Here is a 115,343-nt window from a genome sequence, read left to right on the forward strand (position 1 = left end):
CTTTTAATCACTAAATAGGTTTAACAATTATTTAACGAATGTTTGATTTTTTTCATGATTATCAAAAAAATAATATTAAAATCGTCTAAAAATCGACCGAAAACGTTTTCGCTATTTATCATTTTAACAAATAAGACCCTTGTTTTGTGTAAGATTAATATTATATCTGAATGATTTTTTTTTATTCTTATATATTACATAGTGTTTTTGCATAATTCTCATTATCCATATTCTAAGAAATAATGAAGTTTTAAAGTATTTACTGGATAATTACAAGTACTGTAACTGAAAAAAAAATGGTAACAAAAAATTGTTACCAAAATTAACACCTCTATTTACTTAAAATATAGAAGTCCAAGTATAATATTAAAAAGAGGCAGAATGAATTCTCTTTTAAGTTATTATTTAAAAATTAACCATTAATTAACTCATTAATTTTAGCACTACTTAGTTTAGGATTTGCACCTTCACTAGATGCTACCAATGCACCAATAGCACAAGCAAAATCTAAAGCTTGTTGTGGTGTTTCATCTTTAAGCAATCTATCTATTAAAGTAGCTAAAAATGAGTCTCCAGAGCCAACGGTGTCTTTTACATTTACTTTATATCCATCATTAAAATAAAAAGTATCATTTATATAAATAACTGCTCCATTTGCGCCAAGAGTTACGCATATAGCTTTGGTATTGGTATATTTTGCAATAAATTTTATGTTTTCTTCTATATTTTTTGAATTAAATTGTAACGTATTACAAATTTCAAATAGTTCATCATCATTAAATTTAATGAAATCGGCTTTTTGCATTAATGATTTTAATGCACTTATTTTATAATGAGGAGGTCTTAAATTTACATCAAACACCTTAAACGAAGCTTCTTTTAAAAGCTCTAAAAGCGTATTATAAGATACTTCGTTTCTTGCTATTAAACTTCCAAAAATAAAGGCATCTGCTTTTTTTATTGTACCCAATAAATCATCATTATATGTTATAAAATCCCAAGCACAGGGAAACTCTATACTGTAACTAGCAGAACCTTTACTATCTATACTTACAATCACTTCACTTGTATTATAAGCTTCTGTAATTTGAATGTTTGAATAATCTAACCCTTCTTCCTTTAGATAATTTAGCAAATTAGTACCATTTTTATCCTTACCAACACTACTAATTATTGTCACATTATTATTAAATGAATGAAGCCTTAGTGCTACATTAAGAGGTGCACCTCCAATCTTTTTATGTGATGGAAACACATCCCATAATACTTCGCCAAAACATACAATATTAGACATACTCTTAATTAGTTTAACTTTAATTCTTCAATTTTTATATTTTCTAAAATTAACTTTTCATCTGAAGACATTATAGATAAAGTTTCAAATGGTTGGTTAGGAAAAAACAACTCTGTAAATACGGTTTCTCCATTATTATAAAATACTTCAATAGATGTTTTATCTAACAGGACTTGTACTTTCAAATTATTTGAAGAATTTGCTTTTTTTGCTTTTGAAATGGTATTAGCAAATTTTTCTGAAAAATCTACTTTTCCAGATTTTTGTCTGTTTAAAAAATAAAGCTTGTTTTTATTATCTAACCCAAATGAAAGTGTATCTCCAAATTTATTATGAAACAAAAATGTGTATTGTTCTTCTTTTAAATTATTTATTTGCAACTCCACTATTAAACGTGCTAAGTCTATTTTGTTTTTAGAAATAATATCTTCTTGCTTTTTAACAATAAGTGAGTCCTTTTTAATAGTTTTTGATACATGTTTATACAGCTCAGTTACTGGGTTAGAAACTAACAAGTAACCATTGTCAGATTTTTTAAGCTTCAGTTCTCTTGCAATGGTCATAGTGCTTCTCCAAGTTTCGGTTGGTACGTCTCTGGCATATTCCCAATTAGACATCCATCCCATAAACAATTTTCTACCATCGTTTTTTGGTATATTAGACCATGTTACTCCTGCATAATTATCTCTACCATAATCTAACCAAACCGCTTTTTCTTGTAGTAGTTGTTTATTAAAATCTACATCTACAGTAAACGTATTGCCATCAAAATCACCAATAAAATATTGTGTACCACTACCTCCATTTGGTGCTGCTGGATTTATGCTAACAATTAATACCCATTTAGTAGTTTCGCTTCCCTCAACCTTAATAGGAAATAAATCTGGACATTCCCACATACCATCATGTTGTCCTAAATCTTTTCCAAAATCTGACTCTAAAGTCCAGTCTTTTAGATTTGCAGAGCTATAAAACATAATTTTATCTGCTGCTGCCAAAACCATAATCCATTTATTAGTCTTATTATCCCAAATTACTTTAGGGTCTCTAAAATCTTTTATCCCAGGATTTGAAATCACTGGGTTTTCATCATACTTAGTCCAAGTCAACCCTTCGTCTAAAGAATAAGCGATAGACTGCGTTTGAAAGTCTAAAGTACCATCCTTTTCGCCTTGCATATTATGATGTGTAAACATGGCAATAATTGGTGTAATACCATCTTTACCAAAGCCTGAAGTATTATTATGGTCAACCACAGCACTTCCAGAAAAAATTAACCCTAAATCATCTGGATAAAGTGCTATTTGTTGTTCTTCCCAAGTAATCATGTCTTTACTAATTGCATGTCCCCAATGCATAGGACCCCAAACATTTCCGTCTGGATAATATTGAAAATATAAGTGATATTTTCCGTTTAAATAGAACATACCATTAGGATCATTCATCCAATTTGCTTTTGGTGTAAAATGAAAATTTGGTCTATATAATGTTTCTTCAGTAGTTGAATTTAATGAAACATCTGTTTTAGTTTTTTCAGCTGCTTCCTTTTTTTTACAACTTGTAACTATTAGTGATAATACTAAAACTAGGATTAATAAATTGTGTATTCTATTTTTCATCTTTTATCAATTTTTTACTTAATTCTTCAAGTGAGACTCCTTTGGTTTCTGGCATCATAAAAATTACAAATAATAACTGAAAAACCATCATAATTGCAAAAAATAAGAATACAACTCCAGCTCCAATTGTAGAAAATAACATAGGAATTAATGCAGGAATTAATGCTGCTAAAAACCAATGTGTGGAACTACCAAACGATTGACCTGAGGCACGTAAATGATTAGGGAAAATTTCGGAAATAAATACCCATATTACTGCACCTTGACCAATAGCATGTGCTGCTATAAATAAGAATAAAAAGATAGGAACTGCCATACCTGTCCAACCAAAGAAAAAAGCACAAGCCACTAGACTTAAAGAAATTATATAACCAATAGAACCAATATACATTAATGTTTTACGTCCTAACCTATCAATTAAAAACACACCTAATAGTGTAAATACTAAATTTGTAACCCCTACACCAATACTACTTAACAATGCTGTACTTTCTCCTAAACCTGCCTCTTCAAAAATTCTGGGTGCGTAATACAAAAACGCGTTAATACCAGACAACTGATTAAACATGGCAATTAAAAATACTAAGGTTAACGGAAACCTATATTTTTTCAAAAAAATATTTTCTTTTTTTGTGCCTTCCAGATTGTTAGAGTTATTTATTTCCAACAAGAGTTTTTCAGGATCTGCTTCAGGATTAATTATAGACAAAACTTTTTTTGCTTCATCATTTCTAAATTTTGAAATTAACCATCTTGGACTTTTTGGGACGCTTAACATAAATAACGTATAAATTATTGCAGGTATAGCTTCCACACCTACCATCCATCGCCAAGCATTTTCTCCAATTCCGTTTAATAAATAATTAGATAGAAAAGCAACTAGAATTCCGAATACAATATTAAACTGGTACAAAGCCACTAGTCTTCCTCTATCTTTTGCAGGAGCAATTTCAGAAATATATGCTGGAGCTGCAATGGTAGAAGCTCCAACACCTAAACCGCCAATAAATCTAAAAAACGCAAATGTAAAAGGGTCATTAGCAAAAGCGGAACCTATTGCTGAAACTGTATATAAAATACCTATAATTAATAAGGTGTTTTTACGTCCTAATCTATTGGTTGGAATGCCTCCAAATAAAGCTCCAACAACAGTTCCCCATAGTGCCATTGCCATTACTACAGAGCCATGAAAAGCATCTGAAGATTGCCAGAGAGCCTGTAGTTTTTTATCCGCACCCGAAATTACAACGGTATCAAATCCAAACAAAAATCCAGCAAGTGCAGCTGTAATTGACCAAATTAATATTTTTTTATTCATGGTATTTTAAGGTTTAAAAAACCAAAATAGAGAAACTTTATACATTCGTTAAATTTTATATACTGAAACCACTAATTTAACAACCGAAAACGTTTTCGATTTACAAGAAATTGTACTTATCTAATAATTTACCTTTATTTAATATGGCTAATAATTTAAAAAATGATTATTACTTTAAGTAATTAATGAAGTATTCCTATAAATTATTAAAACTAAACATTTCGTTTTTACCGAAACTATTTAGTTTTACTTTTTTTACCTATATTTATTCTAAAAATAGAATTAGATGAAACCAGTTACTCTTAAACAAATTGCAGAACAACTTAATATTTCTGTAACTACAGTTTCTAAAGCATTAAAAGATTATCCAGATATAAGCAAGAAAACCAAAGGATTAGTAAAAGAATTAGCAAAAACACTTAACTATAAACCCAATTCTTTTGCTGTTAATTTAAGAAATAGTGAATCTAAAACTATAGGATTAATAATTCCTGAAATTGTACATCATTTTTTTTCGAGTGTTATTAAAGGAATTGTTGAACAAGCAGAAAAAAAAGGTTTTTTAGTTATTATACTACAATCTAACGAATCTTATGAATTAGAAAAAAAGCAGATTGATTTACTTTTAAGTCAACGTGTAGATGGTATTTTAATTTCATTAGCCAATGGAACTGCTAAATTTGATCATATTAATGAAGTAATTGATCAAGACAAACCAATCGTGATGTTTGATAAAATAGCTAAAATTGTTAAATGCTCTAAAGTTATAATTGACGACAGGAAAGCTGCTTATGCAGCTACGCAACACTTGATTGATATTGGTTGTAAAAGAATTGCTCATTTTAGAGGACCGCTTTTACCACAAAACTCAATAGACAGGTTTCTTGGTTACAAGAAAGCCTTATTGGATAACAACTTGCCTTACGACCCTTCTTTAGTCTATATATGTGACTGTGGAGACACTAGTTTTGAAGATGGTAAAAATACCGCTAAACAATTATTAGAAGATCATGATGATGTTGATGGCATTTTTATTAATACAGATTTAGTTGCAATTGGAGCTATTTCTGAATTTAATAAATTAGGAGTTAAAATTCCAGAAGATATTTCTATTGTTGGCTTTAGTAATTGGTTTATGTCTTCTGTAATCTCTCCCACTTTAAGTACCATTGACCAACCAGGTTATTTAATGGGTAAAACAGCTTTTAAACAATTATATAAAGAAATTAAAAAAGTTAAAAAAGATGAGCCTATCATTCCAAAAATAATAGGGCTTAATACTAAACTTATTAAACGAGAATCTACTAATTTGGTTTTAAAAAACTAATATTTCGCTGTAATCCAGAAAACTTAGTTCGCTTTACAGCAGATTTTTGAAACACTTTTTTAAACACATCTTCAGTAATCTCTTCCCAATCTTTTTTTGTCATTTCTAATAACTCTGGATGTGGATTAAATAATGGCTCGTTGTGTGGTTTAGAAAACTTATTCCAAGGACACACGTCTTGACAGACATCACAACCAAACATCCAATTATCAAACTTGCCTTTCATACTTGTTGGTAATTGGTCTTTTAGTTCAATGGTGAAATAACTAATACATTTACTACCATCTACAACATATGGGTCTACAATGGCTTGTGTTGGACACGCATCTATACATGCTGTACAAGTTCCACAATGGTCTGTTGTAGCATAATCGTATTCTAAATCTAAATCAATAATAAGCTCTGCAATAAAATAAAAAGAACCAACTTGTTGGGTCAACAAATTACTGTGTTTACCTACCCAACCTAATCCTGATTTTGCAGCCCAAGCTTTGTCTAAAACTGGAGCGGAATCTACAAAGGCTCTTCCGCTTACTTCTCCTATTTCTTCTTGAATAAAATGCGTTAGTTCCTTTAATTTTGATTTTATTACATGATGGTAATCGTTCCCATAAGCATATTTAGACAGCTTTGGTACATCTGCGTCTTTTTGTGTTTCTGAAGGAAAATAATTAAGTAATAACGAAATGACGCTTTTTGAGTCTTCTACTAATTTTGTTGGATCTAAGCGTTTATCGAAATGGTTTTCCATATAACTCATTTCGCCATGCATATTTTTGTTTAGCCAGTTTTCTAAACGTGGTGCTTCAACCTCTAAAAATTCTGCTTTGCTAATGCCACAAGATAAAAAACCGAGGCGTTTTGCTTCGGCTTTAATAAGTTGAGAATGTTTCGCTTTATTATTTATCATAGTTAAACTGACTCTGAAATAAATACAGAATAACGCAAGTATTAAAACAAACCTCCTTGCGTTGGACCTTTAATTTTTCCTAAATGTTTATAAGCTAATTCTGTGACTTCGCGACCGCGTGGCGTTCTCATAATAAAGCCTTGCTGTATTAAAAACGGTTCGTAAACTTCTTCAATGGTTTCGGAGCTTTCACTAACTGCTGTTGCAATTGTTGAGACACCTACAGGTCCGCCTTTAAATTTATCTATAATAGTTGAAAGGATTTTGTTGTCCATCTCATCCAGTCCATAAGCATCGACGTTTAGCGCTTCAAGACTAAATTTTGCTATTTTTATTTCAATACTTCCATTACTTTTTATCTGCGCAAAATCGCGTACACGTCTTAATAATGCATTTGCTATTCTTGGTGTACCTCTGCTTCTACCAGCAATTTCTATGGCGGCTTCCATGGTAATAGGAACATTTAAAATTTGTGCACTACGCTCTATTATAGTACTCAGCAACTCGGTAGAATAATACTGCAACCTACTTTGTATTCCAAAACGAGCACGCATGGGTGCCGTTAGTAGTCCCGAACGTGTTGTTGCTCCTACAAGTGTAAATGGATTTAAATTTATTTGGACTGTTCTGGCATTAGGTCCAGATTCTATCATGATATCAATTTTATAGTCTTCCATTGCAGAATATAAATATTCTTCAACTATGGGACTTAAACGATGAATCTCGTCTATAAACAATACGTCTCTATCCTCCAAATTTGTTAATAAACCTGCCAAATCTCCTGGTTTATCTAAAACCGGACCTGAGGTTACTTTAATACCTACATTTAACTCGTTAGCCAAAATATTTGCTAAAGTGGTTTTTCCTAAACCTGGAGGTCCATGAAATAAAGTATGATCTAAAGCTTCGTCTCGCTGGTTCGCTGCTTGTACAAATATTTTTAAATTTTCTAATACTTGATCTTGACCTGCAAAATCTTGAAAAGATAAAGGCCTTAATGTTTTTTCAATATCGAATTCTTCAGGTGAAAAATTTTCGCTGGATGGATTCAGGTTTTCGTTCATAGTATTTCCCATAACAATGGGAATCTTTTTAATTTTAACAGGACATTCGTGTTTCATCAGGAATGACTAATAGTTAAGTAAAACAAATATAAAGAAAAAGCCTTTTAGTTCTATTATTAACTAAAAGGCTTTACTATTGTTTTTAAATCTTGATTAAGAGGTTTCTATTTTAAAACCCTTTTATGAGATTTCTCTTTTAAATGAAGGTTAGTGTTGTAGTTCTTCCTCACCGTCTTTAAGTGGTACAATTTGCGACACCCAATCTTCCTCATGACCTGGTTTGCTATAATCGTATGCCCAACGATGTACGTGAGGGATTTCTCCTGGCCAGTTACCGTGTATATGTTCTACTGGTGTCGTCCATTCCATAGTATTAGACTTCCATGGGTTTTGCATTGCTTTTTTACCAAAGAAAATACTGTTGAAGAAGTTGTATAAGAATACAAGTTGAAAAACACCTCCTACTAATGCGAAAATGGTTATTACTACATTTACATCTTGTAAATCGTCGAATAATGGAAAGTTACTATTTGTATAATAACGTCTTGGTAAACCTGCCATACCTATAAAGTGCATTGGGAAAAACACACCATAAGCACATACTGCAGTTACCCAAAAGTGTACATATCCTAAATTTTTATTTAGCATGCGCCCAAACATTTTTGGGAACCAATGATAAATACCGGCAAACATACCATATAGTGCCGAAATACCCATTACTAAGTGGAAGTGAGCGACTACGAAGTAGGTATCATGGACATTAATATCTAATGCACTATCTCCAAGAATAATTCCTGTTAAACCACCCGTTATAAATGTTGAAACCAATCCTATTGAAAATAACATGGCCGGATTCATTTGGAGGTTTCCTTTCCAGAGTGTCGTGATATAGTTAAATGCTTTTACCGCTGAAGGTATCGCAATTAATAATGTTGTAAATGTAAATACAGATCCTAAGAAAGGGTTCATACCTGAAATAAACATATGGTGTCCCCAAACAATTGTCGATAGAAAGGCAATGGCTAAAATAGAGGCAATCATGGCGCGATAACCAAAAATTGGTTTACGGGAATTGGTTGCTATAATTTCAGATGTAATCCCTAATGCTGGCAATAATACAATATAAACTTCTGGATGACCTAAGAACCAAAACAGGTGTTCGAATAATACTGGAGAACCTCCTTGATAATGTAGTACTTCACCTTGTATAAATATATCTGATAAGAAGAACGAGGTCCCAAAGCTTCTATCCATTATTAATAATAATGCTGCAGATAATAACACAGGAAAGGAAATTATACCTATAATCGCTGTTACAAAAAACGCCCATATTGTTAAAGGTAGTCTTGTCATAGACATGCCTTTAGTCCGCAAATTAATAACTGTAACTACGTAATTTAAAGATCCTAATAGTGACGATGCAATAAATATTGCCATAGAAACTAACCACATAGTCATACCTGCTCCCGAACCTCCTTGAGCCATTGGTAAGGCACTTAACGGTGGATAGATTGTCCAACCTGCTGCTGCTGGTCCTGCTTCAACAAAAAATGACAATACCATGATAACACTAGAGATAAAGAATAACCAGTACGATATCATATTCAAGAATCCAGATGCCATATCTCGTGCACCAATTTGCAACGGAATGAGTAAGTTACTAAACGTACCACTTAATCCAGCGGTTAGTACAAAGAATACCATAATAGTACCATGAATGGTTACTAATGCTAAATAAATATCTGCATCCATAACACCTTCAGGTGCCCATTTTCCTAATAGTGCTTGAAAGATTACATTTGGCTCTTCTGGCCATGCAATTTGCATACGCATCATTAAAGACATTATAACACCAATAACTCCCATTATAGTACCTGTTATTAAGTACTGCTTAGCAATCATTTTGTGATCCTGACTAAATACATATTTAGTTACGAATGTTTCTTTATGATGGTGATCGTCGTGAGCGTCGTGAGTATCTGCGTGTGCTGACATAATCTGTATATCTTTTTAAATCTTTTTAATTATTTCTTGTAATGAAAAATGCTAACTGTAAACTACTCGTTTGGTATAACATCTTCATCTAAAGTTGTATCATTAGCTGGTACAACCTCTTCTTTAGCTAATTCGTTTTCACTTTTAATAGATTCATCCTCAGCTGAAGGTATTTGGTCCATTACTGCTTCATCTTCAATTAGAGAATCTTTAAACGCTTTTTGTGTTTTCATCCAAGCATCATATTCTTCTTGCGTTTCCACAATTATTTTCATTTGCATATTGTAGTGAGACTTACCACAAATCTTGTTACATAGTAATAAATAATCGAAATCGTAACGCTCTAATCCTTCTTCGCCTTTGGCTACTAAAGCTTTACTTTTTTCAATTCTTATTTTGTTGATGTTTGCAACTTTATCTATCATTTCTGGCGTTTCACGCATCTCTACAGTGGTCACTGTTGGTGTAAAGCCAAATTGAGTAATCATACCAGGAACACAGTTCATTTGTGCTCTAAAGTGTGGCATATAAGCTGAGTGCAATACGTCTTGCGATCGCATTTTAAATAATACTGGACGCCCCACTGGTAAGTGTAATTCTGTAGTAATAACATCGTCTTGTGCGTTAGGATCTGACTCATCAACACCTAATATATTTGCACGATCAATGTCTATTAATCTCACGTTAGCCTTCCCTAAAGTATTATCTTCTCCGGCATAACGAGCTTTCCAGTTAAATTGTTGCGCATATAATTCTACTACTAAAGGATCGTTTTCAGTGTCTACATTCATAATTGTAGTCCAGGTAAATAAACCTTGTATAATTAATACCGCTAATACAATTACTGGAATAATAGTCCAAATCGCTTCTAACTTATTATTATCGGCATAAAATAGTGCCTTTTTCCCTTTTTCGCCTTTGTATTTGTAAGCAAAATAATGTAGTAAAAACTGAGTTACCGTTTGTACGAAGAATATAATGATCATAGAGATAATCATTAAACTATCTATTCCTGGTCCATGTTCTGAAGCTGAGTTAGACATTAATGGTAAATCTCCCCACTTTACAAAACAAATAATAGTGATTACATAAATGAAGATTAAAAAACCTAACATTAAATAACCGTTAATTCTATTGTCTTTGTCGTCTGCAACTTGATTACTTCCTCCAGCAGTTTTGCCTTGGGTTAAATCGAATATCTTGACCATTTGCCAGATAGCAACGAAAATAAATACTAAAACTAAAATTGATAATAAAGCCGTCATTGTTGTCGTTCTTCTTTATTGAATTATTTTATTAATAATGAAAATGTTCACTCTCTTTAACAAATGGATTTCTTATTGGTGTTAATGGTGCTTTGGTAAGCGCTGTAAACACTATGAAGATAAATAATCCTGCAAAGAATAACATTGAACAAATTTCTGGGATACCAATATACCATTGGTCACCTACTGTTGCTGGCATAATCATATTGAAAACATCAATATAATGACCTCCTAATATTACAATACCTGTCATTACCACAAACCAAGGAATACGTTTGTAATCGCTGTTCATTAACAATAACAATGGGAATATAAAATTCAATGCTAACATACCAAAGAATGGTAATTTATAATCTTCGATACGTGTTATAAAATAGGTTACCTCTTCAGGAATATTTGAATACCAGATTAACATAAATTGAGAGAACCATAAATACGTCCAGAAAATACTAAATCCAAACATAAATTTCGCTAAATCGTGTATGTGGCTATCATTAACCTTTGGCAGTAAACCTTTTCCTTTTAAATAAATGGTAATTAAAGCGATTGTTGTAATACCACAAACCATCATTCCCGCAAATACGTACCAACCAAATAATGTTGAGAACCAGTGTGGATCTACACTCATAATCCAGTCCCAAGACATCATAGATTCTGTATAAATAAAGAACACTAAAAATGCTGCTGAAATACGAAAGTTCTTTATGAAGTTTCTGTTATCATCTGCTAAATCCTGTGCAATTGAGAATTTTCTTGAAAAATGTCTATATAATGACCAACCACCAATAAAAATTAATCCTCTAATGATGAAGCCCCAAATGTTTAACCATCCAGATTTACCTTGTATTAATTTATCGTGGGCTACCACTTCTGGATCCATCCATATAAAAATATTGTTATGGCCAATAAAGTGAGATAACGCAGCTATTAATAAAACGATTAAAGCGCCTGGTAATAAATATGCCGTAATACCTTCCATTACTCTAAGTAATAGAGGAGACCATCCCGCTTGCGATGCATATTGAATAGCATAGAATGCTAAAACACCTAAAGAAATCATCATGAAAAAGAATGCAGCTATATAGAATGCAGACCATGGTCTGTTGTGCATGGCGTGCATAACATGATTTACATGTTTGGTATGCTCATCTACCATATCATGACTTCCATCATGTGTAGTGGTCGTATCATGATTTTCATCATGACTTGTTGCTTCCGTATGATTAGCTACTTCTCCGTGCTCTGCAGCATCGCCATGTCCACCTCCATGGTGAGACTCGTTTGCTAACATCGTTTCAACTTCGTCAAACGTGACATGAGAAGTTAAAAAACCATAGCCAACACCTAATGCTCCAACGATCATTAAAATGATTGCAGTTAATCTTAGTCTATTTGAAATTTTGTATTCCATTATATATTCTTTAACTAAATCTTATTTTTCTAAATCTGCTTTCAATTTCATTACATAAGCAACAACTTGCCAACGCTCTTCCTCATTAAGTTGATTAGCGTAAGAACCCATTGTGTTTTTACCATAGTATATAGTATGATAAACTGAACCTTCTGTAATGGCTCTTCCAGCATCATCGTAACTTGGGATACCAAGAATTTTTTCTCTCTTTACTAACGTACCTTGTCCGTCTCCTTTATTACCATGACATATTGCACAGTAAATGGCATAAAGCGGTCCGCCTTTATCATAATCTACCTGCTTAGCGTCTAATTTATTTTTTAAAGTATCCTTTGCCAATAAATAGCCTTCGTTAGTATTTTCAATATCAAAAAGTGAATATCCTCTTGCAATTGTCCCTTCAGCAGGTAATTGTGCCTCCATCTCGTTTTTAAGTATTTCCTTACCGTCTACCATAATACTTGCCTCTTGATAAGTTTCGTATCCTACAGACTCGTACATGTTTGGCATGTACTCATAATTAGGTCTTGAGTCTTTTTTACAAGATGCTATAGATAGTAGCACTAATACTAATACTGTTAATTTAATACTGCTTTTCATCTTTTATAATTAATGCGTATTATTTATTACGTTTATCTCCACTGCACCAGTTTGTGATAATAAATCGTGTAACTCTTTTTCGTTACCATGAACTGGAATTTCCATTAAAAAATGGTCGTCTGTTGTTCTTAAATCGGGATTTTCAGCTTTTTTAAAAGGCCACATTCTACTACGTAAATAAAATGTAATTACCATTAAGTGCGCTGCAAAAAATACCGTTAACTCAAACATAATAGGCACAAAAGCCGGCATGTTCTCTAAATAACTAAAGCTTGGTTTACCACCAATATTTTGTGGCCAGTCTTCAATCATAATAAAATTCATCATTACAATCGCAACTGCCAGACCTACACAACCATACATAAATGATGCGATTGCTATTCTTGTTGGCGCTAATCCCATAGCCTTATCTAGTCCATGAACTGGAAATGGCGTATATATTTCTTCAATGTGATGTCTTTCAGCTTTTACCTTTTTCACGGCAGCCATTAACACATCGTCATCGTTATAAATAGCGTGAATTACTTTTGAAGTTTCCATATGCTACTTTTAGTTTATTAATTTTTTAGCTTGTCCAGACCAATCATCACGCTCTGCCCTTCCCGGGAAAGAACCTGTAATTTCATCTAACAACGTATATTCTCTATTTGTCATCTTACTTACTTGCGCATAAGTAAAGATGCCTATACTATTTAAAGTTTGTTCCATTTTTGGACCAATACCATTTATTACCTTTAAATCATCGGCAGTTTGTGTTGCCGGATCGAAAGCGCCAACACCTTCAAGTAAATTACTTACCTTGGTATCCTCTTTAGCAAATGTTGGTGTTAAAGTTGTTTCTTGAGGCAACTTGTATTCAGAGGTTCTTTCATCTGATCCTGTACCCATTAAACTATCTCCTCTTTCTCTAATATTTTTATAACGTTCTCCAGAAGATTTTAAAATCGTCTTCACCTCTGCCTGTGCAATTACTGGGAAAGTTCTAGAGTATAATAAGAATAACACAAAGAAAAAGCCTATGGTTCCAATAAAAATTCCAATATCTACAAAAGTAGGAGAGAACATTGTCCATGATGATGGTAAATAATCTCTGTGTAATGATGTAACAATAATTACAAAACGCTCGAACCACATTCCTATGTTTACTACAATTGATATAGCAAATGAGAACATAATACTTGTACGTAGTTTTTTAAACCACATGAATTGAGGTGAAAACACGTTACAAGACATCATGGCCCAATACGCCCACCAATAAGGACCTGTTGCTCTGTTTAAAAAAGCATATTGCTCGTACTCTACTCCAGAATACCAGGCAACAAATAACTCTGTAATGTAAGCCACACCAACAATAGAACCTGTAATCATAATTACAATGTTCATTAGCTCGATATGTTGTACTGTAATATAATCTTCAAGGTTGCATACTTTCCTCATAATTATAAGGAGTGTGTTTACCATAGCGAATCCTGAGAAAATCGCTCCAGCAACAAAGTAAGGCGGGAAAATAGTGGTGTGCCATCCAGGAATTACTGATGTTGCGAAATCGAAAGATACAATGGTATGTACAGAAAGTACTAATGGTGTTGCTAAACCTGCAAGTACCAATGATACTTCTTCAAAACGTTGCCAATCTTTAGCTCTACCAGTCCAACCGAAACTTAATAAGCTGTATATTTTCTTTTGGAAAGGCTTAACTGCACGGTCACGAATCATAGCGAAATCTGGTAATAGACCTGTCCACCAGAATACTAATGATACTGATAAATAGGTTGAAATCGCGAATACATCCCAAAGTAAAGGAGAGTTAAAGTTTACCCATAAGGAACCAAACTGGTTCGGGATTGGTAATACCCAATAGGCTAACCATGGACGACCCATGTGAATAATTGGAAACAAACCTGCTTGGACTACAGAGAAAATTGTCATTGCCTCTGCCGAGCGGTTAATTGCCATTCTCCATTTCTGACGGAAAAGTAAAAGTACGGCAGAGATTAGTGTTCCTGCGTGACCAATACCAACCCACCAAACGAAATTAGTAATATCCCAAGCCCAACCAACGGTCTTGTTCAATCCCCAAGTTCCAATACCAGTAGATATTGTATAAATAATACAACCAATTCCCCAAAGAAAAGCAACCAATGCGATTGAAAATACAATCCACCATTGTTTGTTGGCTTTTCCTTCTACAGGTGCAGCGATATCTACGGTTACATCGTGATACGATTTTTCTCCTGTAACTAAAGGTCTTCTAATAGGTGCTTCGTAATGAGACGCCATAATCCTTTTATAATTGTTCGTTAATTAATTCTTTTTATGCTTTCGTGTTTCTCACTTTAGTATGATACTGAACGTTTGGTTTAGTACCCACACTTTCTAATAAATGATACATACGATCGTCTTTTAAAAGTTTTGCAACTTTACTGTCTTTATCGTTAATATCTCCAAAAATCATTGCTCCATTGCTACAAGCAGAAGAACAAGCGGTTTGGAATTCACCATCTTTAATAATACGTCCATCTCGCTTCGCATCAAGAATAGTTTTTTGTGTTTTTTGAATACACATAGAACATTTTTCCATGACACCACGTGAACGCACTGTTACGTCTGGATTAATTACCATTCTACCTAGGTCATCATTCATATAGTAATCGAACTCATCGTTACCATTATATAAGAACCAGTTAAAACGACGTACTTTATATGGACAGTTGTTTGCACAGTATCTTGTACCTACACAACGGTTATAAGCCATATGGTTTTGACCTTGACGACCATGAGATGTTGCTGCTACTGGACAAACAGTCTCACAAGGAGCATGATTACAGTGCTGGCACATTACTGGCTGGAATGCTACTTGCGGATTATCCGCAGGTTCTTCCATTTCGCCAAACCCTCCTAAAGAACCATTGTCTCCAAATAATCCCGAGAATCCTTCTTTTTTAGAATCATCTGCCTCAAAAGTATCTTCAGATGAATAATATCTGTCAATACGTAACCAGTGCATATCGCGACTACGACGTATTTCTTCTTTACCAACAACAGGCACATTGTTTTCTGCATGACATGCAATAACACAAGCTCCACAACCTGTACAAGCATTTAAATCTATAGATAAATTAAAATGATGCCCAATAGAACGATCAAATTCATCCCATAAATCGGCTTCTGGAGATGTTACATCAATCATTTCATGATCCTTAGATACCTGAGGAACTGCATTCCAGTATTTCTTATCTTTTGTATTAAATACTTCTAAAGTTGTTTCTTTAATAATGTCTCCACGACCCATTAAAGTGTTTTGCAACTGTACACAAGCAAACTCGTGAATACCAGCTGCTTTTTTTACCGTTACATCTTGTATGTTATTAAATCCTTGGTATAACGTATAAGCGTTAACACCTGTTTGCATTTCTTCTTTTAAGCCTGCATTTCTTCCATAACCAAATGCTAAACCAACAGAACCTTTTGCCTGACCTGGCTGAATAATTACCGGAACAGTTAATTTGTTTCCATTTACTGTAACTTCTGCGTAACTACCATTTAATCCACCTGTAGCATCATGTGTATTTACAAACTCTAAGGTTTTGGCATCTGCTGCAGAAATTGTTAAATAATTATCCCAAGACGTTCTTGTAATTGGGTCTGGAAATTCCTGTAACCATGGGTTGTTAGCCTGTTGTCCATCACCCATTCCTATTTTAGTGTACAATGTAAGCTCCATTCCTTTAGATGCCGCTCCAGCTGCTAAAGCTCTTGCCGCATTTCCAGAAGGTGTTGCCACGTCTTCCTCTGTAACTTCTGTAGTTTGCTCAACTACATCGACTGAAGATTTAGACATAAATGACCCATCGTGTAATGCTTGGTTAAATGATGCACCTCCTAATATTGATGTGTTCCAAACATTTTTAATGTAATCGCTATATTTCTCGTTACTACCATTCCAAAGCAATAAAGCATCTTGAAATTGTTTTGTATCGAATAGCGGACGAATAGTTGGCTGAATTAAACCAAAATGTCCTTTCTTTAATTCTACATCTCCCCAACTTTCTAAGTAATGAGGTGCTGCTGCAATATATTGTGTTGCAATAGCTGTCTCATCTGCTTTCATTGAGAAAGCGATAGATAAATCGATATTTTTTAATCCTTCAGCAAATTCTGAAGCATTTGGTAATGTATATAATGGATTAACACCACTCATAATAACAGCACCTACTTTACCTGCTTTCATATCTGCAACTAAAGTCATGACTGCTTTATCATTTCCTTGTCTTGTTTTAATTGGCTTTTTAGGATTAAACGCTTTACTATTTAAAGCTTCGTTAATCTCTAAAACAACCATTTGTGCGTTCACGTCTTGAAGACCTGTAACAACAACACCTGCACTTCCTGCTTTTTTTAATTCTGAAGCCGCGTTTTGTATTTCTTTTTCAAAATTAGCTGGCAAACTTCCAGAAAAACTACCTCCTACAATTAAGCTGTGTAATTTGGCTAAGGCTAATTTTTGCTGACTTGGTGCTAGAGGCACACGCTTATCTGCATTGGCTCCTGCCAAAGACATATTCGATTCGAATTGAATATGACGAGACATTTTTCCGTTTGTTGGAATACGTCCTTGCGAATATCCAGAGTCAAACCCGCCACCTTGCCAATCGCCTAAGAAATCTGCTCCAAAAGCAACAATGGTTGCTGCGAGAGAAAAATCGTAATCGGCTAAACCTCTTTCGTTATATTTTGTTTGAAATGCATCTAAAGCAGCAGACTCTGAAACAGCATCATAAACCACATGGTTTACATTACCAAATTTCGTTTTGAATTCTGAAATTAATTTCGAAGTCGATGGACTGGCATATGTTTGTGTTAATAACACAATTTGCTTTCCACTGTTTTTTAATGCGTTTAATTGCTGTGTTGTTTCAGAAGTAAAAGTTGACCATGAAATAGCTGCATCGCCTTTCATTGGATTTTTTACTCTTAAACTATCATATAATCCTAAAACCGAAGCATTAACCCTTGCATTTGCGCCACCATCTGTAGCAGCAAGATTATTATTCTCAATTTTAATTGGACGACCTTCTCGAGTTTTTACTAAAACACTAGCAAAGTCAAAACCATCTGCAATTGTTGTTGCGTAGTAGTTTGCAACACCAGGAATAATAGATTCTGGTTGTACTACATAAGGAATAGACTTAATTACTGGTCCTTCGCAAGCTGCCAAAGAAGCCGCTGCTGTACTAAAACCAACATATTTTAAGAAATCACGACGCGTAGTAGATGATCCCTCTAATGTTTCCTTGTTTCCAAGAAACTCATCGGTAGGAATTTCATTTACAAATTCGTTTTGTTTTAGCGTCTCAACAATAGAGCTCTCTTTTAGCTCCTCAACACTTTTCCAGTATTTCTTGTTTGATGACATATTATATAATTGAATTACTTCTTAATTTATTTTTTACACTTCGACAAGCTCAGTGTGACAATTTATTTTATTTGTATTCCCATTTTCACGGAAATTACTAAAAGCGCACTTTTAGTAATGACATTTACCACATTCTAATCCACCCATCTGTGCTGCTGTTAATTGCTCAACACCATATTTCTTTGATAGTTGTTCGTGAATTTTAGTATAGTATTCGTTATCTTGAACTTTTACATTTGTTTCTCTGTGGCAGTTTATACACCAACCCATTGTTAATGGAGCGAATTGATACATGACTTCCATTTCCTCTACAGGACCATGACATGTTTGGCATTCTATTTCTGCAACAGAAACGTGTTGAGAGTGGTTAAAGTAAGCAAAGTCTGGCAAGTTGTGAATTCTCGTCCATTTTACTGGCTTAGTTACTCCTGTGTATTTTTGTTCTGCATCATCCCAACCAACAGCTTTGTATAATTTCTTAATTTCTCCATCGTAGAATGCTTTGCTGTAATCTTCGGTTGCTGTAGTTTCAGCAACTTCTGAAATTGATTTATGACAATTCATACATACATTTAACGAAGGAATACCAGAAGTTTTACTTACTCTTGCCGATGAGTGACAGTACTTACAATCGATACCGTTATCACCTGCGTGAATTCTATGCGAGTAATGAATTTCCTGTACTGGCTCGTAACCTTGATTAACACCCACCTGCATAAAATAACCATAGACAAAATATCCAGCGGCTAATAAAAAGAAGATTGCAGTAACTAATACTAAAAATTGGTTTTCAACAAACGCTTTCCAAAGTGGTTTTCCTTTTGGTTTATGTGCTAATTCCACACCTTTTTCATCTGCAAAACGACGTAATGTTTTGTTTACTAAAAATAAAGCTCCTGCCAATAACGCAAATAACAGCGCTAAAGCACCTAATATTAAACCATTTGATGAGGAACCTCCGCCAGAAGAGCCAGACCCATCATTATAATTTGGACAGCCTGGTTTTGGATTAGCAATACAAGGATCTACAGGAGGCTCAGCTGCCGTGTAAGCTAAAATATTATCAATGTCTCCGTTAGACAACTGCGGGAACGCAGTCATTGCTGTACCGTTGTACTCGTTATAAATTTTGTTAGCATAGGCATCTCCAGCTTTAATCATGCCTGCACTATTTTTAATCCATGCATATAACCATTCTCTGTCAAGCCCTTCATCTTCGGCTAAACGCTCCTCTACGTTACGTAATGCTGGACCAGTCATTTTCTTGTCTAATTTATGACAAGACGCACAATTTGCATTAAACAATGCTTTACCTGCAGCAGCATCGCCATCTTGAGCTGAAAGGGAAGTAGAAAACGCTAGTAAAAAAATTAAGCTTAAATGAAGAATATTAGCGCCTAATTTGCGGTGAATCACCTGTTTCATATTGTTGATTAAATTTACTTCTAAACTTTGGTACGATTTTTTCATCTATACACTTAAAATATAGTTATAAAAAACTTAGGCAAAAGTAATACTTAAAGTCCATTTTATAAATCTTAAAGAAGTCTTAATTACTAATTTAGAGAAATTCTAAATAAGAAAAAGTCACTTTCTTTCGTTTAATACTTTTACATTTGCATTAAATAAATTTTGAACAATGAATCGTAAATCACTAAAAACCCTTTGTTTATCTGTTGCCTTAGCATTTACAACCAGCACTTTTTTTGCGCAACAAGGCTCTGTAACGGTGAATCAAAATGCTGAAATTCCTGCTTTATTAGAGTTAAAAAAAGAAATAAATAATGAAGATGAAGATAGTGATCGCTATAAAATTCAAATTTATTCCGGTTCAAGAACAACTGCTGAAAGCACCGAAAATAGTTTTGACAGCTCGTTTAATTCATGGCGTTCTAAACTGGTTTATGAAACACCAAACTACAAGATTTGGGTTGGTAGTTTTAGATCAAGATTAGAAGCCGATCGTGCTTTAATGAAAATAAAAAAGAAATTTCCAAGTGCGTTTATTTTTAAACCCAAAAAGAAAGATTAATTAGCGTTTAGCTATTGAAATAAAAAAAATGCGATTCTTAACGAATCGCATTTTTTTTATTATAATTATTAGAAATTTATTTCAATTTCTTTTTTACTTCTACTTCATGGAATGCTTCAATTACATCGCCTTCTTTAATGTCATTGTAGTTTTTAATTTGCATACCACAATCGTAGCCTTTACCAACTTCTTTAACATCGTCTTTAAATCGTTTTAAAGATGCTAATTCACCTGTATACACTACAACTCCATCACGTATTAAACGTATTTGAGAGTTTCGGTAAATTTTTCCATTCATCACCATACAACCAGCGATACTTCCAATTTTAGTAACCTTGAAGATTTCTCTAATTTCTGCGGTACCAGTTATTTCTTCCTTAAGCTCTGGAGATAACATCCCTTCCATTGCATCTTTAAGATCATTAATAGCATCGTAGATAATCGAATATGTTCTAATATCGATTTCTTCGGTATCTGCAACTTGTCTTGCATTTCCAACTGGACGTACGTTAAATCCTATAATAATAGCATCGGACGCTGTTGCTAATAACACATCACTTTCTGTAATGGCTCCAACACCTTTATGAATAATATTTACATGGATTTCTTCAGTAGATAATTTCTGGAACGAATCGGTTAAGGCTTCTACAGAACCATCTACATCTCCTTTAAGAATAATATTAAGTTCTTGGAAATCACCTAATGCAATACGACGACCAATCTCATCTAACGTAATGTGACGCTGTGTTCTAACCGATTGCTCGCGTTGTAACTGTGCACGTTTGGTTGCAATTTGTTTAGCTTCACGTTCATCTGCAAAGACATTAAACTTATCACCTGCTTGAGGCGCTCCGTCTAATCCTAAAACAGACACTGGCGTTGATGGACCGGCTTCTATAATATCGTTTCCGCGTTCATCATGCATGGCTTTTATTTTTCCACTGTTTTTACCAGCTAAAACATAATCACCAATTTTTAAAGTTCCAGCTTGTACTAATATTGTTGATACATATCCACGACCTTTATCAAGAAACGCTTCTACAACGGTACCAACTGCTGGCTTATCTGGGTTTGCTTTAAGCTCTAATAACTCGGCTTCAAGTAATACTTTTTCTAATAATTCTTTTACACCAGTTCCTACTTTTGCTGAGATGTCATGCGACTGGATTTTCCCGCCCCAATCTTCAACAAGAAGGTTCATATTTGCTAATCCTTCTTTAATTTTTTCTGGATTGGCATCTGGTTTATCAATTTTGTTAATAGCAAATACTATTGGTACGCCAGCTGCTTGTGCGTGAGAAATAGCTTCTTTGGTCTGCGGCATGATATCATCATCTGCTGCTGCAACAATAATCGCTATATCGGTAACCTGAGCACCACGTGCACGCATGGCAGTAAAGGCCTCGTGACCTGGCGTATCTAAAAACGCTATTTTCTGTCCGTTTTCCAGCTGTACACCATAAGCACCAATGTGTTGTGTAATTCCACCAGATTCTCCTGCAATTACGTTTTCTTTTCGGATGTAATCTAAAAGAGATGTTTTACCATGATCTACGTGACCCATTACGGTTACTATAGGCGCACGATCTACTAAATCTTCTGGTTTATCTTCTACCTCAACTATGGATTCTTTAATGTCTGCAGTTACAAATTCTACTTTATAACCAAACTCTTCTGCCACAATAGATAGTGTTTCTGCGTCTAAGCGTTGGTTCATTGTAACCATCATACCAAGAGACATACATGCAGAGATAATTTGAGTTACACTAACATCCATCATTGTAGCTACTTCACTTGCAGTTACAAATTCTGTAACTTTAAGTATTTTGCTTTCTGCTGCTTCAATTTGTTGATCTATTTCAGTTTGCTCTCTGTGTTGATCTCTTTTATCTCTTCTGTATTTAGCGCCTTTTCCTTTACTGGATTTCCCTTGTAATTTCTCAAGCGTTTCTCTTACTTGTTTCTTTACATCTTCTTCACTAGGCTCTTCTTTAACAATGTTACGTCGTCCGCCTTTTTTTCCTTTATTAAACCTATCGTTTCCTCCTCTGTTATTACCTCCAGATCCTGGTTTATTATCTCCAGGTTTAGAAATACGGCGACGTTTTTTCTTGTTTTTATCGTCAGTCTTTTTAGAATCTTCCTTCTTCTTTTTAGGCTTTTTAAATTGAGATAAGTCTATTTTTTCACCTGCAATTTTAGGTCCAGAAAGCTTTTGGTATTGTGTTTCTACAGTTTCTGGCTCGTTTGCCTCCTCGGTTTCAACCTCTTCCTTTTTAGCCGTTTCTGGTTTTGCTTTTGGTGTTTTTTCCTTTGTAGCTTCTTCCTTTTTATCTGACTCTTTTTTTACCGGCTTCTTTTCTGTGTCTTCTTTTTTAGCTTCAACTTTAACTTCTTTTTTAGGAGTTTCAGTTTTAACTTCTTCGACCTCTTTCTTTTCCTTTTTTGCAGGCTTACTTTTAGAATCTAAATCTATTTTTCCAACTTTTTTAGGGCCAGAAAGTGCTTTTGTTGCTTTTACAACTTCTTCTTCTTTGGCTTTGGCTTTAGCTTCTTCCTCTTTTTGCTTAGCTTCTAATTCTTGCTCACGCTTAAGACGTAAGTCTTCCTTTTCTTTTTGCTTAGCTTCACTAACCGCTTGAGACTTCATTTTTTTACTAGCGTCTGTCTCGAACTCATCTGAAAGAATCTTATAGGTTTCTTCAGAAATTTTCGTAGTCGGACGCTTCTCTATTTCGACACCTTTGGAATCTAAAAATTCCACAGCACGATCTAAAGAGATGTTAAGCTCACGTAGTACTTTATTTAATCTAATCGTTTCAGCCATAAATTGCCTTTTCCTTAATTTTACTCAAATATATGTTAATCTTCGAACTCTTCCTTAAGAATTCTTATAACATCTAATATTGTTTCTTCTTCTAAATCTGTTCTTTTAACTAAATCTTCAACATCTTGTTCTAATACACTTTTTGCCGTATCTAAACCTGCCTTGCTAAATTCTTTAATTATCCAGCCTTCAATTTCATCAGAGAATTCTCTTAATTCAACATCTTCCTCTGCGCCTTCTCTAAATACATCTATCTCATAACCTGTAAGCTGTCCAGCCAAACGAATGTTATGACCACCACGACCAATAGCTTTACTTACTTCTTCTGGTTTTAGTATTGCCTCTGCTCGTTTATTTTCTTCATCAATTTTTATTGATGTTACACGCGCAGGACTTAATGCTCTGGTAATGTATAGTTGTAAGTTATTAGTGTAGTTAATTACATCAATATTCTCATTTCCTAATTCGCGAACAATACCATGAATACGAGATCCTTTCATCCCTACACAGGCACCAACCGGATCGATTCTATCGTCGTAAGAATCTACAGCTACTTTTGCTTTTTCGCCTGGAATTCTAACTACGTTTTTAATAGTAATTAAACCATCGAACACTTCAGGAATTTCAGACTCAAATAATTTTTCTAAGAACTTAGGTGATGTACGCGACATGATAATTGCTGGCTTATTCCCTTTAAGCTCCACACTATCAATTATTCCTCTAACGTTATCTCCTTTACGAAAGAAATCTGAAGGAATTTGTTTGTCTTTTGGTAAAATAATTTCGTTACCATCATCGTCTAACAAAATTACTGCTCTGTGACGAATATGGTGCACTTCGGCTGTATATAAATCGCCTTCAAGTTCTTTAAACTGCTTGAAGATATTTGTGTTATCATGTTCGTGAATTTTTGAGATCAAATTTTGGCGTAATGCTAAAATAGCACGACGACCTAAATCTATAAGCTTCACTTCTTCTGATACGTCTTCACCAACCTCAAAATCCGGTTCAATTTTTCTGGCTTCGGTTAAAGAAATTTCCTGGTTAGGCTCTTCTACTTCACCATCTGCAACAACGATTCTATTTCTCCAAATTTCTAAATCGCCTTTATCTGGATTTATAATAATATCGAAATTATCGTCATCACCAAATTTCTTTTTTAGTGCATTTCTAAATACATCTTCTAAAATCGCCATTAGCGTAACACGATCGATTAATTTATCGTCTTTAAACTCTGAAAATGATTCAATTAACGCTATATTTTCCATTACTCTATTGATTTAAAATTTTATCATCACTTTTGCTTCTACAATATCATTGTATGCAATTTTTGCATTTTTTTGTACTGTCACTTTACCTTTTCCAATTGGTTTTGGCTCTCTGGCTTTCCAGGAAAGCTCAATGTTTTCTTCTGAAGCATTCATTAATTCAGCCTCAATAGTTTCCGTTTTTGTTTTAACCTCTAATGTTCTACCAACATTTTTTTTAAACTGTCTTGGAAGTGTAAGTGGAGCAGCTGCTCCAGCCGAAGCTACTTCGAGAGAAAAATCGTGTTCCTCTCTATCAATATTATGCTCTATTGCTCTACTTATAAACATGCAATCTTCTACTGTTACACCATTGTCTCCATCAATAATTATTTTTATTGACTGGTCGCCAGAGATTGAGAAATCGATTAAAAACAAATCGCTTCTCTCTTCTAAGGCCTCATTTAATAGGTTTTTAACTGTAGTATTAAACATTTTTAAGTATAAAAAGAGCGGACTTTTCGTCCGCTCACATTTTTATTTTCTTACAACGGTGCAAATATACACATTTTTATTGATTTTCATAATCAATCAAATACACTTTTATTTTTGGTAAAAAAATGTTTTAAAATTCTATTTCATTCAGGTAATGTTTAGAAAAAAGAATTGAGCTTAAGCTATAATGTAAAAACTAATAAATGTTTGATTATTATAAGTCCTTTTTTTTTGTTAAATTTAAGTTCTTCATTATTAAAACAACAACCACTATGAAAAAAATTCTTGTTCCAACAGACTTTTCAAAAGAAGCCGAAAACGCAATAAAAGTAGCTGCGCAATTATGCAAAAAACACCACTGTGAGCTTATTTTGCTACACATGCTCGATTTACCTTTATCCAGTATAGGCGACAGTGCACCAACCGACTTACCTGAGGCTGTTTATTTTATGAAACTTGCTCACAAAGAATTTGAAGAGGTAATGAATAAAGACTACTTAAAGGATGTTACCGTTACGGAAATGGTAGATTTTCATGATATTGCAACAGGCATTCTTGAAACCTGTAAAACCGAAGATGTCGATTTAATTGTCATGGGTTCTCATGGTGCTAGCGGTTTAAAAGAAATGTTTATTGGCTCTAATGCAGAAAAAATAGTGCGTACCGCCGAAACTCCCGTTTTAGTAATTAAAAATGAACACAAAGATTTTAATATTGAAGAATTTGTTTTTGCTTCAGATTTTGAAAATGATAATAAAGAAACATATAAGCAAGCAGCTAAATTAGCTGAAGCATTCGATGCTAAAATTCACTTATTAATGGTGAACACGGTTTCTAATTTTACAACAACAGCCAGTGCTAAGGTTAAAATACATGATTTTATTGCTGGTACCGATTTTAAAAATTATACTACAAATATTTATAATGATGAAACTGTGGAAAAAGGTATTTTAAATTTTTCGCATATTATCAATGCAGATCTTATAGGCATTAGCACACATGGTCGACAGGGTATTGCTCATTTCTTTAATGGCAGTTTAAGCGAAGATATTGTGAATCATGCCAAACGACCAGTAATTACATTTAAAATATAATAACTTAAAACTATTAAAAATAAAAAAGTCTTCCAGTATAGGAAGACTTTTTTGTTGGCCCACTAGGTTTCGAACCTAGACTCTTCGGTACCAAAAACCGATGTGTTAGCCAGTTACACCATGGGCCAATCTCGTTAAGAGGTTGCAAATTTAAAACAAAGTTTTATTTGCGCAAACATTTTACTATAAAATAATTTTAATTTTTTTTCGTTTTGAGAAAAATGTGTGCTTTTTGGTGTTAAAGTAAGCTATTCTAATTAGTTGTGTTATGAAAATTTTATCATTCTTGTTTAATTTTTATTAGTAAATTCGCCATTAAATTAAACAAACCCATTGTATGACGTCTTCAAACTTTAAAAAATGGAACAATCTGTTAGGATGGTTCGCTTTTTTAATAGCTTTAATAACTTATAGCTTAACAGTAGAACCAACAGTTAGTTATTGGGATGCTGGAGAATATATTTTAACCTCTGCAAAACTTCAGGTTGGACATCCACCAGGAGCTCCTTTATTTCAAATGATTGGTGCTTTTTTCTCCACTTTTGCAATCGAAGCCCAATATGTTGGTTTAATGCTAAATATGGTGAGTGCAGTTTCCAGTGCTTTTACAATTTTATTTATGTTCTGGAGTATTTCATTATTACTTCAAAAAATGATTAAAAATGAAGACTTTACTACTGCTAAAGCTTATGCGGTATTAGGAAGTGCTTTGGTTGGAAGTTTAACATTTACATTTACAGATTCTTTTTGGTTTAATGCTGTTGAAACCGAGGTCTACGCCATGGCAACTTTACTAATGGCTATTTTGTTTTACTGTGCCTTACGTTGGGAACGAGATATGCATAACCCAAGAGGAAACCGTTGGTTAATACTTATTGCATTTATTATAGGTTTGTCCTTTGGCGTTCATTTTATGGGCTTATTAACTATTCCTGCCATTGGCCTTATTTATTATTTTAAAAATTATAAAACGGTTACTATATTAAATTTTATTGTAGCAAACGTCGTTTCGGTTGCGGTGCTATTATTCATTTTCAAGTTATTGGCGCCCAACATCTTAAGGTTCTTTAGTGTTCTGGAGATTTTCTTTGTAAACTCTATTGGTCTACCTTTTAATTCGGGATCAATAATCGCTGGAATTTTATTGGTTGCCGGCATTTATTTTAGCTTGAGATACACTAAAAATAAGGGTTACAAAAAGGTTAACACGGCTATTTTATGTGTAACTTTTGTTGTTATTGGTTTTTCTTCATGGTTAATGTTGCCTATTCGTGCTAATGCCAATGTGGTAATTAATGAAAATAACCCTTCTAGCGCAAGAGAGCTTTTAGCCTATTATAACTTAGAACAATACCCAAAAACACACTTGTTTTATGGCCCGCTTTTTACCAATCAATATGCACCTTTAAACCCTGACAAAAAGGACGCTTATGTAGATGATAAACCTAAATACGAAAAAGACTTTGATCAAGGCAAATATGTTATAGTAAATGATTACAAAGATGCTATACAAAACCATCATTATGACCATGCGGCAATTTTACCCAGAATGTGGAGCGCCGAAAATGCAGAAAATTACCTCCTATTTTCTGGCTTTTTAGATTATACTATTAAAGAAAAGTTTAACATCGATCCTTTTACGCAAAAGAAAATTGCAGAATTTGTTGAAAGCTATCAAAAAAATGAATTAACTGAACGTGAATTCGATGAATTTATGTCTGTATATGGCGATAAATTAAACATGGCCATGAGTCCGAGAATACAGGAAGATGTTGCTTTTATTACCCAATTTAAAAATGATGTTGCACAAGGAAAAGTAGACTACGAAGGCTATAATCGATTTTTAAAACAATATGGTCCCGAATATTTAGATGTTGAGAAACCATCATTTATCGCTAATGCTACCTATTTATTTCAATACCAATTGGGATATATGTACTGGCGTTATTTTATGTGGAATTTCACCGGAAGACAAGACGATATTCAAGGAGAATACAATAATCACGGGAACTGGATTAGTGGGATAAACTTTATAGACGCATGGCATTTGGGACAATCTCAAGATAATTTACCAAGCGATGTAAAAAACAACAAGGCGAGAAATACTTATTTTTTCCTCCCACTAATATTAGGATTGATTGGCTTATTCTTTTTATTCACAAAAGACAAAAAGACATTTTGGGTACTATTTGTCTTCTTCTTATTTACAGGTATTGCCATACAAGTTTATACAAATGTGAGACCTTTTGAGCCTCGTGAACGCGACTACTCTGTAGTTGGGTCTTTTTACGTGTTTGCTATCTGGATAGGTTTTAGTGTATATGGAATTTTCGAATTTTTAAAAAACAAAGTAAAAAATACTGCTTTGCCTATAGGAGTTACAGCGGTTTGTCTATTAATAGCACCACTAATCCTGGCTGTTAATAATTGGGACGACCATGATAGATCTGGAAAATATACAGCCCTATCTATGGCTAAGAAATATCTGGATTCCTGTGGTGAAAATGCCATTTTGTTTTCTATTGGAGATAACGACACCTTTGCTCTTTGGTATGCACAAGAAATTGAAAAATACAGAACCGATGTTAGAGTGGTAAACACCAGTTTATTCCAAACAGATTGGTATATAGACCAAATGAAACGTAAGGCTTATGAAAGCGACCCAATCCCTTCGCAATTAACACACGACCAATATAAGTATGGTACACGAGATTATATAATTAAAAGCACGCGTTACAGAGATGCCAAAACTGAAGAGATTAAACCTACATTTAGTCGTGATACTTTGACCATAAATGAGTTTATGGATTTTGTTTCCAGTGAGAACCCGAAGACAAAAATGAAACGCATTATACAGTTACAAGGTGATAACCCAGATGAATATCCTTCATTATATTTAAATACAAACTATTTTCCTGTTGAAAATATTCGTATTCCTGTAAACAAGGAAAACGTTCTCAAGTACGGGATTGTAAAGGAAAAAGATGCTGATGAAATAGTAGATAATATCGATATTAAAATTGAAGAAAGTGCCATTTATAAGCAACGTTTATTAATGCTTGATATCGTTGCTAACAACAACTGGAAGAGACCAATATACTTTACTGGTGGCGCCTTTGGAGAAGACGATTATATTTGGATGAAAGATTACCTTCAACTTGATGGTATGGTTTATAAACTTGTACCTATAAAAACACCAACCGATCGTGCTAATCCTTTCGATATGGGACGCGTAGACAGCGAGTTTATGTACAATAAAGTTAAAGCCTGGGATTGGGGAAATAGTGGTAGCGATGATATTTACCACGATCCGGAAACACGTAAAAATTCTATTACTTACAGAGGGAATTTAGCACGTTTAATTGAAAAATTAATTCAAGAAGAGAAGCTTGACAAGGCCGAAGACATTGCTGATATTGCAATGGAGAATATGCCTGTAGACAAATTTGGATATTACACATTGCTTGAGCCATACATTAGTGCATACTACGAAGTTGGAGCAGAAGACAAAGCAAGACAGTTATTTAAAGATGTTGCGGTTAAATATCAAGAAAACTTAACGTACTACAGTGAATTAACGCTAGATAACCAGCTAAAAAACGGACAGGAAATTGTAACCGATTTAGAACGTTACAGGGCATTAATAATTGTTCTGGTAGAATATGATGAAGACTTTGCTGAAAAGGAATTTAGAACATTTAATGAATACGAAGATCTCTTTAAACATCTTTTCCCAGAGGACCGACCTCAAGTTAGAGAAGAACGAGACATAGATAGAGATAGCAGTATCCCTAACATGCCTATAATTGATTCTGAAACAAAAGAATAGCAATGCGTTTCGTTCCTGTTAAAATACCAAGTTTTATACAACGATTATTCCCAAACTATGTTTGGGATTTTTCGGCTAAAGAAAAAACCATTTATCTTACGTTCGACGATGGTCCAACACCAGAGATTACCCAATGGACTTTAGACATCCTTAAACAATACAGAGCCAAAGCTACTTTTTTTTGTGTTGGTAGCAATGTAGCCAAACATCCCGAGATTTTTAAATCGATTTTAAAACGTGGTCACAGCATTGGAAACCATACACAAGACCATATAAAGGGCTGGAGAACTTCAACTAAACATTATATTGAAAACACGTTGAAGGCGCAGGAAAATATAGATTTAGAATTACAGAAATTTGGTGTAAAAAACTTTAAGTCTAAACTGTTTAGACCTCCTTTTGGTCAATTAAAACAAAGTCAAGGCAGCGCATTAATAAAACTAAATTATAAAATAATTATGTGGAGTGTTATTGCCTTCGATTGGGAACAAAAAATTTCTAAGGAACAATGCTTAAAGTACGTGATGAGTAAAGCCTCTTCCAAAAATAATATTATCGTATTTCACGATAGCGTAAAGGCCTCGAAGAACATGATGTATGCACTACCAAAAGTACTGGCTTATTTTAGTGAAAAAGGCTATAAATTTAAGGCCATTACTGCCTAAATAAAATCCTGAACAATGGCTATTAAAGTGTTAGCGTCTTGTTCGCCACTTTGTCGCCATTTCATTTCACCATCTTTATAAATAATTAAAGTTGGCAAAGATTTTACTCTCAAAGCTTCAGATAATTCTTTGTTTTTATCGACATCAATCTTTATTACTTTAGCTTTATCGCCAAGTGCTGCAGCTACATCACGAAGTACTGGATGCATAGCTGTAGATTGTTCATTCCATTCTGTAAAAAAATCTAATAATACAGGAATGTTAACATCGATTAATTCTCCAAATTTTGACATTATTTAAAGTATTAGTTCAAACTTGTTATTGTAAATCTACAATATTTTAATAACTTATAGATTTATGTCTATCATTTTAAGTAACTTTCTTACCTTTTTTAAGCTCAATCACTGTAATTTCTGGCCAAATCCCTACACGACCAGGAAACGCCAAGTACCCAAAGCCTCTATTAACATTTAAAAATTTACCTGCAATTTCATACATTCCAGCCCATTTTGGGTAACGGTATTTTACAGGGCTCCATTTTATTCCCAAGCTCGGTACTTCTATTCCAAACTGCATTCCATGAGTGTGCCCTGCCAATGTTAAATGAATATGCTTTTGAAAATTAACAATGCTGGTTTCGTCTATAACAATATCATGATTATTAAGATCGTTGGTATTAAGTTCCATTTCTATAAAATCGAAATGCGATGGATCGTGAGACATTAAAATATTAAATTCATTATCGCCAATGGTTTTGGTTGCTTCTTTAAGGCTTCCACGTTTTGGAAAATGACGCGATGCTCCCCAGTTTTCCACACCAAGTATATTAATTTTTTCACCGTTTTTTTCTATCTGGCGATTTTCATTCATTAATAAATCGAAACCAATATTTTTATGCACAGCTTCAATTTGGCGCTGGTTTTCAGCATTTAATTCAACATCACCACCATATGCATAATAACCATAATCATGATTTCCTAAAACAGAAAATTTTCCGTCTTTAGCTTTTAACTTTCCAAATACGTCAATCCACTTATTCATTTCGGCAGCTTTAGTATTTACTATATCTCCCGTAAATAAAATAGCATCACTTTGTTGTTCGTTTATAAGACTCACACCATATTCAATCTCCTCTTTACTTTCTAAGCTTCCAGAATGGATATCGCTAATTTGTGTAATTCTATAACCATCGAAAGCGCTTGGTAAATCTTCAAAATACAACACATGTTTTATAACTTTGTAATTGTATTTTCCTTTGTAAATACCATACACAAAAGAGGCAAACGGAATAGCGGCAAGACCTAAAGCTATTTTAGAAACAAAACCACGTCTGCTGGTTGAATAGGCAATATCTTCCGGACTTGATTTTGCCGTTTTGTTGATTATGGTGAGTACCAAACGCACAATATCTTCGCCAAACATAAAAAGCACTAAAATGACTTTTGGAATAAATAAGGTTAGAAGAAATGCAACAGCATAACCATGACCATTAGTGAAGCTTTCACCTCTAACAAAATTGGAATAATAGTATACAAAATTAGCTATCACAATAATACTTGCAAGCCAGTAAATAATGTAAATCCAAAAATTTTTGGTGAGCGTTCTAATGGTCTGGAAAGCATAAAAATCGAAAACCAAAATAATTAAAACAAGAATAATCCAACGGAGCATAAAAGCGAATTTTTAACAAATATATTAATTGTAAATGCTACTTATCTTAGTAATTTGTTAAACGTTAAAATTTTTAAATAGTTGAGTGCAATAGCGTTTACTCCAAAATTGATAACGCACAATTCGTTTTGTTGCCTTTTAAAATTCCTAAGTATTGTAAAATAGAATGGCATAAATACTAAAACAGAACCAGTTTCACGAATTTCATTTTAGTATATTAGATGCTTTAAATTTAGCAATCTATTTTTAATGAGAGTTACAATCGCTATCCTTTTTAGTTTCTTGTTGTTGTGTACCAACTGTAAAAAAGAACAAGACAAATCACCAGCAACCAAAGACAAAGCTTTAATTTCTTATGTTAATCCGCTTATTGGCACTGGTGGACATGGCCACACTTATCCAGGTGCAACTATGCCTTTTGGCATGATACAATTAAGTCCAGATACACGTTTAGATGGGTGGGATGGTTGTTCTGGTTACCACTACAGCGACAACGAAATTTATGGCTTTTCGCACACACATTTAAGTGGCACTGGCGTGAGCGATTATGGCGATATTTTAATTATGCCAACTAACAAAATTAATTTTAATAACGGAGCCAATGCTTCGGCAAGCTCAGCACAAGTTCAAAAAGGTTATAAATCTAAATTTTCTCACGACAACGAAGTTGCCGAACCTGGTTATTATAAAGTACATTTAGACGATACTAATATTGATGTGGAATTAACAGTGTCTAAACGCAGTGGCATACACAAATACCAATTTCCTGATACAGAAAACCAAGTGGCCATTGTAGATTTAATACATCGTGATGAAGTATTAGACGCCAAAATAGAAGTGATTTCCAGTACCGAAATACAAGGTCACCGCTTTAGTAAAGCTTGGGCAACAGACCAGCGTTTGTTTTTTACCATAAAAACATCGCATCCATTTAAAGATATGTTACAATCTCCACCCAAACAAGGTATGGCTGGCGCACAAAAAATAGCCCTAACTTTTATAAACCCAAATAATGAACCAGTATATATAAAAATTGGCATAAGCGCAGTAGATATCAATGGTGCAAAGGAAAATCTTAAAGGCGAAATTGGAGACCAATCCTTCGAACAAGTAAAAAAAACAGCCCAAGATTTCTGGGAAAAGCAATTAGAAAAAATTGTTGTTGAAAGTGATAACGAGGATAATAAAACTAATTTTTACACATCGATGTATCATGTCGCACTTGCTCCAAATTTGTATCAAGATGTTGATGGTCGCTATCGTGGTATGGATATGAATATTCATAAATCGGTTGGTTTCGATTATTACACGGTTTTTTCGCTTTGGGATACCTATCGTGCGGCGCATCCGCTTTACACGATTATAGAACAAGAAAAAACGAATGATTTCATAAATACTTTTTTAGCTAAATACGATGAAGGTGGCATAATGCCCATTTGGGATTTAAGCGCGAATTACACAGGTTGCATGATTGGTTATCACGGCGTTCCTGTTATTGCAGATGCTTATTTAAAAGGCATTCGTGGTTATAATGAGAATAAAGCTTTAGAAGCCATGCTACACAGCGCAACCAGAGATAAATTAGGACTAAAAAGCTATAAGGAATTTGGATTTATTCCTGTGGAAGAAGAAAGTGAATCGGTTTCCAAAACTTTGGAGTATGCTTACGATGATTGGAGTATTGCCCAAATGGCAAAAGCCATGAAAAAAGAAGATATTTATAAAGAATATTCGCAACGCGCTCAAAACTATAAAAATGTATTCGATCCAGAAACGCAATTTATGCGTGGGCGTTTTCGTAACACCTGGTTTGCACCTTTCGATCCGTACGAAGTAAATTTTAATTACACCGAAGCCAACTCATGGCAGTACAGTTTTTATGTGCCGCAGGATATTTCAGGATTCATCAATTTATTAGGCGGAAAAGATAAATTGGAAGCTCAATTAGATAAGTTATTTATTGCTGAAGCTGAAACTTCTGGTCGTAATCAAGCTGATATTACTGGATTAATTGGACAATATGCACACGGAAACGAACCAAGTCATCATATGGCTTACTTGTATAATTTTGTAAACAAACCACATAAAACACAGGAGAAAGTACATCAAATTTTAACCGAGTTGTACACCAATACGCCAGATGGTATTTCGGGTAATGAAGATTGCGGACAAATGAGCGCATGGTATATATTTTCATCAATGGGATTTTATCCGGTGACACCAGGAAGTAACGAATATATTATTGGAACACCACTATTTAATAAAGCAACTATTAATTTAGAAAATGGAAAGCAATTTACTATTATAGCTGAAAACCTTAGCGATACAAACATATATATCGCCTCTGCAAGTTTAAACGACGTAGCATTAAATCAATCCTTTATTTCTCACGATGATATTATGAATGGTGGAAGGCTTCATTTTAAAATGACAAATTCGGCATCAAATTGGGCGACTAAAGATGCTGAAGTACCAGAAACTTCTATTCAAGAACATCTTATCGTTACACCACCATACATTTCAAAAGGTGATACTGCTTTTAGAGGTGACACTGAAGTTGCACTACAAAGCAATACAAAGGATGCTGTTATTTATTATTCTGAAGATGATTCAGAATTTAAAAAATACGAGAAACCTTTTATAATTTCTGAAGCAAAAACATTGAAAGTCTATTCAGTATTAAACGGAACAAAAAGTAAAACCATAACAACAAAATTCTTTAAAATAGATCCTAATTTGTCTATAAAATTAGAAACTGAATATGCCAACCAATACAACGCTGGCGGCAAAAATGCTCTAATTGATGGTATTTATGGCACTAAAGATTTTAGAACTGGTACCTGGCAAGGTTATTTTGATGAAGATTTAATTGCGACAGTCGATTTAGGAAGCACTAAACCTGTAAATATGGTAAAAGTAAACTTTTTAAAAGACCAGCGGTCTTGGATTTTCTACCCAACAGAAGTAATTTGTTATGGTTCTGTTGATGGTGTAACTTTTTCAAAAATTGATGGAACAAGAAAACCAGAACGTATTAGTCCTTCAGAAAACGTAGACATTTGGACTGCCTATTTTAAGCAAGTTCCCAAAAACATTCGTTACATTAAAATTATAGCCAAAAAACTGGGTGAGCTTCCAGAATGGCATTTAGGCTATAAGGATGATGGCAGAAGCTGGTTGTTTGTAGATGAAATTACTATTCTATAGAATGATATTAGATTGGGTAAAATTGTGCAACAATTTTGTGTCGAGAACTAAAAAAGCATCTCGATACAGTTTTGATAAAAATCAAAATCACTCGATGTAACAAAAAATATAAATTTTTCTTGTTACTTTAGGCGCACTTAAAACTAACTAAATGAATAATCAAAATAACAAATCTGCTTTAACAACCTTAGTCACAGTCTTCTTTTTTTGGGGATTTATTGCAGCATCAAACGGTGTATTTATTCCGTTTTGTAAAACGTATTTTAATATCGATCAATTTCAATCGCAATTGGTGGATTTTGCCTTTTATGGTGCCTATTACATTGGTGCTTTATTACTTTTTATAATTTCCAGTGCAGTAAAAAAGGACATCTTAAATAAATGGGGCTATAAAAACGGAATTATTTATGGTTTACTCTTATCTGCCATTGGAGCATTCGCCATGTATCCTGCAACAGCAGGTGCAGAACAAGGACAGACGGCAGTATTTTACTTTGTACTTATTGCATTATTTATTGTTGGTTTGGGTTTTTCATTACAACAAACAACGGCCAATCCATTTGCCATTGCGCTTGGCGATCCTGCAACAGGATCGCATCGTTTAAATTTAGCTGGTGGTATTAATTCTTTTGGCACAACCATTGGACCAGTAGTTGTTGCTTTAGTCATCTTCGGTACTGCTTCTGTTAGTCCGGAAGAATTGGTAACAATGATTAAAAATAATGAAATCACCTTAAGCACTGTTCAAATACTTTATTTAGGTGTAGGAGTCCTTTTTTTATTGGCAGCTGCATTATTCTTTTTTTCAAAAAAATTACCAGCATTAAAATCGGATACCGTTTTCGAACCTGCTAATAAAGCCCGCAATTTATTAATACTATTAACAATTATTATTGTTGCTTGTTTTGGTTATATATTTAGCACCTATACTGAAGGCAGCATAACCACAGAAGCAATAGAACACACGCGTTTAATCGTTCTTTTTGTGGCTTTATTTGCGGTTGTTGCTACAGTGTTTATCGCGAATTCAAGTGCGTCTAAAAATGCTGTTGGTTGGGGCGCGATGAAATACCCACAACTGGTTTTAGGGATGTTGGCTATTTTTTGCTACGTTGGTGTGGAAGTTACAATACAAAGTAATTTAGGCGAACTGCTAAAACAAGTCGCAGATAAAGTTGCAAATCTAAATCCGTTAGGATTGCCAGTTTTAAATGACGCTGAAATAGCACCATTTATTTCCCTTTATTGGGGCGGATTAATGATTGGTCGTTGGGTTGGTGCCATTACGGTTTTTAACCCGAGTAAAGGCTTAAAAAAATGGTTATTAATCATTGTACCTTATGTCGCTTTTGGCGTGATATTATTGGTAAATTATGGAAAATACTCAAGCAACCAAATTCTGTTTTTCTGTGTTTGTATTGCTGTACAAATAATAGGATTTTTTATGGCTAAAGACAACCCTGTTAAAACCCTAAAAATATTTGCTTTTTTAGGAGTTTTAGGGATGTTAATTGGTTTATTTACAACAGGAAATTTAGCATTATTTGCTTTTTTATCTGGTGGTTTATTCTGTTCTATTATGTGGCCTTGTATTTTTACTTTAAGTATCGCAGGTTTAGGAAAATATACTTCTCAAGGCTCAGCTTTCTTAATCATGATGATTCTTGGTGGTGCAATTATTCCGCCATTACAAGGTAAGATAGCCGATATTTTTAGTATTCAATCGTCATATTGGGTAGCAGTAATGTGTTTTGTTTATTTGCTTTTCTATGCTTTTAGAACCAAAACGGTTTTAGACAAACAGGGTGTTCCTTATTAAAAACATAAAATTACAATGATAAAAGGCTTACCTAACAGTAAGCCTCTTTTGTTTCTTCAAAATAATTAATAAGGAAAATATTATATTGTGGCATTAGAGATTAATTAAAGATTTTCGCTCTCGCGGAATTAAAAATATATTCTTTCATGAAACGCAGACAATTTTTAAAAAATGCCACATTATCAACCGCAGGATTAGCTATTGGAAGCGCAATAGTGAGTTGTACTGAAAACACTAAAACTGAAAAAGTAGTGAGTGTAGATAAATCTGTGGCCTCACTCCCATTAGTTATTGCAACGTGGAATGTACCTAATGCAACAACGGAAGCTTATAAAATTCTTGAAAATGGTGGCAGTGCTTTAGATGCCGTAGAAGCTGGTTGCAAAGTTGAAGAAGCAGATGTTACTAATCAATCTGTTGGCAAAGGTGGTTTGCCAGATCGTGAAGGTAACGTTACGCTCGATGCGTGCATTATGGATAAAAATGGTAATTGTGGTTCTGTTGTGTATCTTCAAAATATAACACATGCTATTACTGTAGCACGCAATGTGATGGAAAAAACACCACACGTTATGCTTGCAGGAAAAGGTGCTGAACAATATGCATACGAATTAGGTTTAAAAAAAGAAAATCTTTTAACCGAAGCGTCTAAAAAAGCTTGGGAAACATGGAAGATAGAATCTAAATATAAACCCATAATCAACATAGAAAACCATGATACTATAGGCATACTTGCTATAGATAAAAATGGTGATATTTCGGGTGCCTGTACCACAAGTGGCTTGGCTTATAAAATGGCTGGACGCGTTGGCGATTCGCCTATAATTGGCTCTGGATTGTTTGTGGATAACGAAGTTGGTGGTTGCGTAGCCACAGGATTGGGAGAAGAAGTAGTAAAAACGGTTGGTAGTTTTTTAGTGGTGGAGTTAATGCGACAAGGCAAATCGCCTCAAGCAGCATGCGAAGAAGCAATAAAACGCATTGTAAACAAACCAAATAGCGATTATAAAAATTTTCAAGTTGGTTATATTGCTGTTAATAAGCAAGGCGAAACTGGCAGTTTTGCCATTCACCAATGGTTTAGTATGACCAAATTTCAGGAGGGGAAGAATGAGAATTTACAGTCTGAATTTGTACTAAAAGCTAAGTAACCAAAATAGAATTAAAAACAACCTGCCATACAAAAAACAAGTTTAGATGTTAAAAAAATACTTAAATTAGATAACTATTAATCATTAAAAATCAACGACTTGAAACTAAAATATATTGTTCTTTTTTTTGTTTCTATGTGCTGTTTTTCACAGGAAAACACCTTTTATCATTATGGTTTAGAGGAAGGCCTGTCTCAAGAAACGGTGCTTTCACTTTTAAAAGATTCCAGCGGGTTTTTATGGATTGGTACACAAGATGGCTTAAACCGGTTTGATGGTAATTCTTTTACAGTTTATAAAAATAGCCAAGGAGACACTGCAAGTATTGTTGATAATTACATTAATGCTTTATTAGAGCATGACAATAACACGATTTGGATAGGAACTGCTACCAATGGTGTTTGCTACTATAACCCACAATTAAACATTTTTAATAAAGTTGGAAAGAAAAGATTAAACTGTACAGGCATTGCAAAAGATAAAAAAGGTCGTGTTTATGCTACATATTTAGATTCTGGTCTTTCGGTATTTTCAATAAAGAATGAGGCCATAGAAGAATTTGATGTAAGCTATTTTAAATCTCAACATTTAAAACTTTCAACATTAGCTATTAGCGACTCTCAAATGCTATATGTTGGTTCTAAAGATGGACGTTTATTTCATTCAAACTTAAACGTAAGCCCTTTAGCGGTTAACGAAATAATACTCAACAAAAATCCTGGTCCCATTAATAAAATTTTTATTGAAGATTCTAAACTTTGGTTAGGCACATCGACTGGATTATATATCTATCATACAGAAACTAACAAATTAACTGCTTGTAACATTGAAAAATTAATTTCTAATAATACAGAAAAAATAACTGTTAATAACATCATTACAAAAGGTGATATTTATTATATATCCACAGACAATGGACTATTTGAACTAACAGATTTTGACGTTAAATCATTAAGTTTTAAATCCTTTAATTTTTTTAAAGGTGATAGTGATAATTTAAATTCTATTACTTCAAGTCGTGTGTATACGGTCCTGCCTGATACCAACAAATTATTTATTGGAACCAATAAATTAGATGTAAAACCATTAACAAAAAAAGTATTTAAAACCATAAATACAAAAAGTGAAAGCCCTCTAAATAATAACCATGTGTATTCCATTTTAAAAGATGAAAACTATGTGTTTGTTGGCACAAGAGGTGGATTAAATTGCATTGATAGAAACGGAACAGTGTTACTTATTACTAAAGAAAATACCAATCAAAAATTAGCAAGCAATGTTGTTAGAGGGATTTCAAAAGACAAGGAAAATAATCTATGGTTAACGACTACAAAAGGTGTTTCGGTAATAAACTTAAATCAATTTAATCCTGAAAACCCACAAATAAAGACAATCTATTCTGAAGAAAACAATCCGTCTTCTTTAAGCTTTAATAACACAAGAAGCACCTACATAGATCACAATAATACGGTCTGGATTTGCACGTATGGTGGTGGATTAAGCCGGTTTACTGGTGATTTAAAAACCAATACTTTTACGTTTCAAAATTACAGGCATGACGCTAATACTAATTCATTAAGTTCGGATTTTGTATTTAGCATTACTCAAGATGAACATCTCAATTACTGGATTGCTACTGGAAATGGTTTAAACAAACTTCAATTTAAAAACAACGACTACAACCAACCTACTTTTACATCATTCTACAGAGATAACGAGTTACCAAACGCTTTAAATAACAATACTATTCTATCCACTTTTCACGATAAAAATACAACGCTTTGGGTAGCCAGCCAGGATGGTTTACATCAATTTAATGAGTCCACAAACACCTTTAAACACTATGGTAAAAATGAAGGTTTAAACAACACTTTTGTCTACGGTATGCTTGAAGATGACCACGATAATTTATGGCTTACCACGAATAGCGGCATATTTAAATTTAACAAAGAGACTGAAATCTTTACAAATTATAATACTAAAGATGGTGTACAAAGCTCAGAATTTAATTTAGGCCCTATTTTTAAAGATGAAAAAACCAATACTTTTTATTTTGGCGGTGTTAATGGCTTTAATTATTTTAATCCAGACGATGTTGATAAATTAGATGTTGAAGGTGATTTAATTTTTACATCACTTAAAATAAAAGGCGAGGAAATTAACCCAATTAAATCTCCAGATATTATCTCGGAAAATATTACAAAAGCATCAGAAATTAGTTTAAAATATAACGAATTCCCGAGTGCCATTAGTTTTTCGGAACTGGATTTTAGAAAGACAAAAAACAATCAATTTGTTTATAAATTATTACCAAATAATGATGTCTGGAACGAACTTAATGATACTAAAGAAATTCAGCTTTTAGATTTACCTAAAGGAAATTTTACACTATTAGTTCAGGGCAAAACAAGAAACAAATTATGGCAAAAAGAACCGTTACAAATTAGACTAAATGTATTGCCTCCTTGGTATAAAAGCAATCTTGCTTATGCCTTGTATGCGCTTTTAGGGCTAAGTGTTTTCTTCTTATTTTACAGATTTCAAATTCAAAGAAAATTAGCACATCAAGAAGCAAGTAGATTAAGAGAACTAAACGATTTGCGAAACAAACTCTACACCAATATTACGCATGAGTTTAGAACACCTATTACTGTAATTTCTGGGATGGCAGAAAATCTTAAAGAAAAGCTTAGTAAAACAACACCAGACATAAATGCGGCTCTTGAAATGATTGAAAGAAATAGTAATAATTTACTTAATCTGGTGAATCAAATGTTAGATTTAGCTAAACTTGAAAAGGGTAAATTAAAACTTAATTTAGAACAAAACGACATTGTTGCACACGCACGCTATTTAACAGAAAGCCTGGTTTCTTATGCGCAAGAAAAAGAAGTGTCGTTAGTTTTTTACAATGAGGATGAACATATTATAATGGATTACGACGCCAATAAGGTGACACAAATTATTTCTAATCTCATTTCTAACGCTATTAAGTTTTGTGATAAAAAGAGTAAAGTTATCGTCCATGTAAGTAACGATTACAAAAACGAACAATTAATATTAAAGGTAAAAGATAGTGGGAAAGGCATTACTGAAGAAGATTTGCCTTTTATTTTCGACCGGTTTTATCAAGCCGAATTTTCTAAAGCAGAGGGTTCTGGCATTGGCTTGGCGCTTACTAAAGAACTTGTAGAATTAATGAATGGAAGCATAAAAGTAGAAAGTAAACCCAATATAGGCACCACATTTACTATCCTGTTACCTATTACCAATACTGCCGAAATAACCACAAAAACCAATATTAAATCACCTGTTTTTAAACCGCTTCAAAAACTAAGCCCAAATTTAATTGATGAGACATTAAACCTGCCCATTGCTTTAATTGTTGAAGACAATAAAGATGTGGCCTCGTACATTAATTTGTGTCTGCAGGACACGTATCAAATTATAAATGCCTATAACGGTGAAGACGGGATTAATATGGCAATTGAACACATTCCAGATATAATTGTTAGTGATATTATGATGCCTAAAAAAAATGGCTTTGAGTTGTGTGAAACTTTAAAGCAGGATATTAAAACCAATCATATTCCAATTATTCTACTCACTGCAAAAGCATCACAACAAGATAAAATTTCAGGACTATCTATTGGAGCAGATGCCTATTTAACGAAACCCTTTAATAAAGAGGAATTACTTATAAGAATAAACCAACTTATAGAACTGCGTAAAACATTACAGCATAAATATAAATTAGATGCTAATTTTTCCATACCTCATAGCAAAGCTATTGATAACGTAAACGATACATTTATTAACAACGTTATACAAAGTATTAATAAAAATATAGAAGATTCTAACTTTAATGCGTTCTACCTGGCAAGAGCGATGCATTTAAGCGAATCGCAACTGTACAGAAAACTAAAGGCTTTAACCAATACCTCAACAGCAGTTTATATTCGAAAAATCCGATTATTAAAAGCCAAAGAATTACTCCAAACAACTACGTTATCGGTCTCAGAAATTGCCTATGCCACTGGGTTTAACGACCCAAGCTGGTTTAGTAAGGCGTTTAAGGAGGAATTTAATGTTGCACCAAGCGACATACGCAATTAATTGATAATTAGTTTATTACAATTTTCTATGCATTAAAAATGCAAAAATACTACATGCTTTTTTAAACAGTAATTAAATACTACACAGGTTTGATTAAATACTGCAACCTTTAAATAGGATTCTGCTATAATTTTGGTTTCGAACAATAAAGCTATTAGTCATGAAATCGATTATTCACTTAAATTATTCTTCAGATAGAGACGACAGTACGCTTAGTATAGAAAATATGCCATCTCTGTTTGTTAAAGAATATATACGAGAACAAACACCAGAACCAAGTTTTCTATCAAGGGCAAAAAGCACTTTAAACAAATTAAAACCAACACGTTGGTTTGATGATATTTGGGATGATATTTCTATAGAAATGTAAATCCTCAACAATGAACAATGCAATAATATATATAGTTATAGGTGCTGTTTGCGATACATTTGGCGATTTACTCATGAAAAATTGGGTGCTCAATAGCAGTAAACTTTATTTTATTGCAGGCATGTGTTTTTATGTGGTTGGACTTGGATTTCTGGCTTTCAGTTTTACCACCAAAAATATGGTTGTTGCATCCGTTTTATTTTTAATTTTTAATATCGTGCTACTAACATTAATAAATTGCTTTTGGTTTAATGAAGCACTTACCAGTAAACAAATTGTAGCTATAATGTTTGGTATAACTGCTGTTATCCTTTTTGAATTCAACTAATTAATAAATTATATATATAATATAAAAGATTATAAAGGTGCTATTAATCACGTTAGAAATGGGAAGCAGTAATAACGTTAACATTTATTGTTTCCCTATTTCTAATAAATTACAGCATTACCAACTGTAGCGCAGCATATACCTGCCACACATAAATTAAGGCAATTCTTACAATTCACCATTAAAATAACACCTAATCCTTTTACCTTTAACACTTAAATCCATTGATTATGAAACAAATTTACTTCTTTTTTACAATTCTCTTAATCACCCAGCAAGTATTTGCACAGCCCGCAAATGATGATTGCTCGAATGCAGAGATAATAACTATAAGCGCAACATCTATAACGATTCCGTTCGATATTAATACTGCAACGCTAAACAATGAAACGATTTGTACTACAACTACAGATTTTGCAGATGTTTGGTATGAATTTACTATGCCTTATAACGGAAATGTTTATGTAGACGGCACTTTAGCCTGGAATAATTTTGCCCTTTATAACGCTTGTGGAGGCACAGCAATTGAATGCGAAAATTCAAATGTTTTATTTACAAATTTAATATCGGGAAACACTTATTTTTTAAGGGTTTACAGAACATTTGCAACGAACACAAATACGGCTTATCAAAGTTTTTCTATAAAAGCATTTGCTGAAGCCACAAATGATGATTGTACAACTGCCGAAAACATCACTGTCTCCACAAATGATACCACGGTAAATTTTGAAATTGGAGGCGCCACAGTCAACAACGAAATTGGTTGTGAAGGAGGTACCGCCCAAGATTATGTAGATATCTGGTACGATTTTACAATGCCTGTTACTGGCAATTTATACGTAGATGGTGTTATAGGCTGGAACAATTTTGCCCTATACGATGCATGCGGTAGTGCGCAAATTCAATGTGGTAGTACGAGTGAGTTATTTACAGGCTTAACGGCAGGCACTAATTATAAATTAAGATTATTTAGAACAGAGTCGAATGCAGATAACAGCTATTTAAGTTTTACCATTAAGGCGTTTCCTGAAGTTACCAATGACGATTGTGCTACATCAGAAAACATTGTAGTTTCCGAAACCAATACAACGGTTAATTTTAATATTGGTGGAGCCACAGTTAATAACGAACTGGGTTGCGATGATGGTATAACTCAGGATTATGTAGACATCTGGTACGACTTCACATTGCCTTTTAATGGTAATGTTTATGTAGATGGCGTTATTGGATGGAATAATTTTGCATTATTTGATGCCTGCTCTGGTACCGAAATTCAATGTGGTAATGCCAATGAATTTTTTACAGGATTAGCTTCGGGAACCAACTATAAACTTCGATTGTTTAGAACACGAGCGAATGCAGATAACAGCTACCTAAGTTTTACAATAAAAGCTTTTCAGGAAGCTACAAACGATGATTGTGCTTCAGCTGAAAACATAACCGTTAGCACAGATCTTTCTACAGTAAACTTCGCTATTGGTGGTGCTTCTGTTAACAGCGAAATTGGTTGCGCTGGTGGTAATACTGAAGAAGTTGTAGATATTTGGTACGATTTCACGATGCCTGTAAATGGAAACCTGTATGTAGATGGTGTTATAGGCTGGAACAATTTTGCTTTATTTGATGCCTGCTCTGGCACCGAAATTCAATGCGGAAGTACAAATCAATTATTTACTGGATTAACAGCAACAACAAATTACAAATTACGATTATTTAGAACTGCAGCTAATGCAGACAACAGTTATTTAAGCTTTACCACGCAGGCTTTTGAGATAATTAATAACGACGATTGTAGTGCTGCAGAACCAATAACATTATCGCCTTCAACACCAATCTCCGTTAGCTTTGGTATTGCTGGTGCTGCAATTAATAATGAAATAGGCTGTTCTGGCACGACAGTTCAGGATTATGCCGATGTTTGGTACGATGTTACTATGCCTCAGGACGGCTTTTTATTAATAGATGGCGATATTAGTTGGAATAATTTTGCGCTTTACGATAGTTGTGGTGGCACAGAGTTAGGATGCTTTGATACCACAGGAAATATAGGCGGATTAACAAATGGTACTACGTATAAACTAAGGGTATTTAGAACCTTGGCTCTTGTAGATAATTCTTCGTATAAAAGTTTTACAATTGAAAGTGCTTCTACTTTAAGTACCACCTCTCTTGAGTTAGAAAAATCCGTGAGCCTGTATCCAAATCCAACTTTAAATAAAGTAACCGTTTCAAGCAAGCATAAAATAAATAACCTTGAGGTGTTTAATTTATTAGGACAGCGAATTTTACAAAACACAAGCCAAAATACAATAGATTTATCTCATTTTAAATCAGGAGTTTATCTTGTAAAAATTAAAACCGATAAAGGAGAGGTTACTAAAAAAATATTAAAACATTAATTACGCTATTACCATATTCTTTTTAGAAGCTAAAAAGCCGAAAACTTGAGTTTTCGGCTTTTCTGTTTTATAAATTGAGTTTAATCTGCAAACGTTAATTCGCCTCGCGATTCTAGTTCCTTAAATTTCTTTACCAAATCTAATGCATCAGGTATGACATCGCTACACAGGATAATTAGCGATCCTTTTTTAGCATTTTTTACAGCATAGGTTATAGCTTCTTTTTCTGAAGGGATAATAGTAGTTTTCTTATTCGGGTCTCTCATTTTTATCCCATCATTAAGCATTTTAATAAGTTCCTCCTCTGTTTTTCCGCGTAAGCGTTTGTCCTGACGAATAATAATTTCATCAAACATATCGGCCGCAATGGCTCCCATCTCGTTATTATCTTCCTCTCTTCTATCTCCAATACCTGCAATAATACCAACCTTAACTGTGGCATCTAATTCCTCTGTAAATTTCTGTAATGCACGCATTCCAGCAGGATTGTGTGCATAATCTAAGAGTATGGTAAAGTTTTCAAATTCAAATAAATTTAAGCGCCCTGGAGTTTGTGCTGCCGAAGGAATAAAAGTTTCCAATCCTACTTTCATATCCTCAATTCTAATACCTTGAACATGTGCAGCTAAAACTGCTGCCAAAACATTCTGAATCATAAATTTCGCTTTCCCGCCATAGGTTAGCGGTATATCTTCTACTTGCATAATACGCATTTTCCACTCGCCTCTACAAATAGTTACGTACCCATTTTCGAAAACTGCAGTAATTCCGTTTAAGCGTTGTAAAGCTTTAATTCTCGGGTTATTTTCATCCATAGAAAACAGTGCCACATTACATTCTACAGTACGTCTCATATCGTAAACCAAATCATCATCTGCATTTAAAATGGCGTAACCATCTGGTAAAACAGTTTCTGGTATTACGCCTTTAACTTTTGCTAATTGCTCTATGGTGTGAATGCCTTTTAAACCTAAATGATCTGCTGCAACATTGGTAACAACGCCTACATCGCACTTTTTAAAACCCAGTCCTGCGCGTAAAAGCCCACCACGAGCACTCTCTAAAACCGCAAAATTTACCGTTGGATCTTTAAGTACAAATTCTGCACTGGCTGGTCCTGTACAATCACCTGTCATTAATAATCGGTTTTGTATATAAACACCATCGCTGGTGGTATAACCTACACGATAGCCTTTCATTTTTGCTATGTGTGCTATTAATCGGGTGGTGGTTGTTTTTCCATTAGTACCAGAGATAGCAATTATAGGAATACGTCCTGTGTCACCATGGATAGGAAATAGCTTATCGATTACTGGAGCTGCCACGTTTCTTGGAAGCCCTTTTGTTGGCGCCAGATGCATTCTAAAACCAGGACCTGCATTTACTTCAAGTACTGCACCACCAGTTTCAGATAATGGTTTAGAAATATCTGTTGTCATAATATCTATACCACAAATATCTAAATCTATAATTTTAGAAATACGCTCTGCCATAGACACATTTGCCGGATGTACAATATCTGTAACATCCTCTGCAGTTCCACCAGTACTTAAATTAGCTGTATCCTTCAAGACAAGCATTTCGCCTTCTTTTAAAACAGACTCTAAGGTATAACCAGCATCTTTAATGATGGTTTCGGTGAGTTCGTTTACCGTTATTTGAGTTAGTACATTTTCGTGTCCGTAACCACGTCTTGGATCTCTATTTACTATATCTATTAAACGCTGGATATTAGACTCTCCATCACCTATTACATGAGCTGGAGTACGTTTAGCCGCAGCCACTAATTGATTGTTTATAACTAATAACCTGTAATCTTCACCGGTAATAAATTTTTCAACGATAATAGCACCACTACGGGAGCTGTCTTTTGCATGATGAAATGCTTTTAAAGCATCTTCATAATTTTGTATATCTACAGTAATACCACGTCCGTGGTTACCATCTATAGGCTTAATAACCAAAGGATAGCCAACATATCTGCAAGCGTCTTCAAGGCTTCTTTCGCGTCTAATAATATCACCTCGTGGCACTTCTACCTCAGCTTGTTCTAAAAGGTATTTTGTATCCTCTTTATCGCAAGCTAGTTCCACACCAATACTACTGGTTTCACTTGTAACAGTTGCCTGAATTCTTTTTTGGTTAGCACCATAACCCAATTGGCATAACGAATATTTATTTAGTCTAATCCATGGAATACCACGTGATTCGGCTTCTTCAACAATAGAACCTGTACTTGGACCTAAACGCGATGCTTCACGTAATTCTCGCATTTTTTGAATGTCTGCATCTAAATCGTAGTCCTCTGCCGCTATTAATGCATTACAAATATCAAAAGCAGATTGTGCTGCAAAGCGTCCAACATTTTCTTCAAGATAAGAAAACACCACATTATAAACTCCTTTTTCTCCATAACCACGTGTTCTCCCAAAGCCCGTGTCCATTCCTGCGAGTGTTTGTATTTCTAATGCAATGTGTTCTATTACGTGTCCCATCCAGGTGCCTTCATCAACACGCATAAAAAAACCACCTTCGCAACCTTCAGAACAACGATGAGAATACATAGAAGGAAACATGGCCTTTAAACGTTCAGAAAATCCAGAAACTTTATTTGTTGGATAGTCCTCCATTTTTTCCAAATCTAGAACCATAACAATAAGCTTATGTCTTCTTACAGACCAATAGTTAGGACCTCGCATGGCATTTATCTCGCGTATTTTCATTTGTATATGGTTTTGTTAGTTACTTATGTGAAAGATTATAAATATATACATTTTTCTCTTAAAAATTTAGTTTATTTTTGCCGTAATAAAATAATTGCAAGCCCAGATTTATGCTGAAGAATAAAGGAACACTAATCCCTATTGGTGGAAATGAAGACAAAGGAATAGAAGAAAGCGAACAATATACTTTAGAGTTTATTGACGAAGGTATTCTATATCACGTAGTTAGAGAAGCAGGAGGAACAGACGCTAATATTGTTGTGATACCAACGGCATCAAGCATACCTGTAGAAGTTGGGCAAAATTATCTTGAAGCTTTTTCAACGTTAGGTTGCAATAATGTTACTGTTTTAGACATTAGAAGTAAGGCCGATTCTAAAAAACAATCCTCTATAGACTTAATAAAAGCTGCAAATTGTGTGATGTTTTCAGGTGGAAATCAATCCAAAATAACCAATAAAATTGGTGACACAGAAATTCATGAGATTTTAAAACACCGTTATAAAACTGAAAAAGGCTTTGTTGTTGCTGGTACAAGTGCTGGTGCAATGATGATGTCTCAGGAAATGATTGCTGGCGGAAGCGCAGCCGAATCGTTTATAAAAGGTGCTGTTAAAATGTATAAAGGCTTAGGGTTGGTGCCCAACTTAATAATAGACACCCATTTTATTAAACGTGGTCGTTTTGGGAGAATTGCAGAAGCGGTAGCACAGTTTCCAGATTTAATTGGTATTGGTTTGGCAGAAGATACAGGCATGATAATTAAAAACAGAACCTGCCAGGTTATTGGCTCTGGAATGGTTATTATTTTTGATGGCAGACGCATTAAACACAATAAACACAAACAATTGTCTATTGGCACACCAATGTCACTTACAAACCTGCGCACTCATATCTTATCGAATGGAGACCGTTTTCACATAGAAAAGAAGAAGGTTAAAGTATTGGCCATTGAAGCGCCATTCATTTAAATATCAGTTTACCACACCACTTTTCTTATAAAAAACACGGTAATCTATTTTATTTATAAATTTTCAATTCCTCTCTACCATTTGAAGATTTACAGGCACGATACATACCTTCTGTATTAAAAGGCATCGCAATATTTCCTTTTGTATCTACCGCAATTAAGCCACCATCACCATTAATTTCAAGAATACGTTTGTGTATTACTTCGTTAGACGCCTCTTCAAGAGACATATTTTTATGCTCCATTAAGCAAGCCACATCATAAGCCACAACACCACGTATAAAAAACTCGCCACTTCCTGTACAGGAAATTGCACATGTTTTATTATTTGCATAATTTCCGGCACCAATCATTGGGCTATCGCCTACTCGTCCCCATTTTTTATTGGTCATACCTCCTGTTGAGGTTGCTGCTGCTATATTGCCATTCTGGTCGCAAGCCACTGCTCCAACAGTACCAAATTTCCCATCCTTTTTAACGCTATGGTCTAATTGAAAGCCATCAGAATCTTTAATACCTTGCCATTGCTGGTAACGTACCTCATCGTAAAAATAGTCTGGCGATGCCACCTCGTAGCCTTGCGTTTTTGCAAATTGCATGGCACCTTCACCGGCTAAAAATACATGATAACTGTTATCCATAACATCTCGAGCCAAGCTTACCGGGTTTTTAATTCCGGTTATTAAAGACACGGCTCCTGCTTCTAAATTTTCACCGTTCATTATCGCTGCATCCATTTCATGCGTGCCTTGATTGGTAAATACCGATCCTTTTCCTGCATTAAAAAGCGGAGAATCTTCCAAAGCTTTTACAGCTGTTTCAACTGCATCTAAAGCGGTTCCGCCTTGCTCTAAAACAGCATAACCTTTAGTTCTTGCAATGGTTAAAGCGTCTTTATATTTAGCCTCTAATGCAGGTGTCATTAAACCTTTTACCAAAGTTCCTGCTCCACCGTGTATAGCGATTGAAAATGTATTCATACTTATAGAAATTATGGATGCAAAAATACGTTGAGATTTTTTAATAACTTTCTTTAATTCGAGGTTCTTTAGTTTTTAAAGATATTGTAATTTGCGTGTTGTCCGTTCCAGCGCAGTCGGAAACTAATTTTCGAATTGTAAAGCAACCTCTCGATTGCGCTTGAGGAGACAATAATTTTTAAATTAATATTCGATGTCAGACAATAAACGCGTCTTTTTAGTTGATGCTTACGCTTTAATCTTTCGTGGCTATTATGCCTTTATAAAAAACCCAAGAATAAACAGTAAAGGTCAAGATACCTCTGCTATTATGGGTTTCATGAACTCACTGTTAGATGTTATTAAACGCGAGCGACCAAACTTGTTAGCCGTTTGTTTCGATAAAGGTGGCAGTACAGATCGTGTGGAAATGTTTGACGCCTATAAAGCTAACAGAGACGAAACACCTGAAGGTATTAAAACAGCAATTCCTTATATCTGCCAAATTTTAGAAGCCATGCATATTCCTATAATGGTTAAAGAAGGTTTTGAAGCAGATGATGTTATAGGAACGCTATCTAAGCAAGCTGAAAAAGAAGGTTACCAGACGTTTATGGTAACTCCAGATAAGGATTTCGCGCAATTGGTTAGTGAAAACATATTTATGTACAGACCTGTTTTTGGTGGAGGTTACGAAACTTGGGGCATTCCAGAAGTAAAGAAAAAATTTGAAGTGAACGATCCCTTACAGGTCATCGACTTTTTAGGTATGATGGGAGATAGTAGCGATAATATTCCAGGCCTACCAGGTGTTGGCGAAAAAACGGCAAAGAAATTTATTGCCCAATTTGGTAGTATGGAAGGTCTACTGGCAAACACAGACCAGCTAAAAGGTAAAATGAGAGAAAAAGTAGAGGCCAATGCAGAATTGGGACTGTTGTCTAAAAAATTAGCAACAATTATGTTAGATGTGCCTGTAGAATTTCATGCTAAAGATTTTGAATTAGATCCACCAGATGTTGAAAAGGTGAAAGCTATTTTTCAGGAATTGGAATTTAGACGTCTCACCGATAATTTTGTTAAGACCTTTACCTCTGGAGACGAAGCCACTTCAGTACCATATAATGCTTCAGGTGTAACCAAACCCAAAGCAACACCCACGGAAAACGCAAGCGCTGGTGCTGGGCAATTTAGTTTGTTTGGTGGTGCAAGTCCTTCAGCAGAAGCTACAACAGAAAATACTTACCAAAGAAAAACCATAGAAAACACATCACACTTTTACCAAAGTGTTGCGCCAGGCATGGCTACAAAATTGTTTATTAAAAATCTAATGAACCAGACTGCAGTGTGTTTCGATACGGAAACCACAGGTTTAAACCCATTAACCGCAGAACTTGTTGGCATTGCCTTTTCATGGGAAGTTGGCAAAGGCTTTTATTTACCTTTTCCAGAAGACAAGCAGGAAGCACAAGCTATCATCGAAGAATTACGATGTTTTTTTGAAGCAGAACACATTCAGAAAATCGGTCAGAATTTAAAATACGATATCAAGGTATTAGCAAAATATAACGTAGAGGTTAAAGGCAAATTATTCGATACCATGTTGGCACACTATTTAATAAATGCCGATATGCGCCACAATATGGATGTGTTAGCCGAAACCTATTTAAATTACACACCTGTTTCTATTACAGAACTCATTGGTAAAAAAGGAAAAAACCAATTATCGATGCGCGATGTGCCTTTAGAGAAACAAACAGAATACGCGGTTGAAGATGCTGATGTTACCCTGCAATTAAAAGAACACTTTGAAAAAGAATTGGGCGAAGCCAATACCCAAAAATTGTTCGACGATATCGAAATACCACTGCTTCGTGTCTTGGCTGCCATGGAGCTGGAAGGCATTAATTTAGACGAAGCCTTTTTAAAATCTTTATCAGAGGAGTTAAACAACGACATTGCTACGTTAGAGGCTAAAATCTACGAGGTGGCAGGCGAAGAGTTTAATATTGCCTCACCAAAGCAGTTAGGCATTGTTTTATTCGAAAAGTTAAAATTAGTCGAAAAGCCTAAAAAAACCAAAACCGGACAATACGCAACAGGTGAAGATATTTTGTCATACCTGGCTAAAGACCACCAGATTATTCAGGATATTTTAGAGTATCGCGGACTTTCGAAACTAAAAAGCACCTATGTAGATGCCTTGCCAACACAAGTGGAAACAGCTACAGGTCGTGTGCATACAGATTATATGCAAACCGTTGCTGCCACTGGACGTTTAAGTAGCAATAACCCTAACTTACAAAACATTCCTATTCGTACCGAACGTGGTCGACAGGTTAGAAAAGCGTTTATTCCGCGTAACGCAGATTATGTATTATTAGCTGCCGATTATAGCCAGATAGAATTGCGTATTATCGCTGCTTTGAGTAAAGAGGAAACCATGATGGAAGCCTTTAGAAATGGTGAGGATATTCATGCCAGTACGGCTGCAAAAGTATTTGGTGTGGATATAAAAGAGGTCACACGCGAGCAACGTAGCAACGCAAAAACCGTTAATTTTGGCATAATTTATGGTGTTTCTGCTTTTGGATTAAGTAACCAGACCGATTTATCCCGAAGTGAAGCCAAAGAGCTCATAGATACTTACTACGCCACCTACCCAAACCTAAAAGCTTACATGGGTGAGCTTGTCGATTTCGCACGCGATAATGGTTATGTGCAGACCGTTTTAGGAAGACGCAGGTATTTAAAAGATATTAATTCCAGAAATGCTGTGGTACGTGGTGCTGCAGAGCGTAATGCGGTAAACGCACCTATACAAGGTAGTGCTGCAGATATTATTAAACTGGCCATGATTAATATTTATAACAAACTCGAAAAAGACCATTATAAAACCAAAATGCTACTGCAGGTACATGACGAATTGGTCTTCGATGTGTATAAACCAGAATTGGAAGACATGAAAGCCTTAATTAAAACCGAAATGGAAAATGCCTTTAAAATGGATGTACCACTTGATGTTGAAGTTGGTGTTGGTGCAGATTGGTTGGAGGCGCATTAAATTAAAATCATGACGAGGCAAGCCACAAATAGAATTATCTACAAAGAGGAAGAGTATTCCTTAGAGTGTCTTTTTGATTTTAATCATGATATAGAAACTTATGGGCTAAAATATTATCGTAATAGTACTGCTGGTGGTGAATTTTATCAATGTTTTGAAATAATTAAAAATGAGCTCAGGCTTAATAATGTAAAAGCAGTAGACTTAGATTTTAAAGAACAACATAAAAAACAGTATATTCCTAAACCCATTAATGGTGTTTTACCTCATACTTTAAACAGCTTGAATGATTTATGCTATGAAAATATTAATCTCAAAATACCATATTCTGGAGATGTATTAATTATGAATGATTTTATTGCAGAGACTTGTTCTATTATTGATATTTTACGACCATGGCACTATAAAAAAGTTTTAAAACTTAGTTTTAAAAAAGGTATAGTAATTAACGAAAGAATGCTATCAAGACAGCAAATAGCTAATTTGAAAACTGAGAGTGGTATTGCGATGAAAAAATTAATTGATGATATTAAAAGAGGTGCTTTTAGATATTAAGTAAATATTGACTTGGATTGGCTGGAGACGGATTAATTTTTAAATGATATGAATAAGCATGAAAATTATGAAATTTTAAATTTAATAGGCTATGGCCTATCAAAATTTAGTAATAATTTTATTAAAGAATTTGGCTTCAAAACTAAGACCTCATTTTATGAATATTTAGTAAAAATTGGTGTAGCTGAAACAACTGGAACTATTAAAAATAGAATGGATTTATTCGATCCTTTTTTTGAAAACAATAGAAAAGGTTGGTGGCAAAAGGGTGATGCTTACATCCATAGAAAGCTTTTAATTGATAATTTATTTGGTGATGAAAAAGTAGGTCCATATTCAAATATCGTAAAACTATTTCTCAAGGAGAATTTAAAAGTTGAAGATATATTCGTAGAAGTAAATCCAATACAAAAGTCAAGGTTTAAAAAACTTCAAGAAACTGGATTAGAGGCAGAATTATATTTTATCAATAATTATAATAATATTGATATTTTTAAAAATGGCATCATTGAAGATGCTCGTCTTTATGGAGATGGATATGATTTTCAAGTCAATGTAAATGAGAATTCTTATTTAGCAGAAATTAAAGGAATAAGAGCAAAAAAAGGCAAATTTAGATTGACTCAAAATGAATATGTTAAAGCAAAGGAGTATCAAAAAGATTATATAATTACTTTAGTATTAAACTTAGATGATATACCTACATTTTTGACAATAGATAACCCTTTGAAAAATTTAAAATTTGAAGAAAAAATAATCAATTCAAAAAAATCTAAAGAATACCATTTAATTTCTGATATCCATTAAAACAATTACAATAAATGTTAAATTATTCTATTCTAGATATTCCAACTGTACTCCACCCTCCTTTTAAACTTAAAGATGTTATTTACAATTGTCCTATATGTGACAATGAAATTTTTATGGATATAGTTGTTTTTGATAATACTTCTGTTAAATGTGAAAACTGTAATCACAAAATCATATTAAAAATAAAATCAATATAATTAGTCAGGCAATATTACATTGACATAATAAAAGTAAACCGATAAAATAATATTTAAAATTAGATGTGTTAATATTAAAAAATATTAGAGAAAACTATGCAGAAATTTTCAAAACAGATATTCATTATTTAATATGAGAATTTAATTTTCTTTTATAATTCTATATATGAAGAAGAAATAACTACTTGGATAAATAATTTGCCTATAAGAATTGTAATGAAATTCAATGAAGAGACTGAGACTGAGAGTATTTATGATTTTATTAAACTTGACTAATTTTTAAAAATTAATATTTTTAAGTAAAACAATCCAACGCAAAATTTACTCTTTCAAGTTAATTCCTAATCAAACTAATAACTATCTTGTACTTCTTTTAAAAAGTTATATATGATTATTACAAAAATATTAGGTCTTTCAACTGTATTTACAAAAAGCAAAAAAGTAAAAATTGCTATTTTACTTATTGAAATTGTTATTTTAATGTATGCTATTGCAGCCAGTGAGGAAGCCTCAGAAAACAATAAAAGATTAGAGCAATAACATAAAAATTATTGCCCTATTTCGAATTAAAATATTGCTTACACTTAATCGCAGGATTTGTTTTTCGGTTTTTAAAAGCATGAAAAGTACTGCTCAAAAACAATATAATAGCAGCTACCATTGCGGTATAAGCCACAGTGGTGTTAACATCACTATTGGCAACATAGATTGCAAATAATGCCCACGCACCAACAAGCGCAAATTCTCTCATGTTGCGTTTCCAAGTTACCAACAGGTTAATTACTGTTGCAATACCTATAAGTAATACGGTCCAAACGGTTGCAGAAATTCCAAAACCATCCCAATTGTATTTTACCAAAACTGCCGAAACATTGGCAATACTCGCCACTGTTATCCAGCCACTATATATTACAAATGGCCACCATAAAAATGCGATTACCGATATGGGAGCATCAAACAACTCCATGTTGTTTTTAAGTACAATTTGCAGTAATGAGAACAATATAATAAAAATAAATACCGACGATAGAACCGTATAACCATAAATCCACGTTACAATCCATAAGCAATTGGCAATGCAGGACACAATAAACCACAAACCTGTTTTTAGAATAAATTGGTCGTCTCTTACATTTACAAAAAGACTTCTGCCTTGATAAACTACAAACCCTAAAAGCAGTAAATATATTAGTCCCCAAATTGAGAACGCATAACCAGCAGGCGTAAATAGAGTGTTGTATGTTTTAGAGACTTCTCCTATAGTGGTGTTGTTTAACAAACCTGTATTAGATAAGTAGTTCATTACTATAACACATACAAAGGCAAAGCCATTTGCAATTTGAAGGGTTTTTTTCATATTAAAGGGATTGGAATAATAGTATCAACGACGCTTATTCTTACTCTTAAATTTAGCCTTATTTTTTCTCTGGTTAAAGGGAACTGCATCGTTAAACGTATTTTTAGCTTCTCCTGTAGGCTTGTTTTTACGCCATTTTTCGTCTTTTTTAGGCAATAACACACTTAATAAATCTTGACGACCTAACTTGTTTAAGGTGTTTTTTATCCACGCTTTGTTTTCGTCTTTATACCAAAAGAAAAAACGGTGCTGCTCGTCTTTTTCTTTTCTTGTTTTTGGTGTGTTTACTTTTTTAAGGGTATAAGGATGATAACCACTATAGTAAATTACCGTTGCAACCGTCATTGGTGTTGGTGTAAAACCTTGTACCTGCTCCAACTGGAAACCCATATCTTTAGTTTCGGCAGCTAAGTTTGCCATGTCTTCCACTTCGCATGCTGGATGATTGGATATAAAATAAGGAATTAACTGAAGTTTTAAATTCTTCTTAATATTAATTTTATCGAAACGCTCTTTAAATTTATGAAAGTACGTAAACGAGGGTTTACGCATGAGTTTTAACACAGGATCACTGGTGTGCTCTGGTGCCACTTTAAGTCGGCCAGACACGTGTTTGGTCATGACTTCTTCGGTATAATCGTCCAATTCTTTTGGGTCTGCATTTTTATTAAATTCCGGCACTAACATATCATGACGAATCCCACTTCCAATAAACGATTTTTTTACTTTTGGATGGCTGTCCACAGCCTTATATAACTCCGTTAATGGTTTGTGCGACGTATCTAAATTACTACATATTACAGGCGAAATACAACTTGGTGCCACACACTTATCGCATATAGACTGTACTTTACCTTTCATTTTATACATATTCGCACTTGGACCTCCAATATCGCTTAAATAGCCTTTAAAATCTGGCATGTTTGCCACAGTATCGACTTCTCGCAATATCGATTCCTGACTTCGCGAAGCAATAAATTTACCTTGGTGTGCCGAAATTGTGCAGAAGCTACAACCACCAAAACAACCTCTGTGAATATTAATCGAGAACTTAATCATTTCGAACGCAGGAATTGGTCCGCGTTTGTTATATTTTGGATGCGGCAATCTGGTGTAAGGCAACTCGAAAGACGCATCAATTTCTTCTTCGGTCATGGTTGGATAAGGCGGATTTATCATCAACGTTTTATCTCCAACTTTTTGAAAAATACGTCGAGCTGCCAGTTTATTAGACTCCTGCTCTATCACTTTAAAGTTAGAAGCATACTTTTTCTTGTCCTTTAAACAGGTTTCGTGAGAGGCGATTTCTACATCTTCCCAATTACTATTTTTGGGAATTTTTTCATTTTTATTTAAAAGCACAGCAGTTTGTAAAACTGTATTTATACTGTTAAACGGTACACCTTTTTCAAGCAAACGTATAATTTCCCGCAAGGGTTGTTCTCCCATGCCATACACCAACATATCGGCTTTAGAGGTTTCTAAAATGGTAGGCATAAGTTGGTCGCTCCAAAAATCGTAATGTGTAACACGACGCAAAGAACCTTCAATACCACCAATTAAAACTGGTGTGTCTGGCCATTTTTCTTTTAAAATTTTACTGTAAACGGTCGATGCATAATCCGGACGAAATCCTATATCACCATTAGGCGTGTAGGCATCTTTATCGCGACGCTTTTTATTAGCATTATAATTACTAATCATAGGATCCATGCAACCACCAGTAACGCCAAAAAACAATCTTGGCTTTCCTAATTTTACAAAATCCTGAAGATTATCGTTTACATTAGGCTGTGGTACAATAGCAACGCGTAAGCCAAAACTTTCTAATAAACGTCCAATAACGGCAGGCCCAAACGTAGGATGATCTACATAGGCGTCACCACTAAAAAGTATCACGTCCAGTTCTTGCCAACCGCGTATTTTAACCTCTTTGTTTGTGGTAGGTAACCAACTAGAAAGTTTTAATTCTTGCATAACGCTGCAAAAATAGATAAAAAAAGACTCTTAACTATTATTATTAAAGGCTTTAGCATTTATTTTAACATGTTAATTATTAAATATGAAGTACTTTATAATCCGTTTTAAGAGTTTAAGTATTCATTTTATAAAGGATATAAACAAAATAAGCTGGATGTAAACAGTTGATTTGAAGAATTTAGGAGGTAATTGACAAAAGTCCAAAACATATCAACAAAGTTATCAAATAAAATACTGCATACTATTTGGTAATCAAGAAGATTGTCGTAAATTTGCAAACTCTTTTTGAGAGAGGAATGTTTAATAATAAAATTTAGAAATTGTGGATACACTAAGCTACAAAACCATTTCGGCTAACAAAGCAACTGCAGATAAGCAGTGGGTTTTAGTTGATGCCGATGGTCAAACTTTAGGCCGTATGTGCTCCCAAGTTGCAAAACTTTTAAGAGGAAAGCACAAGCCAAGCTTCACACCACACGTTGATTGTGGCGATAACGTAATTGTTATCAATGCAGAAAAAATCAACCTTTCTGGAAACAAGTGGAATGACAAAACTTACATTCGTCACACAGGTTATCCAGGTGGTCAAAGAAGTTTAACTGCTACTGAATTGTTCGGAAAAGATCCGTCAAGATTAGTAGAGAAATCTGTAAAAGGAATGTTACCTAAAAATAAATTAGGAGCAGCACTTTTTAGAAACTTAACTGTTGTTAACGGTACAGAGCATGCTCACGAAGCTCAAAAACCTAAAACAATTAACTTAAACGAATTCAAGTAATGGAAGTATTACACAAAATTGGTCGTCGTAAAACGGCTGTTGCTCGTGTTTACCTTAAAGAAGGTAAAGGAAACATCACGGTTAACAAAAAAGATTTAAAAGACTACTTCGATACAGCTACTTTACAGTACAAAGTAAACCAACCGTTAGCATTAACTAACAATGAAGGTAACTTTGATATCTCTGTAAATGTATTTGGAGGTGGTATTACTGGACAAGCAGAAGCAATCCGTTTAGCAATTTCTCGTGCAATGTGTGAGTTAAATGACGAAAACAGAGGCATCCTTAAACCAGAAGGTTTATTAACAAGAGATCCAAGAATGGTGGAGCGTAAAAAATTCGGACAGAAGAAAGCGCGTAAAAAATTCCAATTCTCGAAACGTTAATTTTATCCTTCAGCAGTATTGGCTATTATCAATACTGTTGAAAATTACAAAACAAAAAATTAAAAACAGTTATTGTTGCTCATAACGGTAAAACGTTAGAGTTTAGTTTAGCATCTAAATGCAGCCAAGCGCTAAAGCTATAAGCCAAAAGCCAAATGGAACATTGCTAATTCAACAGAACGTAAACTATTACAAAATGGCAGTAGAAGTAAAAGAATTACTTGAAGCAGGTGTACACTTCGGTCACCTTACACGTAAGTGGGATCCAAACATGGCTCCTTACGTATATATGGAGCGTAACGGCATCCATATTATCAATTTATACAAAACAGCAGCTAAGATGGACGAAGCTGGAGATGCATTAGCAAAAATTGCAGCCTCTGGACGTAAAATCTTATTTGTTGCTACAAAAAAACAAGCAAAAGACATCGTCGCTGAAAAAGCAGGAAACATTAACATGCCTTACATTACAGAAAGATGGCCAGGCGGAATGTTAACTAACTTTGTTACTATTAGAAAAGCTATTAAAAAAATGGCTACTATTGATAGAATGAAGAAAGATGGAACCTTTTTAACTTTATCTAAAAAAGAGCGTTTACAAGTTGATCGTTTAAGAGCGAAGTTAGAAAAAAACTTAGGTTCTATTGTAGATATGACACGTCTTCCAGGAGCTTTGTTTGTTGTAGATATTAAACGTGAGCATATCGCGATTAAAGAAGCACAGAAATTAAACATTCCTATTTTTGCAATGGTAGATACTAACTCTGATCCTCGTCAGGTAGATTACGTAATACCAGCAAACGATGATGCTTCTAAATCGATCGATAAAATTTTAACGCACGTTACAGAGGCTATTACAGCTGGATTAAACGAGCGTAAAGCTGAAAAAGCTGAAAAGGCAGAAGGTAAAGCTGAGAAAAAAGCTGCTCCTGCAAAGAAAGCGAAAGCAGCAAAAGAAGAGGAAGAATAAAACATTAAATTATTACTAATAAAGTCGTTTAATTCTTTCTATACAGAAATTAATTAAACGACTTTTTTAAAATATACTTATCATGAGTGAAGTAAAAATTTCGGCAGCAGAAGTAAACAAATTAAGAAAAGCAACTGGTGCAGGTATGATGGATTGTAAAAAAGCCTTAGTGGAAGCTGGAGGTGATTTTGATGCAGCTATCGATGTATTACGTAAAAAAGGACAAAAAGTAGCAGAAAAAAGAGCCGACAGAGAGTCTTCTGAAGGTGCTGCTGCAATAAAAATTAATGATGATAATACTGTTGGTGTTGCCATTGTATTAGGATGTGAAACAGATTTCGTTGGTAAAAACGAGAACTTTTTAGCATTAGCTAATCAATTAGCCGAAAAAGCAATCAACTTTGATAACAAAGAAGATTTCTTAGCATCTGATTTTGGTGGTATGACTGTAGCTGAAAAATTAGTTGAGCAAACTGGCGTTATTGGTGAGAAATTAGAAATTAATGCGTTCGAAAAATTAGAAGCACCTTATGTTGGTTCTTACGTTCACATTAATAAAATTGGTGCTTTAGTTGGTTTATCTAAAGAAGATGAAACCGTTGCTAAAGATGTGGCCATGCAAGTTGCTTCTATGGGAGCAACCTCTTTATCTTACAAAGGTTTTGATGCAGATTATATTGCTAACGAAACGGAAGCAAGAATTGCTGTTATAGAAAAAGATAATATCGAGTTAGGCCGTTTAGGTAAAACATTAAAAAATGTACCACAGTACATTTCTATGGCTCAATTAACTCCAGAAGTTATGGCTAAAGCTGAAGCAGATGCAAAAGCAGAATTAAAAGCTGAAGGTAAACCAGAACAAATCTGGGATAAAATTTTACCAGGTAAAATGGATCGTTTCATTAGTGATAACACAACTTTAGATCAGGAGCAATGTTTATTGGACCAGAAGTTTATTAAAGACGAAAAGCAAACCGTTGCAGACTACGTAGCGTCTAAAGACGTTGAAGTAACTGCTTTTAAACGTGTTTCTTTAGGATAAAAAAATCTTTTTTCCATTTCTGTGTAAACGGAAATCTTTTAAAAAGAAATTAAATACATAAAACCACTACTCTATTTTTAGAGTTAGTGGTTTTTTTTATGCTTAAAAACACTTAGTTTTGCGTAACCTTCAACACAACCCTTATGAAATATAAAAGAATCCTCCTTAAACTCTCTGGCGAAGCCTTAATGGGTAATCGTCAATACGGTATTGATCCCGAACGTTTGACAGAATATGCCGAAGATATTAAAGCCGTAACAGAGAAAGGTATCGAAGTTGCCATTGTTATTGGTGGCGGTAATATTTTTAGAGGTGTAGCTGGTGCGATGAACGGAATGGACCGAGTACAAGGTGACCATATGGGTATGCTGGCCACAGTTATTAATGGCTTGGCTTTGCAAAATGCACTTGAAGACTCTGGTGTTAAAACACGTTTACAAACAGCTATTAAAATTAACGAAGTGGCAGAGCCTTTTATTAGAAGAAAAGCCATGAGCCATTTAAGAAAAGGTCGTGTGGTGATTTTTGGTGGTGGTACCGGAAACCCATACTTTACTACAGATTCGGCAGCAGTGTTAAGAGCCATCGAGATTCAAGCTGATGTTATTTTAAAAGGAACTCGTGTAGATGGTATTTATAATACAGATCCTGAAAAAGATAATACCGCTGTAAAATTCGATCACATAACATTTGACGATGTGTTACGTAAAGGTTTAAAAGTAATGGACACCACAGCGTTTACACTAAGCCAAGAAAACGATTTACCAATTATAGTGTTCGATATGAATACGAGAGGTAATTTAATGAAAGTGGTTTCTGGAGAAAATATTGGAACTCAGGTAAGCTTATTACCTACTTCTGCAAAATAGACTTAACGTTTCTATCTCATTAAATTTTGCTCAATTTTTAAAATTGATTACATTAGTATTGAGAATAAAAATGTGATCAGGCAAAAGGTAATGTAGCGACTAAAATTTGGTTTCATGGTATCCAATTTTGGCTTAATTATTGAATAGAGCCTAAGTAATATAACAAAATTAACAATGAACGACGACATTCAATTTATAATAGACAGCGCAAAAGAATCTATGGATGCTGCTATAGAACACTTAAAAAAGCAATTTTTAAACATACGTGCAGGTAAAGCAAATCCGGCAATGTTAGGTAGTGTAGTTGTAGATTATTATGGCTCTCAAACACCGTTAAGCCAGGTGGCAAATGTAAATACACCAGATGGTAGAACCATAACCATTCAGCCATGGGAAAAAAGCATGATTCAAGAAATTGAAAAGGCAATACAAGTTGCAAACTTAGGTTTTAACCCAATGAATAATGGTGAAAGCTTAATTATAAACGTACCACCTTTAACAGAAGAACGCCGTTTACAATTAGGGAAACAAGCAAAGGCCGAAGCAGAAGATGCTAAAGTTGGTGTTAGAAATGCGCGTAAAGATGCTAATAACGAAATTAAAAAATTGGAAGATGCATCAGAAGATTTACAGAAAAATGCCGAAGCAGATGTTCAGGAATTAACAGACAGGTCCGTAAAAAAAATTGATGAACTTTTAGCCAACAAAGATTCAGAAATTATGACAGTTTAAGTGTTAAAAGCGACTTAATAGTCGCTTTTTTTATATCTTAAAGAAATACCTTTAACGAGAAACAAAATGCATCAAAAAAAATACTTCTTTCTATTGCTTACGCTTTTGCTATTCTCGTGGAGTTTCGCTCAGGAGTATAAATTTATTCCCGAATCCCAACACGCCTTATCAGAGGAGCAAGTAAAAACAATGCAAATTGTAATTACACCAGACGTTCTACTATTTAACGAACAAGGTAAAATTTTACCAATGTCTAAAATGGAACTTATGGCGAATCCGGATTACAAACCGCTGTTTTATGCCAATAACGAAGGGAAAATTAAGTCTGTAATATTTTTAAAAAAAAGTAACCATCCCGTTTTAATTGAAAAAAATCCTGAAGCCGCTTTTACCAAAGGTGAAAAGGCCTTAGATTTTATAGTTACAGATATGGATGGTAAAACCATAAAACTATCAGAATTAAAAGGTAAAGTTGTTGTCTTAAATTTTTGGTTTACTAAATGTGGACCATGTATTCAGGAAATGCCAAGTTTAAATGCTTTAGTAAAAGATTATAAAAACAAAAACGTTATATTTTTAGCTATTACTTTTAATAAAAAAGGCGTAGTAGAAAATTTTCTTGATGAACATAAATTTAATTATACTATCGCAGCTAACGCCAACGATGTTATTTCCATGTATGGTGTACAAAGTTATCCCACAAGTATTGTAATTAACCAGAAAGGAGAAATAATCCTTAAAGAATTAGGCTATAGAACCAATATAAAAAATGTACTCTCTAAGACTATTAAATCGCTATTAAAATAATTTATGCCTAAACAATGGATTTATTTACTGTTCTTTTTATTGGTGTGTTTTACCAATGCTCAAACACCAGAAAAAGAAACAGAACAAGTGCAGGACTCTACAAAATCAAGTGCGCTTTTAAAACAAATAGGTAATGGATTTTTTCCAACTAAAATCTGGAATTTCGACCTGCGCTATCTTTTAAAATTTAATCAATACGAAGGATTAAGAACCGGATTAGGCGGAGTGACTAACGACAGGTTTTCAAAAAAATTCAGAATAGATTCTTATGGTGTTTACGGTTTTAGAGACCATAGATTTAAATATAAAGTTGGTGGAGGTGTGTTGTTAAATAAAGACACTAAAAGTTGGTTTAATGTTTCTTACATTGATGATTTAATGGAAACTGGAAGCTCTAATTTTTTAACCGATGGTCGTACATTTTCATTTTTCGAGCCGCGTTTACTTAACATTAGTTTGTTTCATAAACATATTACTTCGGCAGTTTCTCTTGAACATGAATTTAACCCTAAACTCATTACCGAAACAGAATTTGCCATTAGTAATATTCGTCCAACCTACGATTATAATTATGTGTTAGACGATACCTCTTATGGCTCCTTTGAAACCAGTACAGCTAAAATTGCTGTACAGTGGAATCCTTTTACCAAATATGAAGTTATTGATGGAAAAACGAAAACAACAGTAGATGGTTATCCGAAATTTACATTGCAATACAGTAAAAGTTTTAGAAACGTTTTCGCGGCAGATTTTAATTTTTCTAAATTAGATTTCAGAACCATTCATAAAATCGTTCATAATAAAGAGTCGCACAGTATCGCAACATTTTCTATGGGTTTAGCGCATGGAGATACGCCATTAACACATTTATACCACGCCTATCCTAATAATATTAATAAAGAAACAATTTTAAATCGTTTCTCGGTAGCAGGTATCAATAGCTTTGAAACCATGTATTTTAACGAATTCTTCTCTGATAGATTCGCAACATTAGTATTAAAACACTACGTTAAACCGTTTCATATTTCTAAGCATTTTAATCCGCAATTAGTACTCATTTCCCGTTACGCTATTGGAAACATGAACAATGTTTCAAGACACCAAAACGTTACTTTTAGTACACTTAAAAATGGTTACACAGAGTCTGGGTTAGAGCTTAACAAACTTCTTTTTGGCTTTGGTTTAAGTTTTACCTACAGATATGGTCCGTACCACTTACCAAATGAAGAAGATAATCTGGCGCTTAAATTCACTTTTAATATTACATTATAATTTTCTTTTCTTCGATAAATATATAGGTTTTCCATACCTTTGCGCCTACTTTTAAGGCATCATGGCGAAACAAATAAAATCCAAATTTTGGGATATCGTGGCAAGGCTGATTTTACGTAATAAAATCGGCATTCTTTTAGGTATTATAGTAATCACCATTTTGTTTAGTACGCAGTGGAAATACATGCGTTTTACATATACTGAAGCTAACTTATTACCAGACGACCACGAAGTAAATATTGAATACAATGATTTTCTCGAAATTTTTGGAGAAGAAGGAAACCTTATTGTTTTAGGTGTAAAAGACACCTCTCTTTTTACAGTTAAAAACCTAAATGCCTGGAATGCCCTTTCCGACAGTTTTAGAACTTCTAAAGAAGTGGAAACTGTTGTTTCTATTAAAGATTTACAAAAGTTAGTAAAGAATACTTCAAAAGAAAAGTTTGACTTAGAGCCTTTTATCACAGATTCTGTTAAATCTTTAGCCGAAATAAAATTACTGCAGGACGAGCTTTTTAACAAATATCCATTTTACGATAATTTCTTATTTAATAAAGAAACAAAAACAGTTAGAACAGCAATTTACCTTAAAAAGGAACTGGTAAATACCGCAGCCAGAAAAGATTTTGTGGTAAAAACATTATTAGAAAAGGTTAAGGTTTTTGAAGACACCTATAATCTCGATGTTCGTGTCTCTGGGATGCCATACATTAGAACACTAAATGCTCAAAATATTGTTGATGAAATTGGCTTGTTTGTTGGTGCCGCCTTATTTATAACCTCGCTTATTTTCTTTTTCTTTTTCAGGTCCTTACGTGCTACAATTATTTCTTTAATAGTGGTTTGTGTTGGTGTTATGTGGACTTTAGGAATCTTAGGTCTTCTTGGGTATGAAATTACGGTACTCACCGCTTTAATACCTCCACTAATTATTGTTATTGGAATTCCCAACTGTATCTTTTTAATAAATAAGTACCAGCACGAAGTAAAATTACACGGAAACAAAGTGAAATCGCTGCAACGTGTTATTACTAAAGTGGGAAATGCCACGTTAATGACCAACGTAACAACCGCTTCTGGTTTTGCGACCTTTATAATAACAGAAAGCACATTACTTAAAGAGTTTGGTGTGGTGGCATCTTTAAGTATACTGGCTATTTTTATTCTCTGCTTATTAATAATTCCTATAATTTATACCTTTTTACCTTATCCAAAAGAGCGCCATTTAGAACATTTAAATAAACGATGGATTGGTGGTTTTGTAAACTGGATGGAGCGTATGGTTAGAGAAAAACGCATTGCAATTTACATTGTATCGTTGGGCTTATTAATAGTTTGCATTATTGGTATTTACAAAATAAAAATTTCTGGCAGTCTCATAGAGGACATGCCACAAAACACAGAATTCTTTAGCGATATTCGCTTTTTTGAAGAAGAATTTAATGGTATTATGCCAGTGGAAATAATGGTGGATACCAAACGAAAAAAAGGGGTAATGAAATCTACTACTTTAAAGCGCATGAATCAATTGGAAGATTTAATTATAGAAACTCCAGAATTATCCCGACCTATTTCGGTGGTGAGCCTGGTTAAATATTCTAAACAAGCTTTCTATAATGGTAACCCAAAATACTACCAGCTGCCAACAAAACAGGAAGAGGCTTTTATTTTGCCCTATGCAAGAAATTCTGCCTCTGATGATGTCGATTTGTTAAAAAACTTTGTCGATTCTACTGGTCAATACGCGCGTATAACTACGTTTATGAAGGATATTGGCACTGATAAAATGGAGCGTATAGAAGAGAATCTCTTAACTAAAATTAATAATCTATTTCCAAAGGAAAAATACGATGTTACCATAACAGGTAAAGCATTAGTGTTTCAAAAAGGGACTAAGTATCTGGTTAAAAATTTAGCACTATCCCTTTCTTTAGCCATTGTATTGATTTCGTTATTTATGGCCTACATGTTTCGTTCGTTTAGAATGATTATTGTATCGCTAATTCCAAACTTACTTCCATTAGTTGTAACAGCCGGTTTAATGGGCTTTTTAGGCGTGCCAATAAAACCTTCAACCATATTGGTGTTTAGTATTGCTTTTGGGATTTCGGTAGACGACACCATTCACTTTTTAGCCAAATACCGTCAGGAATTACAGGCCAATAACTGGAAAATTAAAAAATCGGTTTATGCGGCTTTACGCGAAACCGGAGTAAGTATGTTTTATACCTCTATTGTGCTATTCTTTGGATTCTCGGTATTTACCATTTCAAGCTTTGGAGGCACAGTTGCACTTGGCGCATTGGTATCTATAACCTTGTTGTTTGCCATGCTCTCAAACTTGTTATTACTCCCTTCATTACTACTTTCTTTAGAACGTAGTATTGCTAACAAGGAGACGCTTAAAAAACCTTCTATAAATATCATTCCTCTTGAAAATGATGCTGATGACATTTTGGAAGATACTACAGACAGTTAAAAACAATTAATTTTGTAGTAAATTCATCCTAATAATCACTTAAAAAATTTATATTACCATTTAAGCAATCCTAACTGTTTAATGATAAATAAAAAATTATTAATAAAAATCTTTGCAATAACTGTTTTTTTTAATTCAGAATTAATCGCCCAAACCAATGATAATAGTAGCTGTAAGGTATATCAAGCTATAAATATTGAAGAATTACTCATGTCGTCAGACATTTTTATTGAACACAATTTACCAACAATAGATGCTCCTGAAAGAAAAGTTAGGAAAATATTACTAGAGAATTATAACTATTTAAAAACGACTTTTTCAAAAAAAGATGTTATAAAAAATAGTATTATTGAAAAGGAATTTAATGCCATAGTAAATAATATTGTTAAGGCAAACCCTAAATTGCAAGACCAACAGTTCAACATGTTATATGCTATAGATTACAAGGCAAATGCTGCATCTTTAGGCAATAATATTTATTTTATCTATCCAGGTCTATTTGAAATTTTAGAAAACGACGAACAGCTAACTTTTGTCATCTGCCACGAAATTGCACACCAGTTATTAAATCATTTTCAGAATAATATTGAAGAACGTATTGGTCTTGGAAAAACAGAGGTGTCCAACGAAAAAGCATTTAATATTTATAGAGACAAAAGAGCGCTGGAGTTAAATGCAGATGCCCTTGGTTTTGAACTTTATTCAAACTTAAAATATCCAAAATCGGAAGCCATAAAGGCACTAAAAAACCTTAAGAATTCTGATAGTATTTTATTCTCTAAGTCTATTAACATTAAATCACAGTTTAATTTTAAAGATTATCCTTTTAAATCCTTTTGGCTAACCGAAAAAGAACAGCTATTAAAACTTGACAAGTACACAAGTGATTACAGAAATTTAGATTCTTTAAGAACACATCCTAATATCGATTTACGAGTAGAAGCCATTAATAACAAAGCCCAACTACAGACTATTGTTAATACTACGGTCTCCAAAAAACATATCGAACAATTAAAATCGTGGCAAGAAACCAACTATTTATGCCTAATAAAAGATAATGATAGATATGACCTGAATTTATTTTTTGCATTAGAGAAACTTTATAAAAATCCAGATCATATTCTTGCTGCAGAAGTCGTTGCAGCCACACTACTTAAAATTTATAAGGCAAAAAAAGAAAAACAATTCAGTAAATACATTCCACCGCCCAATGCTTTTGCAGCCAATACCACTTTTTCAGAATTGAAAATGTTTTTAAAAAATACTGAGGCTAGAGAAATTAGAAAAATAGGATTGGCGTTCTGCAATTCATTAACTGAAAAATCTGAAAAACTTATCAAAATTCAAGAAAAATTTAATCGTTTAAACAAATGAAAAACATCGCTATACTATTTACTATTCTATTATCATGCATGAGTGTTGCTCAAACCTCTAAAGCCGAGTTTGGCTCTAAAGTTTTTTCATCTACAGGTGTTTTTACAAATGATTATAATGAAGCCGTTGGTTATTATAATATAAGTCGTTCAGAAAATAAAAATGAAGATAAAACTTACGATTATATTGTAATTATAAGGGATAATAATTTTAATCCCATTGCAGAAAAAACAATAAGCTTTAGCAGAAATTCACTATTTATTGGCTCTGCGTACAATGGCGACTATTTAGCTCTTTGTATTTACGATATGAAAGCAGGCGCATATAAAATTAAAATTTTTGACAGACAATCTAATGCATCCATAGACAAAACAGTCGCATACGAAACTAAAAAGGAAATAAATAAAACACAAAAGAATATTTATTTAGGAGAATTCGCTCAATCAGTAGATTTTGTTGCCTTAAAAAACCAAGGCTTTTTACTTACCTATCCAGGAGATTATGGGGTGGTTTCAGGAGGTGGTTTTAATACCAAGGCAGCAATAATTAAAACAGATCAAGCTACCTCTAAAAACACGCTAACACTGCCTGTAGAGAGAAAACATTTAAAGAGAGGAACCATTTTAAGATTGGAAATTTTAGCCTCAAATAATAAACATGTGGCATTTAAAAAATTAGATGGTTCATATTCTTTAAATATTTTCGACGCTAATAGTGGCAATTTAAATTTTAGTACAAAGGATAAGGAATTAGACTCTGTATATATTAATAAAGCTTTCTTTAAAGATTCTGGTAATTTAGTGGTTATTGGCAACTATTTTAAAGATAAAAAAGATCGACACAATAATAAATCTTTAGGTTTTTTCTATCAGGAAATTACACCAAATGGAAAAATAATTAAGTTCCATAAAAACAACTGGGATGATGTCTTATCTAAATTTTCAAACGTCAAAAAAAATAATAAATTGAAAGATGTAGGTTATTTATACTTACACAATGTATTAGAGCATAACAACGGTTACTTAGCAATTTTTGAAACTTATAAACTTACAAGAAGCGCAAAAAAAATCTTACTGTCTAACAGTTACGATAATAAACAACTCACTACAAATGATGCCTTTATTTTTAATTTTGATAAAGACTTTAATGTAATCAATGTTAAACGTGTAGAAAAGCAAATAAGCAGATGGCAGGGAGCAAGTTCAAGCTATACTGCCAGGTATAATGCAGAACGCGCTGCGCGTTATGGTGGATTTGATTTCTTATACCACCAAAAAGATGTAAACAGAAATAGGTATTACTTTTATTTCTATGATTACGAACGTAAAAAAAAGGAAAAAAACGGGTTTGCCATTAAAACTGCCATTTTTGAAGATGGTGAATTTTTTGAAGATAAACTTAACATAGCCTCTATATCTTCTGAGCATAAAGTATTACCTGCCGAAATTGGAGAAATTTTGGTTTTAGAATTTTTTAAAAAAGAAGAGAAATTTAATATACGTAAAGAACGGTTTTCATTAGATTAATAGCAACAAAAAATAAAAATTTAAGCACCTAACCGTTTTACAATATTTAAGCTAATAAGGCAACAAAACAGTACAACTTAGTTACAATAGTTTTTAGCTTTAAATCTCTTAATCTACATAACCTTTACTATATTTGTTTGCTAAATTTTACAATATTATTTTATGGTTAAGAATACTATCGCACAATTATTAAAACAAACATCACTTCAGGAAGTTGAAATTAAAGGTTGGGTTCGCACCTTTAGAGCCAATAGATTTATTGCTTTAAATGATGGTTCTACACTTAATAATATACAATGTGTTGTTGATTTTGAAAACACCGACGAAGACATTCTAAAACGTATTACAACTGGTGCTGCCGTGCATATTAAAGGCGAGTTGGTAGAGAGTCAAGGTAAGGGACAACATGTGGAAATAGTTGTTTCTTCTATCCAAATATTAGGAGATAGCGATCCTGAAACCTATCCTATTCAGCCTAAAAAACACTCTTTCGAATTTTTAAGAGAGAATGCACATTTACGTACCCGCACAAGTACATTTAGCGCTGTTATGCGTTTACGTTCGGCATTGTCTTTTGCTATACATAAATATTTTAACGATAACGGTTTTTACTACATGCATACACCAATAATTACTGGAAGTGATGCAGAGGGTGCTGGCGAAATGTTTCGTGTTACTGGTTTAGATGCTAAAAACCCACCTTTAACAGAGGATGGCAAAGTAAATTATAAAGAAGACTTCTTTGGTAAAGAAACCAATCTTACCGTTTCTGGTCAATTAGAAGCCGAAACTTATGCCATGTCTCTTGGTAAAGTATATACTTTTGGGCCAACATTTAGAGCAGAAAATTCTAATACTTCTCGTCATTTATCTGAGTTTTGGATGATTGAACCCGAAGTAGCTTTCATGGATTTAGCAGGTAATATGGATTTGGCAGAAGATTTTATGAAATCTGTTATTTCATACATTTTAGAGCACAATGCTGAGGATTTAGAATTTTTAGATAAGCGTTTATTAGACGAAGAAAAAACAAAACCACAAGCAGAGCGTAGCGAATTATCACTAATTGGAAAATTAAAGTTCGTAACCGAAAATAATTTTAAACGTGTAAGCTATACCGAAGCCATAGATATTCTTAGAAACTCTAAGCCAAATAAAAAGAAAAAATTTAATTATATCATAGAAGAATGGGGAGCCGATTTACAGTCGGAACACGAACGCTTTTTAGTAGAAAAGCACTTTAAATGTCCTGTTATTTTATTTGATTATCCAGCAAATATTAAGGCCTTTTATATGCGTTTAAATGAAGATGGAAAAACGGTTCGTGCAATGGATATTTTATTTCCAGGTATTGGAGAAATTGTTGGAGGTTCGCAACGTGAGGAACGTTTAGAAGTATTAAAAGAAAAAATGGCTGTATTAGATATCCCTGAAGAAGAACTTTGGTGGTACTTAGATTTACGTAAGTATGGAACTTCTGTACACTCTGGTTTTGGCTTAGGTTTCGAACGCTTGGTTATGTTTGCTACAGGAATGGGTAACATTCGCGACGTGATACCTTACCCAAGAACACCACAAAATGCTGAATTTTAAAAGCGTTAAACCATAAATAATTATTAAAACAATCTACTAACTTCCATATTGTAGATTGTTTTTTTTATTTTAGTAATAATCTTAAATCAAATTATGCTTAAACAATATTTACAGTTTAAATTATCGCAGAAATTGTCTCCGCAACAAATTCAATTAATGAAATTGATACAGTTGCCTACACAAGCTTTTGAGCAACGTTTAAAGCAAGAATTAGAAGAAAATCCTGCACTCGATACTGGAAAAGAAGAAAAAGCAGATGAGTATGAAGACATGGATAATAGTCAGGATGATTATGAAGACAGTGAGATTATAGGAAATGACGAAATTAATGTCGACGATTATTTAAGCGACGACGAAATACCAGACTATAGAACAAGTGTTAATAATTACAGTGCAGACGATGATGAAAAAAGTATCCCATATGCTTCTGGCACGTCGTTTACACAACATCTTAAAACGCAATTAAACACCTACAGACTTAGTGACGAAGAACGTGACATCGCAGAGTTTTTAGTTGGTAGCGTAGATGAAAGTGGATACATACGTCGAGATTTAAGCGATATTATGGACGATCTGGCATTTACACAAAACGTTTACACGACCGAGGATAAAATTGAAAAAGTACTTAAAATCGTACATCAACTAGATCCTGCAGGTGTTGGTGCTAGAAATTTACAGGAATGTTTAAGTATTCAGCTTGGTAGAAAAGAACAAACGCCAGATGTTGCATTGGCATCAGAAATAATTAATAAAGGTTTCGAGCAGTTTACTAAAAAACACTATAAAAAGTTGATGGCTAAATTCGATATTAGCGAAATTCAGCTTAAAGATGCTGTTCATGAAATAGAACGCTTAAACCCAAAACCTGGTGGTAGTTATTCTGGTAACACACGTATGATAGAACATGTGGTTCCAGACTTTGCCATTAAAATAGTTGATGGCGAATTAGAATTGACTTTAAATGGTAGAAATGCTCCAGAATTACACGTTTCTCGTGAGTATAATAATATGCTAAAAGGGTATAAGGAATCTAAGGAGAAATCTAAAGCTCAAAAAGATGCAGTAATGTTTATTAAGCAGAAACTGGATGCAGCAAAGTGGTTTATAGAAGCTATAAAACAGCGCCAGCAAACCCTTTTTGTTACCATGAGTTCGATTATGCATTATCAGAAAGAATACTTTTTAACTGGCGATGAGCGTAATTTAAAACCAATGATTTTAAAAGACATTGCAGACGAGATAGAAATGGATGTTTCTACGGTTTCACGTGTAGCCAACAGTAAATATGTAGATACACCTTACGGTACAAAATTAATTAAAGAGTTCTTTTCTGAGTCGATGACCAACGATCAAGGTGAAGAAGTGTCTACTAGAGAAATTAAAAAAATCTTAGAAACGGTTATAGAAGAAGAATCTAAAAAGAAACCGCTTACCGATGAAGCTTTAGCTAAAATATTAAAAGAAAAAGGCTACCCTATTGCCAGAAGAACTGTAGCTAAATACCGAGAACAACTGGATATTCCTGTGGCACGTTTACGTAAAGAATTATAAAAACCAATTAAATATGAATTGGTTGCTAAAAAGTATATCCTTTATTTTTCATCCTATAATAATGCCACTTTTAGGCGTTATTTTTTATTTCTCGAAATCGCCTCGTTATTTTCCAAGAGAAGTGGTGGAAGCTAAAATAATTTCGCTTACCATTCTCACCATTATTCTACCTATCCTGCTCTATTTTCTGTTAAAGACAATTGGTAAAACAGACTCCATATACCTTAAAACTTCTAAAGAGCGCATTATCCCTTTATCGCTTAACATAATTATATGTATTTTAATTATACTACGTGTCTTACCTGCAAACCAAATTATTGAACTTTACTATTTCTTTTTGGGTATTTTAATCTCTACAATAGTGTGTTTGGTATTGGCAATTTTTAAATTTAAAGCGAGTATTCACATGATTGCTATTGCAGGTGTATTTATGTTTGCTATTGGCATTTCGCTTCATTTTGGAAAGAATTTAAATGGGTCTTTAGCGCTGTTTTGCTTGATTGCTGGAGCCATTGCAACTTCAAGATTACATTTAAAAGCGCATACAAACGTCGAGCTTATTTTTGGATTCTGTATTGGGCTATTTCCGCAATTGCTATTACTAAGCTACTGGTTATAAAATGTAGAACATTAAACCAAGTTTAATGGCATTGGCATCTATTACTTTACCGTCGATAGATGCACTATCGTTAAACAGTGGATTAAGTGCATAGTACAAATAAAAATTCCATGTATTATAGCCTGCTCCAAGTGTTAAACCATATTGAAAATCGTTTATTGCACTTATATTAGTTAGTTTTATATCTTCTGGTGTGCCTTCAAACTTCGAGCTGTTTGTAAACACATAACCCAACTTAAAACCTGTATAAATGCGCCAAAATTTATAATCTGTTGCTGTAGAAGTTCGCCATCTAAACTCTATAGGTAACTCGACCATATAAGTTGAAAATTTGTTTTTTGTAAAAGATATTTCATTTTCATCAATAATTTGAAAATTCTCATTCTTTACATCACTTTCTGAAATTTGTATGTTTTGGTTAAACGAATTTAACGACACACCTAAACCAACACCAATGGCCTTATTACGTCTTTTATTTATTGGCATGTCTTTAATATAACCAAAATGGAACCCTCCGGAAAAGCCATTCTGTGACAATCCTGTTGGCTTTTTACCAATGAGATTGTAGGTGACTCCAAAATAAAACTGATCTTCCTTATATAAAGAGTCTATTTCCTGAAGTCTGTTTACTAATGCTTCTTGAGAAGAAGCGATGGTAGTGAAAAAACAAAGACTAAAAATGAGTATTATAAATTTCATATTCACAAGATAAATAGTTATAATGTAAAAGGCGTTTTGAATGATCAAAACGCCTTTATATAAAATTAAGAATATTAATTACTAATTAGAAACTGCATCACCTTTCTTAGTGGTGTAGTTAATTTTAAGTGCATTGGTTTTACGTAATTCCTGCTTAACATCTGTTAGCACACCCATTTTGGCATCTTTATCTACTTTAAGAGATACTGTTAATTGTGGTACTAATTCTTCGGCTAATGCAGCGCGTTCTGCAGCAATAAATGCCTGAACCTGCTCTACACTTTGCAACTTATCGTTTAATTGTATTCTATCCTCTGTACCATAAGTATCTACATAATTAGCACTTGGCTTTCCAATATAAATATAGCTTATTGGTTTCTTTTTATCTAATTTTTCAATTTGATTTGCTTTAGGTAACTGGTTTTTAATTTTTAAATTATCTTCCTTAATTACCGTCGCAACCATAAAGAAAAACAGAAGCATAAATACAATATCTGGTAAAGATGCTGTTGAAATTGGAGGTAAACCTCCATCTTTTTTCTTTTTAAATTTAGACATAGTGTTTATGTTATCTTGTTAATCTCTTTTTGCTTCTGCTTCAGAGAATTTTTGAGGTACAATTAATTTAATCGCTTCTAGTTTATCTTTCAAATTCTCTCTAACCTTAGCATCTGTTGCAGGATCTTGATACATTTCTGTAGCTTCAACAAAGTTCATTTCTAAATTAGGATATTCTCTAACAAATTCGCGATTTCTAATTACGTTATAAGCACCGAGTATTTCATTTTGAACAGAAATATACGTGTTATAATTTGTTAACCTATCGTTAGCTAAAGAAATGACTGCTTTTTGTAAATTATCTGAAGATGATGGGTCTTTAGCGCCTTTACATCTTGGGCAGGCATCTTTTCCGGTACCACCTCCATTATCAAGAAACTCAACTGCTTTTGCTCTCAAATCTGTAATGGCAATTCGCTCTGAATCTCCTCCTGATGTTAAAAGAATTTCGTTATTACTGTTTAAAGTTAAAGCAAAAATATTTTTTTCCTTAATAACTACCGGCTCATCTGTTGGCGGCTCCCATGGTGGAAGCTTTCTACTTAAACCAGAATCTGTTGCAATATCTGTTGTAACCAGAAAGAATATAAGTAATAAGAAGGCAATGTCAGCCATAGAGCCTGCATTAACTTCTGGTGCTGATCTTTTTGCCATAATTATCTAATCATTTTTTTAATTCCTGTAAATAGCATCGCTCCTCCTGCAACTATAGCAAGAATATAGAACGTATATAAACCTGCACCAACCCATTTAGAGCCAGAAGCAGATAGCATCTCACCATCTTGCATAGGTGTTTCTACACCTGTAGCTAATACATAGCCTATTATAACTACCAGGACAAATGCGCCTATACTTATAAGTGTGTTTTTTAATGTTGCTGTATTAGAAAATAGCCCTTTAAGTACAAATAATAGTACTAAAATTACGGTTACTGCTAACACAAAGTAAGCGATGTATGCTAACGGCTCGAACATAGAAGACGTTCCGGCTGCTGCCATTGCTTTTATCTCGTCGTCACCAGTCATAACTATTCTTCCTAAAAAGAAGAGTGCTAATACACCAATTACTATTAAAACTATTTTTAAAATCTTTTGCATAATCTGTTGTTTTAAAATTAGTTATTAATTATTTCTTATATCTCGATAACATATCCATTAAAGTGATAGAAGAATCTTCCATATCATTAACAATACTATCAATTTTAGCTACGATGTAATTGTAAAAAATTTGAAGTATAATCGCTACAATAAGACCAAATACAGTTGTTAATAAGGCTACTTTAATACCACCTGCTACTAACGTTGCATCCATTCCACCTGCAGATTGAATTTTATCGAAAGCCTGAATCATACCTATTACTGTTCCCATGAACCCAAGCATTGGTGCTAATGCGATAAATAATGATATCCAAGATACGTTTTTCTCTAATTGTCCCATTTGTACTCCACCGTAAGCTACAACAGCTTTTTCGGCAGATTCTAAACTATCGTCTGCTCGGTCTAAACCTTGATAGAAAATAGAAGCTACAGGCCCTTTTGTGTTTCTACAAACTTCTTTTGCTGCTTCAATACCACCAGATTGCAGTGCATCTTCAACATTTTGAGTTAACTTTTTAGTGTTAGTTGTAGAAAGGTTTAAAAAGATAATTCTCTCGATAGCAATTGCCAACCCAAGAATTAAACACAATAATACAATTCCCATAAATGCTGGACCACCTTCAATAAAACGCTTTTTAAGCTCTTGGTGGAACGTTAAATCTTCTTCTGCAGGTTCTTCTGTTGCTGCATCTTGAGTGGTAACAACTGTAGTAGCAACTGTTGCTGCGTTGGTAGTTGCATTAGCTGTGCCAAATGCCATTAAAAACACTATGGCTAGGATAGAAAATAATCTTTTCATTTGTTTTGATCTTAATTTTATTAATTAGTTAAAGTGTTAAAGATATAAAAAAAAAGGAATTAAAAATAAAATACGTTATGGATTTAGAAATTTCTTACGTTGCTGCACCCCTAACTTTTTAGTTTCCCGATTTTCAAATTAAACGAAAAAAAATTGAAGGCTCAAATTTTCATCGTTAATTTTAAGCCATTTCTCCTCTTAAAGCGGTTTCATATATGGTTTTAAACAAGTTAGGCGCAATATTTAATCCTAACAAATACATTAATTTACTAATTGCCGCTTCGGTAGTTATGTCTTTTCCAGAAATAACTCCTATTTTTTTAAGCTTTTCACTGGTTTCATATTGTCCCATCATTACACTACCTCCAGAACATTGTGTGACATTAATAATATGTATGCCCTTTTTAATGGTTTCTTTTAATAAGGAAACAAACCACTCTTCGGTGGAGCAGTTTCCTGCACCATAAGTTTCTAAAATGACACCTTTTAAATTTGGTGTGTTAAATATACAGCTCAATAATTGTTCCGAAATTCCCGGAAATAATTTTACCAGAGCAATATTCTTATCTAAATTTTTATGAACAATTAAGTTTTTTCGTGCATTGGGTTTAAACAAATATTCATGATTAACTTTTAAATGCACTCCTGACTCGGCTAAATCTGGATAGTTTAAACTATCGAATGCTTCAAAATGTTCAGCATTAATTTTGGTTGTTCTGTTTGCTCTATATAATTTATATTCAAAATACAAACACACCTCTTTTACAACTGGCTTATTATAATATTGTAAAGAGGCCACTTGAATGGAGGTTATTAAATTTTCTTTGGCATCTGTTCGCAAATCACCTATTGGTAATTGCGATCCTGTAAAAACCACAGGTTTTGCTAAATGCTCTAACATAAAACTTAGTGCCGAGGCTGTGTAACTCATGGTATCACTACCGTGTAATACCACGAAACCATCAAATTGTTCGTAACGCTCTTCTATAACCTCTGCAATTGCAACCCAGTATTTTGGTTGCATGTTACTTGAATCTATTGGTTCTTTAAACGCGAAGGTTTCAATATTACAGTCTAATAATTTAAGCTCTGGAATACGTACCAGTATATTATCGAAATCGAAAGCGCGTAAGGCTCCGGTTTCTGCATCTTTCATCATACCAATAGTGCCACCAGTATATATAAGGAGTATGTTTGGGATGGTTTTTGTCATATTTTAGCTATTGACTTTGACGCTTAGCAATGCGCTAAACACCAAAAACGGCTTTTGAGTTTTCTGTTGTAATATCGGCAATTTTTTCTTCGGAAAGATTATAGAGTTGAGAAAGCTTTTCTACTACCTTTAAAATATAACTACTTTCATTTCTTTTTCCGCGGAAAGGCTTTGGCGCCAAATAAGGAGAATCGGTTTCTAAGACAATATGCTTTAAATCGATAGTATTTAAAAACTGATCTATTTTTCCGTTCTTAAAGGTGGCCACACCACCAATTCCTAATTTCATATTATAAGAAATGGCTTGATGGGCTTGCTCTAATGTGCCTGTAAAACAATGAAAAATCCCATATAAATTGTCACTTTTTTCTTCTTCTAAAATATCGAAAATTTCATCGAATGCTTCACGACAATGAATAACTATTGGTAACTTATGTTTTTTCGCTAATTGAATTTGATGTCTAAATGCTTCCTGCTGAATAGGCAACGTGCTTTTATCCCAATATAAATCGATGCCAATCTCGCCAACTGCATAAAATTTATGCGTGTTTAGCATCGCTTCCACGTGGGCTAATTCTTCTTTAAAGTTTTCTTTTACGTGTGTTGGGTGTAAACCCATCATTAAAAAAACATTTTCTGGATAGTCTTTTTCCAACCGGAGCATAGATGCTGTGTAAGTTGAATCTATTGCCGGAATAAACAGTCTGGAAATATTTGCGTCTAATGTGCGTTGCATCATTTCTGCTCTGTCCTCATCGAATGCTTCACTATATAAATGAGTATGTGTATCTGTAATAATCATGGTGTAAAAATAAAAAAGTCATCGGGTTATTGATGACTTTATTCAATTCAATTTTTAAGAACCCTTAAGAGTGACCGTTGATGGATTGATTTAAACCGGTAATAGATTACCCATTGCCAAATAATTATCTCTGCAATACTTTTAAAATATTATTAATCTTTAAATTATTGAATTATGGCAGAATTTCCACCAAGATGGTTAAAAAACGCATGGAGATGGGTGCAAAAAAATATTTATTGGATTGTTGTTCCCTTAGGATTCGGAATCACGATTTTATTTCTCATCTAATGTGTTTACTTGTTTAACCATTTTATTAATAGATAAAATGGTTAAACAATTTTTGTATACAGATTGGTTAAAAAATGACCCAACTATTTACTCCAACTTACCCAACAATTTCTGCGCTTGCCTGTAATCGTCTGCTTCTTCTGGAATTTGTTTTAATAATGCAATGGAAGCATTACTATCTTTTTGCTTTAATTTACTTAAAGCCAAATACCACATGGCTCTATATTTATATGCAGACTGTCCGCTAGTAATTTTATTTAATTCTGTATCGGCAACTTTAAAATTATCCAATTCAAGATGAGTAATGGCGTAATACAATTGCAGCTCTTTATTATTAGGGTCTTTTTCAAGTACTGTTTTTAAAAGCTTGTTTGCTTTTTCGTAATCTTTACTATTAAAGGCTTTTGTTGCTTCTATTAATTCTTGTACGTTGCCTTCGCCACGAACAACCGTCATTGGTTCATGCGAGTTATAATCGGAATACGTAGGATTTGAAAACTGATTAAAAGCAAATATGCCAAAAAACAAAGCAACACACGCTGCAGCCAAATATTTAATTAAGGTAAACGTTTTGGTTTTTTCACCAGCTACTGCAACTGTTTCTGCTTCATTTTTATTAAAATGCTTATTTGAAATGGTTTCTAAATTCTGTTTAAAAGCATCCGTTTCAGCTTCATTTTCAAATTTATGTTCCAAAAAACTTGATATGTCTTTATAAGTGTCAAAACTCTTTTTTAATGCTGCATCACTTTCAAGGCGTTTTTCGAAAGCCAGGCGTTCTTCAGCAGATAATTCCTCTAAAAGATATTGATCGAATATAATATAATCTTGTTCTTCCATAATCGCTAATAATTAAGTTGGTTAAATTTAGGCGACTCTTGAACCAGCTTTGTTAGTTGGCCAATACATAAGGACTTTTTCTTTCGTGCGTAGGCGTACGTAACACCCAAACTTGCTGCTACTTCTTCCATAGATTTTATTTTAAAAGTAGCTTTAATTAAGTCTTTACACGCTGTTCCTAATTTTTGAAACATCTCGTTAAATAAGGCTTGTTTTTCTCCATATAACGAGGTTTCGAAAGCGAGTTCTTGTGCGTCGTCATCTATAGATAAAATTTCCTCATTAATTGTTACCTCTTTATTTTTATTTTTCTTGAGTGCGTTTAACCATTTGCGTTTACAGAGTAAAAAAAAGTAAGCATCAAAAGGACAAGTTAGTTTTAAACCTTTCTCTTTGACTTGGTTATATATTGTGACAATGGTTTCTTGAATAATGTCTTGTGCCTGGTCTGCGTCTCCACTATTCTGTTTAATATAGTTTACTACTTTAGGCACAAACTTATCGTAAATGGCCTGTATAATAAAGGAGTTATTATGTAATAAGCCATCGACATATTTTTGGTCTTCGTGAATTTTTTTTTCACTCATAATCCCTTGTTTGTCGGTTAGTTTCCCACGAATTTATAAAAACTTTACAAAAAAAGGGTAACAATTTATAAATGGTTTTGATATAAGGTTGTAAAAGGCAAAATGCCAATTACACTTAAACAGATATTAAACTTTAAACATTTAGAAATTATGAAAACTTCAATTTTAATTATCGCAGCAGTAGTCTTTAGTTTTTTAAACTTAAACGCTACCAATGACAAAACAGACTTTAACACAACAACAACTTTAGAAATCACCACAGATGATTTGGTTGAGATTTTCGACTGGTCTGTTAAAACAACAACAGGAGAATTTTCTGGAACGGCTTCAACATTATTCGACGCTAAACGAAGAGCTAATATGGTAGGTCAAGGCGCTATAGTCTTAGAACAAAAAATTACAACCTATTATATGTTAAGAAGCGACATGCAGTCTAAATCCAACAGAGTCTATTTCTGGGAAGTTAAAAGTGAAAAAGGGTATGCTAAAGGATTTTCGGCTACTGAGTTTTCAGCTAAAAGAATAATACACTTAATAGCTAAGGGTGACATTATTACTTATAGAATTATTGAAAGCAGAGACAGAAAATAAAATTATTAACCAAATTGGGTAACAAAAGTGTTGCCCAGTTTATATAAAGATGTATAACATTAAATTTTAGAAATCATGAAAAATTCAAAAAGAGTATTAGCAAGTTTATTTATTACAGCAATAACGTTTTTATCGAGCTGTGAAATTAACGACGATGCAGATGTTGATTCTAACAATAACCCAGCACCAACAGCTGCCCAATTTAAAAACATTAGAACTCAGGCCTTAGATGACCAAACACAAACGTTTCAATTTGATGGAAACGATGGGAATATTACTTTAACTTCAGATCATGGCGTACTAATTAATATAAACACCAATTGCTTAACGTTAAACGGAAACCCTGTTTCTGGAACTGTGGATCTTAAATATGTAGAATTATTCGAGAAAGGCAATATGCTAACAACCCACAAACCTACAATGGGAGCATTACCAAATGGCGACAAAGCCTTATTAATTTCTGGTGGGGAATTTCTTTTAGAAGCCACACAAAGCGGAATGGCTTTAGATACTAATTGCGATATACAGTTAGTTGTCCCTAATAGCTTAACTGGTGGTGCAGATCCAGCCATGACACTTTGGGAAGGCACTATCGATGCAGAAGAAAATTTAACATGGGACGAAGTGGACGATGCCACAGGACAAGGTGGTGTATTTGTTGAAGGTGGAGAATATTATGCGTTTTTAGGCCAGTTTGGCTGGTCTAATATCGATCGTTTTTACAATGATCCAAGATCAAAAACATTAATTAAAGCACAAGCTCCAGTAGGTTACAACTTTACTAACAGTGCTATATATTTATCGTATGATGGTGAAGATTCTGGGTTAGCATCTTTAGACACCTACGATGGTTCTTTAAACCTATTTAGCGAGCATTACGGGCAAATACCAATAGGCTTAGAGTGTCATGTTATTTTTGCAACCGAAGATAATGGCATCTGGAGATACGCTGTTAAAGCCGTAACGATAGTAGCAGACGATATTATATCGTTTGATTTTAGCGAAACTGCTCTTGCCACAGAAGTCCAATTTGTAAACATCATTAATGCGCTACCATAATTACTATTTCCTACTTTAAAGGGTCAGATCTATTATTTCTGACCCTTTTTTTTTAAAAAAAATCAAAAAAAAGAGGTAACAAAATAATACTTGTGTTGATATAAAGGTGAAGAACAATAAAACACAAGATTATGAAAAATGCAGAATTAATTCAGGAACAGGTTTTTTACTTTAGTATTCGCCTGGTTATTTTATTAAGTGTATTAGCTTCAATCGCATAAAACCTATAGAAAAAAGTTAGGATTCTACTTCTAACTTTTTTGTTTTAAAACTGAAAACAGCAGATCATGCATTAGAAACCACAGATAGTGGAATCTGCTTTTTACAATTATCGATATTCGTTTAACTTGGCTAATAACATTAAAAAGTAGATTTAAAATATCAGTTTTTGTATCTTTAAAACTATTAATCCTATCGCTATTATGAAAAACCCAACGATCCTTTTTGTTTTAATTTTATTATCGCAAATGGTCTTTAGTCAAGAGTCACAGGTGATTGATACCACACGCAGAGAGGCTAAGATTGCCTATAATAAAAATGGAAGCGAAGTAAAGTTTACTCCAGAAACACCTCCATTAAATCAAATAGCCGGAGCTCCAAAGGCGTTTTACAAGCATTTTTGGGAATTTGGCGATGGCGATTACAGTAAACAAGAAGCGCCAGTAAAACAATATAACCACTCAGGCGACTATGAAGTTAAATATTGGGCTACTAATGTTTACGATACTGGAAAACCACCAACCTCAAGACCAAAAAAAATTAAAGTTGATGATGCTAATGATACTGCAGAAGCCTCCTCTTCTATGGTAGAAGATCTTTCGCTTATTCGCAATCGGGAACCCATGCCAAGCGAGGAAATGGTTGTAGTAATGAGCTATAAAAACTATAAAGATTATGCCACTAATGGCACGCTTCACTTATACTTTAATGAGCAAAAATACAGAGCAGATAATTTTGAATTGGCAGACACAAGACTCTATAATAACGAACAAATAATAGACAACGAAAATTTTGTTTTCACTCAGGATGTTGATGATGCCTCTGTTTTTTATGCTTCGGCAAAAGGTGATAATAATATGCTAAGAGCGCGTTTTACAGATTCTACCGAAAAAGAAAATCTGGAATTAACCTTAGCCGAAACAAAAACAACCTATAAAAAATCGAGTACAATAACGTTCGATAATATGAAACCAAACGAGGAACGCAATATCTTTTATACCTTTAAAACAACTCCAGAAATGCTTAAGGATACTAGTGCTATTATCTCGGTTAGAAGTATTTACATTCCAGATAACAATTACAAAACGCACAAAGTTAAAGATATGGAAATGGAGATTGTAACCTCTCACGACCCTAATAAAATGTCCTCTAACGCTACATTTCTAAACTATAGATTAGTCCGTTTTAAAAGACCAAAATTCAAAATTAGGTTTCAAAATAATGGAGAAGGTCCTGCTAATACCATTCGTTTGGAAACCGATATTCCAGATATGTTTGATAAAAGCACAATTAGAGTTGAGGATATGTATCCTAAGGTTAAAATTTGTCCGAAACAGGAGGTGCAGTATAGCTGCTTAGATACAACATACACTGCCAAACAAGCCATTTTTACTTTTAAGAATATTTATTTGCCTGGCAGTGAACAAAAAAATGTAAAAGATTACGATTCTACTCAGGGTTTTGTAAAATACAGTTTAAAATTTGGCAAAAATTTTCACAAGCAAAAAACCAAATCGAAAACGGCTATTATTTTCGATAAAAACGAACCTATAATCACCAATTACTCGACTACTCGTTTTCTGCCAGGCATTTCTATTGGTGCCAAAGCTGGTTACAATTCGTTTAGTAATCTTAACGATTCTAAAAGTTATTTTATAGGCGCAACAGTTTCACCTTACAAATCTTACAGGTGGTATTGGCAGGTTGAGTTACTTAACAGTTTTCATCAATTTAATGGAAACACGACAGTTACAGAACGCGTGGAAGATGGTCCTGCGGGATTTAACTTTACACGCACTACCACCACGACAACGTTTAATAATGTGGATTGGGAAATACCCGTTTTAGCACGTTACAATATTAATAATTACATAGGTTTAGGTGCAGGTTTGCAAGGCACAATTTCCATTAGTGAGAAAGAGACAAAAAATATATTCGTAGAAACTTTTGAAGGACAAAGTACAACGCCTCCTGGACCGCTTTTATTCACCTTAGAAGAGAGTGAGGAGAATAAAACCTCTTTCTCAAATTTTAGAACTGGTTTCTTAATAGAAGCTACTGCTGGCTTTGCCAGAATTGGACCAAGCCTTGGTGCTCGCTATGTATTTAATTTTAAAGAGAACTATAATTACATGCAGTTCTACGCTATTTGGAAATTCTAACGTAAAATGTCCTTAAACATTTTCTTGTACTATTATTTTAAATGAAAAACGCTATAATCATTCTTTGTCTATTATACTTCGGAAGTGTTTTTTCGCAGCGTATCGAGGATGATATTTATAATGCTACAGAAACATTTAACAATAAAAAATCTGCGGAAGCATTAGCACAACTAAATAAAGATATGGTAGAGTTTGAAGATAAACTTACCTCAATAGACGACTACATGGCTTTTATTTATCTTTTAGTAAATAAAGCACACTATTTAGAAAAACAAAACAAAAACAGCGCTGCCATTACGGCCTATGAAAAAGCGTGGACACTTTACAAAGACAAAAATATTGCCAAAGCATACGATTTTGATGTTATAGAAAATTGTATGAAACCCTTAGGTATACTATATAATAGAGTTGGAGATTATACCAGCTCAGAAAATATTACAAAAAACTACATTACATTAGCCAAAGAAAGTAATAACAATAAACAACTTATTGCTGGAAGCATTAATCTATCGAGGCTATACCAAACCTTAGGAAGATATAAGCAGTCTATTGCTATTGCAAACTACGGCCTAAGCATAAAAGGAATTCATCCTCAACAAAAAAAAATGCTACAAACCTCAATATCGAGAAGCGAAATAAGGTTAAACCAAAAAGTAACGGTTATAGATAAAATTATTGTAAAAAATCCAACGTTAGGCTCAATTGAAGATACAGAATTGGCTTACGAATTGGCGATGCAAAAAAAAGATTATTCGCAGGCTTTAAAATCTTTTAAAAGGCTTAAAAACTTAAAGAAAGACAATTTATCTTCTGCCAGTGTGTTATCTAAATTATATTTTCAAGAAGCACAGCTTTATTATTTTCTAAATGATCGAGATTTATCTAACAAAACACTCAAAAAAGCATTAAAAATTTTATTACCAGATGTCGATGTTAATACATTACCAACGGAAGAGAATCTTTATCCCGAAAATGCTTTTATTGAAATATTCGATTTATTTGCGGCTTTGCAAACAAAACCTAATAATGCTCTAACATATTATAACTTGAGTTTTTATGTAAGCGATATGTTGGCTGAAAACACAACCTCTCAAGAAAGCAAATTAATATTGCTAAATGAACAAAGAAAACGAAGCGAAAAGTGTTTAAATTTACTTTATACCCTTCAAAATACTAATAATACATCTGAATTTACTTTAGAAGCCTTAAAGTTATCTGAGCGCTATAAATCAACTTTATTAAAAGAAACCGTTAGCAACAAAGATTTAATAAAATTACACCCAAAAGATTCTTTATTAATTGAACAACAAGCGTATTTAAACAAACAAGAAACGCTTACTAACAGGTTAATTAGAACTCCTTTTGGCACAAACACTAATCAAAAAGACACCATTAGAGCAGAACTTTCCGCTATAAATATTAAGCTAAAAGACTTGAAATTTAAGATTGAAAATAAATATGCTATATCAACAAACACTTCTTTTAATATCGCAAAACTAAATGCAAAATTAATCGAAGACGATGCTACCTTAGTGCATTTTTTTTATGGTAAAAAGGCAATATACCAGATTATCGTTTCAGGGACTGCTACAGCGTTTAATAAAATTGTTTTAAACGATTTACATATTGAAACAATCGCTAATTTTATTAATTATTTCGATAGTCCTTCAGCAATTAATAATAATATTTTAAAATTCACTGAAGACGCTTTTAAGCTCTATAAAATATTACAACTAAATGAAATAAAAGATAAAACTAATTTACTCATTATTCCAGATGGATTATTGCACTTTGTTCCTTTTGATGCCCTGCTAACTGAAGAAACACAGCAACTAACTTATGAAAAAATGCCTTTCTTTTTAAAGAAACATACTTCGGTTTTTAATGCAAGCGTATCTTTATATTTAAAAGAAAATCAACTTACAAAAGAGCCAGAAGTTTTAGGCGTATTTCCAGTTTTTAAAAATACAACCGCAGTGTTAAAATATTCGGTTAACGAAGCAAAGAGTATAAACGATGAAATAAAAACTACATTACTAATGGAGGAAGATGCGACTAAGACTTCGTTTTTAAAAAACGCTTCCCGTTACTCTATTCTTCACTTATCCACACATGGTAAAAGTGGTGATTTTTTCGAGCCCGCTCAAATCGCTTTTCACGATGAAGCTTTGGCTGTTAATGAGTTATACAGCATGAATTTAAATCCAGATTTAGTGGTTTTAAGTGCCTGCGAAACCGGAATTGGTAGATTACAAAAGGGAGAAGGAGCAATGAGTATTGCACGTGGTTTTCAATATGCTGGTGCAAAAAGAGTGTTATTTTCGTTATGGCAAATAAGCGATTTATCGACCTCGCAAATTATGGCATCCTTTTACAAAATTTTAAACAACAACAATTCAATTAGTCATGCAAACCACCAATCGAAACTCGATTATTTAAATAATAAAAACATTAAAAACCTTAAAAAATCACCTTATTACTGGAGTGCTTTTACGCTTTATGGAGGCTTTGACAAGGTTACCACTAATCGATTTTATATCTGGATAATTCTTGGAGTTTCAGTGCTAATTATACTACTTTTACTGTGGTTATTTAAACAAAAAAATGGAAAACACACTTTGGGAATTTCTTTTTGAAAAGAACTATAAAAAAATAAAAATTAAGCTAACCAAAACTAATCATTTTGAGGTTAAAGCAACCATTAATGGTGTTAAAGGCTTGTTTATTTTAGACACTGGAGCCTCAAGTAGTTGCATTGGCTTTGAGGATGTAGAACTATTTAAACTTATTGCAAAAGCATCAGACATAAAAGCTGCAGGTGCAGGCGCCTCGAATATGCTAACCCAGACTGCATCTAATAATAGTATAAAAATTGGACGATGGAAAACCAGTAAGTTAACCTTAGTATTATTCGATTTAACTCATGTTAATACTGCTCTGGTTTTACATGACTCTAAACCTGTAAATGGCATTATTGGTGCCGATGTCCTTAAAAAAGGTAAGGCTATAATTGATTACGATAAGAAATACCTCTATTTAAAATCGTTATAGCCTATTAAATTTCTTACTTTTATAGTGCTATAATTTTTCTAAAAATAAAACTCCCTAAAAAATGAGTACCTCAATTGTAATTGCGGACGATCATCCATTAATGCTACGTGGTCTAAGCGACTTATTATCCTCTAAAGGTTATAACATTCTTGGCAAAGCCGAAGATGGACAAGCCGCATACAACCTTATTATTAAGGAAAAACCAGAAATTGCAATTTTAGATATTAGAATGCCGTATTTAACCGGCCTCGAAGTGGCTAAGCAATGCCAAAAATATGAGTTAGATACAAAGGTGATATTAATTACTTTCGATAATGAAGAAGAGCTTTTTGACCAAGCCAAAGAATATAACGTCTATGGTTATATTTTAAAAGAATTTGCTATTGAAGAAATTGAAATCTGTATTGACCATGTCAAACAAGGCGAACCGTATTTTAGCGAGGAGATAGCATCTTATTTAAACTCTAAAATAAAATATACAAACGACCATATATTAGAAGTGCTTACAAAAACTGAATTAAAAGTGGTTAGCCTATTAGCTAAAAACAACTCTAACGAAGATATTAGTGAAACTTTGCAATGTTCTATTAGAACAATAGAAAAACACAGAAGTAATATTGTTAAAAAGTTGAAATTGCAAAAATCTCATAATGCCTTAGTACTTTGGGCTAATTTAAATAAGGATTTATTTTAACACATTTAAGGTTAAAGTGAGATTTTAGCGTTTTTAACTACTAATTATTTTTTATAAAAACTATGTCCTTTTTTTTAAAATTGGGTCTAAAACCAATAATAGCATTGCATAGCACCGTTTTTTCAGAATAAATACCATTAAAAAAAATACGTAATTCTACGTATTTTTTTTATCGTTTATTCGTGTTATATTTACAATGCTATTAATCAATTACTAAGGAGATATTTAAGTGCTCTACATTATAACCTAATGTAGAGCTTCTCTTTTTTAAAGTAATTTCTTCTGCAAGCCTAATTGGCACTTAAATACAGTTTGAGATAAAAAAATTGACAATAAATTTTCTATAAATCTTAAAATTAGCGTTTTATACAGCTTAATAAAATTGATAAAAACATTTATAAAATTACACGAAAACGCTCAAAACACCTCTAAATATTGATGTTTTAAGCGTTTTTATTGCTTTTTAGAACTAAAAAAAAATACGTAATTCTACGTATTTTTTTTAACGTTTATAGTAGTTATCTTTATAATGCTATTAATTAGTTCTTAGGGAGAATTATTTAAAAAAAGACTCTGTATCGTAATGGTGCAGAGTTTTTAATTAAAATCAAAAAAACTTATGGAAGATGTACAAAACTCAAGGAATAAGAAATTTATTATTGGGATTGTTACAATTGCTATTATAGTTATAGCCATTAATATAGTTGTAGCTTTTTATTAATAATAAAAAACTTATATCCCATTAAACATAAAAGCACAGCTAATCCAGCTGTGCTTTTGTTATTTATATAATTATTATTATAGCTCTAAAGCTCTCTTAACATCATTATCCATTAATAATTCGGTTGGGTTTTCTAAAGCTTCTTTTACAGCAACTAAGAAACCAACACTCTCCTTACCATCAATAATTCTATGGTCGTAAGATAACGCAACGTACATAATTGGTCTAATTTCCACATGACCATCAATAGCTACTGGACGCTCTACAATATTATGCATTCCTAAAATTCCACTTTGAGGAGGATTTATAATTGGTGTTGATAACATCGAGCCAAACACTCCGCCATTAGAGATGGTAAATGTCCCTCCTGTCATTTCATCTACAGTTATTTGTCCGTCGCGAGCACGAATAGCCAAACGTTTTACTTCTGCCTCAACGCCTCTAAACGAAAGATTTTCGGCATTTCTAATTACGGGCACCATTAATCCTTTTGGTCCAGATACTGCAATACTAACATCAACAAAATCGTAAGTAAGCATTTCTTTTCCATCAATCATGGAGTTTACCGCAGGATACATTTTTAATGCTCTCACAACAGCTAAAGTAAAGAAAGACATAAAGCCTAAACTTACGCCGTGTTTAGATTTAAAGGTTTCTTTGTACTCTTTTCTAAGTGCAAAAATTGGCGACATGTCTACTTCGTTAAACGTCGTTAACATTGCCGTTGTATTTTTTGCCTCAACCAAACGTTCTGCTACTTTTCTGCGTAGCATAGACATTTTACTTTTAGAAGAACCTCTATTTCCTCCAGTTGGAGTACCCATGGATGGTTTAGCATTTACCGCATCATCTTTAGTAATACGTCCATCTTTTCCTGTTCCAGAAATAGATGAAGCATCCATATCTTTTTCAGCTAGAATTTTCTTAGCTGCTGGACTTGCTACACCAGATGCATAACTCCCTTTTGCTGGATTTGGTGCTTTCTCGTGGTTTTCTTTATTTGGTACAGCCTTTTGATCTTTAGCTAATTCTTCTGCCGCATTTTCATTACCACCTTCATCACCACCTTCGTAAGTAGATTTTTCTGGTGCTTTAGCTTCTGTATCGATTAAACAAACTACCTGCCCAACTGCTACCGCATCGCCTTCTTCTGCTTTAAGGGTAATGGTACCGCTGGCTTCAGCTGGTAATTCTAAAGTTGCTTTATCGCTATCTACTTCTGCGATAGCTTGATCTTTTTCTACATAATCACCGTCTTGAACTAACCATTCTGCTATTTCAACTTCTGTAATAGATTCGCCTGGCGAAGGTACTTTCATTTCTAAAATCATATATCTTAATCTTTTATATAAAATTATTTGTAGTAATTACAATCAAAATATATACAAAAACAATTAAACATAATATCCACCAATATTTTTTAAACATTGATTTAGTCCAATTATTTCCTCCCCACATTGGGAAATTGTTTTTTTTTGACATAAAATTTACTTTATCTACTAATTCAAAACTTTATTTTGTTCAATTTATAAATCAACCTTATATTAATACTGACAATATCTTAACATATAATATTGTTTTAGTAATTTTTGTTGATTGTTGTTGTTAATTTTTTAAAGGATACATTTGTAATCCACTAATTTTATTGTTGTCGTCTAATAGGAAAAACGCCTCTCCAACTCCATTTTCGAAGGTTAACTTATAGTTGTGCCCTTCTCTTATAATGTCTGTTAATTCTACGGCTTTTATTTGCCCTAAAGCTGCTGCGTTAACATTCGTTTTAAAAAATGCTTTCGTTTTTTCTAAAGTTAGGGTCTTTTGAAAATTCGCATTCAACATGTTGTAAATATTTTCAAAATCGCCATTATTATAATTAGTCTGAAATTCTGAAACCGCTTTTTTATAATTTGCTTTTTCTGTTTGTGCAAAACCTAATGAAAGGCTTAAAACTGCAACAATTACTAATACTATTTTTTTCATGATTATATGTTTTATAGCTTAACGCTGATTATTTTTAGTTTTATCGAAAACGAAATCAATAACTTCCTGATGACGTTTTTTGGATCGAGTACTACTTCCAGCTGCTGGTGCACCATAAGCACGACGTGATGCAACTCTAAATGTTTTCGCTTCATCTAAGTGCATTAACATATGGCTGTAAGCGCCCATATTTCTTGGTTCCTCTTGCGCCCAGACAATCTCATCTGTATTTTTATATTTTTTAATGGCTTTTCTTATTTCTTCAACTGGTAATGGAAATAATTGCTCAATTCTTACAAAGGCAATATCTTCTCTACCAAGTTTCTCGCGCTCCTCGTCTAAATCATAATAAAATTTACCCGTAAGTAATACTAACGATTTTACTTTACTTGCCGTGACTTCACTGTCATCAATAACAGTTTTGAAACTGCCGTTTGCAAATTCTTCGACTGTTGATACACATTTTGGATGACGCAATAAACTCTTTGGAGTAAATACAATTAATGGTTTTCTAAAATTCACTTTCATTTGTCTTCTTAACAAATGAAAAAAGTTTGCAGGCGTTGTACAATCTGCTACATACATGTTATCTTTTGCACATAACTGTAAGTAACGTTCCATTCTTGCTGAAGAGTGCTCGGCTCCTTGACCTTCGTAACCGTGTGGTAACAACATTACTAAGCCGTTTTGTGTTTTCCATTTATCTTCTCCAGCCGATATGTATTGGTCCAGCATAATTTGTGCACCATTACTAAAATCACCAAACTGCGCTTCCCAGATAGTTAATGTTTTTGGGCTTGCCATGGCATAACCATAATCGAAACCTACAACACCATATTCTGATAAAAGTGAGTTATATATATAAAATTGACCTTGTGTGTCGCTAATATTATTATGTAAGATAATTTCTTCTTCGCTGTCTTCAACCTTTACAACAGCGTGCCTGTGTGAAAATGTACCACGTTCTACATCTTGTCCAGAAATACGCACGTAATAACCTTCTTCTAAAAGCGTCCCATAAGCCAAATGTTCTGCCATGGCCCAATCTAATTGGTTGTCGTCGAACATTGTTTGTCGCGACTGTATCAATCTTTCAATTTTGCGAATAAACTTTTTGCCTTCTGGCAGGTTTGAAAGTACTTTGGTAATTTTGGCTAATTCTTTTTTAGATACTGTTGTATCCACCGTTTTCATCATCTCTACTTCATCTGCTGGAGAAAAATGTTCCCAGGTAGATTCCATAAATTCTGTTATAATGGTTTTGTCTTCTTTTCTCGAAGCGTCTAACTTTTCTTCAAGCGTATTTTTATATGCCTTTTCTAATTCTTTAACATGACCTTTATCTATAACGCCTTGAGCCAGTAATTTATCTGCATAAATATTTCTTGGATTCGCATGTTTAGCTATCGCTTTGTAAAGTTTAGGCTGCGTAAAACGTGGTTCATCTCCTTCGTTGTGACCATATTTTCTATAGCCTAACATGTCTATAAAAACATCGCGTTTAAACTGCATTCTAAAATCTAATGCAAATAAGGTTGCATGTACAACAGCTTCAGCATCATCTGCATTAACATGTAAAACAGGCGATAACGTTACTTTTCCAACATCTGTACAGTAAGTGCTTGATCTGGCATCTAAATAATTTGTAGTAAAACCAACTTGATTATTTACTACAATATGAATGGTTCCATTAGTTTTATAACCCTCTAATTGAGCCATCTGTACTACTTCGTAAACCAGCCCTTGACCTGCAATAGCAGCATCTCCATGAACAATTATTGGTAATACTTTACTAAAATTATCTTTATAGAATCTATCTTGTTTTGCTCTCGAAATACCCTCTACAACGGCACCAACAGTTTCCAAATGTGATGGGTTTGGTGCAATGCTTAGTCTAATTTCTTTTCCTGAGTCTGATTTTCTTTTACTCGTCCAGCCTAAGTGATACTTTACATCACCATCGAAAATTTCCTCTTCATAGTCTTTACCATCAAACTCGCTAAAAATATCTTTTGCACTTTTACCAAAAATGTTTGTAAGCGTACTTAAACGGCCTCTGTGTGCCATTCCCATTACAAATTCCTCGACACCTAAATCTGCTGCTTTTTCAATCATTGCATCTAGCGCTGGAATGAGGGCTTCTCCTCCTTCAAGCGAAAAACGTTTTTGCCCTACATATTTTGTATGCAAGAAGCTCTCGAAAGACACAGCTTCGTTAAGCTTTTTTAAGATATGTTTTTTTTGATCTGAAGAAAATTGAGGCTGATTATCGTTAATATTCAGTTTGTTTTGAATCCATTGGATTTCTTCAGGTTTTCTTATGTACATGTATTCTATACCAATAGAATCGCAATAAATACTTTCAAGATGGTTTATAATTTCCTGAAGTGTTTGTGCTCCAATTCCTAAAATTTCACCAGCATTAAAAACAGTGCCTAAGTCATTTTGAGATAATCCAAAATTTTCAATATCTAACGTAGGTTCGTATTTTCTGCGCTCACGTACAGGATTTGTTTTGGTAAATAAATGACCTCGATTTCTATAACCATCAATTAATTTTACTACTTGAAATTCTTTTTGAACATGTTCCGGAATTTGTGACGAAACGCCTTCAACAATTTCTCCATCCATGCCATAATTTTCGCTACCAAAATCGTAGCCCTGAAAAAAGGCTCTCCAACTTGGTTCTACAGAATCAGGATTCTTTAAGTATTGGTCGTATAAATCAGCAAAGTATGCTGTATGTGCTGCGTTTAAAAAGGAGTATTTATCCATTATTAAGTATAAGAAGTGTTCTCTTCAACAAAATTTAAATCAAAAATACAACTTTCTCTAAAAATAGCTATGCTTTTATTATATTTATGTCATTCTTAACATATAACAAATCTAAGCATGAAATTAAAATCTTCAATTACATTAAAAACAGCTGTTTTTATTGCATTATTCCTATTTGGTTTTTTTAATCTTTTTGCTCAAGAGAATGAGCAAAAAAGCAATTTTTGGGAACACGTACGTTTTGGTGGCGGCATAGGGCTTAGCACTGGTAATAACGTATTTAGTGCTACTTTAGCACCAAGTGCCATTTACGATTTTAATACACAATTCTCTTTAGGATTAGGCTTAAACGGAACTTATTTTAGCCAGAAGAATGTTGCAAAATCTACCATTTTAGGAGCGAGTATTATAAGTTTATTTAACCCGATTCAAGAAATACAACTATCTGGAGAATTTGAACAAAACCATGTGAGTAGAAATTTTGATAATCCAGCATTTATAGATGATAATTATTGGATTCCTGCATTATTTGTTGGTGCTGGTTACAGAACCAGAAATGTAACTATTGGTGTGCGATACGATCTTTTATATGATGATAACAAAAGTATTTACGCTAATGCTTGGGCACCATTTATAAGGGTTTATTTTTAAGAATATGTATGCCTGAACCATACTTTTTGCCACTCGCGTTTTAAAATTAAAAACGAAACTTGCTCTGCTAATTTCAGGGTATCGCTACCATCTAATTTTTTTATATTAATTTCTGAAACATCAATTATATAAAGCAGGTTGAGATAATCGGTAAATTTTTCCTGTATTAATTTATATACAATTTCGTGTAGCAACAGTTTTAAACTTGAGGGTAATATATCCTCATGGAAATCTAAGTTGATATTGGCATACAAAAAGTCTTTATTAAGCTGATGGATGAGCTTATTATATAAAGCTAATTGATTTGCTTTATCCACTAAATCTTCGAATGTTGCGGGTAACTTCATGCGTATTTTTCCTGTCAAACCAGGATATTACTTATTAAATTATTATGGTGTAATAATATTATTAATTAAAAAAAATAAAGCTACACATTTCGTGTCATTAGTGTTTTGCCAAATTGTTTTAAAAGTTCTTTTTTATTTTCTGTAATATCTAAGGTTTCTAAAATGGAAAAGGCCTTATTGGTATAATTTTCAATTTCTTTTTTGGTTGCATCTGCAGATCCACTTGTAACAAAATACTGTTTTACCGTTTCAATTTTATCATTATTCTCTCCAAGGTTAACCGAAAATAACTGTTCTAATTGTTGTTTATCAGAAGCATTTAAAAAAGCCAGTGCTTTTAAATAGAGGTACGTTTTTTTATTTTCAATGATATCTCCTCCAACTTGTTTTCCAAAAGTTTCAGGATTACCAAAAGCGTCTAAATAATCGTCTTGAAGTTGAAAAGCAATACCCAATAACCGACCAAATTCATATATTCCATCCTGGTCTTTGTTGGAGGCTTTTGCAACAATTGCTCCCATTTTCATAGCTGCACCAACCAAAACTGCCGTTTTGTATTCAATCATTTTTAAATATTCATCTATGGTAACATCATCGCGAGTTTCAAAATCCACATCGTATTGTTGTCCTTCGCAAACCTCTAAAGCCGTTTTACTAAACAATTTTGCCAAAGCCTGAAAAATCTCTACATCGTAATTTTCAAACAAGCGATAAGCCATAATAAGCATAGCATCTCCAGATAAAATACCTGTATTAACATCCCATCGCTCATGTACTGTTTGCTTTCCTCTTCTTAATGGTGCATCGTCCATAATGTCGTCATGAACTAAGGAAAAATTATGAAACACCTCAATGCTTAATGCTGCATCCATTGCTTTTTTATAATCGCAGTCAAAAACCTCAGCACTCATAAGTGTTAAAACCGGACGTAAGCGTTTGCCTCCTAATTTTAGAATATAATTAATGGGCTCGTATAAGTTTTTTGGTTCGCGCACCTTCAAAAATTCCTCCAAATAGTCTACAAATGCGTTTTGATAATCTTGAGTGTTTTGCATCGCACAAAAATAATGCAATTGAAACTATTTTAGTAAAGAAATTGTGCAATGTTAAAAAAATAATAAAACTTTGGAAACTTTTTTTGTTTTTAAAGTTTCCGTACGTATATTTGCAGCTCAATTATGAGAGATAAGATAATACATAAATCGGCCGACCTTTTCTTAAATCTGGGATTTAAGAGTGTGACAATGGATGACATTGCCAATGAAATGGGTATTAGTAAAAAAACCATATACCAACATTTTGATAATAAGACAAAGCTAGTTGAGGCTACTACTTTACAAATGTTTGAGACCATATCTCATGGAATTGATTGTATTTGTGCCCTCAATAAAAACCCAATTGAAGAGATTTACGATATTAAAAAATTTGTGATGTTGCATTTAAAGGACGAAAAATCCTCACCACAATATCAACTTCAAAAATATTATCCAAAAATATATTCGAGCCTTAAGAAAAAACAGTTTGAAATGATGCTTGGCTGTGTTAAAGACAATTTAGTAAAAGGGGTAAAACTCGGACTGTACAGAGGTACAATTAATATAGATTTTATAACCAGAGTTTATTTTAACGGTATGACTTCATTAAAAGATCAGGATATTTTTCCATTAACTAATTTCTCTATGAACGACTTAATGGAAAATTATTTAGAGTATCATTTACATGGTATTTGCACACCAAAAGGTCTTGAAATCGCATTAAAATATAGTAATACCATTCAACCAACAAATTAATGAAAAATATAGTTTATTTAGTAGTTTTTCTAATATCAGGTTTTAGTTTTTCGCAAGAAGAAAAAACAAATTTCACCTTGCAAGAAGCGATAGATTATGCATTAGAAAATAATCGTACGGCAATAAATGCCGAGCGTGATATTGATGCTGCCATAAAACAAAAATGGGAGACAACAGCAAGTGGCTTACCACAATTAAGTGCAAGCATAGATTATCAAAATTTTTTAAAGCAACAAGTATCTGTTATCCCTTCAGAATTTTTTGGTGGTAATTCTGGCGAGTTTACAGAGGTTGTATTTAATACTAAACAAAGTGCAACTGCCTTTGCTACATTAAATCAGAAAATATTTGATGGGTCTTACATTGTAGGATTGCAATCTGCCAAGGTGTTTTTAGAAATTTCTAAAAATGCTAAAATAAAAACAGATTTGGAAGTTAGAAAAGCAGTAATTGAAGCTTACGGCAATGTGCTTTTAGCAGAGGAAAGCATTAAAATTTTTGAAAGAAATATTGAAGTTTTAGAAAAAAACCTTTTCGAAACACAAAAAATCTTTGAGAATGGATTAGGAGAAGAAGAAAGTGTTGAGCAATTACAGATTACACTGTCTGGGGTAGAAAGCAACTTAAATAATGTAGAACGTTTAAAAACTCTGGCGTACCAAATGTTAAATATCACTATGGGATTAGATGTTTATAACACGCTTGTGTTAACAGATAATTTAAGAACATTGACGCAGGAAAATATATCGCTATCTATATTTAACGTTGACAATAACCCAGCAGCAACTATCGATTATCTTATTGCAGAAAACGATACGAGAGCCAAAGAATTAATGGTAAAGCTTGAAAAAAGCAAAGCCTTACCAACATTTAATGCTTTTTTAAATGGTGGTTATTCGGCTTTTGACGATGAATTTACTTTTTTTAATAAAGACCAACGTTGGTTTGGCTCTTCGTTATTTGGTGTTAGCCTTAATATCCCAATATTTAGTTCTGGAATGCGAAGTGCTGCGACACAACGTGCAGAAATAAATTTTGAAAAAGCCCAAACCGAATTAACAGAAACCGAGCAACGCATAAAATTAGAAATTGCTTCTGCTAAGAGTGATTATCAATTTGCAATAGAAGATTATGAAAACAAACAAGAAAATCTTCAATTAGCAGAACGTATAGAAAAAAAGAACCAAACCAAGTTTTTTGAAGGTATAGGCTCCAGTTTTGAACTTAGACAAGCACAAACTCAATTATATACAGCACAGCAGGAATTACTGCAAGCAATGTTAAACGTAATTAACTCTAAAGCTGCTTTAGAAACAGTATTAAACACAACAATTACCAACTAAAAATTACTAAAAAATGAAATACTTATTTCCAATATTAATCTTAGCCATTTTTACCGTATCCTGTTCTAACGACAAGAAGAATTCTGTAGAAAGCGTGATCGAAAATGGTAATCTCGAAGCAATAAGAGCAAAAAGAGGTGAACTTGTTGGAGAACAGCAAGCTATAAATGATAAAATAAAGCTTTTAGATGATAAAATAAAAACGCTTGATACAACAAAGAATATTCCTCTAATAACCACAATTAAAACCGAAACTGAAGTTTTTAATCATGTTTTAGAACTTCAAGGTAATGTTACTACTAAAGATTTACTTACTATCACACCAGAGTATAATGGTATATTAACTCGTGTCTATGTAAAAGAAGGACAAAAGGTTAGTAAAGGACAAATACTTGCAAAAATTGATGATGGAGGATTAAGCCAGCAATTAGCACAATTAAAAATTCAAGCTGATTTAGCAAAAACAACTTACGAGCGCCAAAAACGTCTTTGGGATCAAAATATTGGTAGCGAAATTCAGTTTTTACAATCAAAATCTACTTACCAATCGCAACAAGAAGCCGTAAACCAATTAAATCAGCAAATTTCTAAAACAACAGTAAGAGCGCCATTTTCTGGGACTATAGACGATATTATTACAGAACAAGGGAGTGTTGTTGGTGCAGGACAAACACCATTAATGCGTATTGTAAATTTAGATAATATGTACATTGAAACCGAAGTGCCAGAGCGTTATGTTTCAGATGTAACAAAGGGTAAAAGTGTTTCTGTTACAATTCCTGTTTTAGGAAAAACTATTGAAACAAAAATTCGTCAGGCAGGCGATTTTATTAATCCTGCAAACCGTACATTTAAAGTAGAAGTAGAAATTCCTAATAAGGATAAATCTATAAAGCCAAATCTAACCGCACGTCTAAAAATTAACGATTATACTAATGAAAAGGCAGTGTTAATACCACAAAGTGTGGTTTCTGAAAACGCAGAAGGCAATCAATACATATATATCGTAACAGATAAAAATACCAAAGGTATTGGTACTGCAAAACGTGTAATTATTGAAACAGGGAAAACTCAAGATGATGTGATAGAAGTTATTGAAGGCTTAGAATCAGGCTCCGAAATTATTAAAGAAGGCGCACGTAGTGTAAGAGATGGGCAATCTGTAGAAGTTATTAACTATGAAACTAAAGACTAATGGCTAAAAATATTAAAAAAAATACCGAAAAGGAATTTGGCTGGTCGTCGTGGGCAATTAACAACAAAACCACAATGTATGTGCTTATTGCCGTGTTTTTCTACTTGGGAATTTCGGCATTCTTTAGTATGCCACGAGAATCTTTCCCAGAGGTTAACGAAACTAAAATTTACGTTAGTACCATTTTTCCGGGAAATACAGCCGAAGACATCGAGAAACTTGTTACAGATCCTATTGAAGACAAGCTAAAAACCGTAAGTAATGTTGTAGAGATCACCTCTACATCTCAGGAAGACTATTCTATGGTTATTATAGAATTTGATGAAAATATAACCGTAGAACAAGCCAAACAAAAAGTTAAAGACGAAATAGATTCTGAAACCGCTGGTGAGGATTGGCCTACATTTAATGGTGCTAAAGTAGAACCAGATGTTTTCGAGTTAAGCCTATCGGAAGAAATGCCAATTTTAAACATTAACATTTCTGGTGATTATCCTGTTGAAAAATTAAAAGATTATGCTGAATACCTTCAAGATGAAATTGAAGATTTACAAGAAATTAAAAAGGCCGACATTCGTGGAGCTCAGGAAAAAGAAGTTGAAGTCGCCGTAGACATCTATAAAATGATGGCAGCAAAAGTGACCTTTAACGATATTCTTGGCGCCATTGGAAACGGAAATATTACCCAATCTGCTGGAAATTTAAAAGCAAGTGGGCAAAGGCGAACAATTAGAATTATAGGAGAAATTACACAACCTTCCGAATTGGAAAATTTTGTGGTAAAATCAGAAAACGGAAACCCTATTTACTTAAAGGATGTTGCAAGTGTTTCTTTTAAAGAAGAAGACAAAACCACATTTGCACGTAAATCTGGTAAACCGGTAGTCATGCTAGACGTTAAAAAACGTGCTGGTAAAAATATGGTTGCTGCGGCAGAGCAAATTCAACTTATTGTTCAAGATGCTATTGACAACCAATTTCCTCAAGATGTTGAAGTCTCCATTACCAACGACCAATCTTCTGTAACCATAGGGCAAGTTGACGATTTGGTAAACAACATTATTTTTGGTGTTATTCTGGTAGTAACGGTTTTAATGTTCTTTTTAGGCTTTAAAAATGCCCTCTTTGTAGGTTTCGCTATTCCTATGTCTATGTTTATGTCACTCATGATTTTAAACCTAATTGGCTATAGTTTAAACACCATGGTACTTTTCGGGCTAATTATGGGACTGGGAATGCTGGTAGATAATGGTATTGTGGTTGTAGAAAACGTATATCGTTTAATGGAAGATGAAGGTATGAGTCGTATTAAGGCGGCAAAAAAAGGAATTGGAGAAATTGCCTTTCCTATAATTATATCTACAGCCACAACAGTTGCAGCGTTTATTCCATTAGGGCTTTGGCCAGGAATTATGGGTGAATTTATGAAAATATTACCTATCACACTTTCTATTGTATTAGGGTCGTCATTATTTGTGGCTATATTTTTTAATTCGGTATTGGTATCGCGTTACATGACTATTGAAGATAAAAACATGCCTTTAAAACAGATTATTAAAATTACAGTTATTGTTGCTGTTTTAGGCTCGCTTATTCTAATTTTTGGTGGCACGTATCGTGGACTGGGAACTATTATGATTTTTACCGCTATTATGCTTTGGGCCTACCGCTTTTTTATTAGAAACTGGGCGAATAGCTTCCAAAACAAAACGCTGGTTAAATTAGAAAATTGGTACGAGCGCCAACTACGAGGAGCGCTATCTAAAAGACGTCCTTATATTTTAAGTATTGGTACCTTTCTTTTATTAATTGCCGCATTTATTGCCTTCGGTGCTTCTCTTGCAACCCAACGCACCAAGGTAGAGTTCTTTCCAGACAATAAGCCCAACCAGATTATTGTGTATATAGAATATCCGCAAGGTACAGCTATAGAAAAAACAAATACCATTACTAAAGCTATTGAGGAGCGGGTTTACAATGTAATAAACGCCAATCAATACATGGATAACGGTAGAAACTTTTTAGTAGAAAGCGCTGTTTCTCAAGTTGGCGAAGGTGCAGGAAACCCGCAAACAGATATGGGTTCTGGTGCAGAAATGCCACATAAGGCAAAAATTACTGCCTCTATGCGCGAATACAAATTTAGACGTGGTGAAGATAGCGAGCTACTTCGACAAAAAGTACAAGAAGCGTTGGTTGGTATTTATCCAGGTGTTTTAATTTCGGTCGAAAAAAATGCCGATGGCCCACCAGCCGGAGCACCAATAAATATTGAGATAGAAGGCAACGATTATAATGAGTTAATTGCCACAGCAGAACAAATGCGTGCCTTTATAAACTCTAAAAATATTGCTGGTATAGATGAGCTTAAAATAGATGTTAACAAAGATAAACCTACCATGCAGGTTGCTATAGATCGTGAAAAGGCTGGTGAATTAGGTGTTTCTGCAAAACAAATTGGAGACCAGTTACGTAATTCTATTTTTGGTTCTAAGGCAGGAATTTATAAAGAAGATGGAGACGATTTTGACATATACGTACGTTTTAACGAAGACATTCGTTACGACAAAAGTGCGCTTTTCAATCAAAATATTACCTTTAGAGATAATACTGGGCAGATAAAAGAAATTCCACTATCTGCAGTTGCCAAACAGAAAAACAATTCTGGTTTTAGTGCAATTAAACACAAAGATACCAAACGTGTGGTAACCGTTTACTCGGCACTGTCACCAGGCTATACCGATGCTGGAGCAATTGTGGCTCAGGTTCAAAATGAAATGAGGAGCTACGAGGGATTATCAGAGGATATTCATATTGATTATACAGGACAAATTGAAGAACAAAACAAGCAAATGGCGTTTTTAATGGGTGCCTTTTTCACTGGACTTGGTTTAATTTTCTTCATTTTAATATTTCAATTTAATTCTATTTCTAAACCTACCATTATTATGATTGCTATTTTCTTAAGCTTCATTGGTGTATTTGGAGGTATTGTAATTTCAGGCAGTGCGTTTGTTATCATGATGACCATGGTTGGTATTATCTCACTGGCGGGAATTGTAGTTAACAATGGTGTTGTACTTTTAGATTATGCGCAACTGCTAATAGATAGAAAGAAAAATGAGTTAGATCTTGAAGAAGATCACTATTTAACGAGCGAAGATCTTTTTGAGAGTGTTGTAAAGGCAGGTAAAGCACGTTTAAGACCTGTTTTATTAACCGCCATTACCACTATTTTAGGTTTAATTCCTCTAGCTATTGGTTTAAACATTAACTTCTTTACGCTATTTGCAGATTTTAATCCTAATATTTATATGGGTGGAGACAATGTTGTGTTTTGGGGACCACTAGCATGGACTGTTATTTACGGTTTGCTTGTGGCCACGTTTTTAACCCTAATTGTTGTTCCTATTTTATTCTTTTTAAGTATTAAACTTAAAATGTGGATGCGTGTAAAGTTCACTTCAGAACCTTTAAGGCCCTCAGAGGTTGAAAACACTAATTTAATTGGCGAAACCCAATTGGTAATTGACAAATAATCTTAATATGATATTTTAGATAGAAAAATCCGAAGTCTTTACTTCGGATTTTTTATTTTTGCAACTTATAAAATACACTATGTACAGAAGTCATACTTGCGGCGAATTAACTGCAAAGCATATAAATACAGAAGTTACCCTATCTGGTTGGGTACAAAAATCAAGAGATAAAGGATTTATTATTTGGGTAGATTTACGCGACCGTTACGGTATTACGCAATTGGTTTTTGATGAAGACCGCACGAGTAAAGATGTCTTAGAACGCGCACAAAAGTTAGGACGCGAGTTTGTTATTCAAGTTAAAGGAAAAGTGGTTGAGCGCGATTCTAAAAATCCAAATATGCCAACAGGTGATATCGAAATTTTAGTGTCTCAACTAACCATTTTAAACGAAGCATTGTTACCACCTTTTACTATTGAAGATAAAACCGATGGTGGCGAAGACATACGTATGAAATATCGCTACTTAGATATAAGACGTAATCCTGTTAAGAACAGCTTGATTTTTAGAGCTAAAGTAACTCAGGAAGTAAGAAACTATTTGTCTAATGATGGTTTTATAGAAGTTGAAACACCTTATTTAATAAAATCTACTCCAGAAGGAGCACGTGATTTTGTTGTGCCTTCTCGTATGAATGAAGGTGAATTTTATGCACTCCCACAATCGCCACAAACCTTTAAGCAATTGCTTATGGTAGGCGGCATGGATAAATATTTTCAAATTGTAAAATGTTTTAGAGATGAAGATTTACGTGCCGACAGACAACCAGAATTCACACAAATTGACTGCGAGATGGCATTTGTGGAACAAGAAGATATTTTAAATGTTTTTGAAGGGTTAACGCGCCATTTACTTAAAGAGGTAAACGGTGTTGACGTTAAAAAATTCCCACGTATGCTGTATGATGATGCCATGCGATTATATGGAAACGACAAACCAGACATACGTTTCGGGATGGAGTTTGGCGAATTAAACCAGGTCGCACAACATAAAGATTTTGGTGTTTTTAATAATGCAGAATTAGTTGTTGGTATTGCTGTTCCTGGCGGAAACACTTATACAAGAAAAGAAATAGATAAATTAATCGATTGGGTTAAGCGTCCTCAAGTTGGTGCTTTAGGTATGGTTTATTGCCGCGTAAATGATGATGGTACTTTTAAATCATCGGTAGATAAGTTTTATGATCAAGATGATTTAGCAAAATGGGCAGAAGCTACTGGTGCTAAAGCAGGCGATTTAATTTGTGTACTATCTGGTGAAACCAATAAAGTTCGAGCACAATTAAGTGCTTTACGAATGGAATTAGCAGAGCGTTTAGGCTTACGTAACCCTAAGGAATTTGCACCGCTTTGGGTAATCGATTTTCCTTTATTGGAGTTAGATGAAGAAACCGGACATTACCACGCTATGCACCATCCGTTTACCTCACCTAAACCAGGACAAATAGAATTATTAGATACTAAACCTGGCGAAGTAAAAGCGAACGCTTACGATTTAGTATTAAACGGAAACGAAATTGGTGGTGGATCGATAAGAATTCACGATAAAGCAACGCAAGCCATCATGTTAAAACACTTAGGGTTCTCTGAAGAAGAAGCAAGAGCGCAATTTGGATTCTTAATGGATGCCTTTGAATATGGCGCACCACCACATGGTGGCTTAGCTTTTGGTTTAGATAGATTGGTTGCCATACTTGGTGGACAGGAAACTATTAGAGATTTTATTGCTTTCCCAAAAAACAATTCTGGTCGTGATGTCATGATAGATGCTCCTGCTCCTATAGATGATGAACAATTAAAAGAATTAAATTTGAAATTAGATATTCAATCTTAAATAAAAAAATCCTGCTTCTCGCAGGATTTTTTGTTATTTTGATATAAGTAATATAACATGCCAAAAAAAACGCTTCTAAAACGCTTACTTATATGGAGATACAAGCATATCTCGCAAAAAAACTTTGTCTATTTATTAAGTGTATTGGTTGGTCTTTTTGCTGGTATTGCTTCAGTCTCACTCAAAAACTTAACTTTTACAATACAAGCTGCATTAGAAAAAGGTATTGTTTTTTCTCAAAAACAACTTTATTTTATTTTGCCTTTTGTTGGTTTACTTTCGGTGTATTTAATAAAAAAGTATTTTTTTAAAAAAGCACTGCAACCTGCTACTCCAGCATTTATAAAGAGAGCTATTCCCTCTTTATTATATTCATTGTTGAGACAAAAAGGCTTGTTATCTTATAAATTAATATATCATCCACTAATTCTGGCACCTTTAACGGTTGGTTTTGGTGGTTCGGTTGGTCTATTAGGTCCCGCAATTACATCTGGTTCTGCAATAAGTTCTAACCTTAGTAGATTGCTTCATATCGACAAAAAAACACGCACACTACTAATTGCTTGTGCAACAGCTGGAGCTGTAGCCTCCATGTTTAAATCGCCAATTGCTGCCATTGTTTTTGCTGTAGAAGTATTTAGCTTAGATTTAACTTTCGCCTCCCTATTACCGCTTTTAATAGCTTCGATATCTTCGGTATTAACCTCCTACTTTTTTTTAGGAGACGAGGTACTTTTTAATTTTACAATTACAGATAAATTTACTATTAACGACACCTTATTTTATATCGCATTAGGCATTGGTACAGGGGTTGCTTCATTATATTTTACAAAAATATATTTTGCTATTTATGCGTTTTTCGATCGGTTTAAAACCCGCTTCTTAAGATTGCTGGTTGGTGGCTTTGCCATTGGTGTTATGCTTTACTTTATTCCGCCTTTATATGGTGAAGGTTTAAGTTTTACAAAAGATTTATTTGAAGGTAACCATTTGCATGCACTAGGCTCGTCGTTTTTTGATGATTATTTAGATAATATTTGGGTTGTTATTGCATTGCTTATTGGCTTTACTATTTTTAAAGCTATCGCTATGACCACCACTTTTGCTGCTGGAGGTGTTGGTGGTGTTATTGTACCAACAATGGTTATGGGAAGTGCCTTAGGGAACGTAGCGGCAAAAATTATTAATAATATTGGCTTTGGCTATCAGGTGTCTGAAGCCAACTTTACATTAGTTGGTATGGCAGGCTTAATTGCTGGTGTGATTCATGCACCTTTAACGGCTATCTTTTTAATTGCTGAAATTACTGGAGGTTACGAGTTATTTATACCATTAATGATAACTGTGGCCATTTCTTACATGATTACCAAAAATTACATGGAGCACACCATTTACACCAGAGAATTGGCAGAAAGAGGTGATTTATTAACAGATGATAAGGATCAGAATGTATTAACTTTAATGCGCATAGACACCATTATCGAAACTAATTTTGTTCAATTGCATCCAGAAATGTCATTAGGCGAAATGTTACACGAAGGCGTATCTAAATCGAGTAGAAATCTGTTTCCTGTTACTAATGCTAAAAGTGAACTTGTAGGGATTATTCTTTTAGATGATATAAGAACAGTAATGTTCGATCAGGATTTATACGCCTCTACAAGTGCAGAAACATTTATGCATAATCCTCCAGACTATATTATATACGAAAAAGATAATATGCACCAGGTGATGAAGAAATTTCAAAGCTCTAATGCGTGGAACTTGCCTGTTATAAAAAACGGAAAATACATTGGCTTTGTTTCAAAATCTAAATTACTCACTGCATACCGAAGACAATTAATTAATGCCTCCTCATAATATAAATTTAATTAGTTTTGTTATATGAAATATTTAATTTGGTTTTTCTTTATAGCATCTGTAGTTTCTGTAATATGTGGTTACGCTTTAGATGTTGCCTATTCACAAAAATTAATTGGTTTTGGTGTTTTAGCCTTTTTCTTTGTTGTAATTCCGTTATTTTCTTGGTACAGATGGAAAGATAAAAACCCAAAAGACTATCTTTTAAATAAAGAAAATCTTGATAAAATGCGTGAACGTGAAGGCGATAAACGTCGCTAATTTAAGTTTCGTTTTTCTATAAAAAAACGCTTTAATAATTTCGAGGCTTCTTCTTCTAATATACCTCCAACAATTGTTGTTTTGGGATGTAGTTTGGTTTCTAAGTTAATACAACCGCGCTTAAGATCTCTCGCACCATATACTATTTTAGAAATCTGGCTCCAGTATAAAGCGCCAGCACACATTTGGCAAGGCTCTAATGTGACATACAATATGCAGTTCTTTAAATATTTCCCACCTAAAAAATTTGCTGCAGCTGTAATGGCCTGCATTTCGGCATGCGCTGTAACATCGTTTAATAATTCAGTAAGATTATGTGCTCTGGCTATAATTCGATCTTCTATAACAATAATTGCACCAACAGGGATTTCGCCTTTCTCGAAGGCAATTTCTGCTTCTTGTAGTGCTTTTTGCATAAAATAGTTGTCGTCGTATGGGTTTATCATTTTATAAAAATAAAAAAGGCAACTATAAAAATAGTTGCCTTTTCAATATTTATTTAAAAACTATTTCTAATTTTTAAGAATCTTATCGTTTGTATTAATATTATCTCCTTTAATAGTAAGAATATACATTCCTGATTGTAACGCCGAAATATTTAATTGAGCATCGTCAATTAAGTTTACCTTTTGGGTCATTACTACTCTACCATTAATATCTGTTATTGTCATTGTAACATTTCCAAAATTCTTCTTCACTTTAATGTTTAAAACATTATTAGCAGGATTAGGATAAATTGAATAGTTAGAGACACTAAACTCGTCTACACTTAAACTCGTACAGTTTTGTAAATTTGGATCTGAAGGATCTGGTTCTGTAAAATCTTCAACTTGGTCTGTTCTTGAACCTGGCGTTCCTTGAGAGGCGTTAACACCAACACCTCTTGCAGCAAAAGTTTCCCATATCATACATTGGTCTGCTCCTCCTGTTAAGGCTATATCTGCAGCTAATATACCGTCTCTTCCTGCAACAAAACCTGCTGTACAACCTTGTAGTTTTAATCCGTCCAGCACTAGTTGCATAATTCTGTTATTACCTCCTGTACCGTTGTAGAAATCAGGATCGAAACCGTATTTGTTTACATAAGCCCAAGTTAAATCCCAAAGGATTGTAGCCCAAACTGTACCTATACCGTGCGGTTGAGATATATTTGCACTATCATTAGTATCTCCATAAGTTAATGGGTTAATACCAAGGTCTGTACTGTAAGGGAACGGTCTTATTCCAGCTCCATCTACAGGTTCACTTACTGAGTATGTTGCGATAGGTCTTCCTGTTTCTGGCAAATCTGTAGCTTTCATAGTTAGCATTAAAGCGAACCAGTCTGACCAACCTTCACCCATTTGCTCTGCATTGTTTAAACATCCTGAAGTAGATGGTCCTCCTGCTAATCTTGTAGAGATTCCATGACCATATTCGTGGGCAACAATACCATTATCGAAACTACCATCTTTTTGATAAGGACCAGCAGAGACTAAAGTAGCATTTACCACTTGATTGTTTTCTAAAGCTGCAATAATAGCATCTCCACTTGCTTGACTAACCATAATCGAAGGAATGGTAACTTGATCACCAACAGCTCCAGGAGCCATATTAATGTATTCTGGATCTGCAACATTATTTACTACAATTACTGCAATTGCACCCTCATTTTCTGCCGCTAGAACCTTTGCTCCAAATTCGCAAACACCTCTTCTTAAAATAACAATTTTCCCATTTAAAGCAGCACCATTTGTAATGGTATTACAAGCATCATTATCATCTGTAGATGCAGGCTGACCTAAATTATCATCAATCACTAATGCGACATCAGATGTGATAGGAGTATTTGGTAATTGAGCTCCAAAAGTTGCTATACCAGCTTCATAATCACCTGCTAAAAAACCATTATTAATTGTTAAGGGCTGACCTGGAGGTCCTACTGCAGACCATAAAAACATTGTCATTCCTGGACTATTACCATCTGGTGGCGTTCCAAAAGTGGCATTATTTATACCACTACCGTCTTGGCCATCAGCAAATACAAAATCATTCTCTGAACCTCCATTTCCGTAGTTATTTTGTTGGAAATTACCAGAAACTTCATCAAAGCCATATTGATACCATACGTCGTGCATGATATTATTCATATAAAATAAATTAGTTAACGAAGCTTCTAAATATCCTATAGGTTGCTGAGCTTGGTTAAACGGAAAATCGAAAGTTAAAGTAGATGTACCTTCTGGCGTCGACCCTAAGTCGTCGTCATTACCATCCAAATCATCTTGTGCCCAAACATTGTTTCCTCTAGTAATAGTATATTCTGGTCCGCTTACTCCATTGGTATCGTGCCACCCAAAAGGTGAAGCAACAATATCCGCTGGTTGCGTTACTATTTGTCTTGGTCCATGATTTGGACTTTCTGTAGGAATTGGAACAACATTGTAACTAGACCCATCAACCATCATAGAAGTTGTTGACTTAAATAAACTTATATTCTCTTCTGCTTTTACATTATGATTTGCATGCTCTGCATGATTGCCATCTCCAAAATTACATTTTAAAATCCAATCTTTAGTGTCTAAAACCTCTCCAGTAACAGCATCAACTCTAACACTATACCAATTTTCTCCATTTAAAGCATGAATACTTAAATCCCAAGCTAAATGTAAAGAACCATCTGTTGTTGGTTGGTATACTAACGTTACAGGAATATCCTTTTTCGAAACGTTCCCGTTAGAAAATACAATATTATTACCCTCTTGACTAACAAGCGTTAAATTAGAAACGTTGCCTAAATTATATTCATTAACTACCGAGTTAATAGCTGCTTGAGCATTAATCGCAGGCGTTACGGTATTTATCTTACTTGCGATGTTAGGAATGAATCCATTATCGTAATAAAAAACATAGTTTTCTTTAACTGCAACACTCGAGATTGCATTATAAATTTTCACATCTTGATATGCCTGATTAACATAAACATGATTGATTCTTGATTTTTTAGAAAAATAAGCGTCACTAACCAAAAGATTGGACAAATCATTTTCAGATAAGTTGTACTTTTCTTTGTTCTTATCCAACCACTCTTGAATTAAAGAACCATACTCATTGCTGGCTAAATTATTTTGTGCTTTACTTGAGTAAGAAGCAAACAAAAACACCACAACAAGTAAATGCAAAATGTAATTTCTTTTCATAATATTGTATAGTTTATTAGAATATAATTAATTATAGGTCACAAATATAGTAACCACCTTACAATTATAATAAAATAATAGGCTTTTTATTACTGATATAATGAGTTTTAACAGTAGTTTTTAATAATTTCACCAACTATTTACACTCAACATGCAAGAAAAACTTTTGAACACTATAAATTCCATTGAGTCGCTTCGAGACCTAAAACAAGCAGATCTTCCTATTTTAGCTCAAGAACTTAGACTGTTTATTATTGAAGCTGTTGCTGCTAAAGCTGGACATTTGGGGGCGAGTTTAGGAGTTGTGGAATTAACTATTGCATTGCATTATGTTTTTAATACGCCAAAGGATGAATTAATTTGGGATGTTGGACATCAAGCCTATGTTCATAAAATTTTAACTGGAAGAAAAGATAAGTTTAATACTAACAGGCAAAAAGATGGTATTAGTGGGTTTCCAAAACGAAACGAAAGCAAATATGATAGTTTTGGAGTTGGTCACTCGTCGACGTCTATTTCTGCCGCATTAGGTATGGCCATTGCTTCAAAACTTCAGGGCGATTTTAGCAAACAACATATAGCTGTAATTGGAGATGCCTCAATTGCCAGCGGCATGGCTTTTGAAGGCCTTAATCATGCTGGTGTTACAGATTGTAATTTATTAGTAATTTTAAATGATAATGCTATTGGTATTGACCCAAGCGTAGGAGCGCTAAAGCAATATTTAACAAATGTAAAAAAAGGAACACAAAAACAGGATAATATATTTGAAGCCTTAAATTTTGATTATTCAGGTCCTGTAGACGGACACAGTTTAGACACATTAATCAAAGAATTAGAGCGCTTAAAATCGGTAAAAGGCCCAAAATTATTACATGTTATTACTACTAAAGGTAAGGGGTTACGTCAAGCTGAAGAAAACCAGATCACTTATCATGCGCCTGGAAAGTTTGATGCTAAAACAGGAGAACTATACAAAAAAGAAGAAACAATTCAACCTCCCAAATTTCAAGATGTTTTTGGGCACACGATTGTAGAGCTCGCTAAAAAGAATAAAAAAATTATAGGTATTACTCCTGCTATGCCAACAGGTAGCTCTTTAAAGTTTATGATGGAGCAAATTCCAGATCGTGCATTCGATGTTGGTATTGCAGAACAACACGCTGTTACCTTAGCTGCAGGCATGGCCACTCAAGGCTTAATACCCTTTTGCAATATTTATTCTACGTTTTTACAACGGGCTTACGATCAGGTTATACATGATGTCGCCTTGCAAAATCTACCAGTAATTTTTTGTCTGGATCGTGCAGGAATAGTTGGCGAAGATGGTGCAACGCACCATGGTGTTTTCGATATTAGCTATTTGCGTTGTATCCCCAACTTAATTATTTGTGCACCACGAAACGAAATAGAGCTTCGCAATATTATGTACACTGTACAGTTTGGTTTAAAACACCCTATTGCTATAAGGTATCCTCGTGGTCGTGGTAGTATTATAGATTGGAGAATTCCATTTTCTGAAATTGAAATTGGAAGTGCTGTAGCCCTAAAACAAGGCAAAAATTTAGCTGTTTTAACTATAGGAACCATGGCGACAACGATAGAAAATGCTATTAAGTTAGACAACCAATTAAAAACAATTTCTCATTACGATATGCGTTTTATAAAACCAATAAATGAACGAATGCTACACTCCATTTTAGAAAAACATAAGACTATAATTACTGTTGAGGATGGTGCTATTGCGGGAGGTTTTGGAAGTGCTGTTTTAGAATTTGCTGCAACGCATAATTATAAAAACAACATTTTCTTAAAAGGCATTCCTGATGCATTTATAGAGCATGGCACTGTAAACGAATTGCATGAATCTATTGGTTTAGATGCTAAAAGCCTTTCAGAATTTATTAAAGAAAAGCTCGTTTAAAAACTAAACCCTTTTATTTTTTTATATTGAATAATCGCTTGGCTATCACTTAATAAAGATATATAATGGCATACACTTAATAAGCGATCATATAAACTTTCTTGATCTATTTTTATGGTTTTTGGCCATCCTTTCAATATTAATTTATCGTAATTGGAAGCCGTGTTATCAAAACAATTATTAACTGCATTTGTATAGGTATCTAACAAAGTACTTAATACACCATAACCTGCAATCTCTTTATCTACAACTTCTGTGGATTGATAAATTTTTTCAACACTTAATTTAATGATATCATTAATTTGCGCTTCGTATTTACTTTTTTCTAATAATGCCGTGTTAAACGTACCTGCTAAGATCGCGTCTTCGTTTTTCATAAACATTTCTATTGCTTCTTCAATTAAAGCACCAATAGCTAATGCTCTTAAGTAGCTAACTCTATCCTCTTTATTAGAAAGCGCGTGGTATTTTTCAGTTTTAATTTTATCTCGAACTAGGTTTATTAAATATTCTAAAGCAAAGGCTTCTGGTATTAATCCTAAGTTGATGCCATCTTCAAAATCAATAATAGTATAACAAATATCATCGGCAGCTTCTACCAAATAAGCCAAAGGGTGACGTGCGTAACTTATATTATTTTTACTACGATTTTCTAATCCTAATTCTTTAGCGACATCTGTAAATGCATCTTTTTCTTTTTGAAAAAACCCATATTTCTTGTCTGCAATATGCTGGGTTGGCTTTTTGGGTAAAGATTCTTTAGGGTATTTTGTAAAGGCACCAAGTGTTGCATAACTTAATCGCAGCCCGCCTTCACGACCCTTTCTACTTTGCGTTACAATTTTGAATCCGTTAGCATTTCCTTCGAAATCGCACAAGTCTTGGTATTCATTTTCGCTTAAACCCGTTTTGTATTTCTTGCCTTTTCCAGACTTAAAAAATTCTCCTATGGCTTTTTCTCCAGAATGTCCAAACGGAGGATTGCCAATATCATGTGCTAAAGCAGCAGCAGCAACAATAGCTCCAAAATCATGTGCTTGATAACCATGAATATTTTGCAAATGCGGATGCTTTTCTAACACCTTTAAACCTACTCGACGTCCTAAAGATCTACCTACTACGCTAACCTCTAAACTATGCGTTAATCGAGTATGAACGAAATCGGTTTTAGATAAAGGTATAACTTGTGTTTTATCCTGAAGACTTCTAAATTCCGACGAAAAGATAATACGATCGTAATCTACTTCGAAGCCTAATCGTGTTTCATCTTGTTCTTTACGTAATCTTTTATTGGTATCGCCAAAACGTTTTAAAGATAACAGTTGTTCCCAGTTCATTTTAAGAATTTAAGTGAATGCAAGATATAAATTTCAATGTTAAATTAAGGTTTCTTAATTATAAAAAACATACTAAATTGATAACATTTATCTAACATTTTATAGACCAAGTTTAACTTGTAGTTAACCTAAGCTTCATTGGTTGGTAGTTTCTTTGCACCTGTAATTTAACTATACTAATGAAACGCATTTTATTTACCCTAACTCTATTAATATCGCTTAATTCTTATGCGCAAAATAACAGTTCTATTTCTGGAAAAATTTTAGATAAAGAATATAATAACGAACCTTTGCCTTTTGCTAATGTTTTAATAAAAGGAACAGATAAAGGAACTTCTTCAAATTTTGATGGGCTTTACACAATTGAAAACTTAGAAGCTGGCACTTATACTGTTGAATTTAGTTTTGTAGGTTACGAAACGCAAACGACTGTTGTAACGTTAAAAGGTGGAGAAAAAAAAGAGTTAAATATAACGCTAAAAGCCAGTGCAGCCGCTTTAGACGAGGTTGTTTTACAAACCACCACTAAACGGGAAAGCGAAACGGCATTGTTATTAGACCAGAAAAAGGCTGTAGAAATTAAACAAAGTATTGGCGCAGACGAGTTATCGCGCAAAGGTGTTAGTGATGCTGCTGGTGCTGTAGCAAAAATTTCTGGTGTTTCTAAACAAGAAGGCTCAAGTAATGTTTACGTTCGTGGTTTGGGTGATAGATATTTAAATACAACTTTAAATGGACTCTCAATGCCTTCTAACGATGTTAACAAAAAAAATATAGATTTAAACTTATTTGCTTCAGATTTAATTGAAAATGTATCGATTAGCAAAGCATACTCCTCAAAATTTTATGGCGATTTTGCCGCTGGAAATGTAGATATTACCTCTAAAAATTACAAAGGTAGTGGTTTCTTTGATGTCACTACAAGCACAGGAATTAACTCGAGAGCTGCTGGGCAAAATTTTGTAAGAAGTGAAGGTACTGGTTATTTTGGATACTATGGAAGATATAACCATAATCCATTTGCTATAGTTTTATCTCATGGTGTAGACCCTGTTGCGGTTAATTCTCCCATAAATGTTAGTTATGGAGCATCCGCAGGGAAATCTTTCGATTTTAAAAATGGTGCTCGCTTAAGTGTTTTCGCTACAGGCTCTTTTGAAAATGATTACGAATACAGAAAGGGAAAACAAACAGATTTTACTTCTGTATTTAAAAAAATATTTCCTGAAACCGAAGAGTTTGAGTATTCAACAACTACTACAGCAATGCTTAATGCTAATTTGAGGGTAGATGACAACAACAAATTTCAGTTTAACTCAATGTTTGTTAACAGCTCCTCGGACGAAGTTGGTTTTTATGGAATAGGTGGTAATGGTTTTAACAGAGATTCGCAGTCTACAATAGATTCAGAAAAAGGTTTTTTTCAAAAGAACATTCAATTTAATCAGGATTTAATTTATGTAAATCAACTAATTGGTAATCATGAATTTAATAAATTAGAATTAGACTGGGCAATTGGCTACAACCGTGTTAACGCACATGAGCCAGACAGAAAGCGTTTTAGTATTGAAAACTACCAGCTTTCTTTAGATAATGATCCTAATACTAATCCTGTGTTTTTCAACAATGTAGTATTCGATAATCAACGCTATTTTCAAGATATTAAAGATGAAGAATTAAACAGTAGAGTTAATTTAGCATATAGTTTAAATGAGCAAACTAAATTTAATATAGGCTTTAACGGAAGATCTAAAACACGAAATTTTGAAAATATTCGCTATGGTTACGACATAGTTGATAATACAACACCCATAACAAACCCTAATAATTTAAATAGTATATTTAATATTGGTAACTTAAACTTAA

Annotated in this window: 86 protein-coding genes and 1 tRNA gene (1 of these 87 only partly in view); 47 read left to right on the plus strand and 40 right to left on the minus strand. The window is 33.7% G+C overall.

What is annotated here, in order from left to right:
* Window positions 1-412: 412 nt before the first annotated feature.
* From ACVC43_RS07595 to ACVC43_RS07605, 3 genes are read right to left on the minus strand one after another with little or no spacing between them, the layout of a single operon-like run.
* The gene (locus ACVC43_RS07595; protein WP_452223903.1) at window positions 413-1,294 is read right to left on the minus strand and encodes a carbohydrate kinase family protein; all 882 of its coding nucleotides are present in this window, start codon (window positions 1,292-1,294) and stop codon (window positions 413-415) included.
* Window positions 1,295-1,302: 8 nt separating this feature from the next.
* Window positions 1,303-2,913, minus strand: a complete 1,611-nt coding sequence (locus ACVC43_RS07600) for a glycoside hydrolase family 32 protein (protein WP_452223904.1) — start codon at window positions 2,911-2,913, stop codon at window positions 1,303-1,305.
* Window positions 2,903-4,231 carry a sugar porter family MFS transporter gene (locus ACVC43_RS07605; RefSeq protein ID WP_452223905.1) on the minus strand — a complete coding sequence of 443 codons (1,329 nt, stop codon included), beginning with the start codon at window positions 4,229-4,231 and terminating at the stop codon, window positions 2,903-2,905. The genes ACVC43_RS07600 and ACVC43_RS07605 overlap by 11 nt, the downstream gene beginning before the upstream one ends.
* Window positions 4,232-4,517: 286 nt before the next feature.
* Between ACVC43_RS07605 and ACVC43_RS07610 the strand changes: the two genes are divergently transcribed.
* Window positions 4,518-5,558 (plus strand): LacI family DNA-binding transcriptional regulator, encoded by a 1,041-nt coding sequence (locus ACVC43_RS07610; RefSeq protein WP_452223906.1) that lies wholly within the window; start codon window positions 4,518-4,520, stop codon window positions 5,556-5,558.
* Here ACVC43_RS07610 and queG read toward each other — a convergent pair.
* The 10 genes from queG to ACVC43_RS07660 form a co-directional block, all read right to left on the minus strand.
* Window positions 5,536-6,468 carry a tRNA epoxyqueuosine(34) reductase QueG gene (gene queG / locus ACVC43_RS07615; RefSeq protein ID WP_452223907.1) on the minus strand — a complete coding sequence of 311 codons (933 nt, stop codon included), beginning with the start codon at window positions 6,466-6,468 and terminating at the stop codon, window positions 5,536-5,538. The genes ACVC43_RS07610 and queG overlap by 23 nt on opposite strands.
* A 41-nt stretch (window positions 6,469-6,509) precedes the next feature.
* Window positions 6,510-7,532 carry a Holliday junction branch migration DNA helicase RuvB gene (ruvB, locus tag ACVC43_RS07620; protein WP_452224075.1) on the minus strand — a complete coding sequence of 341 codons (1,023 nt, stop codon included), beginning with the start codon at window positions 7,530-7,532 and terminating at the stop codon, window positions 6,510-6,512.
* A gap of 207 nt (window positions 7,533-7,739) precedes the next feature.
* The gene (locus ACVC43_RS07625) at window positions 7,740-9,527 is read right to left on the minus strand and encodes a cytochrome c oxidase subunit I (RefSeq protein WP_452223908.1); all 1,788 of its coding nucleotides are present in this window, start codon (window positions 9,525-9,527) and stop codon (window positions 7,740-7,742) included.
* 62 nt (window positions 9,528-9,589) lie between these two features.
* Window positions 9,590-10,792, minus strand: a complete 1,203-nt coding sequence (locus ACVC43_RS07630; RefSeq protein WP_452223909.1) for a cytochrome c oxidase subunit II — start codon at window positions 10,790-10,792, stop codon at window positions 9,590-9,592.
* 31 nt (window positions 10,793-10,823) lie between these two features.
* Entirely contained in the window at window positions 10,824-12,203 is a 1,380-nt protein-coding gene (locus ACVC43_RS07635) for a quinol:cytochrome C oxidoreductase (protein WP_452223910.1), read from the minus strand.
* Window positions 12,204-12,224: 21 nt separating this feature from the next.
* A complete protein-coding gene (locus ACVC43_RS07640; RefSeq protein ID WP_452223911.1) occupies window positions 12,225-12,803 on the minus strand; it encodes a c-type cytochrome in 579 nt (192 codons plus the stop codon).
* 9 nt (window positions 12,804-12,812) lie between these two features.
* Window positions 12,813-13,343, minus strand: a complete 531-nt coding sequence (locus ACVC43_RS07645) for a DUF3341 domain-containing protein (RefSeq protein ID WP_452223912.1) — start codon at window positions 13,341-13,343, stop codon at window positions 12,813-12,815.
* Window positions 13,344-13,352: 9 nt separating this feature from the next.
* Window positions 13,353-15,083 carry an NrfD/PsrC family molybdoenzyme membrane anchor subunit gene (gene nrfD / locus ACVC43_RS07650; RefSeq protein WP_452223913.1) on the minus strand — a complete coding sequence of 577 codons (1,731 nt, stop codon included), beginning with the start codon at window positions 15,081-15,083 and terminating at the stop codon, window positions 13,353-13,355.
* A 34-nt stretch (window positions 15,084-15,117) separates the two neighbouring features.
* Window positions 15,118-18,219: a TAT-variant-translocated molybdopterin oxidoreductase gene (locus ACVC43_RS07655; RefSeq protein ID WP_452223914.1), complete on the minus strand. Its 3,102-nt coding sequence runs from the start codon at window positions 18,217-18,219 to the stop codon at window positions 15,118-15,120.
* Window positions 18,220-18,330: 111 nt separating this feature from the next.
* Window positions 18,331-19,644, minus strand: a complete 1,314-nt coding sequence (locus tag ACVC43_RS07660) for a c-type cytochrome (RefSeq protein WP_452224076.1) — start codon at window positions 19,642-19,644, stop codon at window positions 18,331-18,333.
* A 214-nt stretch (window positions 19,645-19,858) separates the two neighbouring features.
* Between ACVC43_RS07660 and ACVC43_RS07665 the strand changes: the two genes are divergently transcribed.
* Complete coding sequence (locus ACVC43_RS07665) at window positions 19,859-20,251, plus strand: SPOR domain-containing protein (RefSeq protein WP_452223915.1); 393 nt, start codon at window positions 19,859-19,861, stop codon at window positions 20,249-20,251.
* Between the two features lie 76 nt (window positions 20,252-20,327).
* Here the strand turns inward: ACVC43_RS07665 and infB are convergent, their stop codons facing one another.
* The 3 genes from infB to rimP are packed head-to-tail and all read right to left on the minus strand — an operon-like array spanning window position 20,328 to window position 24,820.
* A complete protein-coding gene (gene infB / locus ACVC43_RS07670; protein WP_452223916.1) occupies window positions 20,328-23,078 on the minus strand; it encodes a translation initiation factor IF-2 in 2,751 nt (916 codons plus the stop codon).
* Window positions 23,079-23,113: 35 nt separating this feature from the next.
* The gene (gene nusA / locus ACVC43_RS07675) at window positions 23,114-24,346 is read right to left on the minus strand and encodes a transcription termination factor NusA (protein ID WP_452223917.1); all 1,233 of its coding nucleotides are present in this window, start codon (window positions 24,344-24,346) and stop codon (window positions 23,114-23,116) included.
* Window positions 24,347-24,358: 12 nt separating this feature from the next.
* Window positions 24,359-24,820 (minus strand): ribosome assembly cofactor RimP, encoded by a 462-nt coding sequence (gene rimP / locus ACVC43_RS07680; RefSeq protein WP_452223918.1) that lies wholly within the window; start codon window positions 24,818-24,820, stop codon window positions 24,359-24,361.
* 272 nt (window positions 24,821-25,092) lie between these two features.
* Here rimP and ACVC43_RS07685 point away from each other — a divergent pair, with 272 nt between their 5' ends.
* The gene (locus tag ACVC43_RS07685; RefSeq protein ID WP_452223919.1) at window positions 25,093-25,914 is read left to right on the plus strand and encodes a universal stress protein; all 822 of its coding nucleotides are present in this window, start codon (window positions 25,093-25,095) and stop codon (window positions 25,912-25,914) included.
* A gap of 54 nt (window positions 25,915-25,968) precedes the next feature.
* Here ACVC43_RS07685 and ACVC43_RS07690 read toward each other — a convergent pair.
* Window positions 25,969-26,042, minus strand: a tRNA-Gln gene (locus tag ACVC43_RS07690).
* A 209-nt stretch (window positions 26,043-26,251) separates the two neighbouring features.
* Here ACVC43_RS07690 and ACVC43_RS07695 point away from each other — a divergent pair.
* A complete protein-coding gene (locus ACVC43_RS07695) occupies window positions 26,252-29,743 on the plus strand; it encodes a DUF2723 domain-containing protein (RefSeq protein WP_452223920.1) in 3,492 nt (1,163 codons plus the stop codon).
* Window positions 29,744-29,745: 2 nt separating this feature from the next.
* A complete protein-coding gene (locus ACVC43_RS07700; protein ID WP_452223921.1) occupies window positions 29,746-30,408 on the plus strand; it encodes a polysaccharide deacetylase family protein in 663 nt (220 codons plus the stop codon).
* Here ACVC43_RS07700 and ACVC43_RS07705 read toward each other — a convergent pair.
* Window positions 30,405-30,701: a thioredoxin family protein gene (locus ACVC43_RS07705; RefSeq protein WP_452223922.1), complete on the minus strand. Its 297-nt coding sequence runs from the start codon at window positions 30,699-30,701 to the stop codon at window positions 30,405-30,407. The genes ACVC43_RS07700 and ACVC43_RS07705 overlap by 4 nt on opposite strands.
* A 76-nt stretch (window positions 30,702-30,777) precedes the next feature.
* Window positions 30,778-32,079, minus strand: coding sequence for a metallophosphoesterase (locus tag ACVC43_RS07710; protein ID WP_452223923.1), 1,302 nt, complete (start codon window positions 32,077-32,079; stop codon window positions 30,778-30,780).
* Window positions 32,080-32,328: 249 nt separating this feature from the next.
* On the opposite strand from ACVC43_RS07710, the gene ACVC43_RS07715 reads away from it, so the two are divergent.
* The 7 genes from ACVC43_RS07715 to ACVC43_RS07745 all read left to right on the plus strand — a co-directional run bounded on the left by ACVC43_RS07715 (window position 32,329) and on the right by ACVC43_RS07745 (window position 45,469).
* Complete coding sequence (locus ACVC43_RS07715) at window positions 32,329-35,286, plus strand: GH92 family glycosyl hydrolase (protein ID WP_452223924.1); 2,958 nt, start codon at window positions 32,329-32,331, stop codon at window positions 35,284-35,286.
* 151 nt (window positions 35,287-35,437) lie between these two features.
* Window positions 35,438-37,105 (plus strand): MFS transporter, encoded by a 1,668-nt coding sequence (locus tag ACVC43_RS07720; protein ID WP_452223925.1) that lies wholly within the window; start codon window positions 35,438-35,440, stop codon window positions 37,103-37,105.
* Between the two features lie 146 nt (window positions 37,106-37,251).
* Window positions 37,252-38,256, plus strand: coding sequence for an isoaspartyl peptidase/L-asparaginase family protein (locus ACVC43_RS07725; RefSeq protein ID WP_452223926.1), 1,005 nt, complete (start codon window positions 37,252-37,254; stop codon window positions 38,254-38,256).
* A 99-nt stretch (window positions 38,257-38,355) separates the two neighbouring features.
* Window positions 38,356-42,372, plus strand: coding sequence for an ATP-binding protein (locus ACVC43_RS07730; protein WP_452223927.1), 4,017 nt, complete (start codon window positions 38,356-38,358; stop codon window positions 42,370-42,372).
* 160 nt (window positions 42,373-42,532) lie between these two features.
* The gene (locus ACVC43_RS07735; protein WP_452223928.1) at window positions 42,533-42,742 is read left to right on the plus strand and encodes a hypothetical protein; all 210 of its coding nucleotides are present in this window, start codon (window positions 42,533-42,535) and stop codon (window positions 42,740-42,742) included.
* 10 nt (window positions 42,743-42,752) lie between these two features.
* Window positions 42,753-43,070 (plus strand): hypothetical protein, encoded by a 318-nt coding sequence (locus tag ACVC43_RS07740; RefSeq protein ID WP_452223929.1) that lies wholly within the window; start codon window positions 42,753-42,755, stop codon window positions 43,068-43,070.
* 230 nt (window positions 43,071-43,300) lie between these two features.
* The gene (locus ACVC43_RS07745; protein ID WP_452223930.1) at window positions 43,301-45,469 is read left to right on the plus strand and encodes a T9SS type A sorting domain-containing protein; all 2,169 of its coding nucleotides are present in this window, start codon (window positions 43,301-43,303) and stop codon (window positions 45,467-45,469) included.
* Window positions 45,470-45,549: 80 nt separating this feature from the next.
* Here the strand turns inward: ACVC43_RS07745 and cphA are convergent, their stop codons facing one another.
* Window positions 45,550-48,192 carry a cyanophycin synthetase gene (gene cphA, locus ACVC43_RS07750; protein ID WP_452223931.1) on the minus strand — a complete coding sequence of 881 codons (2,643 nt, stop codon included), beginning with the start codon at window positions 48,190-48,192 and terminating at the stop codon, window positions 45,550-45,552.
* A gap of 110 nt (window positions 48,193-48,302) precedes the next feature.
* Between cphA and ACVC43_RS07755 the strand changes: the two genes are divergently transcribed.
* Window positions 48,303-49,163, plus strand: coding sequence for a cyanophycinase (locus ACVC43_RS07755; RefSeq protein ID WP_452223932.1), 861 nt, complete (start codon window positions 48,303-48,305; stop codon window positions 49,161-49,163).
* A gap of 49 nt (window positions 49,164-49,212) precedes the next feature.
* Here the strand turns inward: ACVC43_RS07755 and ACVC43_RS07760 are convergent, their stop codons facing one another.
* Window positions 49,213-50,142: an isoaspartyl peptidase/L-asparaginase family protein gene (locus ACVC43_RS07760; RefSeq protein WP_452223933.1), complete on the minus strand. Its 930-nt coding sequence runs from the start codon at window positions 50,140-50,142 to the stop codon at window positions 49,213-49,215.
* A gap of 193 nt (window positions 50,143-50,335) precedes the next feature.
* On the opposite strand from ACVC43_RS07760, the gene polA reads away from it, so the two are divergent.
* The 4 genes from polA to ACVC43_RS07780 all read left to right on the plus strand — a co-directional run bounded on the left by polA (window position 50,336) and on the right by ACVC43_RS07780 (window position 55,287).
* The gene (polA, locus tag ACVC43_RS07765; RefSeq protein WP_452223934.1) at window positions 50,336-53,185 is read left to right on the plus strand and encodes a DNA polymerase I; all 2,850 of its coding nucleotides are present in this window, start codon (window positions 50,336-50,338) and stop codon (window positions 53,183-53,185) included.
* A gap of 9 nt (window positions 53,186-53,194) precedes the next feature.
* Window positions 53,195-53,740, plus strand: a complete 546-nt coding sequence (locus tag ACVC43_RS07770; RefSeq protein WP_452223935.1) for a hypothetical protein — start codon at window positions 53,195-53,197, stop codon at window positions 53,738-53,740.
* 48 nt (window positions 53,741-53,788) lie between these two features.
* Entirely contained in the window at window positions 53,789-54,547 is a 759-nt protein-coding gene (locus ACVC43_RS07775; RefSeq protein ID WP_452223936.1) for a DUF3883 domain-containing protein, read from the plus strand.
* Between the two features lie 587 nt (window positions 54,548-55,134).
* Window positions 55,135-55,287 carry a hypothetical protein gene (locus ACVC43_RS07780; protein ID WP_452223937.1) on the plus strand — a complete coding sequence of 51 codons (153 nt, stop codon included), beginning with the start codon at window positions 55,135-55,137 and terminating at the stop codon, window positions 55,285-55,287.
* 16 nt (window positions 55,288-55,303) lie between these two features.
* Here ACVC43_RS07780 and ACVC43_RS07785 read toward each other — a convergent pair whose 3' ends face one another.
* On the minus strand, window positions 55,304-56,104 hold the full coding sequence (locus tag ACVC43_RS07785) for a tryptophan-rich sensory protein (protein ID WP_452223938.1): 801 nt from the start codon (window positions 56,102-56,104) through the stop codon (window positions 55,304-55,306).
* A gap of 24 nt (window positions 56,105-56,128) precedes the next feature.
* Window positions 56,129-58,081: a YgiQ family radical SAM protein gene (locus ACVC43_RS07790; protein ID WP_452223939.1), complete on the minus strand. Its 1,953-nt coding sequence runs from the start codon at window positions 58,079-58,081 to the stop codon at window positions 56,129-56,131.
* Between the two features lie 325 nt (window positions 58,082-58,406).
* Between ACVC43_RS07790 and rplM the strand changes: the two genes are divergently transcribed.
* The 14 genes from rplM to ACVC43_RS07860 all read left to right on the plus strand — a co-directional run bounded on the left by rplM (window position 58,407) and on the right by ACVC43_RS07860 (window position 74,082).
* The gene (gene rplM / locus ACVC43_RS07795) at window positions 58,407-58,862 is read left to right on the plus strand and encodes a 50S ribosomal protein L13 (protein ID WP_452223940.1); all 456 of its coding nucleotides are present in this window, start codon (window positions 58,407-58,409) and stop codon (window positions 58,860-58,862) included.
* A complete protein-coding gene (gene rpsI / locus ACVC43_RS07800) occupies window positions 58,862-59,248 on the plus strand; it encodes a 30S ribosomal protein S9 (protein ID WP_013869323.1) in 387 nt (128 codons plus the stop codon). Before rplM ends, rpsI begins: the two co-directional genes overlap by 1 nt.
* Before the next feature lie 196 nt (window positions 59,249-59,444).
* Window positions 59,445-60,218, plus strand: coding sequence for a 30S ribosomal protein S2 (gene rpsB, locus ACVC43_RS07805; RefSeq protein ID WP_452223941.1), 774 nt, complete (start codon window positions 59,445-59,447; stop codon window positions 60,216-60,218).
* An 82-nt stretch (window positions 60,219-60,300) separates the two neighbouring features.
* On the plus strand, window positions 60,301-61,260 hold the full coding sequence (tsf, locus tag ACVC43_RS07810) for a translation elongation factor Ts (protein ID WP_452223942.1): 960 nt from the start codon (window positions 60,301-60,303) through the stop codon (window positions 61,258-61,260).
* A 143-nt stretch (window positions 61,261-61,403) separates the two neighbouring features.
* Complete coding sequence (pyrH, locus tag ACVC43_RS07815; protein WP_452223943.1) at window positions 61,404-62,129, plus strand: UMP kinase; 726 nt, start codon at window positions 61,404-61,406, stop codon at window positions 62,127-62,129.
* Window positions 62,130-62,303: 174 nt separating this feature from the next.
* Window positions 62,304-62,861, plus strand: a complete 558-nt coding sequence (gene frr, locus ACVC43_RS07820; RefSeq protein WP_452223944.1) for a ribosome recycling factor — start codon at window positions 62,304-62,306, stop codon at window positions 62,859-62,861.
* 66 nt (window positions 62,862-62,927) lie between these two features.
* On the plus strand, window positions 62,928-63,668 hold the full coding sequence (locus tag ACVC43_RS07825) for a peroxiredoxin family protein (RefSeq protein WP_452223945.1): 741 nt from the start codon (window positions 62,928-62,930) through the stop codon (window positions 63,666-63,668).
* A 3-nt stretch (window positions 63,669-63,671) separates the two neighbouring features.
* Window positions 63,672-64,940 carry a hypothetical protein gene (locus ACVC43_RS07830; protein WP_452223946.1) on the plus strand — a complete coding sequence of 423 codons (1,269 nt, stop codon included), beginning with the start codon at window positions 63,672-63,674 and terminating at the stop codon, window positions 64,938-64,940.
* A gap of 61 nt (window positions 64,941-65,001) precedes the next feature.
* Complete coding sequence (locus ACVC43_RS07835; RefSeq protein ID WP_452223947.1) at window positions 65,002-67,419, plus strand: efflux RND transporter permease subunit; 2,418 nt, start codon at window positions 65,002-65,004, stop codon at window positions 67,417-67,419.
* Window positions 67,420-67,500: 81 nt separating this feature from the next.
* The gene (locus ACVC43_RS07840) at window positions 67,501-68,793 is read left to right on the plus strand and encodes a M48 family metalloprotease (RefSeq protein WP_452223948.1); all 1,293 of its coding nucleotides are present in this window, start codon (window positions 67,501-67,503) and stop codon (window positions 68,791-68,793) included.
* A complete protein-coding gene (locus ACVC43_RS07845) occupies window positions 68,790-70,319 on the plus strand; it encodes a DUF6770 family protein (protein ID WP_452223949.1) in 1,530 nt (509 codons plus the stop codon). The genes ACVC43_RS07840 and ACVC43_RS07845 overlap by 4 nt, the downstream gene beginning before the upstream one ends.
* A 162-nt stretch (window positions 70,320-70,481) precedes the next feature.
* A complete protein-coding gene (asnS, locus tag ACVC43_RS07850; RefSeq protein ID WP_452223950.1) occupies window positions 70,482-71,912 on the plus strand; it encodes an asparagine--tRNA ligase in 1,431 nt (476 codons plus the stop codon).
* A gap of 93 nt (window positions 71,913-72,005) precedes the next feature.
* Window positions 72,006-73,463, plus strand: coding sequence for an RNA polymerase factor sigma-54 (gene rpoN / locus ACVC43_RS07855; RefSeq protein ID WP_452223951.1), 1,458 nt, complete (start codon window positions 72,006-72,008; stop codon window positions 73,461-73,463).
* Window positions 73,464-73,476: 13 nt separating this feature from the next.
* Window positions 73,477-74,082: a hypothetical protein gene (locus ACVC43_RS07860; RefSeq protein WP_452223952.1), complete on the plus strand. Its 606-nt coding sequence runs from the start codon at window positions 73,477-73,479 to the stop codon at window positions 74,080-74,082.
* Here the strand turns inward: ACVC43_RS07860 and ACVC43_RS07865 are convergent.
* The 9 genes from ACVC43_RS07865 to ACVC43_RS07905 all read right to left on the minus strand — a co-directional run bounded on the left by ACVC43_RS07865 (window position 74,077) and on the right by ACVC43_RS07905 (window position 80,965).
* A complete protein-coding gene (locus tag ACVC43_RS07865) occupies window positions 74,077-74,781 on the minus strand; it encodes a porin family protein (RefSeq protein WP_452223953.1) in 705 nt (234 codons plus the stop codon). The genes ACVC43_RS07860 and ACVC43_RS07865 overlap by 6 nt on opposite strands.
* 81 nt (window positions 74,782-74,862) lie before the next feature.
* Complete coding sequence (locus ACVC43_RS07870; protein ID WP_452223954.1) at window positions 74,863-75,339, minus strand: ExbD/TolR family protein; 477 nt, start codon at window positions 75,337-75,339, stop codon at window positions 74,863-74,865.
* A gap of 18 nt (window positions 75,340-75,357) precedes the next feature.
* Window positions 75,358-75,993: a biopolymer transporter ExbD gene (locus ACVC43_RS07875; RefSeq protein WP_452223955.1), complete on the minus strand. Its 636-nt coding sequence runs from the start codon at window positions 75,991-75,993 to the stop codon at window positions 75,358-75,360.
* Between the two features lie 2 nt (window positions 75,994-75,995).
* Complete coding sequence (locus tag ACVC43_RS07880) at window positions 75,996-76,436, minus strand: hypothetical protein (protein WP_452223956.1); 441 nt, start codon at window positions 76,434-76,436, stop codon at window positions 75,996-75,998.
* A 28-nt stretch (window positions 76,437-76,464) separates the two neighbouring features.
* On the minus strand, window positions 76,465-77,235 hold the full coding sequence (locus tag ACVC43_RS07885) for a MotA/TolQ/ExbB proton channel family protein (RefSeq protein ID WP_452223957.1): 771 nt from the start codon (window positions 77,233-77,235) through the stop codon (window positions 76,465-76,467).
* 181 nt (window positions 77,236-77,416) lie between these two features.
* The gene (locus ACVC43_RS07890) at window positions 77,417-78,448 is read right to left on the minus strand and encodes an asparaginase (RefSeq protein ID WP_452223958.1); all 1,032 of its coding nucleotides are present in this window, start codon (window positions 78,446-78,448) and stop codon (window positions 77,417-77,419) included.
* Window positions 78,449-78,482: 34 nt separating this feature from the next.
* Window positions 78,483-79,250 (minus strand): TatD family hydrolase, encoded by a 768-nt coding sequence (locus ACVC43_RS07895; protein ID WP_452223959.1) that lies wholly within the window; start codon window positions 79,248-79,250, stop codon window positions 78,483-78,485.
* 375 nt (window positions 79,251-79,625) lie between these two features.
* Window positions 79,626-80,378, minus strand: coding sequence for a tetratricopeptide repeat protein (locus ACVC43_RS07900; RefSeq protein WP_452223960.1), 753 nt, complete (start codon window positions 80,376-80,378; stop codon window positions 79,626-79,628).
* A gap of 5 nt (window positions 80,379-80,383) precedes the next feature.
* On the minus strand, window positions 80,384-80,965 hold the full coding sequence (locus tag ACVC43_RS07905; RefSeq protein WP_452223961.1) for an RNA polymerase sigma factor: 582 nt from the start codon (window positions 80,963-80,965) through the stop codon (window positions 80,384-80,386).
* A gap of 150 nt (window positions 80,966-81,115) precedes the next feature.
* Between ACVC43_RS07905 and ACVC43_RS07910 the strand changes: the two genes are divergently transcribed.
* From ACVC43_RS07910 to ACVC43_RS07935, 6 genes are all read left to right on the plus strand, one after another.
* Window positions 81,116-81,556 (plus strand): hypothetical protein, encoded by a 441-nt coding sequence (locus ACVC43_RS07910; RefSeq protein ID WP_452223962.1) that lies wholly within the window; start codon window positions 81,116-81,118, stop codon window positions 81,554-81,556.
* 75 nt (window positions 81,557-81,631) lie between these two features.
* Window positions 81,632-82,615, plus strand: a complete 984-nt coding sequence (locus ACVC43_RS07915; RefSeq protein WP_452223963.1) for a hypothetical protein — start codon at window positions 81,632-81,634, stop codon at window positions 82,613-82,615.
* A 422-nt stretch (window positions 82,616-83,037) separates the two neighbouring features.
* A complete protein-coding gene (locus tag ACVC43_RS07920; protein WP_452223964.1) occupies window positions 83,038-84,996 on the plus strand; it encodes a DUF7849 domain-containing protein in 1,959 nt (652 codons plus the stop codon).
* A 41-nt stretch (window positions 84,997-85,037) separates the two neighbouring features.
* A complete protein-coding gene (locus ACVC43_RS07925; protein ID WP_452223965.1) occupies window positions 85,038-87,632 on the plus strand; it encodes a CHAT domain-containing protein in 2,595 nt (864 codons plus the stop codon).
* Window positions 87,601-88,047: a retropepsin-like aspartic protease gene (locus tag ACVC43_RS07930; RefSeq protein WP_452223966.1), complete on the plus strand. Its 447-nt coding sequence runs from the start codon at window positions 87,601-87,603 to the stop codon at window positions 88,045-88,047. Before ACVC43_RS07925 ends, ACVC43_RS07930 begins: the two co-directional genes overlap by 32 nt.
* Window positions 88,048-88,108: 61 nt before the next feature.
* Complete coding sequence (locus tag ACVC43_RS07935; protein WP_452223967.1) at window positions 88,109-88,741, plus strand: response regulator; 633 nt, start codon at window positions 88,109-88,111, stop codon at window positions 88,739-88,741.
* Window positions 88,742-89,539: 798 nt separating this feature from the next.
* Here ACVC43_RS07935 and odhB read toward each other — a convergent pair.
* The 3 genes from odhB to ACVC43_RS07950 all read right to left on the minus strand — a co-directional run bounded on the left by odhB (window position 89,540) and on the right by ACVC43_RS07950 (window position 94,217).
* Window positions 89,540-90,793 (minus strand): 2-oxoglutarate dehydrogenase complex dihydrolipoyllysine-residue succinyltransferase, encoded by a 1,254-nt coding sequence (gene odhB / locus ACVC43_RS07940; RefSeq protein WP_452223968.1) that lies wholly within the window; start codon window positions 90,791-90,793, stop codon window positions 89,540-89,542.
* Window positions 90,794-91,067: 274 nt separating this feature from the next.
* Window positions 91,068-91,442: a DUF3887 domain-containing protein gene (locus ACVC43_RS07945; RefSeq protein WP_452223969.1), complete on the minus strand. Its 375-nt coding sequence runs from the start codon at window positions 91,440-91,442 to the stop codon at window positions 91,068-91,070.
* A gap of 18 nt (window positions 91,443-91,460) precedes the next feature.
* Entirely contained in the window at window positions 91,461-94,217 is a 2,757-nt protein-coding gene (locus ACVC43_RS07950; protein ID WP_452223970.1) for a 2-oxoglutarate dehydrogenase E1 component, read from the minus strand.
* Window positions 94,218-94,334: 117 nt separating this feature from the next.
* Between ACVC43_RS07950 and ACVC43_RS07955 the strand changes: the two genes are divergently transcribed.
* Window positions 94,335-94,868 carry an alpha-ketoglutarate decarboxylase gene (locus tag ACVC43_RS07955; protein ID WP_452223971.1) on the plus strand — a complete coding sequence of 178 codons (534 nt, stop codon included), beginning with the start codon at window positions 94,335-94,337 and terminating at the stop codon, window positions 94,866-94,868.
* Here ACVC43_RS07955 and ACVC43_RS07960 read toward each other — a convergent pair.
* Both ACVC43_RS07960 and ACVC43_RS07965 read right to left on the minus strand, forming a co-directional pair.
* Window positions 94,865-95,215 (minus strand): hypothetical protein, encoded by a 351-nt coding sequence (locus ACVC43_RS07960; protein WP_452223972.1) that lies wholly within the window; start codon window positions 95,213-95,215, stop codon window positions 94,865-94,867. The genes ACVC43_RS07955 and ACVC43_RS07960 overlap by 4 nt on opposite strands.
* 80 nt (window positions 95,216-95,295) lie before the next feature.
* The gene (locus ACVC43_RS07965) at window positions 95,296-96,270 is read right to left on the minus strand and encodes a polyprenyl synthetase family protein (protein WP_452223973.1); all 975 of its coding nucleotides are present in this window, start codon (window positions 96,268-96,270) and stop codon (window positions 95,296-95,298) included.
* Window positions 96,271-96,393: 123 nt separating this feature from the next.
* Here ACVC43_RS07965 and ACVC43_RS07970 point away from each other — a divergent pair, with 123 nt between their 5' ends.
* The 7 genes from ACVC43_RS07970 to ACVC43_RS08000 all read left to right on the plus strand — a co-directional run bounded on the left by ACVC43_RS07970 (window position 96,394) and on the right by ACVC43_RS08000 (window position 107,037).
* Window positions 96,394-97,005, plus strand: a complete 612-nt coding sequence (locus ACVC43_RS07970; RefSeq protein WP_452223974.1) for a TetR/AcrR family transcriptional regulator — start codon at window positions 96,394-96,396, stop codon at window positions 97,003-97,005.
* Window positions 97,005-98,348 carry a TolC family protein gene (locus ACVC43_RS07975; RefSeq protein WP_452223975.1) on the plus strand — a complete coding sequence of 448 codons (1,344 nt, stop codon included), beginning with the start codon at window positions 97,005-97,007 and terminating at the stop codon, window positions 98,346-98,348. Before ACVC43_RS07970 ends, ACVC43_RS07975 begins: the two co-directional genes overlap by 1 nt.
* 13 nt (window positions 98,349-98,361) lie before the next feature.
* Window positions 98,362-99,543 (plus strand): efflux RND transporter periplasmic adaptor subunit, encoded by a 1,182-nt coding sequence (locus ACVC43_RS07980; protein WP_452223976.1) that lies wholly within the window; start codon window positions 98,362-98,364, stop codon window positions 99,541-99,543.
* Entirely contained in the window at window positions 99,543-103,082 is a 3,540-nt protein-coding gene (locus ACVC43_RS07985) for an efflux RND transporter permease subunit (protein WP_452223977.1), read from the plus strand. The genes ACVC43_RS07980 and ACVC43_RS07985 overlap by 1 nt, the downstream gene beginning before the upstream one ends.
* A 79-nt stretch (window positions 103,083-103,161) precedes the next feature.
* Window positions 103,162-104,916, plus strand: coding sequence for an aspartate--tRNA ligase (aspS, locus tag ACVC43_RS07990; protein WP_452223978.1), 1,755 nt, complete (start codon window positions 103,162-103,164; stop codon window positions 104,914-104,916).
* A 57-nt stretch (window positions 104,917-104,973) separates the two neighbouring features.
* Entirely contained in the window at window positions 104,974-106,776 is a 1,803-nt protein-coding gene (locus ACVC43_RS07995) for a chloride channel protein (protein WP_452223979.1), read from the plus strand.
* A 24-nt stretch (window positions 106,777-106,800) separates the two neighbouring features.
* The gene (locus tag ACVC43_RS08000; protein ID WP_452223980.1) at window positions 106,801-107,037 is read left to right on the plus strand and encodes a hypothetical protein; all 237 of its coding nucleotides are present in this window, start codon (window positions 106,801-106,803) and stop codon (window positions 107,035-107,037) included.
* On the opposite strand, the gene ACVC43_RS08005 is transcribed toward ACVC43_RS08000, so the two are convergent.
* Window positions 107,034-107,483, minus strand: a complete 450-nt coding sequence (locus ACVC43_RS08005; protein ID WP_452223981.1) for a nucleoside deaminase — start codon at window positions 107,481-107,483, stop codon at window positions 107,034-107,036. The genes ACVC43_RS08000 and ACVC43_RS08005 overlap by 4 nt on opposite strands.
* A 66-nt stretch (window positions 107,484-107,549) precedes the next feature.
* A complete protein-coding gene (locus tag ACVC43_RS08010; protein WP_452223982.1) occupies window positions 107,550-110,216 on the minus strand; it encodes a T9SS-dependent M36 family metallopeptidase in 2,667 nt (888 codons plus the stop codon).
* Between the two features lie 151 nt (window positions 110,217-110,367).
* On the opposite strand from ACVC43_RS08010, the gene dxs reads away from it, so the two are divergent.
* A complete protein-coding gene (gene dxs / locus ACVC43_RS08015; protein ID WP_452223983.1) occupies window positions 110,368-112,140 on the plus strand; it encodes a 1-deoxy-D-xylulose-5-phosphate synthase in 1,773 nt (590 codons plus the stop codon).
* Here dxs and ACVC43_RS08020 read toward each other — a convergent pair.
* Window positions 112,137-113,477 (minus strand): deoxyguanosinetriphosphate triphosphohydrolase, encoded by a 1,341-nt coding sequence (locus ACVC43_RS08020; protein WP_452223984.1) that lies wholly within the window; start codon window positions 113,475-113,477, stop codon window positions 112,137-112,139. The genes dxs and ACVC43_RS08020 overlap by 4 nt on opposite strands.
* A gap of 179 nt (window positions 113,478-113,656) precedes the next feature.
* Here ACVC43_RS08020 and ACVC43_RS08025 point away from each other — a divergent pair, with 179 nt between their 5' ends.
* A protein-coding gene (locus ACVC43_RS08025) for a TonB-dependent receptor domain-containing protein (protein ID WP_452223985.1) crosses the window boundary here: on the plus strand, window positions 113,657-115,343 show its 5' portion. 1,103 nt of this gene lie beyond the right edge of the window; 1,687 of the gene's 2,790 nt are visible here — the first part of the coding sequence; its start codon is at window positions 113,657-113,659; its stop codon lies beyond the right edge, outside the window.

The sequence above is a fragment of the Lacinutrix chionoecetis genome, assembly GCF_053604665.1.

Bases quoted from the DNA above. Each gene is read 5' to 3' on its own strand.
- ACVC43_RS07595 (WP_452223903.1), bottom strand. From the start codon at position 1,294: ATGTCTAATATTGTATGTTTTGGCGAAGTATTATGGGATGTGTTTCCA.
- ACVC43_RS07600 (WP_452223904.1), bottom strand. From the start codon at position 2,913: ATGAAAAATAGAATACACAATTTATTAATCCTAGTTTTAGTATTATCA.
- ACVC43_RS07605 (WP_452223905.1), bottom strand. From the start codon at position 4,231: ATGAATAAAAAAATATTAATTTGGTCAATTACAGCTGCACTTGCTGGA.
- ACVC43_RS07610 (WP_452223906.1), top strand. From the start codon at position 4,518: ATGAAACCAGTTACTCTTAAACAAATTGCAGAACAACTTAATATTTCT.
- queG (WP_452223907.1), bottom strand. From the start codon at position 6,468: ATGATAAATAATAAAGCGAAACATTCTCAACTTATTAAAGCCGAAGCA.
- ruvB (WP_452224075.1), bottom strand. From the start codon at position 7,532: ATGAACGAAAACCTGAATCCATCCAGCGAAAATTTTTCACCTGAAGAA.
- ACVC43_RS07625 (WP_452223908.1), bottom strand. From the start codon at position 9,527: ATGTCAGCACACGCAGATACTCACGACGCTCACGACGATCACCATCAT.
- ACVC43_RS07630 (WP_452223909.1), bottom strand. From the start codon at position 10,792: ATGACGGCTTTATTATCAATTTTAGTTTTAGTATTTATTTTCGTTGCT.
- ACVC43_RS07635 (WP_452223910.1), bottom strand. From the start codon at position 12,203: ATGGAATACAAAATTTCAAATAGACTAAGATTAACTGCAATCATTTTA.
- ACVC43_RS07640 (WP_452223911.1), bottom strand. From the start codon at position 12,803: ATGAAAAGCAGTATTAAATTAACAGTATTAGTATTAGTGCTACTATCT.
- ACVC43_RS07645 (WP_452223912.1), bottom strand. From the start codon at position 13,343: ATGGAAACTTCAAAAGTAATTCACGCTATTTATAACGATGACGATGTG.
- nrfD (WP_452223913.1), bottom strand. From the start codon at position 15,083: ATGGCGTCTCATTACGAAGCACCTATTAGAAGACCTTTAGTTACAGGA.
- ACVC43_RS07655 (WP_452223914.1), bottom strand. From the start codon at position 18,219: ATGTCATCAAACAAGAAATACTGGAAAAGTGTTGAGGAGCTAAAAGAG.
- ACVC43_RS07660 (WP_452224076.1), bottom strand. From the start codon at position 19,644: ATGAAACAGGTGATTCACCGCAAATTAGGCGCTAATATTCTTCATTTA.
- ACVC43_RS07665 (WP_452223915.1), top strand. From the start codon at position 19,859: ATGAATCGTAAATCACTAAAAACCCTTTGTTTATCTGTTGCCTTAGCA.
- infB (WP_452223916.1), bottom strand. From the start codon at position 23,078: ATGGCTGAAACGATTAGATTAAATAAAGTACTACGTGAGCTTAACATC.
- nusA (WP_452223917.1), bottom strand. From the start codon at position 24,346: ATGGAAAATATAGCGTTAATTGAATCATTTTCAGAGTTTAAAGACGAT.
- rimP (WP_452223918.1), bottom strand. From the start codon at position 24,820: ATGTTTAATACTACAGTTAAAAACCTATTAAATGAGGCCTTAGAAGAG.
- ACVC43_RS07685 (WP_452223919.1), top strand. From the start codon at position 25,093: ATGAAAAAAATTCTTGTTCCAACAGACTTTTCAAAAGAAGCCGAAAAC.
- ACVC43_RS07695 (WP_452223920.1), top strand. From the start codon at position 26,252: ATGACGTCTTCAAACTTTAAAAAATGGAACAATCTGTTAGGATGGTTC.
- ACVC43_RS07700 (WP_452223921.1), top strand. From the start codon at position 29,746: ATGCGTTTCGTTCCTGTTAAAATACCAAGTTTTATACAACGATTATTC.
- ACVC43_RS07705 (WP_452223922.1), bottom strand. From the start codon at position 30,701: ATGTCAAAATTTGGAGAATTAATCGATGTTAACATTCCTGTATTATTA.
- ACVC43_RS07710 (WP_452223923.1), bottom strand. From the start codon at position 32,079: ATGCTCCGTTGGATTATTCTTGTTTTAATTATTTTGGTTTTCGATTTT.
- ACVC43_RS07715 (WP_452223924.1), top strand. From the start codon at position 32,329: ATGAGAGTTACAATCGCTATCCTTTTTAGTTTCTTGTTGTTGTGTACC.
- ACVC43_RS07720 (WP_452223925.1), top strand. From the start codon at position 35,438: ATGAATAATCAAAATAACAAATCTGCTTTAACAACCTTAGTCACAGTC.
- ACVC43_RS07725 (WP_452223926.1), top strand. From the start codon at position 37,252: ATGAAACGCAGACAATTTTTAAAAAATGCCACATTATCAACCGCAGGA.
- ACVC43_RS07735 (WP_452223928.1), top strand. From the start codon at position 42,533: ATGAAATCGATTATTCACTTAAATTATTCTTCAGATAGAGACGACAGT.
- ACVC43_RS07740 (WP_452223929.1), top strand. From the start codon at position 42,753: ATGAACAATGCAATAATATATATAGTTATAGGTGCTGTTTGCGATACA.
- ACVC43_RS07745 (WP_452223930.1), top strand. From the start codon at position 43,301: ATGAAACAAATTTACTTCTTTTTTACAATTCTCTTAATCACCCAGCAA.
- cphA (WP_452223931.1), bottom strand. From the start codon at position 48,192: ATGAAAATACGCGAGATAAATGCCATGCGAGGTCCTAACTATTGGTCT.
- ACVC43_RS07755 (WP_452223932.1), top strand. From the start codon at position 48,303: ATGCTGAAGAATAAAGGAACACTAATCCCTATTGGTGGAAATGAAGAC.
- ACVC43_RS07760 (WP_452223933.1), bottom strand. From the start codon at position 50,142: ATGAATACATTTTCAATCGCTATACACGGTGGAGCAGGAACTTTGGTA.
- polA (WP_452223934.1), top strand. From the start codon at position 50,336: ATGTCAGACAATAAACGCGTCTTTTTAGTTGATGCTTACGCTTTAATC.
- ACVC43_RS07770 (WP_452223935.1), top strand. From the start codon at position 53,195: ATGACGAGGCAAGCCACAAATAGAATTATCTACAAAGAGGAAGAGTAT.
- ACVC43_RS07775 (WP_452223936.1), top strand. From the start codon at position 53,789: ATGAATAAGCATGAAAATTATGAAATTTTAAATTTAATAGGCTATGGC.
- ACVC43_RS07780 (WP_452223937.1), top strand. From the start codon at position 55,135: ATGATTATTACAAAAATATTAGGTCTTTCAACTGTATTTACAAAAAGC.
- ACVC43_RS07785 (WP_452223938.1), bottom strand. From the start codon at position 56,104: ATGAAAAAAACCCTTCAAATTGCAAATGGCTTTGCCTTTGTATGTGTT.
- ACVC43_RS07790 (WP_452223939.1), bottom strand. From the start codon at position 58,081: ATGCAAGAATTAAAACTTTCTAGTTGGTTACCTACCACAAACAAAGAG.
- rpsI (WP_013869323.1), top strand. From the start codon at position 58,862: ATGGAAGTATTACACAAAATTGGTCGTCGTAAAACGGCTGTTGCTCGT.
- rpsB (WP_452223941.1), top strand. From the start codon at position 59,445: ATGGCAGTAGAAGTAAAAGAATTACTTGAAGCAGGTGTACACTTCGGT.
- tsf (WP_452223942.1), top strand. From the start codon at position 60,301: ATGAGTGAAGTAAAAATTTCGGCAGCAGAAGTAAACAAATTAAGAAAA.
- pyrH (WP_452223943.1), top strand. From the start codon at position 61,404: ATGAAATATAAAAGAATCCTCCTTAAACTCTCTGGCGAAGCCTTAATG.
- frr (WP_452223944.1), top strand. From the start codon at position 62,304: ATGAACGACGACATTCAATTTATAATAGACAGCGCAAAAGAATCTATG.
- ACVC43_RS07825 (WP_452223945.1), top strand. From the start codon at position 62,928: ATGCATCAAAAAAAATACTTCTTTCTATTGCTTACGCTTTTGCTATTC.
- ACVC43_RS07830 (WP_452223946.1), top strand. From the start codon at position 63,672: ATGCCTAAACAATGGATTTATTTACTGTTCTTTTTATTGGTGTGTTTT.
- ACVC43_RS07835 (WP_452223947.1), top strand. From the start codon at position 65,002: ATGGCGAAACAAATAAAATCCAAATTTTGGGATATCGTGGCAAGGCTG.
- ACVC43_RS07840 (WP_452223948.1), top strand. From the start codon at position 67,501: ATGATAAATAAAAAATTATTAATAAAAATCTTTGCAATAACTGTTTTT.
- ACVC43_RS07845 (WP_452223949.1), top strand. From the start codon at position 68,790: ATGAAAAACATCGCTATACTATTTACTATTCTATTATCATGCATGAGT.
- asnS (WP_452223950.1), top strand. From the start codon at position 70,482: ATGGTTAAGAATACTATCGCACAATTATTAAAACAAACATCACTTCAG.
- rpoN (WP_452223951.1), top strand. From the start codon at position 72,006: ATGCTTAAACAATATTTACAGTTTAAATTATCGCAGAAATTGTCTCCG.
- ACVC43_RS07860 (WP_452223952.1), top strand. From the start codon at position 73,477: ATGAATTGGTTGCTAAAAAGTATATCCTTTATTTTTCATCCTATAATA.
- ACVC43_RS07865 (WP_452223953.1), bottom strand. From the start codon at position 74,781: ATGAAATTTATAATACTCATTTTTAGTCTTTGTTTTTTCACTACCATC.
- ACVC43_RS07870 (WP_452223954.1), bottom strand. From the start codon at position 75,339: ATGTCTAAATTTAAAAAGAAAAAAGATGGAGGTTTACCTCCAATTTCA.
- ACVC43_RS07875 (WP_452223955.1), bottom strand. From the start codon at position 75,993: ATGGCAAAAAGATCAGCACCAGAAGTTAATGCAGGCTCTATGGCTGAC.
- ACVC43_RS07880 (WP_452223956.1), bottom strand. From the start codon at position 76,436: ATGCAAAAGATTTTAAAAATAGTTTTAATAGTAATTGGTGTATTAGCA.
- ACVC43_RS07885 (WP_452223957.1), bottom strand. From the start codon at position 77,235: ATGAAAAGATTATTTTCTATCCTAGCCATAGTGTTTTTAATGGCATTT.
- ACVC43_RS07890 (WP_452223958.1), bottom strand. From the start codon at position 78,448: ATGACAAAAACCATCCCAAACATACTCCTTATATATACTGGTGGCACT.
- ACVC43_RS07895 (WP_452223959.1), bottom strand. From the start codon at position 79,250: ATGATTATTACAGATACACATACTCATTTATATAGTGAAGCATTCGAT.
- ACVC43_RS07900 (WP_452223960.1), bottom strand. From the start codon at position 80,378: ATGGAAGAACAAGATTATATTATATTCGATCAATATCTTTTAGAGGAA.
- ACVC43_RS07905 (WP_452223961.1), bottom strand. From the start codon at position 80,965: ATGAGTGAAAAAAAAATTCACGAAGACCAAAAATATGTCGATGGCTTA.
- ACVC43_RS07910 (WP_452223962.1), top strand. From the start codon at position 81,116: ATGAAAACTTCAATTTTAATTATCGCAGCAGTAGTCTTTAGTTTTTTA.
- ACVC43_RS07915 (WP_452223963.1), top strand. From the start codon at position 81,632: ATGAAAAATTCAAAAAGAGTATTAGCAAGTTTATTTATTACAGCAATA.
- ACVC43_RS07920 (WP_452223964.1), top strand. From the start codon at position 83,038: ATGAAAAACCCAACGATCCTTTTTGTTTTAATTTTATTATCGCAAATG.
- ACVC43_RS07925 (WP_452223965.1), top strand. From the start codon at position 85,038: ATGAAAAACGCTATAATCATTCTTTGTCTATTATACTTCGGAAGTGTT.
- ACVC43_RS07930 (WP_452223966.1), top strand. From the start codon at position 87,601: ATGGAAAACACACTTTGGGAATTTCTTTTTGAAAAGAACTATAAAAAA.
- ACVC43_RS07935 (WP_452223967.1), top strand. From the start codon at position 88,109: ATGAGTACCTCAATTGTAATTGCGGACGATCATCCATTAATGCTACGT.
- odhB (WP_452223968.1), bottom strand. From the start codon at position 90,793: ATGATTTTAGAAATGAAAGTACCTTCGCCAGGCGAATCTATTACAGAA.
- ACVC43_RS07945 (WP_452223969.1), bottom strand. From the start codon at position 91,442: ATGAAAAAAATAGTATTAGTAATTGTTGCAGTTTTAAGCCTTTCATTA.
- ACVC43_RS07950 (WP_452223970.1), bottom strand. From the start codon at position 94,217: ATGGATAAATACTCCTTTTTAAACGCAGCACATACAGCATACTTTGCT.
- ACVC43_RS07955 (WP_452223971.1), top strand. From the start codon at position 94,335: ATGAAATTAAAATCTTCAATTACATTAAAAACAGCTGTTTTTATTGCA.
- ACVC43_RS07960 (WP_452223972.1), bottom strand. From the start codon at position 95,215: ATGAAGTTACCCGCAACATTCGAAGATTTAGTGGATAAAGCAAATCAA.
- ACVC43_RS07965 (WP_452223973.1), bottom strand. From the start codon at position 96,270: ATGCAAAACACTCAAGATTATCAAAACGCATTTGTAGACTATTTGGAG.
- ACVC43_RS07970 (WP_452223974.1), top strand. From the start codon at position 96,394: ATGAGAGATAAGATAATACATAAATCGGCCGACCTTTTCTTAAATCTG.
- ACVC43_RS07975 (WP_452223975.1), top strand. From the start codon at position 97,005: ATGAAAAATATAGTTTATTTAGTAGTTTTTCTAATATCAGGTTTTAGT.
- ACVC43_RS07980 (WP_452223976.1), top strand. From the start codon at position 98,362: ATGAAATACTTATTTCCAATATTAATCTTAGCCATTTTTACCGTATCC.
- ACVC43_RS07985 (WP_452223977.1), top strand. From the start codon at position 99,543: ATGGCTAAAAATATTAAAAAAAATACCGAAAAGGAATTTGGCTGGTCG.
- aspS (WP_452223978.1), top strand. From the start codon at position 103,162: ATGTACAGAAGTCATACTTGCGGCGAATTAACTGCAAAGCATATAAAT.
- ACVC43_RS07995 (WP_452223979.1), top strand. From the start codon at position 104,974: ATGCCAAAAAAAACGCTTCTAAAACGCTTACTTATATGGAGATACAAG.
- ACVC43_RS08000 (WP_452223980.1), top strand. From the start codon at position 106,801: ATGAAATATTTAATTTGGTTTTTCTTTATAGCATCTGTAGTTTCTGTA.
- ACVC43_RS08005 (WP_452223981.1), bottom strand. From the start codon at position 107,483: ATGATAAACCCATACGACGACAACTATTTTATGCAAAAAGCACTACAA.
- ACVC43_RS08010 (WP_452223982.1), bottom strand. From the start codon at position 110,216: ATGAAAAGAAATTACATTTTGCATTTACTTGTTGTGGTGTTTTTGTTT.
- dxs (WP_452223983.1), top strand. From the start codon at position 110,368: ATGCAAGAAAAACTTTTGAACACTATAAATTCCATTGAGTCGCTTCGA.
- ACVC43_RS08020 (WP_452223984.1), bottom strand. From the start codon at position 113,477: ATGAACTGGGAACAACTGTTATCTTTAAAACGTTTTGGCGATACCAAT.